The following is a 114,646-nucleotide window of genomic DNA, read 5'->3' on the forward strand; positions in this document are numbered from 1 at the left end:
GTTAGAATTCAGGACTCAAGCCGCTTAATACATTTTTTATTATTTCCACTGTCTACTTGACGGGGTGCAGTTCACATTTCGATATTTCCGCGTCTCCGAGCACCTTCTGGCAATTCTCCTTTAGCAATAATGTGGATACCATTACCACTAACAGAAACTTCACTATAACTGCACATCATATCGATGAATTCTGAAACAATGTTATTGTCATGATCGTCATTGTGAAATCTTTCAATTTCTTCTTTTACTCCATCAATATCAATCCCAAAGTAAGGTGATTTGAAGAAAAAACCTAATCCATCTAAATTGAATTTTTCAATAGCCTCTATTGCTGTTTCGAAATCTGACCAAGTATTTTCATCGTTACTCTTTGCTGGTGAGCCATCATAAGCACTCACTGGAATTTTCGTCATTTTATTTTCACGTGGTTGCAGCTTAAAGCAACACCATTGCTTAAGTTCTTTTAATTCTTCGGGTATTTTTTCTTCAGTGATTATTATTTTTTCCTTTATTGCCACTTTCTCACCACCTTGCTGCTACGACATTTGTTGTTTTTTCTTACACGCTCACCAAAAGCTTTTTATATTTTTCACCATTCTGTACGTAAAATTTCCGTTATTACCTCTATTGTTGGTTTATAAAAATACCAACGTTTTCTGTTCTTTTTAACTTCATGTAATTTAATTCGTGGATCACGCAAGAATTCTTCCTCTATAAAACGCTCACTCATTGATAATTTTTTCGCTAAACCTTTTACATCAATCAAAAGTAAAGTACTTTCAACAATTTCGTTTACACGCTTTTCTAATTGTTCTCTAATTATTTTTTCATCAACTTCAATTATTATTTCTGCTGGAATCATGGTTACACTCCTTTTTGAATTGTATTTCCGTCATTCTTTTGCAAAAATAAAAAGTTGTAACTCTTTATTGATTTTAAACAACAACTTTGCACTCGGTAAATATCTACCATTTTCTAAATCAGAAAGATATGTCCTTGAAATATCAAGTTTTTCAGCTAATTCATATTGCTTTAAACTAACTTCTGAACGCTTCTTTTTTATAAGATATCCGATTTCTTTTGAGTTCATTCATTTCACCACCACATAACTTGTAATACATTCACAATGTAATTGTATTGTATTTCCGTCATAATTTCAAGCGCTTTAATTATTTTTCCGTCAAAAAAAGATTATATTACTTGTATTTCCGACAATAAAAAAATATGATATACAAAAGGAGGATTTTAAAACATGACTGTGGGAAAGAAATTAAAGGAATTCAGAAAAGGTGTAAAATTAAATCAAACCGTATTTGCCGAAAAAGCTGGAATCTCAAGAACCTATTTAAGTGACGTTGAAAACGATCGATACAAGCCTAGCATTCCATTTTTAAAAAAAGTATCTAACGCATTAGCTGGTGCAGGTGGGAGAATATTAATAAACGACACTTATTATGAAAATAATTCTGAAACTATGTACAATATTATTTATAATTCACTAATGGAACATGCCGGGTATATTGATGAACAAATAAACAATGCTTTCGAAAATGCTGAAAAAAATTCATTTCACAAATTACTTGGAAAAGAAAATGATGAATTAAATTTCAAAAAATTTCTTGAAATTATGTACCAAAAGGATAAAAACTATGATTTCATTTTCGATTTATCTACAAAAACAAAAATCGATATTAATACATTCAATAAAATAATGAGTGGTCAAGAAAATGAAGTTGAATTTACAAACGATGAAGTTACTTTGATTGCTGATTATTTCGATTATCCGTTTACATTTATTTATCTACTAACAAATAATCGACAAAATTTATTTGGGGTCCCAATCACAAAAAAAATATTAGAGGGACTAGTTCATACAAACAAATATTCTTTAGAACAACTAAGAAATATTATTAATGATATCGATGAATCTAAAGCAAATGATGAAAAATACGAAAATCTTCTAAGAAACTACAATGTTGTTAAAAGTACTTTGGATTTCGATTGTTACTTTAAATCAAAAGTATATAACGGAAAAAAAAGAATGGATTTAAATGATGTTCTACATTCTGAAGATATAACTTACAAAGGTAAAATAATAAATAAAAAACAAAGAGAATTAATTTCGAACCTTGTTGCTGAAATATTAAAATAAATTGATTCCATCCCTACACACATGCTCACCAAAAGCGACGAAGGGAATGTAATTAAATTGGAATTAGTTAAATCAACGAAAGAAAAAGAAGTCTATTCTTACCTCAATAATAAAGGTGAAAAACTGTGGATGTTCCGCCACAAATACTATGATGAATTAACTGGTAAACGTAAAGAAAAGAAAAAAAGTGGTTTTAAAACAGAAAAAGCAGCGATAAAAGCCCTTGTGGATGTAAAGGCTCAAACGCTGCGTGGTGAAACAAAATATATAGAAAATGATAACCTAACTGTAACACAATGGCTAGATATTTGGTTCGAATCCAATAAAAGCAAGTGGAAACTTGGAACGATAACACAACGTGAAATCATTATAAGGCTTAATATTAAACCGTATATTGGTCATATCAAATTACAAAAACTAGACAGATTAACATATCAAAAAAGTTTAATAAATGCCTTAGAAAAGAAATATGAACCTAGCTCAATTCGACTTATACACTCAATCTTTTTAATCGCTATTAATGCTGCGGTTGAAGATGAAATAATCCCTCGAAACAAATTTAAAGGAGTAAGCTTACCTTCTACTCGGAAAAAAGAAGTTGAGTTATCAGTACTAACATCTGATCAACTAAGTACAATGCTTACTTACACAAAAGATAATGAGGATGAAACGTACTATTCAATTTTACTGTTACTGTCTTATACAGGAATGCGTAAAGGTGAAGCATTAGGTCTTCAATGGAAGGATATTGACTTTGAGACACAAACAATTAGTATTATGCGGAATAGAACTAGGTATGGTACGGGCTCAACTAAAACAAAAAATAGTGAACGCAAAATCAAAGTTGGTAAGAATGTAATTGATCAGTTAAACCGTTATCAAAAAGTTATTAAAGTAAAATTACTATCATTCGGGAAAAAACTAGAAGATGAAGACTATGTATTCCACTCTTTGGAAAGTATGATTCCAATGCCATTAACAACGTTACACAAAGGATTTAAAAGAATTATTCAACGCGCTGGACTAAAGGAGTGTACACTCCATTCTCTTAGACATTCACATGCAACAATATTAATGAACGACGGTGTACCAGTAAGAGCCATTGCCGAACGTTTAGGGAACACGCCTGAAATGATATACACAACTTACGGTCATGTATTGAGAGAAATGGAAGATAGAATTATCGATACTTTTGATCGTGCTATCGAAATTGGGGCTAAAAATGGGGCTAATCTCTAAGAGACAGCCCCAAAACCCTTATATATCATGACAACCACTTAGGTGGTGTGTTTTTTTCCCAATAGATATCGCCAAGGTTGTTGTGTGCCATGAAGTTGTCCTCGACACTGTGGTAATGGAAGTTGTAGTAGTAGCCTTCCTGCGGTCTTTTTTCTGTGCGCACATGGAAGCGAATTAAATCTGTGCCAGTTTCATTGTTGATGACATTGAAAATTTTCTCACCGTAATTACCGCTTGGCCTTTCAGAGATGGTTAAAGATGCAGCAGTTTGATCATCAAGATTAGCCACTGTCATTGCAATGGCTTCCTCCATTTTCGGGAAGATGATGCTGTCGAATTCATTGCTAATTTTTGGACCAATTTTTGTGCCAAATTTTATGTACGATTGTTCTCTAGCTGCATCTACGAGTAAGGCATTATAATCAATTGCTTCCTCTTGTATTTGTAGCTGCTCGTCATTGCTATCATCATGCTCAGCAGCTAAAGCAGTGCTTGTCCCTGATGAGGGGCCGATGGATGCACGGTTCGAAGGATTTTGATCAAATGCTTCCCAAATCTCATGTGTAGGCGTTATTAAACCAAATGTTAAAAACGCAACCATGATGACTATACTTTTCTTAACCCACGTTTTCATTTATTGTCACCTACTCTTTATGTACAAATTGGTAATTCTCCTATTATTATATACGTTCTCGCCATTAAAAGGTTTCATATTTCTATAATTCATTGTACAATATTTATGAATAATGTGTCGTTTTTTTAAAGGAGGTACAAAGCATGAGCATCGCAATGGGTATTGGTCTTTTATTAATGTTAGGTTACTTATCATCTTTATGTTTCACGGACTAATTTTTATATTTTGTAATATGTACCCTACAAAGCCCCCAAAAGCCTGTTACATATAGCTTTTAGGGGCTTTTTATTTTTCTTTATCCTTGCATAGTAACGCAAAATAATGCACAGTTATTAACTCAATTTTTCGAAAAATTTGCTAATCTAAAATTTTATAATTTCGGTGAAGTTAAGCAAATAAAGTTTTTTGTATTTATTAATAAATCAAATAACCTATTGCATGGTGCTACCATTCATAAAATGTATTGAGATACGATTTTAAAAGCTAGTATATTAAACTATGATGGTGAACCAAAAATTACTTTTCATGATTTACGTCATACCCATGCAACAATTTTATTAACAGCGACCAGAACTTAAAAGCTATTGCTCAGCGCTTAGAGAATACACCAGCAATGATTTATGAAATTTACGGCCATGTAATGAAAGAATTAGAAGAACAATCAGTGGAGGTTTTCAGTAGAAGTTTGGAATGCGGAACTGGTGTTGCTTTGAAATAAAGTTTGAGCAAAAATACTCTGAAACCCCTTATTTTACGTTAAAGTAAGAAGAATCCCTTTTGAAAAAAGATTAATCAAAAGGGATTTTTCTTTAGCAGTTTTAAGTTAGGTTGTTATAAAAAAGTTTGATATTTTCTACCTGTTTTGCTCAACAATATTGCCCGATTGGTAAATATCAAGCCTTTTACTTAGCTGATCATTAAAAACCAGCCCTCTTATGTGCCACTTTTTATATCAAAAATTATCAGTTGAATAATTAACTATTACGCATACAGTCCCATTGGTTTTCGCACATCAGAGTGTTCAGAAAGAGCTACTTTTTTGTTAATCTTTTAACACTAATTAATAGCTACACATTTCACAAAAGCCGATGCGTGTTGGCACACTCGGCTTTATTTGTTTTCTGTATCTTATCAATCCTTCTTTTTCTAGTTCTGATAGTACTCTAAAGCTTTTACAGTTTGCTCGCGATATCCTCCACCATCATAAAAAAAGAACAATGTTCCCTCCCTGTACTCCTTTTAATACAGTATCAACAATTTTATTTACACATGGGTTTTTCCAATCTAATGTGGTGCCAAGACCACATCACTACTTTATAACCCTCTTTTACAACTGCTTTTATCATCGCATCTGTATACTGTCCCTCAACATCAGTTATATTTTAAATAAAATTACTTTCTGCCTATGCTGTTTTACAATTGGGTACTTAAATAATAACTGAGTTTCATTAATAGAAATACTCACTTATTCCATTTGTGAATATTGGAAGGGATTTAGTCACTAGCTCTTCTGCTGAAATAGGTCTTCCATTATTATTCCACGTGTATGTTGCTCCGTAGATCCCCCAACTTAGTATAGTAGATAGGGTTGCTACAAATTGTTTATCTCCAATTAAAATGGTATTTTTAGTTTCTTTTAACACAAGATCAGCTATTAGCTTCTGTAACTCTTCTTTAATTTTACTTTCTATAATTGTTCCTAAAGAATTATAACCTTTATGGCATAAGTCGCTTAACTCTTTATGGTGATCACACATAGCTAGGAAAATGTTTGCAAGGACTTCCTCATTGAATCCACTGTGATTATTAATTCTTTTTTTTAATTTGTCTGTAAAAGTATTGGTGATTGTAGAATGTAACAACTCAAATTTATCTTCAAAGTGCGCATAAAATGTAGCGCGGTTAATAGTAGCTTTTTCAGCGATATCGCGTACCGTTATTTGGTTGAAGTCTTTTTCGCTAGTTAATGAAATAAATGCGTCTACTATCAATTGTCTTGTGCGAAGTATTCTCGGATCATTTTTTTCCATATCGTTTTTCTTCTCCTTATTGGGCTACATAATGATGTTTAAAAACGACAATATTACAGAAGTGTTGTGTAAACAACTTATTAGCCATTTTGGTGGTTGTTAATACTTCTATTTCATAATATCATAACTTAAACAACCAGTGTTGCCTAAATTACAAGTGTTGTTTTTCAAACCCAAAATGGTTGTGTTTTGTTTAAATCGCAGACGGAATAAATAATACATTAATCAATTTAGGCGAGAAAACTTTAAAAATAAGGAGGTTCAAAAGATGAAAGTAGAGATTTGGTCAGATTTTGTATGCCCGTTTTGTTATATGGGCAAACATAACTTTGAAATAGGGTTAGAACAGTTTGAACATAAAGAAAAAGTAGAAGTAGTATTTCGTAGTTTTCAATTAGATCCATATGCGAAAAAAAACACAGGTATGGATATCCATCAAGTTTCATCTTCCAAGCATGGTATCCCATATGAAAAAGCAAAAGAAAGGAATAATAAGTTGAAACAGCATGCGAAAAAGGTGGGGTTAGATTATCAATTAGATACAATGATTCCTACGAATTCATATGATGCACTTCGACTTTCGTATTATGCAAAAGAGAATGGGAAGATGGAGGAATATATGGATCGAATTATGAAGGCTCACTTCACGGATTCACTAGATATCGGTGACCCATCAACACTTGCCCAACTTGCAAATGAGTTAGGTCTTAATGCCAACGAAACTTTGAATGTTTTAGCAAATGATAAATATAGCGAGAAAATTGCAGCTGATAAAGCCGAAGGAATAAAAATTGGGGTTCAAGGCGTTCCCCTTTTCGTGGTGGATAACAAATATGCCATCTCAGGTGCGCAATCTAACCAAGTATTTTTAGAAACATTACAACAGGTTTGGAAAGAAGATTACGCGAATAATAAAGCTGAAGAGCAATTAGAGCCATCACTTGATAATTATTGTTCAGATGGAACATGTTCAAAATAAAGTTAAGAATAAAATCATTTTTATTTTGCTAAAGATCAAAAGGCGATCACATAAGGTAGTATTCAATAATGATAAAAATTTTTTGAAAAATTTGGAACTATGGAGGAATAAAACTATGAAAAATATTGTAATTGTTGGTGCAGGACCTGGATTAGGAATGTCTATTGCTAAAAAATTCGGACAAAATGGATTTCGTGTGGCGCTTATTGCCCGAAATGAAGAAAAGTTAAACCAACTGGTTAATGAATTAGAAGTTATAGGAGTTGAAGCAGTAGCATATCAAGCAGATATATTAAATAAAGCAGAAATTGGTTTAGCATTTGCAAAGATCAAAGAAAATTACGGATTTATTGATGTGCTTGAATATAGCCCTACTCCGAGTATCGATACAGTAGCAAATGCTTTGGAAGTAACGGAAGAAAATGCATTTTACCAATTTCAATTCAATGTTATGGGTGCAATATCAAGTATTCGAGAAGTCCTTCCAGATATGTTGGATAAACAAGAAGGTGCTTTGTTATTTACGACGGGTGCTGCCGCAATGAATCCAGTACCAATGATGGGTAATGTCGGAATTGCTGTTTCTGGCCTTCGAAATTATATATTAAATTTGAGCAATGAATTAAGGGACAAGGGTATTTATGCTGGGCATGTTTCGATTGGTATCTGGATGCAGCCAAATTCAGGAGTACAAGACAAAATCGCTGACATTTGGTATGACATGTATACCAAAAGAGATCGAGTTGAAGAATTAGTTACTGATGATCATGTGTCATAAAAGAGCCTTTAAGAATAAATTGACACGAATTTTGGTATAGAAATTAGATGCATTTTATTTAGGAACATAATACGCTCGAGGTGGTAGGAAAGGAATGAACATAACTATTTTTGGGGCAAGTGGGGCAATCGGTCATCTCCTAATGGAAATTGCATTAGACAACGGAGATCTTGTTACTGCTTATGTTAGAAATACTAAGAAGATCAAGATAAATCATTCGAATTTACGGCTTGTAAGAGGGGAACTCTCGGACACACCAGCCATTGAAACTGCAGTTGCAGAAGCTGATGTTGTAATTAGCACAATGGGGCCCCCGAATGATATATCTCGAAAGCTTAAAGGTACGCCAATTGCCGACGGACATGACCGGATTATCATAGCAATGAAGAAGTTCAACAAAAGGAGATTTATTACTCTAGCAACACCGGCCTTACAATCGAAAGATGATAAGAAAAACTTATCGACAGTTTTGCCAAGAATATTGGCAAAACTCTTCTTACCAAACGGTTATGCTGAAATGAAGAAGATGGAAAGGATTATTAAGCAATCCAACTTAGATTGGACTGTTGTAAGAATTATTAATCCTAATATAAAACACAATGGGCAACTTTATGGTTATTCGATTGGATATCAATCGGCTAAACTGTCTGTCTCTAGAGAGAATGTAGCAAAATTTATATATTCCACTATTGGACAAGGCACGTTAATAAGAAAAATGCCCATTGTTTATAATAATTAATCTATCTTTTAACGGTAACCTCTTGCGGATATCATACCCGAAGAGGTTACTTTTTATCAAATTTTATTAATGATCCATCTTTATTTTAAATAATCGAACTTTGTTTTAAATAATCAATCTTTTTTATAACTCTACAATATGCAGCTCTTTTTTCTTTATTGAACTAACGAAGCAGTTTAGTTCAAATAATCACAAATGAAACTTTAAATGGAAATTAACGACTTATTATGGAAAGAAGGATACTTATGAGGTTAAAATACTATTTCTTTTCAGTAGTAATAGTTTTTTTGTCAGGTTGCTCCAATGCTATTAACAAATCATCAGCAGATTGTTTTTTTTTGGATACCAATACCACATTTAGTTAACACTTCCATTTGTGAATAATTCCGTTGAATGTAGTCCTCCACAGCCGCTAACTTTAACTCTTTTGAATAGAATTTACATGAAGTCGCTTCTTGTAATCTTTCACGTCCACCTGCCTCAAATTTCATTTTCCATCTATGAAAAGTTTGATGATCAAATGAAAATCTTTCACACAATTCATTTATAGAATAGTGACCTTCCTCGAACAATTGAAGGATATGTAGTTTCAACTCGAGTGAATGTTTGCTTTGCCCCATAAAAAATACTCCCCTTAAATAAACAGATTTTATTTTTTAATCTGTCTACCTATTATATGCTATTCCGCATTTTCTTTAGACAAAGAGAAAAATGCCTAAAACAAATTTTCATAAGGTTTCAAGTTCATAAGTAATGTAATAAATGGGTTGAGTGAAAATAATGGAAGAAATTCAATTTTAAATCAGATTTTAGCTATCAATATAGTTTTTTAATCCAATGAGAATTTGTATAAATAACTTGCTAAAGGGAAGACTTTTTAAAGAAAATTATGGAGGTGCGAATTACGTGTTTGAGAAAAAATTAGCACTTCATGAAACCATGGAATTTCATGAAGTCATTAACTTTATGACAACTAGTTTACTTAAATCGAAGCTGAGTCAAGGTGTGGTCTTTGATGATGATTTAAGAGCGTTATTGGACAAAAATGTAAAATTATCTACCCCGGCACTCACTGCTATGGTTAAGCTCTACTCAAAATCGGAATTGGAATATTAGGAGGACAATTGTATGCAAGACTATTTAGATCCTATAAATTCAGTTGGGATGCCTGAACTAACTGATTCGGGGCTTGCTCTTGAGTTTTTACTTACAACCAAAACGGGTATTCGGAATCTTTCAATTGCCTTAACAGAAACAGCTTCTCCTGCTCTTCATAAAATCTTGAGAACTCAGCTGGATGTCATGGTCGATTTATATTTCGAAATTTCTGAACTGATGGTAAAAAAAGAATGGCTGAAGCCTTATGATCTTGCAGGTCAAAAGGAACTGGATATTAAATCTGCAGAAAATGCGATTAGTATTGCCCAGTTGGATTTATTCCCTAAAGATATGAATCGAAAAGGAATGTTCCCTACCCCACCGAAAAAATAAACGATAATGAGGGATTTTTTTAATGAAAGCTGTCACTTTTCAAGGTGTAAAAAATGTTGAGGTTAAAGAAGTACAAGACCCTAAAATAAAAAAAGCCGATGATATTGTTGTTCGTTTAACCACAACTGCCATTTGCGGATCAGACTTGCATTTGATTCATGGTATGATTCCGAATCTTGGACAAGATTATGTCATTGGTCATGAACCAATGGGTATTGTAGAAGAAGTTGGAAAAGATGTGACGAAGGTTAAAAAGGGTGACCGGATTGTCATTCCTTTTAATATTGCATGCGGGGAATGCTGGTACTGCAATCATGATCTGGAAAGTCAATGTGATAATGCAAACGATAATGGCGAAATGGGTGCCTACTTTGGTTATTCAGACACAACAGGCGGTTTTCCAGGAGGACAGGCAGAGTTTATGCGGGTGCCCTATGCCAATTTTATCCCTTTCAAAATTCCAGAGAAATCAGAAGTACCTGATGAAAGTCTTGTTCTCCTTGCCGATGCCGCCTCTACTGCTTTTTGGAGTGTAGATAATGCTGGTGTGAAGAAAGGAGATACTGTTATTATTCTTGGCTGCGGACCTGTTGGACTGCTAGCACAAAAATTTGCTTGGTTGAAAGGAGCAGAAAGAGTAATTGCAGTTGACTACATCGGGTATCGTCTGAAACATGCAAAGAAGACAAATAACGTCGAAATCGTTAATTTTGAAGACCATGAAAATTGTGGTGAATACTTGAAAGAGATTACCAAGGGCGGTGCAGACGTTGTCATTGATTGCGTAGGGATGAGCGGAAAAATGACGCCTCTAGAATTTCTTGCAAGTGGGATAAAACTTCAAGGTGGTGCTATGGGAGCCCTTGTCACGGCCAGTCAAGCTGTACGTAAAGGAGGAACAATCCAAATTACCGGTGTATACGGCGGTCGATACAACGCCTTCCCACTCGGAGATATATTCCAACGCAATGTAGCGATTCGTACTGGACAAGCCCCAGTTGTTCATATCATGCCTCATGTCTATAACTTAATGGCTGAAGGAAAAGTGAATGTCGGTGATATCATTACACATGTTCTCCCTCTTGAAAAAGCAAAACATGCATATGAAATATTCGATACAAAGCAAGAAGGTTGCATTAAAGTGGTTTTAAAACCCTAAATAGAAGAGTTTAGGTACTTTTGTCTCTGTATTGCAAAAGTACCTTAAAGTCTTTTACCTGTATCCATTATCTTTAAAGTTTTTCTACATATTTTTGCTTTGTTGTAGAAGTTTAGATTCCCCTGTCCGTTCCCATTCTTCCACTGTCTCATATGCCTCTACTGGAGAATATCCTTTACCTACTAGAACTCCCATAAGAATAAATTCCTGAAGAATGTGTGTTGGATTTACTCCTCTTTGAACATCCTCTAATCCTTCATTTACCAAGAATTCCGTGTACCGCACCCATTCATCTGGAGTCTTGCCAGAAATAACTGTATTTCCATTACTATTATTTTTATCCTTTTCACTAGCCATTGCTACAGCTTTAGTAGGGTGAACGGTTCCAAACGGATGGTTAGGCGGAGCATAGATAGAATAAAGTTTTAGTGGGACACTACCTATATTTGTTAAATTATGCCATGTTCCAGCAGGGATAAAAATAGCAAAATCATCATGGACATTTCTTTTAAAGGTTAAATTATCTTTACTCTTGCCCATTTGAGTTACCCCTTGACCCTGCTCTATACACAAGAATTGATCCACATTAGGATGCATTTCTAATCCAATATCTTCTCCGGGATTTAGACTCATTAATGTTAGCTGTAAATGCTTTCCTGTCCATAAAGCTGTACGATACGTATTGTTTTGCTTTGACGCCTCGTTAATATTAATAACAAATGGGTTAGCTCCATAATCTTTTAACATTATTTCATTAGAAGCATGACCATAAGGGTATGTCCAGTAATTCGGGTATTCCATATAATGATGGATTGATATATTTCCATAATAAGGGATTTGGTGTGGATACCCGTTAGATTGATAATACATTTAATTCATTCCCTTCACAGATTCATCATATTATCATATGCAATTGTTTTAGAAACGTCTTTCATTAAAAATTAGTTTTATGTATATCCAAAAAAACAAGAAATTTTGTCAAAGTAGCAATGATTACTGTTAAAGAAAATTTCCCCATATATCTATTAAATTTTTTAGGTTTTTTGCATTGTTGAAGATTTTAGAATACCCTGTACTTTCTCATTCCTCGACTGTCTCATATGCTTTTTCAAGAGAATAGCTTTCTCAGCCCTCATTATATATGAATGCTTTTTAAAAGTGTTAGGCTAAAAAACAAACATATTGACTAGCTAACCGTATACTAGCTTAGAAAGAGGAATGGAGGCAATCTAATATGCAAAATGGTAGCGGTCCGATGGGAATGAATTTAACTAGTGACACTCATCTAATAGAAGACGTTTCAAGAGCAATTAATTTAGAAGTTCATGCTTATAATTTTTATCAAAGATTAATTCAATTAACTCCCAATGAACAGTTCAGACAGATTATTTTAAGAATACAGCACGATGAAATAAAGCATTATCATTGGTTCACAATGATTTTAAGGATGATGGGTGGACAAGAACCACAAATTACGTTTGGGGAAATACCAAGAGATTTTAAAGAAGGTGTCCAAAAAGCGATTCAAAATGAATTAGAGGCTTCTGCTTATTATCAGGATATTGCATCAAAAGCAACAACTCATTATGTTCAAATGCACTTTATACATGCCTCACATGATGAACAACGACATGCAACTTGGTTACAAAATATATTGATGATGGACAATATGAAAATGAATAATTCAAGTTCAGGAGAAATTCTAGAAGGTTTAAAGGTAGCTGAAAATCCCGCTTTCCCAATAGGAAGTAAAGCTATTATAAATGCTGAACATATGCCTAACATGAAAGGAGCTGAAGCTACAATCATAGGTGCTTATGATACAACTGTGTATATGGTAGATTATATTTCTACTACAGGAGAAATGGTTAAAAATCATAAGTGGTTAGTAGAAAGTGAACTATCACCAAAATAATTCGGTATTATTTTACTGATTGTACAGAAAACTTAATAATTGATAAAAAACCCTCCTCAAAAAGAAGGACTTTAATCAATTATTGAGCCAACTTTCTATACATTTCCGCACATTTGCAACAAATTTTTGCATATTCTTGGCAATATGCATATTGAAATTTTCAACAATGCTATGCACATGATTCACAAATTTCTGTACATATGTTGCAAAATTTGCTTAGTAATAGCACTATTACAAGACATTAACGCCACCGCTTGTAAACAAATCTCTGTACAATCATTTAACCTTTCCAAGCAATTAATAATCAACAACAAAATTCAAAATATCTTCAATAGATAATTAGCCAAGAGTCGTAGTCCTCTTGGCTTTTATTATTTATTTTTAAAAAAAATATAACTTTATCAATTGTTTGTCGTATACTCTTGGAGCTTTTTACACAAGTTAATTCACATCTTTTAGAGTCTGCCTTTATAAAAAATAGAATGCATATGGAAGAGTTAACAATGATGTTACGCGAACAAGCTATTTTCTCTGTACAAGATGTACAATATGCATTACTTGAGATAGATGGTAAACTCAGTGTTTTACCAAAAACTTCTGAACAGGTTGCGACAAAACAGGGTGTCAAAGCAGATATCTCACAAGCCTACCTACAAACATTTTGGATTTGATAGAACTTATCTCTTTTATTTATCCGTCCATAGAACTTTGTAAAAATATGCAAGTTCAGCTCCTTCAATACCCGGGGGTAGTTCCCCATTTCTGCCTCTACCAGAATATAGTTCGTTTTTAGTAGTGCCTAGCCACGCTGTTAAATAAATAGGTTTATTTTTTTCTAAAGTCATTTTTTCGTCAATTAGTAAGCTGAAAGATGAAGTTGTCATGTTATTCGAATAAAATGTTGTGGCAAGCCCAGAAGGTATACCATTTAACAGTTTTAAAGAATGGTCTTCGTCCCTACTGTCACTTATTCCAAAAGAAATAAGGCTATCATTATATTTTGTTTCGAGTTCACCCCAAGTCTTTAGTAACTCCTCTTTAAACTTCCCATTTTCAAACACTTCCACTGAAAATTGCAAATCATCATCTTCTTTCAAAGTGCCATTCAACTTGAAAAAATTAATTTGCTCTACACCTGTTTTACTGATGAGTAAGGTTTCTTTTTCACTCATGTTGTAGGGCTCAATGGTTATTTTAGTATCTGATGGGGATTTTTCCTTTTCAACTCCTGCACATCCAATTAAAAACAACAAGGTGAACATTATTAACAAGCTGTAACCTGTAAAGTACCACATTTTCGCCCTCCCATTTACGAGTGTTTCATTAAATTATTTCAAATTATACCCATTTTTGCAATAAGCATTACTACCTTCAATGGCCCTATAGCAAATAAACAACCACTCTCTACATGAGTGTTTTAATTGAAATTAAATTTGTCCTGTCCTAGCTTTCGCTTAGCTGAGCGTATATCGATGGTAGGTAATAGCTCGAAGAATATTTCCATCAAAAATTATATCATTTAATCTTTTTAACTCATTGAACAATAATACTTTTTCTAACAGTTATAGATGCATCAAGCATTTATTTAAAAAGAACAGTATCCAAATACCTTTGCTGTGGCTTTGGCTTCTGCTTATATCTTTGATAAAGCTCCTGATATGTAGGATAGGGTGACAAGTTTACATTAAGTTTTTATGATTAAATAACATCTTACGCATACTGTAGAAATTCCTTTAAAAAAATAAACTAATAAGTGCTAAAATAGCAGGTCCACCTTGTTTTAATAGAATCGATTTAGAGCTTGTTAAGCTACCATACAAAGCGACAATAATTACAAAGATTAAAAAAATGGCGACCATTTCCGTTTGCTGATGTGACAAAAATAATCCATACAATAAGGCGATCGCAATCAGACCATTATAAACGCCTTGATTTTTGAAAAGAACTTGAACATTTCCATTTTCTAACGCTACTTCAGACAGATTAAATGTTCTTGCTGTTCTTTTAGAAGTAGTAGCAAACGTTTCTAAATACATAATATACAAATGCTCAGCTGCTACGACTAAGCTTAAAATAAAAGTTAATGAAGACATCCTATTCACTCCTAAAAAATCTTTAAAAAAAGCAATGTCCTCACGTGTATCAAGGACATTGCTTGAAATTATTTATTAAAGCGAACAATGCGGTCTATTGGTAGGCGTGAAGAACCATATGCTGGGGCTGCCGCTTCACCAATGGCTAATAATAAAATAGGAATTTCATTTGCTGGTAATTCCATGTATTCAGCAAATTTTGCTTTATCAAACCCACCCATCGGAACGGTATCATAGCCCATTTCCTTCGCTAATAGCATGATTTGCATCGATACTAAGCCAGCATCAAAATGTACGATATTTTCTAATGTTTTTGTTGGTGCTGAACCATACATTGTCAGCGCATCTTGTGCAAGCTTATTGGCAATTGGTTCTGGCATATAGCCCAGCTCCACATTTTTTGCATAGATTTCCTCAGCATTTACATACATCTCTATATCACCAATGACAGCAATAATAGCAGAGGCTGTTTCGATTTGCTCTTGATTAAATGAAAAGAAGTTAATATTCTTCTGAATTTCCTTATCATCAATCACAAGAAAGCGCCATGGCTGCATATTACTTGAAGAAGGTGCTGAAGTAGCATCCTGCAACAGCTGCATGATTGTTTCACGCGGAATTTTAGTCTCTGCATTGTATTTACGAACAGATTTACGCATTTGCATAATTTGTTTTAATGATGTAGTTGATAACATGTAGTTTCCCTCTTTTCACAATTTAAACTGCTTTTATTGTTACATTAATATTGCCCATTGTGGCTTTTGAATATGGGCACACCGTATGTGTGACCTCTAATAATTCCTGTGCTTCCTCCACTGCTAGTCCTTCAATATGCCCTTCGATTTCCACTGCAAGCACATAGTCAAAAGAAGCTTGCTCCATTAATTTCACTGTTACTTTAATTGTTGATGCATTTTTTAGTTTCTTTTGGCGTTTAATTAAATCTAATGCACTATTAAAACAAGCACTATAGCCAGCTGCAAATAATTGTTCTGGGTTTGTCACATCGGCTAATTTGGAGCCTGGTGGTGCAATTTTTAACGATAAAGATTGATCTTCTGCATAGGATGTGCCACTACGGCCACCTTCATTAATCATTGTAGTTGCGTATAATTCTTTCATAACTGAAAACCCCTTATCTTTTGTTATTAATTAAATTGTATACAATCTAATTTCCACAAATTGAATTGTACACAATTTAATTGCGTTTGACAAGTAGGAACTTTATTTTTAATATAAATGGTAGAAGAAGAACTTTAAGAGGGGATTTTTATGCCTAATCATTTAGATAATCAGCTGTGCTTTCTTTTGTATGCAACATCAAAGGAAATCACTCGGCAATATACATTATTATTGAAGCCTTACGATCTTACTTATACAGGCTATATCACTTTATTAGCTTTAGAGGAAAACGAACAGATAACGGTGAAAGAATTGGGCCAACGTTTATTTTTAGATTCAGGAACATTAACACCGTTGTTAAAAAAATTAGAGGCAAAGAATTACATTTGTCGTGAGCGTTCTAAGGAGGACGAACGATTAATGAAAATATATTTAACTAAGGAAGGCGTAGATGTAAGAAGGAAACTACCTGAAGTGTCCCGCCAAGTGATGAAGCAATCTAATATCTCGGAGCAGCAATTTGTACAACTGAAAAATGTACTTCAAGATATCGTTTACAACGACTGGAAAATAAAAGATGAAAACTAACGCATAGCTATTCCATTAATAGGATTAGTCTCCCCATCAGCAAACCTAATAAAGTAGACCTGTCAGTGCAAATAAGAAGGTTGGAGCTACATTAGCTTCAATCTTTTTTGTTTTTCTCTCCCTCATCTCTTCAAATTGTTAATAATCATGTGACTATAGTTGAGGTGTTTGGATGAAAACATGGACAAATAAACATAAATGCCCCCATCGAAAACGTTTGGAAATTATTTGATGGCTCTTTAGCTGATATGCAGAAGATTATGCCACAGGTAATTGAAAACAAGCCTGTAAAAGTAACGGAAGAAGTGGTTGGCAGTTATTTATCGCCAAAAATATAAAGAAGGAAAACGTATCGAAGCGTATGAATTCGAATACACCTGATAAAAAAATATTGAAAGTACTCGCTAATATGTTTGAAATTACGGCTTACTATGACTTAAACAAAATAAATGAAACAGTGACTTCCTTTACTTATACCGTAACAAATAATGCGTTAAAATGGTTCGTCAAATTATTTTTATTGTTTGCATCGGACAAAGAAGTCGTACAATTTTTAGAACGGGTCAAAAGAGTTGCTGAAGCGCAAGATTAGCACCTAAAAAATAACCGTAGAACTCCCCATGAGGTGAGCTTCTACGGTTTATTTATTACTAAAAGTCTGAACCTGTAATTTCTTTTAACTTACCGTTTTCTTTAATCTTTTTAAGGCCTTCATTTAACTTATCTAAAAGCTCTTTGTTTCCCTTTTGGACCATGAAACCATAGTATTCTTTTTCGAAGGAATCATCTTTAATTACTTTGATTTTGTCATTTGGATGTGCCTTGATATATTCATAAACAACTGAATTATCTCCAATCGCCGCTTCTACGTTGCCATTCAGCATCTCTTGAATAGCAATTGGTTGATTTTCGAAAGCAAAAATGTTGGGACTAGATTCACCCTGTAGCTTTTTGGCAGCCATATGACCAGTTGCATTAATTTGTACTGAAATCTTTTTGTCTTTTAATTCATCCAATGATTGGATCTTTGAATCTTCTTTCACCACGATTAATAATTGAGATTCGTAATACGGCTCAGTAAAATCAAATGTTTCCTTACGCTCGTCCGTAATGGTAATCCCTGCACCACCAATATCTGTTTCACCATTTTTAATTGTTTGGAATACAGGCTCCCAACCAATACTTTCCCACTTCACTTCAAAATCCATTTCATCCGCGATTGCTTGTAGCACATCCACATCAATCCCTACAATATTCCCTTTATCATCAAGAGAAACGATAGGTGCAAATGTAGCCTCAGTACCTACCTTATAAACTTTTTTACTATCTCCATCACCTGATGATGTATTGTCTTTCGAGCCGCAACCCGCTAAAACTAGCGTGAAAGCTGCCATAATTGTAAGCAACACCATTAAATTTCTTTTCATAGCCCATCCCCCTAGTATGATATTTTTCCATAATGCGTATTATTTTTCGCAATTCGGAAATGTAAGACTATTACGTAAATTATAGTGACAATATTCTCTTTAGACAATACTTTTTTGTATAAAAATAATCATTTCTTTATAAATAGTATTATTCAATCTCGTTTTTAGGATAAAAAGGAATAAATAGTTAATCGGAAGATATAAAAAAAGAATCTCCCTTAGGAAATTCTTTTTTGAGTATCTAAATCTTTATCGTATTGGATGTTCAAAATTCCAATTTGTATAAATGGCAGCAGCCTGAACTGGGTTTGAGGAGGTATCTTCTGTATAGCCGCCAATTAAATTACCTACTCTAAAAGTAGGCTCAAAAAGCTGTTCCTCCTTAGGTGGTGCTGTCGGTCCGTCTATTCCTATTTTGGTTTTGTCTGTCACGACTACTTCCATACCGTTATCCAATGTAAAGCTCAGCCCATCTTCTCCGACTTCTGTAATGGTCCCTTCGATATTTACTAGCGCACTTGCCGCAGGAGCTGAATGGTCCGCAACAATTCTCTCCGTCAAATCAATTGGTGTATCATGATTTATATTTACCATAGCAAGGACAGCAATCACTGCACAGGCTACTAAGCTTCCAACACTAATTCTTACTTTTTTCATAAAGGACCTCTTTTCATATTTCATCATCTCTTCCTGCATCTTACGCTTAAATTCCTCAGAAGCATGAATCTGCTTCATCACATTCTTATAAGCATTCATCATACTTTGCTCCCCTCTTCTAGAATCGTTTTCAGCTTCATTCGTGCCCTTCTGAGCTTTGAGCCTACTGTATTTACGTTGATCTCTAATAAATCAGCCATCTCTGCTGTTGTATAGCCCTCGTAATAATGTAAATAAACAATGACTCTCTCTTCTGGAGGAAGCTCAAAAATTTCAGTAAGAACCATCTGCTCCTCCTTGGCAATAAAGGCCATTTCGTCTGTAATGGGTATCGTCTTCTTCACCCGTGGAGACTTAAAATAATCCTTGCACTTATTGAATGTCACCTTTATGAGCCAAGCCTTTAAATGTGCTTCATGAGCGAAGGGCTTGTTCTGCCTCATCAGTGTCATATAAACCTCCTGCACAATGTCCTCTGCCTCAGCCATATTTTTGGTCTGTTGCACAGCAATTCGTATAAGGGTGTCACTATATGTTTGAACAATTTCTTGCACACTTAAGCCAGCAAACTTTATCATATTTTTCACCTAACCTCCTTCATGACATAATACGATTCAACTTTATCTATTCGTGCAACAGATACACTTTAGCTACATTTTAATAAAAAGAAGAAACCATTCATGAGACATACAAATGTATCCCCCTAATAAATTACTGAATAATAGCCATGCAAAAACCCGCAAACCGTAGATGATTTGCGGGTCTCTCTCTTCATTGCCAAGCTCGATTGTTCCATTGCTTGAAAAATTCGTCCTCAGCCAAAATAGCTTCATAAATAGGGATAAAGAATTGTTTCAGAATCCCTGTCATCTCGAGTGTAGAAGTTAGCTCAATTGTAAAATGATGACGATCAAATAAGTCCACAATATACGCCTGCAATCTTCGTCCTTCAATAGTTTGCGTTTGTAGCAATTGTTGTACTTCATTTATTGTTTTTTCAGTCTTTTCTAATGCTGGGCACTGGTAAATTTCGATAAATTTTTGTGCCAGTACGAATTCTGTTGGATATGTATAAACCACCGCAGCCTTATTGTCTAGCAAGCTTGGAAAATTAATGGCCTTTGGTGTTATTCGCATGTTTTCTTTAAAGGTAATCCTAACTTCTATGTATACAGTCATTTTGCCCAATGTAGCTGGTATGCTTAGTTGAATATTGTCATTCGATACGGACGATTTGATCTGCTGTGCATTCCATTCAATACCATCCGCTGGTATTGCTAGTGAGCAAATTTCATTAAAGGCCTGTTTCACTATATCGTGTTGATGAACGCTTGCTTGCGCTGTCAGCGTGACTTCTTTGGAAGGGTTCATCGCTCCATTTGTTAAAGCAAATAAAAGTAGATCCCCATCTAGATAAAATTGATCTTCATAGGAGGATACGGATAGACGATAAAGCAGTCTTTCTTGGCAATAGTGTGATACTAGCTGATCCATATTGTCTTGCCGTGTAACCATTTCTTCTAATTGTGTCACGACATTCGTTGATAGTGTGTCGATATTTCCCATTGACATCCCTCACCTTTTTGATTTTTCTGATTTTTTATGCAGAATTTAGATTTTTACCAAAATTCATGCTTTTATTATCACTTATTTATGGAAGAGAGTAAACGGTAATGTATACCAAAAAGGCCTGTCATGGTTGAACATGACAGGCTTTAAAATTAGACAAGGGGCAGCCTCGCTGTTGCGAAACTACCCCTTTAGTATTTATAGGTAACATTCTCGTAAATTGTAAAAGTCTCAACCCAATCGTCTGGGGAATATTATCTTGAAACCAAATTCGTTTCATCACCGCGGTAAAATTCCACTGTGTGCCTTCTAACTTAAGCAACGCAAACCCTACCATCTTTTGCGTCCTTGCAGCCCCAAAGCATGCGCCAGTGTGAATAAGTATCTACAAAAACAAAAAGCAGAATGCCAGATTACGGAAATATGCTACCTAAAATAGCACGTTTTCTATTATAGCACCTTATACTATAAAAGTAAAGTACTATAAAAAATTACCAAGGAATCTCCTTAGAGCATTTAATCTGATAGCCCTTTTCAGCTGTCCATTGGAGAAGTGTTTGCCAAAAGTTTTCACAGGTAGCTAGGATTTGCTGAGGATTCGTTAGATTGCCCGTCATGACCATTTCAGCTAATGCTTTTAACCCGTGTGGCTGATCATCCATCGCTAAAGCCTCAGGTAATACTTGTGCGGATGTTGTATAGCACTGCCTATGGTGTAATCCTACTATCATGGCACCTGTCATCACTATTTTCATCGCCAGTATCGGCAAAAATGTGGTGGGACCCTGAACAGCTATGTTCCTTAATTTCCCCATGTATTCATACATTTCTTCTACAATGGTTTTGCAAATTGCTTCCTTAAATCGGGCATTCTCCACAGTGGCCGCTTTCTCTTTGAGTTCTAGAAAAAAGCCAGAAGGATCATAAAGTGGCTGTAAATCGAAAAACTTCCCATTTGTTAATGGCCAATCTTCCTCAACCGTTATGGCTTCTTCAATAATCACTTCTGCCTGATCGAAATTGACCTCTGCCTTCCAATCTCCTGAAGTCCATTCATAGCTATAGCTGTGATCTAATTGATGACAGATACACTTAAGCTCAATGTCGGAAAACGGGCCATCTGTTTTTCTAGCCAGCGAGCCATAAATACCAATTGCTCGAACATTTGCCCCATATTTTGCGATAACTTGTTGCGCAATCGAGTGGGCAATCTGCATGCGTTCATCACTTGTCTTTTTTCTTGGTCCAATCATTTACATCGCTCCTTTTATAATAAGATCGTTGTTATTGAACCAAGGTGGACCACGGGCTTAACGAGGAATTTTTGCTGGTGACATCATCAAAATCTCCTTTCATCACATTTCCTGCAATTTAATAGAACATACAAAATCGATATGAAACGCTTCATGGCTTACAGATTGAATGTGACCCTCATATTTCATGTCATATAGTAAAATTATTGCATTATAAGCTTTCTGTAGTTCATTCCCCATTTTGGCTAGCACTTGATGTTTAAATTGCTGCGAATAGGAAAATTCATCACAAAGTAGTTGCTTAAGTTGGTTTGAAGCTGCTTCGTAAAATAGCGCTTCACAAAAATCCTCGTCGAAGGTTAAGCCGAAATCGTATTCAAATTGATTGTAGAACTCATCATAAAGTGCTTTAAACTCTTCCTCACAAGTACGGTGCTGATTTTCTGGTAAAAAAAGCTTTGCTAACTTTTGTGAAAAGGCTTCATCCGTTTCATCTTCTCCCTGATAGACAGTGGCAAGATATGTATGTAACTGTTCTTCGCTTGTAAAATTACCAACCCATATGGAAACATAGCCATTCTGTTCATCATCCATGACCTCACCCCTTTCTTGAATAAATCAATGCACCGCCTGAGCCCATTATTATTAAATGCTTGCCAGATGGAGAAAATCCACATTTAACTATACCATCCAATCGCTGTAAATCAATAGCTGTCGCATTTTTTAAATAAGTATAATTAGTTGTATATAGATAATCGAGTACTACTGTTGCACGTGGCCACCAAGGATAAATAACTTCAACCTGCCAGCCATCTGCTGTCATATGAATCCCATCCCCAGCTTCAAAGCCGAAAATAGATATTGACCCCTGAGGTAATTGAAACGATAAACGGTCTTCACTCATTCTGTCGTAGGTTTCATCCACATCTCGTTGTCGATGAAGTTGACGACCTGTTATAGGCTCAGTGACACTATAGCCAGAGCCACTAATTAGCACGATGTTTTCCTCATGATCCCAACCGCAAGCCAAAACACCATTGGCAGCAATGATCGTTTCATACGCCCATGGAATAGGAGGTTTCGTGCAGATCAACGATTGTGCATTCGCCAGCAATTCTAGCTCAAAGGGAGTTCGCCTATCATTGTTCACCATATTATTCCACCCTCCTCTTTTATTACCATATACTAAAAAAAGGCTTGTCTCAAGAACAAGCCTCTATACCTCTAACACACCATAATGAAATTTTGCAGTTATCCGTTCATGCTGCTGAAAGCCATAGGTCGCAAACCACTCTGAGCGAAAATGTGCCTTTAACACCACACGCTTTTTCGCTACACGTTTGGCTTCATGAACCCATTCATCGGTTAATGTGACATGCTCCCCTGCTAGCCGTAGTGACTGAAAATTATTGGCCTCTTCAATAATCTTCTCAAACATCGGGTCCAAATAAACCACATCAAATGCATTGTCTGGTAAGGTGTTTAAATAGCGAACAGCCTCTGACTGTATTACCTCGATGTGTCGCATACAGGCAGTTAACGGTAGCTCGGATGTATCATAGGCTTGCATCCCCTGTCTAACAATAAACGCTACATTTGGATTCGCTTCTAGTCCGACAACACGACCTGCTTTACCCACTGTATAAGCCGCTAACATGGCATCTGCCGCTAAACCTAACGTACAATCTAACACAGAATCCCCCACTTGAAGCTGTGCCGCTTCCAAAAAAGGCTCTGCCTCACCACGGGCAACACGCTTTAATCGAAACGCCGCAGAATTGGGGTGAAAGAAAAACGGCTCCTGCGTCCCATAGGCATAATACTCGAAGCGATTCTTCCCAGCGACCATCACATGTGCCTGCAACTCCTGCGAAATTTTGCGAACAGAGCGCTTGTTCCGTGGCTCAAACGTAGCACCTAATTCTTGACACGCAAAAGCAGCGAGCGCCATCGATACATCATCTGGTCTGCCCGCTGTCGTCACTATCGTTTTTAGTTCTCGCATGTTTGCTCTAACACGCCAGTTAAATGAGAGACAATCTGCTCCACAGGGAATCCCTCAATTTGTTCACGTGGGATAAAGTAAGCCAACTCCCCATCCTTTAAAATCGCCATAGATGGTGAGCTAGGTGGCACATCCTCAAAATAACCACGCATCGCCGCAGTCGCCTCTGGATCCTGCCCCGCAAACACCGTCACAAGATGATCTGGCTTCACCGCTGCAATCGCCTCACGCGCCGCTGGACGAGCAAGCCCTGCCGCACACCCACAAACCGAGTTAATCACCACTAACGAAGTTCCCTTCGTCTCTGCCATAAATTCATTCACCGCATCCGCAGTTGTTAGCTCCGTAAAACCAGCCTCCACAAGCTCCTCACGCATCGGCTTCACAACCTGCTTCATATATTCATCATAAGCGTTCATGCTTTTACCCTCTTTCCTATGTATTCGCAAGGCTTATTATAGCAAGGTTTTGTGTGAATGTACAAAGACATGCTTCTCGCCTGATTTCGTGGGTTTTCGGGGGGAATGTGACTTTTTCGTGATTTTGGTGACTTTTTTGTGTAACGGATAGTGGCTTTACATTTTATCACGTATTAGTTTGTGGAAATAATTACATATATGAAATAGAGCAATACATTGTTAAGATTTTATAGGTCTAACATCCTAAGGAGAAATTTTTGAATTGAAATTGAGGTGAGTTAAATGACGTTCGCATTGTTTGGATTATTATGTATACCCCTTTTTTATCTTTATCATTACCTGCGTGACCAATTTATTGATTTTTTGTGCGACTAGTCCATTAGGGCTTTTTATCGGTGTTATGGCAACTGATACCGGAGAAATCCCTATAGCTTCATTCATTTTAGGATTTTTATTCATTACTGGTTTACCATTACTTTTCTTCATTTGGTCACTAAGAGATTTTCTGATTTTATATAAAAATTAAGATAAGCAGTAAATAAAAACATAAAAAAACCCATTACCAATTAAGGTAACGGGCATCTACTGTTAAGCGCTACGATGTGCAATTATAATCTTCAAACCTTCAAAATCACTATCCGTCAATGTACCAGCATCAAATTTATCTGGATGTGATTTATCGATAAGCTTTTTGTCCACTGCTTGCTTAAGGTAATCACAAGCTGCAGCTTTGAGTATTTCATTCGTAAATCGCATTGTATCATCATCCTTCACTATCGATTTAGCTGTATTGTCCTCCACAATTAATTACACTTGGTATTTGCTATTAGTGGGAATAATCACTTGTCCTTCAATTTCATATTCTTTTGGCATAATCCAAGTTGGTTTAACTTCAAAATGTGGACGATCAATGTTCGCTGTCCAATCTCCACCCCATGTAATACTAAGCTTTATTGCAATAGCACCGACTCGACTTAGTGTTGTCACATCATATAAAGAGTGTGGGGGCAAACTGCGATATCCCATGCTAATCATGACTTATGGTTTCTGTCCATGGTCAAGTAACGATCTGCCCTGCATCCTCTCAACGTTTTCTTAATTAAAATCAGTTTCAAATGCCTTAACCAGTTGTTCCCATTGTTTTACAACTGAACTCCAATTTTGCTCAGGGAAGCTGTTAGCAGTATAGTTAGACAAACTCAATGCTTCTCCAACCCTTAAAATATATTCTGTATCCGCTTTTCCCCATTTTTCTACCTCAAATAAATCACTTTTTGGCAAAGGTTCTAAAAAATTGTATATGCTCAGTAGCATCTTTTTTTCTTTATCATTCAACACACTACTTGCGAAATTATTAGTTATTACCGAATCAACTAAAAGACCTTTTACCTTATCTAGCTGAATCATTACAATTTGAGGGTCCTGAAAATCATTTTCTTTTTGATTGTTTATTGCTAAATTTAATTCATATAATTTGAGGTTTAGGTTATAAATGAAGTATTCTTGTTTCCTCGAATTATTTTCTATAAACGTCACTACAAAAAATAAATTCAATAGTAAGCTAATGGGTAACAAAATTAATAACGCTTTATAAATCTTTGTTTTATTAATCATTTCAACTCCTATATCTTATTTATTTTTAAACGACTAATTGACATATATTTTTAATTAAATAAGTTAATACTAAATTTAATTTCCTTAAATGTAAATAATTACAAATTATGATAATTTCTAAGGGGTAGGCACAGCATGTGTTGTTTTTCACCGATGCAGAGAATTAACTTTTGTTCTCTGAGACGACCACTAGAAATGGAATAGAACAAATATAAAATTTCTATTCTATCTCTTTTTAGTGTGAACATAAAATTATAGCTAAAGAAACCAACCATAATAACAATAGATATGCCAAGAGTAAAATATTCGTATTGACAAAATCTATTTCAAATTTATTTATTACCCTTGTAGTTATTGATGTAAGAATTGATGAAAAGACTATCTTTATATAATTTCCCATCATTGTTTCTATTTCAAGCTTTTCAATATAATAGATTACCATAAACCACTTTCAAACGAATGAAAGTCACTAGAAAAGGACACGTCCATAGACGCATCCTTTAGCTTGTAAAATTAGTTCTATTGGAAATTAAAAGTCCATGTCATCGACCCAGTTTTATTGTTAATATCTGTGTAATCAAATGTTATCTGCGCTTCCCCAATACCATTCTTCTGCACATTTAAAGAAACATGTCCTGAGGGATTTGGACCTGTAATCGTTGCAGTAGCAATATTGTCATCATTGCTTCTCGGATTACTGAAAATGACAGTTGAATTGTTTTCCCCTGTTATGGCAACCGTCAAATTCACAATAGTTGACATGGCATAAGATCCACCAATTGTCCCCCCATCAACATATGGTGGTGAAATATTAACTCTTGGTGTATCTGGAATTGTTACCGTTACGGGTGCTGACTTGTAAGCCACTACTCTAGTATTATTATCCACTATTTTATAGTTTACCGTTACATCACCAGCTGTAACACCTCTTATAGCCCCTGTACTTTGCTGAATTATCGCAGCTCCTGTACCATTTGTTACAGTCCAGATGATGGATTGTCCGACTCCTGAAGGCGTGAAATTAGTTGCTGCTGAGCCCCAGCCAATAACTGAATAAGGTGCTGGCACCATGGGTATTGCAGCTACTGCTGCTTGTGGATGAACTGTCACAGTTGTCGTACCTTTTTCAATTACTACGCCATTAGCATCCATTCCTACATACGTAATAACTGAGCTACCTGCACTTATAGCTGTTACTTGGCCAGTTGTAGGATTCACTGTCGCTACACTTGTTGGTTCAGCTACAAAACTTTTGTTTGTTGCTGTTGCAGATAAGCCTGCTCCTACAGAAGCTGTTATCACTTCGTCCATTTGCAGTACTTGCGAATATGTTGGGCTTTTTGCTGTTGCCTCATCATATACAGTGAGACTCACAGAATTCATTTTACCATTACTACTAGTATACGAAATGGTTGTTGTGCCCGGTGTGTGAGCAGTAATTTCACCTGTACTAGAATGAACTGTTGCAACACTAGTATTGCTTGATGACCACATTATGGTGCCTGATTCGGTTGTTTCTGCTGTTCTACTAGTCGTCTCTCCCAGTTGTAAAACAGATGATGACGTTCCTACGCCAGTAATCGCTGCACCATTGCTATGGGTCACTGTGAAAGTAACTGAAGCTGTTTTTAATCCATCTACCGTTGTTGCTGTTATGGTCACAGTCCCTATACCAGTCGCTATTACTTTCCCCTGTCCGTTAACAGTTGCAACGTTCAGATCTGATGAAGACCATCTCACAAGTTTATTTGTCGCATTTGCAGGTACAACCGTTACTGTTAGTGTCTTTGTTTCACCAATTTGAAGATTTTCTATTACCTCATTCAATGTAATCCCGACTACAGGAATTACACTTGGTGTTGGTGTAGGATCTGGGGTTGGGGTTGGCTCTGGTTTTGGCACCGGTTTTGGCTCTGGCTTTGGTTCTGGCTTTGGTTCTGGCTTTGGTTCTGGCTTTGGTTCTGGTTCTGGTGTTACTTTATCAATCTGCTTTAAAAACCGAGACGCAACAAGGGCAACTTGTTGTCTTTCAGCTATTGCTTGTGGATTGAAACGATTTAATGTATCGCCTGTCATTAGGTTTGATGCTACTGCAAAACCTACCGCATCCCTTGCCCAAGCAGAAATTTTATGTTGGTCATCAAAAGTAAGCTGCTCGCCAAGGCCAATAGATTCGCCACCTAATGCTCTAGCAAATAGAGTAGCCATTTCTTGACGTGTTAAACCTGAGCCAACCCCGAACTTCCCATCACCTGTCCCATTTATTAATCCAGCTTTAACTGCTGCTTCGATAGCTGGATAAGCATAATGAGTTGTTGGAATATCGGTAAATGTTGGAGTACTTGGAGAGTTAGTTAGATTCAAATTCAGTGCTTTCGCTAAAATTATAGCAAAATCTTGTCTTGTAATTGCTGATGTTGGTCTAAATTCACCATCTGGATAACCATTTATAATGCCTTTTTCCACTAACTCGTTGATAGCATTTTTTGCATAGGAATTCTCAATATCAGAGAAATCCACTGCAGCAAAGGTGACTGTATTTATTGAAAGAAATGAAACGACAAAGCTTAATAAGAATACTATGCTAATAATAATATTTTTCAAAATAACACTCCTTAGTTTAGTTTGGAATAAGTATCTTTCATCTTCACTTATTAATTTTTATAGCCATTTAATGTCGTTTCTATTAACAAACGTTAATAGTACTGTTAATTGTTTAATTATTAACAGCTTAGAATTATTCTTTGCTTGTACAGCGACTTCTCACTTTACTTAGAGCTCTATTTCACATCACAAATTACTTGTTAAATTGTATCCCTCCTATCAACAAACTCATCTAGTTTTAATAGGGTCTTCCACAATAAATATTCTTTACCTATTACTTTTTTTCCTTCTGTAATTCAAACCATCCGTTCAATATATATTGATATTGCAAATTTTTCATATTCAATATATGCTTCTTCGGCAGTGGTAGTTATGATAGTTTATATCCAACTGACTTAATACTGTGTTCTTAATAGTATTTCACCACGTTTTTTCAATGCTTACTGGTGCCATCATCTGTTCTGATTAAACCTGAAATTCAATTACTAAAAAAAGTAAATATACTAAATCTTTTCAAGTTCAGTACGATAACAACTATGGAACTAAAAATGTGATTAGGAAGGTGATAATTTATCATGATGACGACCAATTTCTCTACTATGCAATATTTAATGTCACGAAAGTCCTCGTCAAAGTATTATGGGTTGACACGACAAATGAGCAAGGAAGTTAAAGCTACATCGAAAGAGGAACAAGAAAAAATAAATAATGTAAATAAAATTCTTGAAGAAAGTAAAACTTCTAAACTATCTAGCAAACAAATTGAAACGTTAAAAAGCGCAGTAAAGCAAGGGTTATTAGGATCTAGTTCTAATCATTTAAGCCCGTTAGGTATGTATAACTATAAAAAATCAATCTCAAGTTCGAATTCAAACTTACATTCAACTTTGAGAGCTTATCGAAATTCTATCTAGTTTTTAAACACCCTTTAACCTATTAGAGGGTGTTTTGTCTTGTAAGACAGCTTTCATATCATGGTATTCAATTAACCAGATTCGAACATATGTATGCTTTTAAATCCTTTTCCCCTTTTAAACGTCCACTATATAAAAAGGATCACTTTCCTATCAGTGACCCTTTCAACGATTATTTAAAATTCTGTGGTTTTACCACTTTAAATGAAGCAACTTCCCCGCAGTTTTTACAAAAAGTCATTTGGAGTGGTGACCCTACCGCCATAATTGCTCCAATAGGTCGTATATTTCCTTGGCTTGTAGTACCACCCACCTGTCCAGTCGTAAAGGTATCCTGCCCACAAGCCTTGCAAACTAATTTTTCATTCTCCATTATATCACCTCATTTTATGTAATTTATGTAAATTATAACATATAAATATCTGGTATGAGCGATGAGCGGGTCTGACCCATCAAATCTATAAAATATCTAGGAAAATAATGAAGAAAATATTCTTATTATTTATTTTGTTATTGCTTGTAGGGTGTAATGAAATCAGTTAAAACGGAGGAAAAAACATTTGATTTCCTGATGAAATCCTAAAAATAATAATGATGGGACAAGGGACAAATCGTGAGGTAAAGACGAACATTTGAACATGACATCGACAGAAAAAAATGCCATGCAAATTTTAACTGAATCCCATCCAGATGAAGGGCCATTATATACTTTGGAAGTGATTTATGAAAGTGTCTGGAAGGACTTGATTGATGTATGCTATTACGAAAATTAACAGTGGTTGCTTCCTTTAAATCAAGACAAAGCTCTGAACGGACACATAGATTGAAAATATAGATACCCCCATTAGGAACCAACCATAAACTGTTCGCTGTTTTTGAAATTCTTGAATACCTAAAGTGAACATGAAAAAGCCTAAGAACAATATCATGAGGTAATTCAATTGGAAATCTCGTGTGATTAATCCGTAAGCTGCTAAAGATATGCCTGTGATAGAAAAAATAATTTTTAAACAATTTAACATAAATTCCCACACCCTTTTTAGTAACTACAATATAAATTATTTCGTGCAGTGTCAATATACTTAGCTACTTCTTTTCATTTTCTGTATACATCTACCTATACTTTCCTATATAGTAATATAAAAGGAGGTTGCATGGAAATATGTCGTTATTATTGGCATTTTTGGGCTTTTTAGGTTTTATTGTAGGTCTCGTATTAATAGTGATTGGACTTATTAAAAAGAAAAAAATGAAGGGCGGACTTGTATTAGGTATCTCAGTTGTTATATTTATTGTTGGATTCATATTAACGCCTGTTGATGGAACAGAATCAGGTAAACAAGCTGACACCCATGAAAAAGTGGAAACTGTGACAAAACCTAAAGAAGAAACCCCAGAAGAGAAAGCTGCTCGTGAAGCAAAGGAAGCTGAAGAAAAAGCATTGGCTGAACAAAAGGCAAAAGAAGAAGCTGAAGTTCGAGCAAAAGCTGAGGCCGAAGCAAAAGCAAAAGCTGAAGCTGAAAGAATCGCTAAACTAGAAGCTCTAAAAATAAATGGCTCTGGTGATACAGCTACAAAGAAATTCAAATTAGAGAAGGGTTTCGTTATTGTAGATGCAACTCATCAGGGGTCTAGCAATTTTGCTGTTAAACTATTAGACGCTAATGCTAACATGATCAAATTAGTTGTTAATGAGATTGGTAACTACACTGGTAAGAAAATTTATGCTGTACCCACTGGTGAATATCAGTATGAAGTAACAGCAAGTGGTCCATGGACGATTAATATGTCCCAAGAAATTCCTGCTGAGGTTGCACCTGAAGGCAAAGTTGCAGGTACAGGTGATAGCGTAGTATTTATGAATATTTCAAAAGGTGCTAAAACCGTTGCTTTCACGCATGACGGCTCTAGGAATTTTGTAGTGAAAGCTAATGACAGCGTTTTATTAGCTAATGAAATTGGTACTTACAGTGGCTCAAAAGTTCAAAAAGTAGAGGATACTTCAATTTACTACTTTGATATAACGGCTGATGGGAATTGGTCTATGACATTTGAATAAATATCTGTTTAAGTAAATTTATCGCCAATACAGAAAGGAAGCGTCGTAAATGAAACAGTGGCGACATAGTAAGAGTTTTGTTATCTCTTGGTATGCTTTACTTTTAATTTGGATTATCATGCCAATTTATTTGTCGATTCCAAGTATCATCACTATTTTATTCATCATGTTTTCAGCATTTGGAGCTTGTGTGAATCACATTAAATATATCAAAAGAAGTAAAAGGCCATATGTCAAAATTATTGATTTAAACAAATAAAATTTTCTATAAAAAAAGGCATATGCTCATCCGCAGATCGGACATATGCCTTTATTTCTTAAACTCTTAACGATCCACGGAAGCCTCTTGCTGCGTAGTAGGATTCTGCCCCATTGTGGTACATAAAGACCATGTCATAGCGACGATCGCAGAAGATAGCTCCGCCTAGTTTGCGAATGTTGTCAGGTGTTTGTACCCAGCTTGATGTTTTTAAATCGAACTTGCCGAGCTCCTGTAGTTGGCGATATTGCTCCTCTGTTAACAGCTCAATGCCCATTTCCTTGGCAACATCCATAGCCGTATTTTCAGGCTTGTGATTTTTTCTAGATTCCCATGCTTCACGGTCATAACATAAACTTCTGCGACCTTTAGGACTTTCCGCAGAACAATCATAGAAAATGAACTCATCCGTGTTTGCATCATAGCCAACTACATCTGGTTCACCGCCTGTTGCTTCCATTTCGTAGAGCGACCATAGTTTCTCCCTATTAGCCTCTAGCCTAGCTTGGACATTTGCCCAGTCAAGCCCTTCATGACGAGATGTATTTTTCTCGAAGCGAACTTGCAAAGTATTGATTAGTTCCTCGGTTTGCTCTTGTGATAATTCTTTCGTTGACATTGTTGTCTTCCCCCTCACTTATTTAAATGACAAGCCTTCTTCTTTCAATGATGATCTCATAATTGGTAAGGAGGCTGGTCCAACACCATGCAATTTTAAGATATCCTTTTCCGTATACATAGATAGTTTTTCCAACGTATCAATACCTGCGTGTACGAATGCATTTCTTGCAGGTGAACTCAATTTGGAAAGGAAGCCACTGCTAGGTTTATTTTCCTAATCACAGGTAGGGCAGCTTGGACAATCTGTGCTTTTGTAAAATGGATGTCCTTTTTCACAAACTTTTAACCTTTTTTCTGCCAATATCATCCCTCCAAACCCAATGCTTTTGTCCATTTTACCATATTTCATCAAAGGGATTGAAAATGGAAACTTTAATTTTTCTGCAATTCACGCTCTAATGAAGTTGCTGCTACATTTACGATATAGCAACTTTCAATAGTTAACTTTAGCCAAATTCAATTACTCATCAAAAAACCTGTTAAAACAGCCTAACCTCAACATTGGACCAGATAAACCTCTTGAACAAAATGAACGATAAGTTTTTTATTGGAAATCTATACTGCAAGGGAGTAGCATACTTGGATTTTAAATCATTGGTAAAAGAATATCTTGATATGATACAAGCAAGAGCTGAACGAGAAGTATTCTCCTAATACGATAAGAACATACTGCTACAACTTATGGTATTTCATTGTGTATTTGAAGAAAAAAGGGTTGGATATTTTGGATTTAGACGGTAAACCTGATGCTCTTACTAACTTCAAATTGTGGCTCATGAACCCATATAGATTTCATGGAAATGAGGAGAGGTTAGATTACGAATATGTTAAAGAAGACCTTAAAGTTTCTACTGTCAATGCCATCATAGATAGGGTAAGTTCTTTATTTCTTTGGCTTAAAGCTAGTGGAAGGATTAAAGAGAATCTGGTTGTGTATCGTAATGTCATGTTTACAAATGCGATGAGAGATAAAGATATATTATTTCCTACTCAGAGAAGCAAGTTGAAATAAGTTCGAGCAACACCTCTCGTAAATACTTGTTTTAAGATAAATAAGAAGAATCCATTTTGAAAGAGATTGTTCAAAATGGACTCTTCTTTAGCAGTTTTAAGTTTGTTTTTTATAAAAAGCTTGTTCATTTTCATCCTCTGTTACTCGACAATCGGGCCCGAATGTCAAATAACTTAACTCTAATTAAATCATTTTAAGTAAGTTCTAAAAGCACATTCTCTATTTCTTTATTGAAGGTAGATTCTTTCCAAAGTGTAACAGCCTCTTTCTCTTGATACTTTTCAATTAAGATTTGAATCACATTGTATCCAATAAAATACCCTAAACGTGTGAAACCAAAGTTGGAACCTCCATTAATTGAAAACCATTCATGGATAATTTCAGGTTGTGTACGTTTGTTCATATCTCCCAAAAAACTAGTGATAATATCTTTTTTGTTATCTTCTGCAAATCTTAACCATTCTTCTCCAGTATCATCGTATAAAAAATAGACCGATTTATCAGCATCAGCAACTTGTTCTGAAAAATACGTTGCACAACCTTCCTGAAACAGCGCTGTAAAGGGATGAAACCACTGAACTTTAGACCAATCCATACCCTCCTGATCTGATAAAATATTATGAAGCGTATGACCAAATTCATGAGCAATAATTACTTTTAAATGCTTATCATTAGAAGAGAGCTTTTCTAAACAAAAAGTCACTTCAGGAATAATTTGACGATGTGTAAATGCATTTGACCCATATGCTCCAACAATAATATGTACATCTTTAGTGAACTCGACATTATATTTTTGTCTGTAAGTTAACACAACTTGTTGAATTAGACTTTCGATTTTTCCACTCGATTCCTTTATCTCACTCATTTTGGAAGGATATTTTTGAATTGCGTTTTTAATCTTCTCATCTGCATTTTTACAATGATACAGAAAATATTCCTTGAAGTGTTGGGAGAACTTTTCATGGTAGTGTTTTAAGAACTGCTCCGAAGGCTTGTAGTTTAATAAAAAATATGGAACTGTATTATAAATGTTCATAATTACCGTCCTCCATTATATAACAATCCTCTTCATTAATTTGAACTATACTTTTAAATTTCTCCAAATAATTTTTAGTTCCTGCTTATTTCATACAGTTTTTTCATCAAAAATTTATTATAACTAATCGAACTTAATTATTATCAATCTTTATTAAAAGGCCACAAAAAAAGCCTGTATCCATAATTACTTGGTAATTGAAGATACAGGCTTTATCTTTAAAAAATAATAGTGATGTATTGATTTGATAATACATTGTTCAATACTATATACCAATACACTATCTTCCTTATTCTAACTATCATTTTTAGGTATAATGTTTACAAATAGCAGTCTCTCTCATTTTACAGACACACAGAATAGATAGTGTCATCCACTTCCCCCTCAAAACTGTTGTGTAGTTTAAAAAGAAAGGTCTCGTGAATTCCGTTATTTATATTTATTTAAAATTTCTACGGGAATATGACAATAATCATTTGGACATCTGGTTAATCTATCCTGATGCTCCTCTGCACTTCTGACATAGTTTGTTAGGGGCAACACTTCAACCATTATAAGCTTGTAATCATTTCTCTCTCTTAGAAATGCTCTCGCCTCTTTTAAATGCTCAGGATTTTCACTATATACGCCTGTTCTATATTTTTCGCCAACATCCTGTCCTTGTCTATTCAAACTGTAAGGATCAATGATTTCGAATAAATAGCCCATTAAATCTCGAATGGATACAACTGTTGGATCAAACCCCGTTTTTACACATTCAGCGTATCCATCATAATCGCCCTCAAGCGTACGACTTGTTCCATTCGCTCTTCCTGCTTCTGTAAACGTAACTCCTGGTAACGTTTTTATAAAAGCTTGTACGCCCCATAAACATCCACCAGCCAAATATACTACTCCCATCATGCCCCTCCTTTTTTGTCTAATACAGATCAATTTTATTATGAACCCATTCATAAAGGAAGGCACTCATCACATTCTTTACTAATGGATAAAAACTATTAAACCTTAGATAAATGTAACGAATCGAATATACCAAAAGGATTTTTTCACAATATGTTTGCGCTGTAGAGTATCAGTTTAAAAAGGTAACTACTTTTTAACATGTATTACTTTGTAGCCAATAAATAAGATGAAAAACCAAACTGGTGCGACATATAGGGCAACACGCATATCTGGAATAAACGCCATTAACACAATCACCATTAATAAAAATACAATTGCAATATACGTAGAAAGTGGGTAAAGCGGAATTTTGAATTTCAGTTTGGCTACTTCCTCTTTCGTTTTTGACTTCCTAAATTTCAATTGTGCTAATAAAATAATCATCCAGCTTGTAATAACTGCAACCGTCGCAACAGCAGAAATATAGATGAACACTTTTTCAGGTACTACATAATTTAAGACAACCGCGATTAATAACACAGCAGAAGAAAATAAAATCCCTCGACTTGGACTACCATTTTTGCTTACTGTTCTAAAATATTCTGGACCATTTTTTTGTACAGATAGGTTGTGTAGCATACGTCCTGAACCGTATAAGCCACTATTAAATGCAGACATTGCTGCTGTAATGACAACAAAGTTAATAATGTGAGCTGCAGCAGGGATACCAACGTAATCGAAAATTTGAACGAACGGGCTACCTTCTGAACCAACTTCGTTCCAAGGATAAATAACCATCATAACGCCTAGCGCCCCAATGTAGAAAATTAAAATACGCCAAACGATGTTGTTAATGGCTGATGGAATAGACTTGCTAGGATTTTTTGCTTCTCCTGCAGAAATACCCACTAATTCAACCCCACCGAATGAGAACATAACTAATACGAGTGACATTAAAATACCATGGAAACCGTTTGGCATGAAGCCACCATGTGCCCATAAATTATCAAAGCCAATTGCTTCACCGTGGTTGCCGACACCGAAGAAAATAATGGCTAGTCCTAGAACGATCATACCGATAATTGCCACAACTTTAATCATCGCAAACCAGAATTCGAATTCTCCATATGCTTTTACATTTGCTAAGTTTACAAGCGTCATCATCACAAGTACCACAAGGGCAGTTACCCATTGTGGAATATCTGGAAACCAGTAGTTAATATATACACCGACCACTGTTAATTCTGCCATGCCCACGACAATCCACATGAACCAATATGTCCAACCAGATAAGAACCCAGCAAAGCGTCCTAAATATTTATTCGCGTACATACTGAATGAGCCTGATACAGGTTCCGCTACTGCCATTTCACCTAATGCACGCATAATGGTGAAAATAACTAACCCGCCAATTAAATAAGCTAGTAAAATAGATGGTCCCGCCATTTGAATGGTTGAACTAGAGCCATAAAATAAACCGACCCCAATGGACCCGCCAAGTGCAATTAATTGCATATGACGCGTGCTTAATTCCCGCTTTAGTTGTGAATCTTGATGATTATCTTTCATAATGCTTACTCCCCATACGTTTAGATTTTCAAATACTTGCTCAAAAAAGGAATAAAAAAAACGCCCCTTTGGATTAACCAAAAGGACGATTCAACTCGTGTTACCACCTTTAATTTATAAGCAATTCACATTACTTACCTTAAGAAGTACGGTCATTTGACGATACTCTCGCACATGATTACGGGTGCTTACCGGCGTAGCCTACTTAGAATAATCCTTTCGGTACACAGCTCCAAGATGAATTCTCAATTGTTTTACATGCACCTCTCATCGACCGGTAACTTTCTGTTCGTAAAAATAATTGATACTACTTCTTTTCATAGCCTTTGTTCTATACAAATATTTTTGAATTGTTTTTCATTTTACAGAAAAAAAATAGTTTGTCAATATAATTTTAAAAAATTCTTCATAAACCGCATAAATTACAAATGACAATAATAGCTAATTTCTAAACAGCACTATGTTCTTCAAGTAATACCCCTGTTAGTTTAAGAAAAATATGACGTTCATTTAATAAGCGAGCCTGATAACTCTGTGTTATTCTTTCCCACTAAACTCCCATATATTTAAACCCTCGGAAGCTTCTGGTGCTTCAAAAAATTTAGTAACTTCAATAAACGTCGCTTCCGTGTCAAAAGCTGCTCTTTCGGGTTGTTCATTACGCCTTTGCGCAATTTGAACCAAGCATTGCTGGTTATTTAAATTAAGGAAAATTAGTTGATGGTTTGCATTGACCTCTGACGCTATATCCAAAAACCATTTTCGCTGTTTTTGAGTATTACCTGGAAAATCCATTACTACATCCGTACCAACACTCAATATGTTTTGGACATGCTTTTTCACCATCGGCTTGAGCTGTGCTGATAATTTTAGATAGTCCTCAAATGATGTGATCTGATTGGGATAAAGAGAGGAAAGCCACTCATCCTCAGATAAAAGGACCGCATTTTTTTCTTTAGCCAATTGTTTTGATTTTGTTGATTTTCCTGCCCCCATTTTTCCACAGAAAAAGTATAGAGTCCCCACTTGTTTCATATTTTTATTCCTCCGCACTTTTTTATTACCCTTGTAAAACTATAATTTTTGCAACAAGAAAAACGGATTCTACAATCAAAATCCGTTCTTTGTCATTTCTTATAGTAACTCTAACACAATATTTGAGAATACATTAGCTGATATGTTTTTACTAAGATCCTATTCCAAGTGTTATGACATCATCAAAAGCGTTCCATCGTTAAATCAGTATTTACTGAAACAGCAGCTTTATTACCTTTAGCAGCTGAAATCATTAAAGTGGATGGTTTAGATCTTTCGGTTTCCCCTGCAATATATACATTTTTTTGAGTTGTTCTACCAACACCATCTGTTATCACTTTTCCATCTTCATCAATATCACAGCCAAGCTTCTCAGCAAACTTATTGGGGCGATAATAAGATGGGGCAACAAATCCACCCGACCTTATAATGGTTGCTCCTGTTTGAAACTCTATTTTTTGTAAGTACCCATCCTTACCGATGAGGTCTTTTATCTTCTCTGATATAACTTTGATATTGTGTTTTTGTAACTCCATTTTACCTTCTCTAGATAAGTGAGCTCCATTCGTTAAGACAACCAAATCCTGTGACCAATTATAAATTAACTTGGTCAAATGCAGTACATGCTCTTCTTTTTCTGCCAGCACCACTAATGGCTTATCCTTTTGCTCCCAGCCATCACAATACGGACAACTAAATAGACTTTTCCCATAAAACTTTCTTATACTTGGTATAGTAAATATTTCTTGAACACCGGTGGCGAGTATGATTTTTTCTGAAACAAATTCCTGACTAGTAGATGTTTTGACAGTAAATCGCTCATTACCTATACCCTTTATTATTTCAGTAACTGTAGCATTAATATAGGACACAGACGGGTAATTCTCCAACTCTTTTAACGCTATATCTTTAAACGCTTGTGGTTTTATCCCATCACGCGTAATAAATCCATGTGACGCCTGTGTCACTCTATTCCTATTTGTCCCATCATCCATTAATGCAATATTTCTCCTAGCTCTTCCTAAAGTTAAGCCAGCACTTAACCCAGAAGGACCTCCGCCTATAATGATACAATCAAGAACAGTCATTTTTACCTCCGCATTGATTTGGTTTTCTTTTGAAATTGTAATTTGCATTAGAGAACTACATTATTTCCTACATCTTGGATTTCCATTCTTTACACACTAATAACGCGGAGTTTTTGTTTATTTTACATTAAAAAGACGCATTCCTTTTAAAGAAATGCGCACAATTAGATAAATTTGATAATAGTTGTTCAATAACTTCTGAGTCTTTCGGGTATGTATGAATAAATTTTGAAATTTCATTGCAATTCTTCCAAGGTAATTTCTTCATCTGGGTCTTGATATTAAATATCCCCACCTGTTATTTCACATAAAAAATATTGTGTTGTTAGTTTATATTATTTGATAATTTTTAGCGCTGTTCCTTATTGCAAAATCTCGCCCGATTCTTGAACAATTTAAAACCGTTAATTTCTGTTTCAGACGTACTCATTCTGGAGGGTGTGCGGTGAACCAACCCGTTTGCGTTGCTCCTCCCGTAGTCGCCGTTTTCCAACCCAATCAACTTTGAATCTGCTTCTTCATTTTGTTGGATATTCATATTCTTTTGGTTGCCTGCAAGACTTCTTTAACATAGGCAATACTGCCCCAAAACTTTGATAATTTTTTCTTGCTTCAGTCAATGTTAAGCCATGGTTTTGGTCACTTGCCTCTACATTACTTTGAATAAACAAATCTATCTCCCAAAAACATACGGGACAAATATAAGCAAGGGCCTCGCCATTATTCGGAATTGTAATAAACTCGCAGCAAGGGCATGGTGAATTTCCAACTACTATATCAGATTCAATGTCATGTTCGCAGTTAGTTGTATCATCGTAGTTTATGCTTGGTAAGTATTGATTTGTCTTATTTTCTTCGTTTTTCATTTTTGATAGACCTCCAACAAAAATTGGTTAAAGCCTTCAAATACTCTTTACCTAAGTTCTGGAAGAACAATCTTTCACTTTTCATTTTGATAAAATACTATGATTGTAATCTCTTATTACTGAGCATTCAGTTAGCCATCAACGAAGGGCAAAATTAGCATGTCTCCATAGACAATGGAAGATGATTGAGTCCCTTCATGGAAGTTTAATTTCGTTATTTGTGAGTTAAAGGTGTTTCTGGTCTATTAGAGCAATATTTACAAGTAGGGTCACTACATTTTGATTCAGTCCAACTATTACAATTAGGACAAAAATAAGAATCAAAATCATCGTAATATACTAAATTATAGTTGCATTTAGAACATTTATCTTGTTTAATTTCACCATAAAATTCAAAATCATCTATCATCACTTTGCCATAGCCTTCTGTTATTTTCATAAATAACCTCCTTGAAACAATTTAATCGATAATTGTATAATTAATAACCATTCTAACATATATTATCCAAATATTTTTCAAATATATTACATTAATTTCCAACAATCTGTTTCGTTATTTGAATAAAAAAAACGTGCAAAAATTTTTGAATTATTGATAAAATTAAACCATTAATCTATTGGAGGACATAATGAACACGAAACAATTAAATGAGCAATTTTATGCGAATGGAGAACTTGTTGGTACTGTCAATCATTGCATATGTGAGGATTGTATTTTTTATGCGGAGCAAATTATGAAAAATAATATGCTTATCGAGTTTTTACATAGTAATGGCCTTGATCCACGAAAAGCTAATGAAGTTTGGTGTTACATGGAGAAAGATGGGTATAAACATTACACGATTGATTTTTTTGAAGTGTACGCAGATAAGGAAGAAACGCATACTGTTGGCAACGCAAAAATCACATTTTACGTGAACATCTACGCTGAAAAAGAGCAGCTTCCATACGGATGCACAATAGATGCTATTTTTAAAATGTAGTGTAACTGTAAAAATCTCCAAAGCATCGTTTTCGAACCTTTCGTTAAAGAATGTTCCTCAACAATCTGGCCCGTTTGTTGAACGCAAGTCAAACAAAGCTCTTCAAACTAAATTACCATTGGTCTTCAAGTCAAGACTCTGTTAGTTGAAGCGTATTCAGGACATGGCATTACTTTATTAATTTTTCTCCTGTTAAAATTTTATAGAGATTTTCTGAATCTCGCTTTGCTAATTCCACATATTTATCGCTGTCCGTAACAATTTCTAAATTTTCACCATTTTGGCTAACCCAAAGCGAATAATAGGCTATTTAGTTTTCGCTACTGTTCTTAAATAAAAATTGAAATTGGTAGTCCGCATATAGCGTGCCATTTCTACTTTTTTATTTATCCAATTAGCATTTTTCACTATATCAATCGCTTTTTCCACTTGTTTTTTTGATTGAATTCTTTAAAGTCTTCAAAATATTTTCTTCACCACTTCGTTTTTGTACAGTTATTTTTTGCCCAACCATTTCATTCAAACAACCCGAAGTAACTAACAAAACAGCTAGTAGAGAAAAAAATAATATTATATTTTTCAACATATGGCCTCCTCATATGCTAGTAACGATGTAAACTTTCTATAAAGGCCTCTGATTCCTCAGCTATTCGCTCATAGTCAATACTATGAACATAATGTGAAGAATCTAACTCAATTAATTTACCTTTATCAATCCTATTAATAAAGTCATTTTGAATTCCATTCCACTTTTGATTGTCAAAACCAGTCCCCTCACCATTCGATGAAAACAAAAGTATAGGAATGTTCGGGATTCCCACTTTTTTGACTTTTTGTGCATTTGCTTTTATATGATCTATTTCATTAACCATATCTTTAGTCAATGTTCTTCGATAAAAAATTACTTTATACAACTCTTTCTCTTCGTCTGTTAAATTCCCATATTTTATTGCGTCACTTTCTGATAGTTTTGGAATCCATCTGATCAAACCAGTCTTAGCAGTAAAAGCACCTAATCGAACGAGGAACATATTGATAGATATTTCTTCATATACAGCAGGAACAGCCATATCTAATCCAATAATAGCTTTAATTTCATCAGGGTAGTCTTGCGCCCATTTCAAGGCTTCAATGCCAGACATCGAATGAGGGAATAAAATATATGGACCTTCAATTTCTGATTTAAAAAGTGCCTCTTTTGTTTCAGCTAGAATTGTATCAATATCTCGGTCAATATCTGTGACTTCGCTAAATCCATAACCTGCCTTTTCAACAACAACAATTTTATATTTATCGCTTAACAAAGTATAAAGAGATTTAAAATCTAATGCAGGTGAGCTCGTACCACCACCAGACATAAAAACAAGGGTATCTTCTCCTTTTCCTTCTGCATAAACGTGCATTTGATGACCATTAACTTCTACAAGTTGCCCAGTTGGAACAAATCGTCCCTCTTCTTTTGATAATTGTATTTTATGATTAATAAAGCTCAAAGTAAGAATCAACACCAATAATGAAATAATAATTGTAAATATAATTAACATAATGCGTTTAAATCCTCTTTTCATATTTCTCACCTATATTCTTCATTTTATAGCAAATTTGCTCTCTCCTTTTTTAATATTTAACAGATAAATTCGCACCTATATTTTGACTATTTCACTGCCATCAATCGTTCCTGCATTTTATACACAATCAAGTTTCGGTCCTTTTACACACGTAATATTTCATAACTGCCTGAATGGTTAAAATGAAACTAATCAAAGTCGATAATAAAAGCTCCATTGCTTCATGCTGATTCCATATAAGCCCATATCGCATGAACAAATAAAAACCGCTTGCCAATACTTGGCAGGCAAATAGACTTCCCCAGATCACTGCCTTTGACCTTTTATAAGCATTACTACCCCTTAAATACTTCATATACAAAAAACAAACAACACCTATACCTATAATAAACAGTGATGTCTGCGCAAAGGATGTTGTCACAGTCATCGGTTCTTCGTGTGGCATATCCACATAGAGAAGGTTTCCAAGGTGAATTATGTTAAAGCTCAATAGACAAATTAACACATATAAAAACAATAGCCATTCGGCAATTATTATGAACCATTTCATTATTGCCTCAACCATCCTAGTCTAATAACCTTGTATTCTTTATTTGCTAAATATCTACAAAAGGGACAATAATGATCTCTCGCTATAAAAATCGCACGGTACATTTCTGACCAGGGAATGGTATCTTCACAGCCATCACATTCTACATAAAGATCAGGTAGTAAACCCTTATCTAACAAGACATCCCACTGCGTGTTGGTTAATTGATCATGCCCATTTTTTATAACATCTATAATGATTGCCAATACTTCCCCATCATAAATTCGATTTGACTTCACTAATTCTGTTAAATAAGCCATACATTCAGTTGGTTCACTTATGATTTTTTGCTTTAGCTTTTCCCTTAGCATGTAACGCCCGCTTTCTTTTCTAACTTTACTTGCAAACCTAAAACACCACTCTCTAATTATGTAAAAAAATAAAAATTAAGTAAATGAAAAGCCTTCTTCTATAAAAGTAATTTACAAGTATGTTTTCAGCATTTTTTAGAACCATAGGGTAAATACCATTTCTCCTTTCTGCCAGCACACATATTATAGGTTGTAGAAAGGAGGGATTTTCAGTGGGATACAACGGAAACGTAGGTAACATGAACAACAGCTGCTATTATGGCGGCGACTCTGGCGGTGGCGGCTATTACGGTTCAACATTCGTATTAATCGTCGTTCTATTCATTCTTTTAATTATTGTTGGCGCTTCTTTCATGTACTAATCATCCCAATTAGCACCTAACCTTTTACAGACTCCTAAAGTTTGTAAGGTCATACTAGCTATTTTATAAGGGTCACTTTACCAGCCTAGTGACCCTTTTCCTTTTCAGACAATCGTGCGATAATCAAATCAGAAAAGGTAAATTTGAGGTGAATTCTACATGTTGAGAGTAATTAAAGCATTGCTAGGCATCGCATTGATTATGGTTGGCCCTTTGTTGATTGTCATTACGGTTGACGATACTGTATTTCTCAAAAATATATTATTAAGAATCATTGGTGGTCTGTGCGTTTTACTGGGCGTTCATTTATTACATAGACAGTTTCATCCGAATTCATACACAAGTAAACCCACGAGCTCCAAATAAAGAGCACTTGGGTTTACTTAAATATTTAGAAAAATATTATTCCTTGGCAAAATATTTTGGGTCTATTTGAAGAAGAATTGTATTCATATCATAAAAATTTCCTGATTTAAATTTTTCCTCATGAGTAAACCCTTGTTGATTTTGAATAAATGCTAACCATTCCTTTTCTAACTCACTACTACTCTTTCCGTAAACTTCCTCTAATTTTTGCGCTAGTTCTTTCTCGTTGTATATATGTTCAAACTTTTCGAGTCCGTAGGTATCAATTAAGTATTTAACAAATGATGCCGCATGCGTGTAGCTCATCTCCATCATGACTCGATTCTGTTCTTCACTTGAAAGTGCTGGGCGAAAATAGACATCATCTTGATTTGGATCAATTAACTTACTAATGGGAATTAACTTATCTGAATCCAAATAATGCTTCATGTATTTTTCAAAGTATAATTTATTTTTTCCATATTGATCCTCCATATAACTCGCAAAACCCTCTTGTGTAAAATAGCCATGGTCTGATCCAAAATTGTTGCCATAGCCAAGTAAAGAATGGGTCATTTCATGGACTAGTGGATAGATATCTTCATTAACACCAGTTAGTTCGATTTTCGATGCAAACCCCCAGGATAGACCGTCTTCCTTAAACCATACGTTAATGTGCTCAGATGGCGTGTAGGAAGTATGTATAGAATCCTTTATGTGGTCGTATGCTGTCACAATTTCATCCTTTATAGCCTCTACTTTATCTTGTGGAACACCAATCTCATTCTTAATCTCAAAGGTTATCTTGCCATCCTTTGTGACCACCATATTTTCATCGTTTCGCTCTTCCTGTATTTGTTCTTTAGGTTGAACGGTTTCCGCTGTACAGGCTGTTAGTAGCAATGTACAAAGAAGGATTGTGCCTCTCCATTTAGCCATAATTACCTCCTAAAAAAGTATTTTCCAGTTTATACGAAACTAAAAATCCAAAAGTTTCATTTTTAAAAGAAAAATAAGGAAAAATTAGACAAAATTATTTATAATGGTAGTAGACATGGCAAAAAGGAGGTCGCAATGAACAAAAGTACATGTATTCATTACAACCCACGCTATGGCTGGGATTTAAATAATGATGCAAATTTGGAAATGCGGTTATTCGCCAAAGCACAACGTAGACAAGTAACTATTCTGAGCTATGGATGTGACTTAGATCATCACACCATTAAAAAAATTGCACGGCACTACCTCACTAGGAAAAAATTTGACGAAGCCGAAGAAACATTAGAAATAAGATATGATACATATGATGCTAATTCAAGTAAACACGAAGAGAGTCAATACTATTGGAAAACCTATTTCATTAGTGAAAGAACATTAGCTGCTTTCCTACAAGCGCTACGTCGATTATCTGGTATACATATTCACTGTGAATTTAATGTGCGGGGACATTTTGAAGTAAACCTAAATGGTGTGGAATTTTCTACACGTGTATTAAAAGCCCTTGATTATCCATCTATGTATAAGGAAGATTTAATTGGACGCTATCTTTTATTTATTGATACAGAATCACCTGACAATGAAATAATACGTCATAAAATACACTTGCTCCCTAAAGAGCTGCAAAGTCTCTCTCTTCCCTTAGACAGTTCACAGCTCCAATGGAAACTATTAGTAAAGGACTGGATAACAGCCATTCTTCGCTACGACGTGTAAATTTTAGCATATGCAAGATGATGGTCTATAAAACCAAGTATTATTATCATATAAATAGAATTAGTGTTAAGCGAATTCGTTTAACATGGCACCTCCCGATTTGTTACTAAGGGGCACTTCCAATCGTGTCCCTTCTATTTTTTTGCCTATCGCACACTTCATCGCCATCCAATACATAATGATGGGACGTAGATTTATGTTAGAAGTTATTTTAAATTTTTTATCGAATACCTATGTTGATCAAAATATAGCAAGGCAAAATGATTGGTTCCACACCATTTATTATGATGAACCGTATTGCAACTTATTTTTGCCAATCGACATGTCAGAAAATATCTTCAATTGTTTGTATAACCTATATTCGAACACCTTTACTTCGATCATACATACTTCATTCCAAAAAGGTAACAATACAATGCATTAGGGAAAGATCACAAAGAGGTGTTTGGAAGAAAATGAAAAAGATTTTACTGTTTTTTATATTCTCCCTTGTACTAATTACTTCATTTCAAACAATACCCGCTTCAACAGCTGAACCAACACAGGATTCTAACGAGCTGAGATTGCAGGATATGCTCATGCTTTTGCTTACTCCTTATATTGAAGAAGATTTGACCAATTATTATTCAACGATTAGGAAGGATGTTTCCCCTCATATTACGCCATGGAAAATTGAAGTAATTGATACAAAAAGAAATCATTTCCGAGGCTTTAACATGCAAATTACATTTGAAATTGAACCTACGGATGGCGGACAATGGATTCCTATTGGAAGGGATCAAATGACCTATGAAATTTCTTCAGGACCAGATGTTAAATTGATTCATCACACGCATCTCAAAACGTATAAATATCCGCCTGAATAATACCTTCCCATTAAAATCATAGACTTGTCCCTTTATTGAATGTCGTGCGATTTTTTCATCTTTGGCAGATAAAAGCACCCCGTCAAAGCTAGATTTTTTTGATGGGGTATTTCATCGTTATACTAAACTTTACTGTTGGTAAACTATCTATTTATTTTCTATCTCTTATTTCTTCTATTATTTCTATTATGCGATTGTTTTGCCTTTCAATCGATTTTAACTTTTTCTCTATTATGCTTGAAGAGAAAAACACAATTAGTACAATTGCTATTCCAATTAGTAAATCCATTTTAATTCCCCCACTGTTTATTTATGTAATTTCACTTCATCCTACGTAGATTTCAAAAGAAAAAGATGGCTCTATACGGAGGCCATCTTTAAGTAAGGTATCCATGGTTGTGTACTAATAATGATAAACAACAATGAATTACCGAATTCGTGCCTTGCGGAAGCCGTCGAATATACTGATTGCCGCAGATACAACAAATATAATAATTATGCCGCCAATTAGCCATATTTCAAATTGCTTAGTAGATGTGGTAAATAATTTACTCATGTACGTGATACTTTCTTGGTTCATTAAATTCGGATTACTTACTATCACAATGAATACAACGGTTGCGAAAAGCTCCACAATTGTATTAAAGATTGCCACTTTCCTCGTCCATTGCCCTTTCAGTAGTTTATAGAGAGCTAACCCAATTTCGAGAGCAATGACAACGATTACAATGGGCCAATAACGAAGTAAAACATCCTGATTTAAAGCTGGCGTTACGAATTTGAGACCCTCTCCACCACCTTCATATATACCTAAAAGATGATTTGCATAAAAATATAGTGTTGCCCAAATGGCCGTCCACATTAAATAGCCAAATACTTCAAGCTTGGTAATTGCTTTTTTCTTCGGAATATAAATGACGGTTTTCAAATCCTCAGGAGTCCATTTTTTAAGACTTGCTGATAATGGATGCTGCTCTTTTCCTTTATCTGTTCGTTCCAAAATGACGAATACAAGTGTTAGCCAGAAAAAGACATGTATGCCTACTTCAATGATCCTCCATATTCCTTCACCCATCATATTGAGGACAGCATTCATAACTGCTTCTTCCCCACCAAATCCAATAAAATATTCAGCAATCATGGAGATGACCGCAATGACAGCGGCAATGGGAATAATCATTTTTAGTAGCGAGAGGTATACATCAAAATAGCGAGGGCCAATTAAATGCATTGGTTGATCACGATAACCGCTCGCTAACGCCGCTGGGTTCCCTAACTTTTCCAGCACTTCCTTTACATCATGCTCATTGTAATCATCAGGCAGCATATCCCCAATGATTGATTGTAACTCAAGTGCAATATCCTCACGATTTTTTTCAGGCAGCCTCCGCGTGACTTCTTGAATATAAATTTCAGTCAGATTCATCTTTATCCTCATCTCCTTTTAGTAACTCATAAAGTTCTTTTGAATTATTAATCCATTCTCGTTTCAATTGCAAAAAGACGTCTAATCCATATTCACTTAATACATAATACTTGCGGGGTCTACTCTCAGAGGTTTCCCAGCTACTTGTCACTAACTCTTGTTTTTCTAAACGGCGAAGCAATGGATATAAGGTACTTTGATCGATGTTAATGCCCGAATCTTCTAATAATTGAACAAGTGAATATCCATACTGCGGTGTTCGTAATTGACTTAAAACTGCTAATGTCAGTGTTCCTCTCCTAAGTTCTGTCATTAATGAATTCAGTAACGTACTCATTTACTCACCTCAATTTCACTTACTATATGACATACACTGTATAACTTATACTATGTATCGTACACTATTGTTGTTACAACAACAAGCAATTTTATTTTCCTTAAAGAAAAAAAGCTGTTTTTCAACACAGGAGTCTTTGTCTCTTTTACAGATACTTGCTTTCTACCAATTAAAAAGAAAGGGCAAAATTGATAGCAACCACGTTCCGTTAATTAAAGGTCCAATCACTGAATTATCGTCAAATTTCCAATACATAACATTTCAGACATTAGTCTGAAGACAATCATTGATGTTAGACGGTATATTGTATTTATACTTTTTAACTATAAAAGTATTAGGAGAAATCCTAGACAACCGTTACGTATAGAAAAAAATTACTACTAAAACGTTCAAGTATCTTAATTTATAAAAACTATACGTAATGTGTTTGTTAGTTTTGTACTTGAAAAATTACCAGCAGGTATACATCTTGTACAACGCAGCGTACAGTGATGTTTTTTTTATGCGATTTTTGCTATGAGCAAAACTGTATGTTCAGACCGATTAACTATTTATTAATAAGGAAATACAAATGTGTCGAGGTGACTTCTATGAAAGAGAAAATGCATTTTACAATTTTAAGTAACGATTCAACTGACGGAGATGGAGGTTACGGAGTAGGTACCCTTGATCTAAATAATGTAACGTCAATTATTATAGATTGTGAAAAAGAGCACGTGTTTATAGATTTAGACGCCTTACACGGACGAAGTAAAATTGAAAAAAAAGTTCGTTTTTCCCCTGACCTAGCCCATGCTAGCAGCGATTATTATCGTTACTGGATAGTTTGGGTAGCGATTCAGGTTAATCAAAATGGCCCCTATTATGCGGGATGTACCGCAAGTGAAGTACGGGTATCAAAGGAAGAACGTCGTATTAAGCTTGGCTATAAATCTTTGCCAGAGCAGGTAAATTTTTTAGATAAGGCACTGAAAGGGAAATTTCTTTTGCAGCATATGGATAGTCATTCAAAAAAGCTACTTTATCAGTTTTTATCTGAATTTAATGAAGCGTATTGGAAACACTCACCCGAAGAATTAAAACACCAGTTGTCTGTATAGGAGGATTTATAATGGCATTTGTAATTACAGAATTATGCAGGGATGAAAAAGCGGCTGTCTGTTTGGATGTCTGTCCAGTAAATTGCATTGTTATGACAGGTACCCAATATGTAATTGATCCAGATCTTTGCATTGATTGTGGCGCTTGTGAATTAGTTTGTCCAGTAGAAGCGATTTATTTTGAGGACGAGTTGCCTTCTGAATATCAGTCAGCTACACTGCTAGCACGAAATCATTTTCGAAATTAGCATTGTCTTTATCCCTTTAAATTGAATAGAAGCGAGAAAAAGTCGATTTTCTATATAATAAGAAATCGACTTTTTCGTATGGCTTACTTGATAATGACGAATTTAGCCTAACTGGCGTTTAAATTGTTTAATGGCGAAAAAATAAGCAATGACCATGATGCCGATGCACCACATAAGAGCGAGCCAGATATCATTACTAACAGAGCCTTCATATAAGAGGGCACGAATTGCATTGACGATTGAGGTAACGGGCTGGTTCTCAGCAAACGAACGGATAATTGTAGGCATGGTTTCCGTGGGAACAAAGGCAGAACTGATAAAAGGTAGGAAAATCAGCGGGTATGAGTAAGCTGTTGCCCCCTCCATCGTGCCTGCTGCCAATCCAGGAATGACTGCCAACCATGTCAGTGCTAGCGTAAACAGCCCTAGTATGCCAGCTACCGCAAACCAATTCAAGAGATCCGTACTAGAACGGAAACCCATCAACAACGCAACAAGGATAACAACTACAACAGTAAGCGCGTTGGAAATAAGCGAGGCCAACACATGAGCCCACAATACAGACGAGCGCTTGATGGGCATGGCGATAAAACGTGCCATCAGCCCACTCTTTCTATCTGTAAACAACCGCGCGGAAGTGTAAGCGCAGCCCGATGCAATTGCCATCAGCAAGATTCCTGGCAATAAATAATTAACGTAGTTGGCTGTACCTGTGTCTATTGCGCCACCAAATACGTAGACAAATAGTAGCATCATGATAATTGGCGTAATCGCCACCGTGATTATTGTATCAGGACTGCGCATAATGTTACGCATTAAACGCCCTAGCAATACCCATGTTTTACTCTTCATTTAAATCTCCTCCTTTTTACCAATGATGGCGAGGAAAATGTCCTCCAGTGTTGGCTGCTTCTCAATGTACTCTACTTTCGCAGGTGGGAACATCTCTTTAAGTTCTAGAAGGGTGCCTGTCGTTATCATTTTTCCTTCATGTAGGATGGCAATACGATCCGCCAGTTGTTCGGCTTCCTCCAGGTACTGGGTCGTTAGCAAGATGGTCGTGCCACCATCGGCAAGCTCCTTGACTGTTTCCCAGACTTCCATTCGTGCTTCAGGATCAAGCCCTGTAGTTGGTTCGTCTAGAAATATAACTGCTGGCGTCCCAATCATGCTCATGGCAATGTCAAGTCGGCGCCGCATCCCGCCAGAGAAATTGTCTGCCCGACGATTGCCTGCATCTGTCAGGCTGAATCTTGCGAGTAGATTGTCTGCGGTTTGAGCGGGATTGGAAACCCCTCGCAACTTGGCAATCATGATCAGGTTTTCTCGCCCTGTGAGCGTACCGTCTAAAGTGGCGAACTGCCCTGTCAGGCTGATGCTTTGACGAACATGATCTGGTTGATGCTGGACATCAAAACCACAAATCGCTACTTTGCCACCATCAGCCTTCATCAATGTGGAGAGAATATTGATTATCGTCGTCTTCCCTGCTCCATTTGAGCCTAACAATGCGAAAATTTCGCCACGCCGCACCTCAAAATCCACGCCCTTTAAAACTTCCTTTTCTTTAAAAGATTTATTTAACCCTTTTACAGAAATCGCACCTTCAATCATCCTTTTTCCTCCCTTTTTTTGCAGAGTAGATTGCCCTTCCTTAACTACTCAGTCTGACTGATAATCTGTATAACTTAGTACCACTTGAAATTAAAACTGAATAGCGAAGGCAACAATGAACAAGTAGCTATTCAGTCGGTATTACTGACCCATTTATTTTTTTCCTAATCGATTTAAAATGCTTTGGTTTAAATCTTCACGATACTTGGCGATATAGGTTTTTGCGTTTGCCACTAGCTCATCAGCAAAAGACGCTACATCTTCGCCAGTGATTTCCAGCACTTTCCTGCCTTCTGCTGCCCCAGCCTCGAACAACTCGATCAATTCATATTGCATATGCAGCATATCCATCCCATTACCCACTGTGAAATTCCACATGTAGTTTTGAATTTTTTTAAACACAAATTGGTAATCCTCTGGTAGTTGTTCGACCCGTGCCATCATCATCTTGTACTCTTTTTTATCACCCATCATTTTTTTGAACAATTCAATCACGATAGTTTCCTCCTTTGTATTATCAAGCTAAAGATCAGACGCATTATCATATGAAACTAAAAAGACTTTAGAGCATTGATTTTTGACGAGATAAAATCCCACTTTTCCCAAAATAATTTTAGTTCGTCACGTCCAGCCTCATTAAGTGAGTAAAACTTGCGGGGTGGTCCCATATCTGATGGTTTCTTTTGAATATTCACCAGTTTTTTTTTCTCTAAACGCACGAGGATGGTGTAGACCGTCCCTTCCACGACTTCAGTGAACCCTAACTCGTTCAGGCGTCGGGTAATTTCGTATCCATAGGTTTCATGACGGCTAATGATTTCCAGTACGCAGCCTTCCAGGGACCCCTTCAGCATCTCTGTTAAATTTTCCATATGCAGAACCACCTCTATTTGCTTTACTATTCTGTACAACTTAGTACTTAGGTAAAATTTTTTCGCTTTCGAGAAGCTATTAAGTATTACTTATTACAACTACATAGTAACACCGAGTAGTTTGGGTGTCAATTACTTTTCTTATAAATTTTCTGATACCACTATTCAAGAAAGAAAAAAGAGCTGCCTACGCAACTCCATATTCTTTCATTAAAATTTCAAATCTTATCAGGCGACTGACAACAATTTAGATATAGGGAATTTAACTGTCTTAACCTTTTTAAACATTTACCTTCCACCTACCATGTAATAGGCAAAGATGATGTGAAATATAGGATACCATCTTCTATTTTTCATGCTACTTAACGATTGCTAAAATATCCTTTGGCTCATAAAAAACGTAATCTGCCTCCTCAAAGCCAGTGGTGGATTTGGCTCCCCAATGGGCAAGGGCAAATTTAGCACCTGCCTGCTTTGCGCATTGAAAATCATAGATAGAATCACCGATATAGATGGCCTCTTCTGGTGCTACCTGTAATGCGTCCAGACATTTTAACAGCGGCTCTGGGTTTGGTTTATGCTTTTCCGTATCACTGGCACTTACAATATGTTGGAAATACTCACTTAACCCAAACGGCTCAAACTCATCCACTACCTCTTGCGCTGTTTTAGAAGTGACAATACCCAATTGTAGCGGCTTTGTTGCAAGGTGCTGAATAACTTCCTCTAGACTTTCGAAAACAGCCACTTCATGTGAAAAATCCAGCACAGCCGCAGACCATTTCTGATGCACAGCCTCTATGTCATCCACGTTGAGCCTCTGCAATGCATCTTTTCCTGGGATGCCTAAAGCAAATCGTAGCGCCTCAAACGGATAGTCCTGTTGTGTTTCTTCTCGTAAGGTTCTTTGCAATGACTGTAAAATCGCTTGCTCTGTATCCAAAATCGTTCCATCTACATCAAATATAATCGCTCTTAGCATGTATTCCCCTCCTAGTTAAAGCACGTTATTTACATATGTGCATAATTGCTGATACATTTCTTCTTCATAATCCTTCTGGCCTCTTATAAATTTCTCCTTTAAATTATAAAAACATATTTCAAGATATTCCTGATTATGATGCTGTTGAAAGGGTCTCCTATCCTTTACTGGGCCTAAACCCTTAAAGTAGTTATTCTTTTTTTCGAAGGTTCGAATTTGGTAACCCCGCTTCTTCATTTCATCCATGACTTTTTCGGTATACAAATACAAGTCTTCTTTCGGGTATTCGTATATATAGTTAATCAGTATATGCTGATCCTCTTTCGCAAATATGCTATTTAGCTCTCTCCACTGCGACAGTAGTTGTCCTTTTGGTAGATATGCAATTAAATCTATATGCCATAACCTCATGTGCCTTCTCCTTTCTATTAATCAACCATTAATGTAAAATATTACTTACTATGATGCTAAAACTGACGGAGGGATAGTATGGAAATAAAAACTGCAACGCTCGATGAAATTCCACAAATTGAGCGTTTATACCAAGAGCTTTTTTTTGAGATGTCCATTCTTCAACCTAAATATATCAAACCTGCCAAACAAGATGCCAACTTTATCAGGTTTACGATCATTGAAGATGATTCAGATATTTTAATCGCAACATTCGAGAACGAAGTAGTAGGCTTTTTGCTAATTCAAGAAACAACGACCCCACCCTATACTTGCTTGGTTGAACACAAATATGCTTTTATTGTGGATGTGATTGTTGGCAAGCATTACCAAAACAAAGGAATTGGCTCTGCTTTATTAGATGAAGCGAAAAAATGGGCAGCCTATCGTCACTTGGACTATTTGGAGTTAAATGTATTGACTGAAAATAAAGGCGCTAAATCCTTATATGAAAAACACGGGTTCAAGGATACGAACCAGACCATGCGCTTAGAATTTTAAGTATGTGATGAGAAAGAAGGGATTTCAATGGAAGAAATGAAAACCGTACAAAAGAAAGCCAACCTCGTCGTGCCTGTCTTTATTGGCATGGGGTTAGGTGCGTTTATCGGTTTACTTGCCTATGTAAAGGATTGGCTATAAAAAAATAGACAAAGCCCCTCAAACTGCTTTGTCTATTTTTCAACACTATATTAGTTTACTTTCTTTCAGTAAATCATAAATGATTGTATCCTTTGTTTTATGAATACCCAATTTACCGATTTGCTTTAAGATAAATGGTGCATCAATATCTGTTAGTTTTTTACCATCCAGCAAACGAGCCGTTGATGCTAATAATGTGCGAACATCAAAGGCAGACGCAAACACCTCTGGCACACCTCGGTCAATCCTTAATAGTTGATAGACTGCCTCCATCGCCGTTCTTACGGAATATTCCGTAGTAAAGACAGTGTCTCTTGCTGTTTCACTGAAGTTGCCAATAAAGGCTAAATTAGCAGACCCTTCTGGCACAACAAGTGGACGATCACCCATTGCTCTTGGCATGAAATAAGAAGTGATGTAAGGCATATAGCATGGAATCGTATTGCAAGAATTTTGTGCAATGTCTGGAATTTCATCCACTGGTACACCCATATGGTATAACCACTCTTGTGCAATCTCAATGCCTGTACATTCCGTAATACTTTTTTTAATAAAATCACCTGGCTTGTTTGATAGTAAGCCATAAATCCAAACAACTAATTGGTCCTTTGGTTGATTTTTAAAGTGAGGTTGTCGGTTCAATGTATAGCTTAGCATCCAATTAGAATCGGTAGCAGTGACAATTCCTCCTGTTACGACCTTACCAGCGTATGGGTCCCTTTTACTGATTTTTTCAATATATGGAGCCACTCGATCATCTAATGTTGTCAGGGTAGCGGAAACAAACCAGCTTTCCTCTGGCAGATTATCGCAGAACTTTTCTGGTCGACCAAATTCTTCACCTTGGGCAGCGATATTTTTCCACAGGGACCAGCTGCCACCTAAATCTTTATTGATAGGGGCTGGCGTATTATTATCCCCGTATGTTGTACTTTCTGTAATACTACCATTTGTCACAAACACTAACTCATTTTCTGTTAGTTCAATATTCTTTTTCACACCGTCTTTTCTTAACACCAATGTATGAGCTACTTTTTTGTCTCCTACCCTATCAACTAAAACATTTTCTACTACCGTATTATATTGGAAATCAACATTATGACCTTCTAAATAGTTAATCATTGGAAGCACGAGCGATTCATACTGATTATACTTTGTAAATTTCAAGGCCGATAAATCTGGTAATCCGCCAATATGATGAATGAAGCGCATAATATAACGACGCATTTCCATCGCAGAATGCCATTTTTCAAACGCAAACATTGTGGACCAATAGAGCCAAAAATTCGATTCAAAAAATTCTTCAGAGAAAACATCTGTGATTTTTTTATCCTCTAATTGTTCCTCAGGCGTAAAGAATAATTTAATCATTTCTTCTGAGGATTTGTCTGATAAGGTGAACTTGCCATCATCCTCTAGTCTTTGGCCTCTATCCTTCATTAATCGACATTTTGAATAATTAGGATCCTCTTTATTGAGCCAGTAAAATTCATCTAAAACCGAAGCATTTTCTACTTCTAACGAAGGAATGGAACGGAATAAATCCCATAAGCATTCAAAATGATCTTCCATTTCTCGTCCACCGCGAATAATAAACCCTCTCGTTGGATTAAGTATGCCATCAAGACTTCCTCCTGAAATATCTAACTCTTCAAGAATATGAATGTTCTCACCTTTCATTTGGCCATCACGAATTAAAAAACATGCTGCTGACAGTGAGGCTAGACCTGAGCCAATCAGATAAGCAGATTTTTCATCGACTCCCTCAGGTTTTTTAGGACGTGCGAAAGCTTCATAGTTACCATTGCTGTAATACATATTACCGCCTCCTAATTTATTATTCTAATATAGAATATCATAGGTTATCGGCTAAATGGTAAAATGAGCTAATAATTAACAAAAAATTCAAATCCGATAATTGTTCGTTAATTTATCTCCCCTTCTCATTGGACAAAGCAAGTGCTTGTATTTTTATAAAAGAGAACCATACAGTAAATAATTGTTTTAATCCCCTTAACTCTGGCCTTAAAAAGAAAAAACCACTCCAGTACGTTGATATTAGCTTTGCATAATTATTATCTCAATAAATCTTTTTTTAAACTTTATTCCCTTTTTTATGTTTAGCCAATTTTTCGAAACCCCGTTTAAAATTACCCGTAATTTTAGCTAACAATAGCTGGACTTCCTTTATCTGCCCCTCCACCTGCTGAATGTTTGCTAGTAGACGCTCAGCCTCTTTCTACTTGACGATTTTAATTTGCTTTCCTTCATAACGTGAATGGCTCCTCGTTTAGTCTATTACGTTTATCGATTTCACTCACAGCTTCATACCCAATTTCTTAATAAATCAATTAAAAATGAATCTTAGCTTACAACTTTTTCTATTTTCAATATATCATTATTAACATATATTATATAAATACGGTATTTTTAGTAACACTTCCAGCATAGTGATAAGGAGAGATGTATTTATATGGAATGGTTGAATGTACAAACACTTATTTGGTTGTTTCCTATTTTATTTATTATCCATGATTTTGAAGAAATTATTATGGTAGAGAAATGGTTACAAAATAATCGTCATAAGCTGTATGAAAGATTACCCCCAAAAATAGCCGATAAAGTGGTAAAACAATTTTCAATGAGCACCGCACAATTTGCTGTTGCTGTATTATTTATCTTCTTGTTTGTCAGTCTCTCTACCATTCTGGCTAACTACTATTTTCTAAACGGAGTCGCATTTACTATTTATTTTTTCACAGCTGTCACACTTGTTTTCTTTATCCATGCTTTTACCCATATTGGACAATCGCTATTTTTTCGCTCTATCACACCAGGAGCGATAACATCAGCCATCATTATTATTCCCTATAGTATTATTTTATTTAAATCTTTGTTTACTAGTGGCATCCTTACTTGGCATATCGTTTTACTAAGCCTGCCTTTTGGTATACTATTTTTCCCCATTGTCTTTACTGCGCATTGGATAGGAAAAAGAGTGATATAGATTCATGTTCATGAAAAGACAGAAAGGAGGCAGTAGAATGGCAAAAACTCCGATTTATTTAAAATTGATGATTGGGATTGGGATGCTTATTATTCTAGCCTCGTTGTACTTTTTAAAAGACCATCCTTATTACTTATGGGTTAGGTGGACAGGTAATATTTTATTGATCTTAGGCATTGTATGGATGCCGTTTACTAAAGAAACAGATAAAAAACATGTAAATTATTAGCAGGAGTAAACCTTCTGCTTTTTTTACGGTAAATTTACCTACTATTATAAAAAAGTGATAAAATCAGATAAAAAAGAAGGTCTTTGTATGTTAGAAAAACTGAATGTATTTCTCCAAAAATACATTGCGATCCTGACACCATTAAGCTTAATTGTAGGTGTATTCTTAGAAAGCATTGGACATCATTTATTATTCCTTGTCTCCTGGCTATTAGCCTTCATGACATTCTCAGGAAGCTTACATATGAAATTTAAAGATGTAAAAATTTTCATGAAGCACCCAGTACTCATTTTATCCTCCATCCTTTTTCTTCATCTCTTGATGCCTTTATGGGCATATTTCTTATCCACCGTTTTGTTTGATGACCATTTGTTGACTGTTGGTTTTGTCTTAGCGGTTGCACTCCCAACAGGCGTAACGAGTGTTATTTGGATCAATATTTGCAAAGGGAACTTACCGTTAGGCTTATCGATTATTTTAATTGATACCCTCCTTTCTCCCATCATCCTCCCCTTCATCCTCTATATCGTTTCGGGTGAAAAAATTGAGTTGGAGTTAAATATTGATCGTGAGGAACACGGAAAAAAGCCCTTTTCCCCGGAGAAATTTGAAAAAGAAGAATGGAAAGAAATAAAGGAAAGCACGACAGATCCTGAAAGTGGATATTACATGAAGGATGAACGTACAAAACAGTTTGCGTATTCTTTTCATGCAGCGACAGATGAAAAGGGCTTTGTCTTGGGTGCCATTGTGACTCCGGGAAATGTGCACGATAGTCATGTATTACAGCCACTTGTGGAAAGAGTCATTGAAAACGTTCAAAAACCATTAGCTGTTGCGGCAGATGCAGCCTATAAAACACCCGCCATTACAAACTTTTTATTAGAGAATCAAATGTTGCCTGTTCTTCCTTATACACGTCCTAAAACGAGAGATGGATTCTTCCGAAAGCATGAGTATATATATGATGAGCACTATAATTGTTATCTTTGTCCACAAGGACAGATATTGAAGTATACGACAACGACTAAAGAAGGGTATCGTCAATATAAATCGAATCCTTTGATTTGTGCGAAGTGTCCAAGCCTATCCCAATGTACAGAAAGTAAGCATCATCAAAAACTCATTCAACGTCATATTTGGGAATCGTATGTGGAGGAAGCAGAACATTTACGCCATTCCTATGACATCAAACAAATCTATGCAAAGCGCAAAGAAACGATTGAGCGTGTCTTTGCCGATGCAAAGGAAAAGCATGGTATGCGATGGACAACCTTAAGAGGTCTAAAAAAATTGTCCATGCAGGCGATGCTTACTTTTGCTGCCATGAATTTAAAGAAACTGGCTACTTGGACGTGGCAAGTAGCTTAAGAGAGCAACTATGCTCGAAGAGTATGTTGGATTTGGTAATATATTACCAAATATCAAGACGACATAGGAAGAAAAATGATAAAAGCCCTCGAGAGTGAACTTCTCGAGGGCTTTTGTCTACAGTCTGAACTCTGCATACAATATGCAGAGTTTTTTATGATTACACCATTTCGTTGTATAGAAAACTCTATTACAAATGGCCTTAATTATAACCAGGCCTAAAAATTTTTTGTATTTTTTTGTGGTATATTGGCGAACCTTTTTTCTTACATAACGTTAATGTATTCATAGAAAAGCAATTATCTTCACAAAAATTGGTAGCCTGATACACATTGTCTTATGGGAATAAAAATTATATGCTAATCTATACGTACTATTTTTAGTTTAAGAGGGAATTAAAATAGTATCTTTTCTGTGAGATGAAGTATGTGATACTACAAATTCTTGCGTTTTTCCGTTATAATGAACGGTATGAATTTTATCTTTATTCAGGGAGGACTCCCATCAAAATTGGTGGTGAGGTGAATGAGTGTGTAGTTTTTTCATAGGTGTAAACTACCAACTGATGGAGATAAAAAACTTTGACAGGTGTTATGGACTTTGAAAGGAGTCAATTGTGTATTTACACAATTCAATTTCCTATACATTGTCGTCAAATATATTGGATGTCAACGAAAGTATGGCTTATATAGAAAGGGAGTACACAATTTGTTTGGACTAGGAAGCAAAGATGTCGGGATTGACCTCGGCACAGCGAATACATTAGTGTTTATTAAAGGAAAGGGGATCGTATTACGTGAACCTTCAGTTGTAGCAAAAAATACAAAAACAGGGGATATTGTTGCCGTTGGTAATGATGCGAAAAATATGATTGGTCGAACACCTGGCTCAATCGTAGCGATTCGTCCAATGAAAGATGGCGTTATTGCTGACTTCGATATTACAACAGCAATGATCGAGTATTATTTAAAAGAAGCATGTAAAAACTCTGGAGGCAACTGGAAAAAACCAAATGTTATGATTTGTGTACCTTATGGTATTACTTCAGTGGAGCAGCGTGCTGTTATTGATGCTGCACGCCAAGCAGGTGCAAAAGAGGCGTTCACAATCGAAGAGCCATTTGCAGCAGCAATCGGTTCAAATCTTCCTGTATGGGATCCTACAGGGTCAATGGTTGTTGATATCGGTGGAGGTACAACAGAAGTTGCCGTTATTTCTTTAGGTGGTATTGTAACGAGTGAATCTGTCCGTGTTGGTGGTGATGCAATGGATCAATCCATCATTTCGTATATCCGTAAAACGTATAATTTAACAATAGGTGAACGTACAGCGGAAGCCGTAAAAATGGAAATTGGTACTGCATTGGCAGAAGGACCAGAAGCACGAATGGATATTAGAGGACGTGACCTGTTAACAGGATTACCGAAAACAATCGAAATTTCTTCACAGGAAATTTCTGAATCCTTACGTGAAGCGGTTGCCTCTATTATTGACGGTGTTCGTAAAACATTAGAACAAACACCTCCAGAATTATCTGCTGATGTAATGGAGCGCGGTATTGTATTAACTGGTGGTGGGGCACTGCTAACAAACTTAGACAAAGTAATCAGCCAAGAGACAAATATGCCAGTATTCATTGCAGAAGATCCTTTAGACTGTGTAGCAATTGGTACAGGTAAGGCATTAGATCATATCGACTTAATTCGTCAACAACAAGTTAAAGGGTAAGGAGGTTTAGGCAATGCCACACTTTTTTTTCAATAAGAAAGTAATTTTGCTGCTCATAGGCATGGTTTTTCTTGTGGCATTGATTAGCTTCTCATTACGTGATCGGACGAATGCAACTTTACCAGAGCAAATTATTAAAGATACTGTCGGTTTCGCACAATCGCTCGTTGCGAAGCCGGCGAATTATATTAATGGTGTTTTTAATAGTATTGACTCCCTCTTAAACACGTACGAAGAAAATAAACGTTTGAAAGCACGCTTAGAAGATTTTGCAGTTGTACAAGCTGAGGCTACGGATTTAAAATCAGAGAATAACAAGCTTCGAGAGCTTTTGGATAAAACTGAGAGCTTAAAGGCATTTAATCCAATTCAAGCAACAGTGATTGCTAGAAATCCTGACCAGTGGGAAGAGAAAATTATTTTAGATAAAGGGTCTTCTCATGGAGTCAAAAAAAACATGGCAGTTATGACGGCGAAAGGGTTAGTGGGGAAAATTACCCTAGTTACACCTTTCACATCTGAGGTAGAGCTTTTAAATACAAATAATCCAAACTATCGTGTTTCCGCGATGGTGCTAGGAGAAAAAGAAGCATACGGTTTAATCGAGGGCTTTGATGAAGAACGTAATGAACTCATTATGAAGCGAATCGATTCTAGCATGAAGGTGAAAGAAGGCGAGCAAGTAGTTTCTTCAGGTCTTGGTGGTATTTTCCCTAAGGGAGTGCCGATAGGAGAAATTATGGAAGTTAGTACAGATGATCATGGTTTAACAAAAATGGCGTATGTCAAACCATCTGCTGATTTTTCAATTTTAGAGCATGTTGTGATTGCAAAGCGAACATCCACAAGTATTGATGGTTCAGATGGCAATGCAACGAATGAGGATTTATCGAATCCGCAAGAGGCGAGTGAAGAGGAGGCGGAGTGATGGTTCGATTTCTCATTCCCTCTGTAGCGGTTTTACTATTCCTTTTAGAACCAGAATTTGCTATGCTTTCCCCTATTGAAATTAAAGGGGAAGTCTATTTTCTGGTACCGCGTTTTTTAATCTTATACCTTATTTTTATATCCATCTATTACAGCCGTCAACGAGCGGTAATGTATGGACTTTTTTTTGGTGTCTTGTATGATGTGTTTTACATTGATATTATTGGATTATATTCAGTACTTTATCCACTTATATGTTTTTTGGCAGGGTCTATCGTGAAAGTTATACATCAGCACTTAGTTGTAACAACTACAATTTCAGTTGTACTAGTAGCGATTTTAGAATTTATTCTCTATCAATTCTTTTTCCTAATCGATTTTACAGCAATTCCTTTAGCGGATTTCTTACGTTCACGACTACTACCAACAATCATTGCGAATGCTTTATTTTTAATGATTCTTGGGTGGGCCTTCAAGTATCTAATTAATGCGCGTGTCTTACAGAGAGCACGTGAGGTTTCTTAACAAAGAACAACGTGAGGTGAGGCATTCATGAAAAAACAGTTAGTTAATATGAAGGGAACGAAGGACGGTTTTGTACTACGCCTAGACGACCAATGTGCGTATGGTGAACTAGTGGAAGAATTAAAGAATAAGGTTTTAGAGGGCGGTATCGATGGTAAAGTTGATGTACAATTATACTTAGGCTATCGATACTGTACTGAAGAACAATTAAATGAACTTATAAAAATTATAGAAGAAACGGAGCAGCTTATTGTATCAAAGGTGCAAAGTGAAGTACTGACTGTCCACGAAAGCAACCAGAAGATGTTTGAAAGCCAACAAGATACATATATAGGAGTGGTCAGATCAGGACAAATTCTGCGTTCATCTGGGGATATTACCATCATAGGAAATGTCAATCCAAACGGTCGTGTTGAGGCTGGAGGTAATGTATATGTCCTAGGTAGACTTAAAGGGATTGCACATGCTGGTATGCAAGGTAATAAAGAAGCAATCATTGCAGCATCTCGATTTGAAGCCACGCATATCATGATTGCCGATCAAGTTCAGGTAATGTCAGATGAACATGTAAAAGCGATAAATCAAGTAGAAATGACTTGTGCATTTATTGGCTACGATGGACGCATTACGTACGATCAAATTCATGCCTTAAAAAATATTCGACCATTGTTAAATGTGTCTAAGGGAGGAAGCTAGTGTGGGAGAAGCGATCGTCATAACTTCAGGTAAAGGCGGTGTCGGTAAAACAACGACAACGGCTAACCTTGGGACTGCATTGGCTCTACAAGGTAAAAAAGTATGTTTAGTGGATACAGATATTGGCCTACGTAATTTAGATGTGATTTTAGGCCTTGAAAATCGTATTATTTATGACCTAGTTGATGTGGTGGAGGGACGCTGTAAAATTCATCAAGCATTGATTAAGGATAAACGCGTAGATGAGAAACTATTTTTATTACCTGCTGCTCAAACAACAGATAAAAACGCTGTTACCCCTGAGCAAATGAAGAGCTTAGTAGAGGAATTGAAAAGAGACTATGATTATGTATTAATCGATTGCCCAGCGGGAATTGAGCAAGGCTACCGTAACGCTGTTGCTGGTGCAGATCATGCGATTGTTGTCACAACACCTGAAATTTCTGCTGTTCGTGATGCAGATCGTATTATTGGTTTACTGGAGCAGGAAGAGATCACAGCACCTAAACTCATCATTAATCGTATTCGACAACATATGATGAAGAGCGGTGATACACTGGATGTCAATGAAATTACAACTCATTTATCTATTGATTTATTAGGCATTATTATAGACAGTGAAGGCGTCATCTCATCTTCTAATAAAGGTGAACCAATTGTAATGGATCCCTCAAATAAAGCGTCATTAGGCTATCGAAATATTGCCCGTCGTATTCTTGGTGAATCAGTGCCTTTAATGGCTATTCAAGATGAGCAAAGAGGGATGTTTTCAAAACTTAAAGCCCTTTTCTCAAAATAAATTAAAACCTTTTCGTGCAATAGTACGGGAAGGTTTTTTGTTGTGCATGTTTGGACATGCAATCACATATAGTGAGGAAAAAAGGATGAGGGCTTGTTTAAAAAATGGAAATGGTTCGTCACGATACTTCTTGTGGCGGCGATCATGCTTGTTATTCGTTTAGAGGATCAGGGTGTAGTGGATACACCTGTTCGGAAGCTTGTTACTACCTCTGCTGATTTAACGTATTTAAGTGAGCTCGGACAAAGCTGGTTCGAAAAAGAAAAAGAGACCATCATGGTTTCTAGTGATGTAGGGCAAGCAGATCTTTTAACATTTGCGAATGCCCAAGTATTTAAAGAAGGCTATCTATTGCAGTATGATGTTGGCTTACCTATCTATGCTGGTCAGAATGGATTAGTCGTTTTTACTGGCCATACAAAATACACAGGTAAGACCATGACCATCAGCTATGAAGATGGTACAACCGTTTCCTATGGTATGTTAGATAGTTTAGCTCAACTACCATACACATCTATTCAAGCAAATGATTTAATTGGCATGAAAGAAGCGGGTCAACTTTATGTGTCCATCGAAAAGGGAGATGCCCATTATGATTTAGAGCAAATTGTACAATGGCTTGAAACGACGGAGACAAATGAAGATTAAATTACATCTTTTGTGTATCCCTCTCGTATTTGTCATGATTTTTAGTGGCCAGTTAGCCTATTACGCGATCATTCTATTTTCATTACTGTGGCATGAGGCTGGTCACTTAGTTGCGGCAGTAATGTGTGGAGTGAAGGTGAAATCCTGCGTAATTACACCATACGGGGGAGAAATTCAATTTGAAAATCCAGCGGTTGTGCAAGCTTCGTCACTCCTATGGATTGCATTAGGAGGGCCAATCGCTACGATTATTGGGATTGGCCTCGCTTTTTTTATGCCTGATTTACTCGCTACTAAGCTTATAAATGTACAACTCGTGTTATTGGCTGTAAATATTGTACCCATCATACCGTTAGATGGTGGAAGGATATTGTTAGCCTGCCTATTTTTAAAATATCCAAGAGCTCACGTGATAGAGCTATATTATTGGTTATCATTCATCGTAGCTACTATACTATTACTTGTCACTTTCAAGTTCTTGCCACAATCTATTTTTTTAGCCATCATAAATTTATTCATTTGGTTGCAAGTGTTGAAAGAATGGCGTTATCGAAAATATCGAGTTGCTTTTGAAAAATATGTTATGAATAGATTGACTTAAAAAAAATCGTGTGGTAATATTTTAATGTTATTGTTTGTAGCACCCGTGCTACTACAACCGCTCTGTAAAGGTTTAAGTGTCTAGTAAGATCACCTTATGAAACAGGCGAGTCTGAGTCTAAGAGGAGGTGCAGTAAAATGTACGCAATTATTGAAACTGGTGGTAAACAAGTCAAGGTAGAAGCTGGTCAAGAAATCTATGTTGAAAAATTAGGCGTAGAAGCTGATGAGGTTGTAACTTTTGATAAAGTTTTATTCGTAGGTGGCGAAAACGTTAAAGTTGGCGCTCCATTCGTAGAAGGCGCTACTGTAACAGCTAAAGTTGTTAAAGAAGGCCGTGCGAAAAAAATCGTTGTTTTCAAATTGAAAGCTAAAAAGAACTACCGTCGTAAACAAGGTCACCGTCAACCTTACACAAAATTAGTTGTTGAAGCAATCAACGCTTAATTGTGAGGTATAGAGAATGATACAAGTTACGATTCATCACGATGAAAATAGACATGTGTCAGCATTCGAATTTTCAGGACATGCTGGTTATGATGAATCTGGTAAGGATTTAGTATGTGCAGGAGCATCAACTATAGCGATTGGTACAGTTAATGCTATTTATGCATTATTACAAATTCAGCCAGAAATCGAACAAGCTGCTGAAGGTGGAGGCTATCTCAAGGTAGATTTACCATCAGACTTAGAGCCTGAAGTAGATGCAAAACTACAGTTAATTGTTCAAGTAATGACTGCCCAAGTGTATTCTATGGTGCAAAATTACGGACAATACATCCAAATCAACTACAACCAAGTAGGAGGTGGAACTCGATGAAATTATTATTAGCATTAGACCTTCAACTTTTTGCATCGAAAAAAGGGGTAGGTTCTACTAAAAACGGACGTGACTCTGAGTCTAAACGACTTGGTGCAAAACGTGCTGATGGCCAATTCGTAACTGGTGGTTCAATTCTTTACCGTCAACGCGGTACAAAAATTTACCCAGGTACAAACGTAGGTCGTGGTGGTGACGATACACTATTTGCTAAAGTTGATGGCGTTGTTAAATTCGAACGTTTAGGTCGCGATCGCAAACAAGTATCTGTTTATCCAACAACACAAGAAGCTTAATCTTTTATAAGATAACATAAAGCGGAGGACTGCATTTATTGCAGTCCTTTTTTTGGCTAAATTTCAAAAAAGCCAATTTTGGACGCAATGACACCAAGGTATAATTGATTAAAGAATTAAGGGAAAAATACAGCAAAACTTGTTATACTAGTAAGGATAACTTTATTGGAGTGAATGGGATGAACAATCAATCACTAACCATTAGTGAAGTATTACGTTTTGCAAATCATGATTATGTGAATCAACTGCAACTGATTCGCATGAATTTAGATTTAGGTAGAATCGAGGAATCGAAAAAACTTATTCAACATTATTCAGAACAATTACGAGTGTTTTCTATCCTCAATCGACTACAATTACCACAAACAATTGAATGGCTTCAAACAGCAGGATGGCGTTACCCATCATTAGCATGGAAGCTAAGCGGTGAGATAAAAAAGCCTGTGACCAATGATATTGATCAGGGAGTTGTAGATTATTTAAACAAAACAGTTATGCATGTTTATGATACATTAGATCCATTTACAGAGCAGATCCTAACGCTTGATGTACGTGTTGACGATCATACATTTGCCGTGACATTCACGCTAAATGGGTTATGGAGTGCTGATGCATTCACCGAAAAAGGTTTGAAACAATTCGACATTCAAACAATTGAGCAGACAAATACGCGCTGGCAATATGTCTTGAGTGCAAATAGGGAGTGAACTAAATGTTTGTCGATCACGTAAAGATTTATGTTAAAGGTGGCGACGGCGGAGATGGTATGGTTGCCTTTCGTCGAGAAAAATATGTACCGAACGGTGGTCCAGCTGGTGGAGATGGTGGACATGGCGGTAATGTCGTATTTGAAGTAGAGGAAGGCTTACGTACATTAATGGATTTCCGCTATAAACGTCATTTTAAAGCACCGCGTGGCGAGCATGGTATGAGTAAAGGCATGCACGGTAAAAATGCGGAAGATTTAATTGTTAAAGTTCCACCAGGTACAGTGGTTATGAATGAAGAAACAAATGCCGTTATTGCTGACTTAGTCGAGCATGGGCAACGAGCAGTTATTGCAAAAGCAGGACGCGGTGGACGTGGTAATTCTCGATTTGCTACTCCTGCCAACCCAGCGCCAGAACTTTCTGAAAAAGGTGAGCCAGGACAAGAATTAAATGTTATATTAGAGTTAAAAGTTTTAGCAGATGTAGGATTAGTTGGTTTCCCAAGTGTTGGTAAATCAACACTTTTATCTGTTGTTTCCGCGGCTAAGCCAAAAATCGGTGCTTATCATTTCACGACAATTGTACCGAATTTAGGCATGATTGAAACGGATGATCATCGAAGCTTTGCAATGGCAGATTTACCAGGGCTAATTGAAGGGGCTCATGAAGGGGTAGGATTAGGCCACCAATTTTTACGACATATTGAACGTACACGCGTTATTGTCCATGTGATTGATATGTCAGGGATGGAAGGTCGCGATCCATATGAAGATTATTTAACAATTAATGATGAGTTAAAACAATATAATCTTCGTTTAACAGAGCGTCCACAGATTATCGTAGCCAATAAAATGGATATGCCTGATGCAGAGGAAAACTTAACAGCATTCCGCCAAAAGGTAGGGGAAGACGTTCAAATTTTCCCGATTTCTGCTGTCTCACGTCAAGGGTTAAAAGAACTGTTGTTTGCTATTGCGGATCTCTTAGAAGTTACGCCTGAATTCCCACTGTATGATGAAGTTGAGGAACAATCAGACGCAACTGTCATGTACAAGCATGAGGCGAAAGGTGAAGATTTCGAAATCACTCGTGACGATGACGGTACATTTATTATTAGTGGCTATGCAATTGAGCGTTTATTTAAAATGACGGACTTTAGCCGTGAAGATGGTATACGTCGTTTTGCTCGTCAATTGCGTGCAATGGGTGTGGACGAGGCTCTGCGTGAACGTGGAGCACAGGATGGCGATACAGTACGCCTACAAGAGTTTGAATTTGAATTTGTCGATTAAGACATGAGTTTTAGGGGGAAGCGTATGAAGAATGTTGCGAATCAGCGATATTATTTAGTTCGTGAGGATGTTTTAACGGATGCAATGCAAAAAACTTTGGAGGCGAAACACTTACTGTCAAGTGGTTCAGTATCTTCCATTTGGGATGCGGTAAAGCAGGTGGATTTATCGCGAAGTGCGTTTTACAAATATCGTGATGCGGTTTTTCCTTTTCATTCAATTGTGCAGGAACGCATTTTAACAGTCTTTTTACAGCTTCAAGATAGAAAAGGAACACTTGCCAAGCTTTTAGAAACGGTGACAATTACACATTGTAATGTCTTAACGATTCATCAAACAATCCCTATTCAGGGACGTGCGAATGTTACATTGTCATTAGATGTAACAAGCATGACCTGTGATCTTGATGATCTTATCCAGCAATTAAAACGCTTAGATTTTGTGGAATCAGCGGAAGTGATTAGTTCTGGAGCATTATAAACACAGAGAGTGTTCAATCCTTTAATTTTTGACAAAATGACAAACATCGTGTTGAATAACCCCAATGGGTAAAGATACGATAACAAAGCTCAAATAAGGAGCTGTCCCAAGCGTTATTCATCACGAGGGACTGCTCCTTATTGTGCCATAAAGGAGGTAAATGCAATGACAAAGCAACAATGGGAAAATCGAATCGCCTATCTAGGACCAGAAGCATCATTTACATACTTAGCAACAAAAGCTACTTTTCCAAATGAGTGGCTTGTACCGTGTGCCACGATTCCAGAATGTATAGAGGCTGTTGCAGAGGGAAAGGTAGATTTAGCTGTCGTGCCGCTAGAAAATGCGCTAGAGGGCTCTGTATCATTAACATTAGATTACTTATTCCATGAGGCAACACTTTATGTAACTGGAGAGTTATTACTGAAAATTCAGCAGCATTTAATGGTCAATAAAGCGCAGAAGGATGATTGGCAGTCAATCGAAGGTGTTTTTTCTCATCCGCATGCACTAGCTCAATGTCATAAATATTTATTTTATCGTTTTAGTCATGTACCATTACATCAAACAACTTCAACTGCAGCAGCAGCGAAATATGTATCAGAGAATCCACAAGAGTGTATAGCGGCAGTTGGTAATGCAGCCGCAGCGGAAAAGTATGGTCTTGAAATAGTGGAGCAGAATATCCATGATTTTCATTTTAATCATACACGATTCTATGTACTATCTAAGCAAAATAAACGATTGCCACAAGAGCTATCAGATGGGCAAGCAAAAACAACATTTATGATTACCTTACCAACAGATCGTTCAGGTGCATTACATCAGGTGCTTTCTGTTTTTGCATGGCGTCAGCTAAATTTAAGTAAAATTGAATCACGTCCATTAAAAACAGGATTAGGTGATTATTTCTTTATGATTGATGTATTAGCAGATGAAAAGGAACCGATGATGCGTGGGGCAATGGAAGAATTAGCTGCGCTAGGTTGCAAAGTAAAATCTCTAGGTACCTATTTTACTTATGTAACATCAGACGAAGCATAGTAATGTGAAGGAGGAGGAAAGAAGATGGGGGGGATTATTTTATTCGATGGTGTCTGTAATTTTTGTGATAGCACTGTTCAATTTATCATCAAACATGATCAAGCGGGCTATTTTCAATTTGCATCGCTGCAAAGCGAGGTTGGTCAATCGCTCCTCACTCAATATCATATTCCAAAGAATATAGATAGTGTAATTCTTATTGAACAAGGGAAAGTGTCTGTTGAATCTACCGCTGCGTTAAACATTTGCCGTAAATTTGATGGATTGTGGCCTTGTTTCTATGCCTTCATCCTTGTACCACCATTTATTCGCAATGCATTATATCGATTATTTGCAAAGCAACGCTATCGTTTGTTTGGGAAAAAAAGTGAATGCTTATTGCCTACGCCCGAGCAACGACAAAGATTTCTATCCTGATAGGGAAATTGCCGCCTTTAAGGGAGCAATAGTTGCGGAGAGAAGAGAAATACCCGTGCTTACGACACAATACCTGCCTTAAAAACAGAAAGCACCGTTTGAAATTAATTTTCAGACGGTGCTTTTGCTATTCATTGATCTGTCACTAAGTAACCCTTTTTTTGTAAAGCTCGCTCAATTAATGTTAAAACTTCAACAGAGGGTGCTGTGATGACATGTAAATGAATGCCACCAGTGAGAGCAGATAAATAATTGGCCTGTGTTGCATTCACACGTTCGATAAATTGTTTCACTTCATGGCGGTTGGATACCATGATTGAGGCTGTCAGTTCACCATATATCGGATGTTCAACAATGACATTTTTGACGGTTCCGCCACAGTCTACAATCGTCATTAATTCATCTTCTGTCTGCTCTGATGTATGCAAGCAAGGGAATGTTCGTTCAACGGTTTGCTGTATTTGTTCTTGATGCATATAAAGATAGCCCTGGCTTGTAGCAATAATAGGCTCATTTCTTGCCTTTAATAAAGTCATATCATTGACGATTACTTGTCTAGAAACATTGGCGAACTTAGCTAAGTCTGTCCCAGTTATAGGTGCTTTATTTTTTTTTAATTGCGCTAATAGTTGCAGTCGGCGTTCTTCGCCTAACATTTTTTTCATAAGAGATCACCCCTGCTCGTAATAAAGGAATCCGTATTCCTTATGAATTAGTGTACCATGAAGCTTTTCTAACTTGCTGAAATTTTTGTATCCAAATGAAACATTGAACATATGATACGTAGAGAGGAAGGGAGGAAAAAATTGCGTATTCATATTGTTCAAAAGGGAGATACATTGTGGAAGATTGCGAAAGAGTACGGCATTTCGTTTGAAGATTTGAAGCGGCTCAATGTCCATCTTGCCAACCCAGATTATATTGTTCCAGGCATGGAAATTATATTGCCTGAAAAAATAAACAAAGAGCCGCATAGAGATTCACATAAAGAAATGCCGAAAAAGGAAACACAAGTGCATAAGGAGACACCAAAGGAAAGTCCTAAAAAAGAGGTACAGCGACCAATGCCACCACCACCGCCAATTGTACCGCCACCACCTATGCCAATGCCAGAACCACAAATGATACCGATACCAATACCGATGCCAATGCCAATGCAGATGCCACAACAGCCGATGTGGGTACCGCAGCCTGTGGAAATGAATTGGCACCAGCAATTGGTGATGCCACAAATGGAGCAAAATGTTACAATACCACCTGTACAAATACAGCCACCACCGCCGCCAGCACCTACACCGCCACCACCACCACCACCTGTAGCTAAACCGAAGCCAATGCCACAACCAGCACCACATCCACCAATGCATATCATGCCACAAATGCCTGCCGTACCACATTGTTCAAGTTGCCATCAGCCGATCTATCATCAGATGTGGTGGCCGATGCCAATGCAGCCGCAGGTCGAGCATTATACGATGCCACAGCAGCCAATGTCCTATGACATGCCAGATCATAAAGTTGGTGGAATGGAAGACTTTTTAGAGTCCACATCACCATTCTTCCATACGCAAGATCACCAAATGAAGCCACAAATGGATATGATGCCTGATATGAATATGGGGCAATCCTGTGGTTGTGGCACACAACCAATGATGATGCCTGATATGAACATGGGTCAATCCTGTGGTTGTGGCACACAACCAATGATGATGCCTGATATGAACATGGGTCAATCTTGTGGCTGTGGCACACAACCAATGATGATGCCAAATTGGCAAATGGACCCTTGTCATTGCCCGCCACCACCATGCCCATCAGCAACAGGTCCTTGGATGTCACCGCATTATTTCCCAGGCGGGATGACGCCTTATCGATGGTGAAAAAGCATATATTGTAGAAGAAGTAAAGCCAAATATTTGGAAATATAAGTATCGATCGAAAAATTATTTTGTCAAACGTGCAAAGCAAGTGGAAATTGCAGAGAAGGTAAGAACCATTCATCGCCAATTGGGACGTATGGAACCTTCTTTGATCCTACCATTAGTTCAGAGCGATGATGAGCAGTTAATTGTGCAAATGTGGCAAGAAGGAAGCCACGGTGCTAACTTTGCGCATAAAAAAGATCGTAAGGAATCTCTTAGACTATTAATCGCTTTACATGATACACATAAAAAGATTGCTTGGCAGCGCATGCCAGGCTTGCATACCTACTCACAGCTTTTAAAATGGCAAATGCGTCATATGCGTTTTAAAAGTAGAAGAAATGAGTTTCGAACATTTTTAACGAAAGAAGAAATTGATCAAATACTGCATTATAGTGATAAGTCATTACAATTGATTGCATTGGAAGATGCACCTGAAAAAGAGATTACGCTATTGCATGGGGATGTAGTTCATCATAATTTTTTATGGTGCTCCGATGGACAATTACGTTTAATTGATTTTGATTTAGCACACCTTGGTGAAGCGGATGACGAGTATATTTTATGGTTACATCGTGTGTTACCTGCTGTAGATTATGATCTTGGAAAGATTTTTGCAGAGTTACCTGAGCTGAAACGACTGGATAAAAGAAAGCTTCATCGCTTAAAATATCCGAATGAGTTATTACGAGAATGGCTGTTTGCTATAGATTTACCACTAGAGCAACAGCTAGTATTTTTAGATTATTTAGTACCGTTTACAAAACGAGCCCTCACCTATTGGCCAAAACTGTGGTACGATATTGATAGATTTGTCAAGAAATGACCGTCAACTGGCGGTCATTTTTGTCTGCGAACGGCGTTTCGACGCTACTTTTTGTCGAGCATTCGTTCGCTATATGCTATAATCGAAGACGATGATTGTGAGGGATTATAGATGTATGATTATTTAAAAGGACAAATTACTCGTATTACACCTGAATTTATTGTGCTGGAACAACAGGGGATTGGGTGGCAACTTAATACGCCCAATCCATTTGCTTTTCGAACATCTGCCCTTGAACAACAGATATATGTTCATTTGCATGTACGAGAGGATGCACAAGTTTTATATGGCTTCCCTAATCTAGATCAGCGTGAGTTATTCCGTAAGCTTATTTTAGTTTCAGGAATAGGACCAAAGGGCGCTTTAGCGATTTTAGCTACAGGTAATCCACAACAGGTTATTAGCGCAATTGAACGAGAGGATGAAGCGTTTTTAGTGAAATTCCCTGGAGTTGGTAAGAAAACAGCACGTCAAATGATCCTCGACTTGAAGGGCAAACTTGGTTCATTATTAGATACACTGGAGTTACCTAGTGCAGAAGATGAGTTACCTTTGTTTGGTGTGAATGCATATAAACACGAATTAGAAGAGGCCTTACTTGCCTTAATGGCACTTGGCTATTCTGAAAAAGAGCTAGAAAAAATTAAACCACAGCTAGAGGATAACGATAAACTTGAAACGACAGATGCCTTTATGAAACAAGCATTGCAACTACTGCTAAAATTAAAATAAGGAAAGGAGGAAAGGTGCATGTCTGAACGTATGATGGCAAGTGAAGCAGGCAGCTATGATGAGCAGTTTGAGTTATCTTTACGTCCTCAAAAATTAGCCCAGTATATTGGGCAACATAAAGTAAAGGAAAACTTACAAATATTCATTGAAGCGGCAAAGCTTCGCCAAGAAAGTTTAGATCATGTGTTGTTATATGGACCTCCAGGACTTGGTAAAACGACCCTAGCTGCTGTCATCGCAAATGAGATGAATGTTAACGTACGCATGACAAGTGGCCCTGCGATTGAGCGTCCAGGAGATTTGGCAGCTATTCTAAGTTCACTAGAGCCTGGAGACGTTTTATTTATTGATGAAATTCATCGCCTGCCCCGTGCTATTGAAGAAGTACTATATCCAGCAATGGAAGACTTCTGCTTAGATATTGTGGTAGGAAAAGGTCCTGAAGCACGTTCTGTACGACTTGATTTACCTCCCTTTACCCTTGTAGGTGCAACAACAAGAGCGGGTGCCCTATCTGCTCCTCTAAGAGATCGCTTTGGTGTGTTGCTGCGCCTAGAATATTATGATGACCAATCACTTGCTGAAATTGTTGTGAGAAGTGCACATTTATTTGAGGTAGAAATAGAGCAAGTAGCAGCAATGGAAATGGCGAGACGCTCACGTGGAACACCTCGAATTGCCAATCGTTTATTGAAACGAGTGCGAGATTATGCACAAGTGCTTGGAGATGGTATGATTACGGAGGGTCTTGCACAGCAAGCACTAGAGCTGTTACAAGTAGATCCTAGAGGGCTTGATCATATTGACCATAAACTTGTAACCAATATGATTGAGCGATTCCGAGGAGGCCCAGTAGGCTTAGATACTCTTGCTGCATCAATTGGTGAGGAACGGGTTACGATAGAAGATGTTTACGAGCCTTATTTGATGCAAATTGGCCTTATTCAACGTACCCCGAGAGGAAGAGTAGCGACTCATTTAGCCTACGAACATTTTGGATATGAGTATCCCCAACAAACATAAAGAAGGAAGTTATTTTCATGCGTGTAGAAGATTTTGATTTTGAATTACCAGAGGAGCTTATTGCCCAAACACCATTAGTCGATCGTACAGCGAGTCGATTAATGGTCGTGACACCGGGCTCAAATAAAGTGGAGCACCACCATTTTGCTCATGTATTAGACGAGCTACATGCTGGAGACTGTCTTGTACTAAATGATACAAGAGTTTTACCTGCTCGTTTAATGGGTGTAAAAGAAGAAACAGGTGCACATATAGAAGTATTGCTACTGAAGCAAATGGCTGGTACAGATGAGTGGGAAACACTTGTAAAACCAGCAAAGCGTGTAAAGGTAGGAACAGTCATCACATTTGGTGACGGTTTATTAACAGCTACATGTACAGGTGAGCTTGAACATGGCGGACGTACATTTGAATTTCAGTATGATGGTATTTTTTATGAAATTTTAGAGCAACTTGGTGAAATGCCGTTACCTCCCTATATTCGTGAAAAACTAGAGGATAAGGATCGTTATCAAACCGTTTATGCCAAAGAGCGTGGTTCTGCTGCAGCGCCTACAGCTGGGCTGCATTTTACAGAGGAGCTATTAGCTCAAGTGAAGGCTAAAGGCGTAGAGGTTGTCTTTATTACGCTACATGTAGGCCTTGGCACTTTCCGTCCCGTTAGTGTAGACTCGATTGAGAACCATGAAATGCATGCGGAATTCTATAGTGTTACAGAACAAGCAGCAGATACAATTAATCGCGTAAAGCGTAACGGTGGCAAGGTAATAGCTGTTGGGACAACCTCTACTCGTACATTAGAGACAATTGGTTCTAAATATGAGGGAGAAGTGCGAGCAGAACAAGGTTGGACGTCTATTTTCATCTATCCAGGCTACAATTTTACGGTGGTGGATGGGTTAATCACAAACTTCCATTTACCAAAATCAACACTAGTTATGCTTGTTAGTACGCTAGCCACTCGTGAGACCATTTTAAGTGCTTATCAGCAAGCTGTAGAAGAAAGATATCGCTTCTTTAGTTTTGGTGATGCAATGTTTATACGTCCCAAAAAATAATAGTGGATAAAATCGGAGTACTGTTTTTACTTCAGATAAGAAAGGATTATTTATTTTATGACACAACCAGCAATTCGATATGAACTACTTCATACATGTAAACAAACAGGAGCACGTCTTGGCATCGTTCATACACCACACGGCTCCTTTGAAACACCAGCATTTATGCCGGTGGGCACACAAGCAACGGTGAAGACCATGTCACCAGAAGAATTAAAAGAGATGAATGCCGGTATTATTCTGTCTAATACGTACCATTTATGGCTTCGTCCAGGTAATGATATTGTCAAAGAAGCAGGCGGACTTCATAAATTTATGAACTGGGATCGACCAATTTTAACGGATTCAGGTGGTTTCCAAGTATTTTCACTTAGTCAATTCCGAAAAATCGAAGAGGAAGGCGTTCATTTCCGTAATCACCTCAATGGAGATAAATTATTTTTGAGCCCAGAAAAGGCAATGGAAATTCAAAATGATTTAGGCTCTGATATTATGATGGCCTTTGACGAATGTCCACCATATCCTGCGACACATGACTATATGCTGAAATCAGTTGATCGTACAACGCGTTGGGCAAAACGCTGTAAGGAAGCACATCAGCGTCCAGAGGAGCAAGGCTTATTTGGCATTATTCAAGGTGGAGAGTACGAAGATTTACGCCGCCGCTCAGCAGAAGCGTTAGTAGAACTAGATTTCCCAGGCTATGCAATTGGTGGATTATCCGTTGGAGAACCGAAAGATGTGATGAACCGCGTTTTAGAATTTACTACGCCAATGATGCCTGAAAATAAACCTCGTTATTTAATGGGTGTTGGCTCACCAGATTCTTTAATTGATGGGGCAATTCGCGGTATTGATATGTTTGACTGTGTACTGCCAACACGTATTGCACGTAATGGAACACTGATGACATCAGAAGGACGTCTAGTAGTGAAAAATGCAAAATATGCACGTGACTTTGGGCCGATTGATCCGAACTGTGACTGCTATACATGTAAAAATTATTCTCGTGCCTATGTTCGTCACCTTATTCGCACGGAAGAAACGTTTGGTATTCGTTTAACATCCTATCATAATCTACACTTCCTATTAAAATTGATGGAGCAAGTGCGTGAGGCAATTCGTCAAGATCGTCTTGGTGATTTCCGTGAAGAGTTCTTTGAAAAATACGGCTTTAATGGGCCAGATGCAAAAAACTTTTAAACTAGACAAATAGGATCATTACATGCGCTAAATTAAAAAAGGACATTAGGCATTCCCTAATGTCCATCATCAATAGCAATAGTTTTGCAAATCATTCAAAACTTTGTAAAAAGTGAATATTTCTAGCAAAATATTGTCAATCATAGAAAAAATATTAGTAATTGAGAAAATTTTTGGGCTTGTCCATCGCTTTTTAATGGTGGAATAGTCTATACTAAAAAAGTGAGATTTGGAAAGGGGGCAAGATGCTATTATGGATCAATTATTAGGATTAGCACCAATATTATTAATGTTCGTTGCAATGTGGTTTATCTTAATCCGTCCAGCTAAAAAAAGACAGCAGGAAACACAAAATATGCAAAGTAGTTTGCAACGTGGAGATAAAGTCATTACAATTGGTGGTTTACACGGTGTTATTGATGCAATTGAAGACACAGCAGTGACATTAAAAATTGCTGACAATGTACGAGTGAAATTCGACCGTCAAGCAATTGGACGAATTGTCAATGACAATCAGTAACAAAGAAGAAAAGGCTTACAATAGGCGATAGCTATATTGTAAGTCTTTTTTATACAATATTGGATGGCTGTGTTTAGATGTTTTTTGCAGTTGCAGTTTTTAATTTATGAATGAATGCCTCACCAGTATCATTGCCATTAATCGTTATTCTGCTTAATGTAAATAGGGAATCGCCTTTTTTCACATGTTTATTTTGTATGACAAAGGCCATTTTAAAGCCAGCTTCCTTGGCTAATTTGATGGTGGAGGGTGAATAAATCCCATAAGGATAGCTTATTGCTATTGGTTCATATTCTAACTTTTCTTTGATTATTTTTCTTGAATGAATAAAGTCATTTCTTACCCTTTCTTCATATTCAACCTGACTCTCTAGTTGCCCATTCACAATACCAGGACCAAATACTGCGCCATTTAGTTTACCATTTTTTGAAGGTAATTTATAATGTAAGTCCCAAGTATGACTCTGGATTGTAATATAATCCTTCATTTCCTTTAATTGATCCCAATTCATCTTTGCAGTTTCATTTGGATAGTGATTGTTTCCATTCATCTCTAGGATTCGGCTTGCAATCACAAAGATTTCTGCATGCATATCATATTTTTTCAATATCGGGTAAGCTTTTTCATAATTACTAAAATACCCATCGTCAAAAGTAATTAACACTGGCTTTTGAGGTAACGGTGCTTGGTCGTTTAAGTAATCATATAATTGCTGAGCAGAAATGGCCTGATAGCCTTCCATTTTAAGTAATTTCATTTGATTTTCGAAGTTTTTGGGTGAAATAACTGTAGTGTTGTTTATATTGTCCTCTAAATGATGGTACATAAGAATAGGTATTTCCTGTTCTTGATACCCGTAAATAGGATAAGGTCTAATAAGAAAAAGGATATAAACAAAAACGAAAACAATTATTTTTTTTATCATGTCCTCACCTTGTTTGCATGTTTATTGTGATAAGCATCTAAGTTCTATGTTAGTGTGTACGAACAAGTAGGGACTATTCCTTGAAAACTGTATAAAAAACAATAAGTAAGGTCACCTTGATAGTATGGGGGTGTTTATATGGAAGAATATTACCATATTATTTTTAGAACTTGCTTTTTGTATGTGTTTATCATCATCGTTTTCCGTTTAATGGGTAAACGAGAAGTAGGTGAATTATCAGTCATCGATTTGGTCGTATTTGTATTAATTGCAGAAGTAGCAGCCTTTGCGCTAGACGATTATAAAAATCCTCTCTTTAATGCGATACTACCTATCATTATTTTGCTCTTTATTCAAATATTAAGTGCCTTTTTGTCATTAAAGTTCAAAAAAATACGTGACCTAGTGGATGGTGACCCTGCTTTATTAGTAAAAGACGGTGTTATTTTAGAGAGCGAGATGAGAAAACACCGCTATAATTTAGATGATTTATGTCAGCAATTACGAGAAAACGGAATTGCATCTGTGACAGATGTAGCGTTTGCGTATTTAGAGCCTTCAGGCAATCTTTCTGTCTATAAAAAAGATGAAAAAGCCTTTGTGTATCCCTTGATTATCGACGGTGATATTCAAGAAAGACATTTATTTACTATGCATAAAGATGTGGAATGGCTAATGGATGAGCTAGCAAAAAATAATATTACTGACAGTGAAACAGTATTTTTTTGTATTTGGGAAGACAATAAGCTGCATATTCAATTAAAGGAATCCTAGACTTTCTTCGCCAATTTTTTAATGTAACGGAAATCTGTAATACGCAACTGATTGGTAAATAATAAAAAGGTAAATAGCAAAAATAATGTCACACCACTACTTAAAATAAATGGTAGGGATAGTATTGGAATAAGGAAATACTGGGCGACGCAAACAGCAATAAAACAACTATAAGGCACAACAAACATTCTGAAGCCAGCGCGCAGGTTTTTACGTTGTCTAACTGTTGCAATATGCAAGAATGACGTTAGTAATACCCCAAAGCCAATAGCTACAACGGCTCCTTTTTCCTGGATACCTGGTTGAGAGGCAAGTACAAACATCACGAAAAGTTTACCTAGCCCACCATAGATGGAGTTCATCATGGCAGCTCTTGCCTCACCAATTGCCTGTAAGATGGAGTGTAGAGGACTTTGAATATAATAAAAATAAAAAATAGGTGCTAAAATTTTAACGTACCCACGATTTTCTTCTAAATGGAAAAGCTTCATAGCTAATTCATCTCCATGAACAAAGAAATACGTAGCAGCAAAGCACCCCACTAGCGAAGACAATCTTAGGGACACCGAAATTCGTTCCTGTAATAGCGGGGTGTGCTGACGAGCGACGGCATCACTAACAGCTGGAATGAGCACAATCGATAAGGCTGTTGATACAAACGCTGGAAATAACAGTAATGGCACCAAAACACCGGAGATGACACCATATAAAATAGTGGCAGCAGAAGCGGTTAAACCGGCCACAGTCAAAGCTTTTAAAAAGATAATCGGCTCTAAAAACCAAGTGAAAGAACCAAAAAGCTTACTGCCTGCAGAGGGAAGGGCAATACGCAACATTGGTGATGCAGGATACCCTTCAATTTTAGTTTTTCGTGTCAGTAATTTCTTTTTGGAAACGATATAGTGTAGCCATAAATACAAGAATGCTACAACTTCGGCTAGCAGTGTAATGCCCATTGCCGCCGCAGCCGTGACAGCAGCATTATTGTAATTAGCCACATAGGGTAGCATCAAAGTAATGAAGCTAATACGTACAATTTGTTCGATCATTTGTGCCCATGCTGTCGGTGTTATCTTAGCAACACCTTGTAAATAGGCACGTAATAAGCCAGATCCAACTGATACTGGTACAGCAAAGAGTGCAATCCATAATGTAAATGTTGTCTGTTCATTATGTAATAGAGTTGTTGAAATATATGGTATTGTTAGTGCAACGAGTGGCATAAAAATGATCATGCCAATGAATGACCAAAGAATGGCTGTACGCATGACACCAAAGATGTTCTCACGTTTATTTTTTGCTAGTAGTTCAGCCACTATTTTAGCCACAGCGATAGGTAGTCCTAGTTGAATGAGTGAGATGAAGAAAATAAACGCTGGATAGACGGTCATATAAATACCGACAGCCTCTTCACCAGCAATCCGCATAAATTGCATTCTATAAAAGAAGCCAAAAAGTTTAGATAAAAAAATCACAAACATTAAAAATAATGTACCTCGTACAAAAGAACTCATGCCATCCGTCCCTTCTCAAGCCGCAAAAATTCATTTACACTATTTGTATGCAAGCATGTCTTACGTTACGACTTTGATTGGAGATGATTCAAAATGAGTATGCAATATGAGCAACTATTTGAACAGATTCGTCCGGCAATTGATAGTAAGATAGCAGAGTTCCAGCATTATCAATATAATGCTATTACAGCCGAAGAACTCTGGCGCTACTGTATTGAAAAAAAATGGCGTAAAAAGAAAATTGAGCAACTACGTTTACATGAAGTCATTTCTACCATTTTTTCAGTATCACCATCTGATATCGTCTCATTTAATCAAGTAGAGTTTTTACAAAGTAATAATTGGTTTGAAGAAGTCAATACAGACGAGTTACAATTACTGCTTGGTCCAGTCAGAACGTAATCAATGATGTGTCAAATCTTACAAGATTTCAAAGAATCCTATACGTGTTGAATTGACACAAAGCGCAACCTGTTTCATAATAAGTGTGTTGCGCTTTTTTTATTTTGAATAAGTTCTTACTTACATAAGTCACTTATGATTTTATTGACATTTGGAAGACTAGTATCTAATAATACTAAGATAAACTTGCGCGTTATGAACGATTGAATTAAGTAAAGCAACCTTTTTGAAGCACAGGTAACACGATTCTAGATGAAAAGGAGGATTAAACGTTTCAAAAGGTATTGCTAGTTACTTGTTTGGCGTGTAAGGACAGCCCTTACACCAATTCGAGGAGGATTTATTAATGAAACTAAAAAGTCGTATAGTTGCATTCCTACTGATTATCGTGCTATTGGCAGCAGGTATTAGTACGACTGTAAACGGCGTCTTAAAGGACATCAAGCTTGGTCTTGACTTACAGGGCGGGTTTGAAGTGCTTTACGAGGTAAATGAATTAAAAGAAGGACAAAAAATCACACCAGAAATTGTCACTGCAACATCCACTGCACTTGGTGAACGTGTAAATACGATGGGGGTTAGTGAACCGAGTATTCAGGTTGAGGACAAAAATCGTATTCGCGTGCAATTAGCTGGTGTTGAGGATCAGGAATCGGCACGAAAGTTACTGTCTACTTCTGCGAATTTAACATTCCGTGATGTTGATGATAATTTATTATTAGATGGAGACGATTTGAAAGCAAACGGTGCTAAAGGCTCTTTTGACCAACAAAATCGTCCGATTGTATCCTTAACTTTAAAAGATGCCAAAAAATTTGCTGATATAACAAGTAAAATAGCAGCAAAACCCGCAGGTCAAAATTTATTGGTTGTATGGTTAGACTTTGAAGAGGGAGTCGATTCCTATAAAGCGGAATCACAAAAGGCAAAGCCTCGCTATGCATCGGCAGCAACTGTTAGTCAAACATTAAATACAACAGATGTTATGATTAGCGGTAATTTCTCTGTTGAAGAAACAAAAAATTTAGCAGATATTTTAAATGCAGGGGCATTACCAGTGAAGCTTGATGAAATTTACTCAACTTCTGTTGGTGCTCAATTTGGTGATGCAGCACTGAAAAGTACGATTTTTGCTGGTATTGTCGGCGTAGTAGTTATTTTCTTATTTATGCTATTCTACTATCGTTTACCAGGCTTTATTTCCATTATTACATTGGCTGTGTTCACCTTCCTAGTATTAGTGGTCTTTGACTGGATTAATGCGGTATTAACGCTCCCAGGTATTGCAGCCATTGTTCTGGGTATAGGAATGGCAGTAGATGCCAATATTTTAGCGGCTGAACGTATTCGTGAAGAGCTGCGAGTAGGCTATTCCGTTAAACAAGCCTTCCAAATTGGGTCTAAACAATCTTTATCCGCCATTATTGATGCGCAGTTGACAACTTTATTAGCTGCAGCAGTATTGTTCCAATGGGGAACAAGCTCTGTTAAAGGATTTGCTACAACATTAATTATTAGTATTTTATTGAGCTTTTTAACAGCAGTTTGGGGCTCACGTGTCCTATTAGGACTACTTGTTAACAGTGGCTATTTCAACAGTCCAGCATGGTTTGGTATTGCAAAATCCAAACAGCATAGTCTAGATGAAAATATTGGTACATTAGATTTATCAACGAAATTCGATCGATTTGACTTTGTTCATAACCGTAAGAAATTCTATACATTCTCATTAGCCATTTTAGTGGCTGGTTTAGTGGTTCTTGGCATTTTCCGCCTCAACCTAGGTATTGATTTCTCAAGCGGTACTCGTGTCCAAATTGAATCTGATCAAACATTAACAAAAGAAGAAGTATCCAAATATCTAGATAGTATTGATTTTTCATCAGAGGATATCATACTCTCTGGTGATAAAAGTAATACAGCAGTCATTCGCTATAAAGATGACCTTACACAAGCAGAAATTATAGAATTTAAAAAAGAAGCTGGCGAAAAATATGGTCATGAACCAGCGGTAAGTACCGTATCGCCTACAGTTGGTAAGGAGCTTGTAAAAAATGCGATTAAGGCTTTATCTCTTGCAGCAATAGGGATCATCATTTATGTGGCAATTCGTTTTGAATGGCGCATGGGAATTGGTGCAATTGTTTCATTATTACATGATGTATTCTTAATCGTTGCGGTCTTTAGCTTCATGCGTTTAGAAGTAGATATTACGTTCATTGCAGCTGTATTAACAATTGTTGGGTATTCCATCAATGATACGATCGTTACCTTTGACCGTATGCGGGAAAACTTAAATCGCTATGATACCATTAATGACCGTGAAGTATTGGCGAATATCGTGAATAAATCGCTACGTCAAACAATGGGTCGTTCGGTTAATACAGTATTAACTGTAATTATCGTTGTTGTAGCCCTATTAATTTTTGGTGCACCATCTATTCAAAACTTCTCTATCGCGTTATTGATTGGTTTGATTACAGGTATGTATTCTTCAATCTGTATCGCAGCTCAAATCTGGTATTCATTAAAAATTCGTGAAATGAAAAAAACAGATGGAAAGCTACACAAAAAAGAGAAAAAACAATGGGGTACAGACGAACCTACTGTATAAGATAGTGAGCAGGGAATGGGAAACGAATGGTTTTCTATTCTCTGCTTTTTTCATGCAAAAAAATGCTGCCTTTTAAAAAAGCAGCAGATTTTTCATATAGTATTTACAGTTTAAATTGCTGGATTAAGCCTTGTAGCTGTTGCGCATTTTCACTTAATTCTTCTGCGACAGTATTTACCTGCTGCATGGTCGCAACTTGCTCGTCAACAGATTCTGCAATCATATGAGAATTCGTTGCTGATTCGTTAGAAACATTGGCAATTTCCGTAACAGAAGCTGCAACCTGCTCTGCACTAGCAGAGATTTCTTCAGATGTGGCAGAAATTTCTTCAATTTGCTCTGTGAATGCAGCAACAGCAGAGGTGATGGAATAGAAAGCATCTCCAGCCTCATGAATTTTGGCTACGCCGTCCTTTACAGAAGCTAAACCATTGTCTACTGATGCTGCTACATTTTGCGTATCTGTTAGAATTTCTTTTGTAATAGCAACGATTTGATTGGCAGATTGATTCGATTCCTCAGCAAGTTTTCGTACCTCATCTGCTACGACTGCAAAGCCTTTCCCGTGTTCTCCTGCTCTTGCTGCTTCAATGGCAGCATTTAGTGCCAGTAAATTTGTTTGTGCTGAGATAGCTGTAATCACTGTTGTAATTTGTCCAATTTCTTCTGATTGCTTACTTAGTTTTTGCGTTAATGTTGCAATATCAGAAGTTGCTAGTGCGATCATATTCATCTGTTCTTTTGCTGTTGCAATCGTTGTACCACCTGTATGGGCAAGCTGAGTCAGATTTTCTGCATTATGATGAAGACTTTGAGTCGCCTCCGCAATGCGTTGGACCCCTGATGCAGTTTCATCCATTGCCACAGCACTTTGCTGAGAGGCACTAGCAGAAGAAGTGATATGTGTTACATTATTTTGAATTCGTTGAGCAATATTATCAGAAGTTGCGGTTACTTCTTCAGTACTAGCAGAAAGCTCTTCTGAAACGGCCGATAAATGGGATGCACTATCTTGTATGTTAGTCATTAAACCAGCTAGATTTTGTTTTAATGTATTGACTGCATTTGCAAGTGTACCGATCTCATCTTTTGATTGATGGTCAAGCTCAGCAATTGTTAAATCACCTTGTGCTAATGTATCTGCTGCTCCAATAACCTTGCGTAGGGGCAGGACAATGGAGGCTTTGACCATATGCATAAAATATAAACCAATAATAATACTTGCAAGGAGAAGGCTAATAGCAATGATAATAGCGCGTGAAACGGTTTGATTAACAGATTGGTCAACATTTTGAAGCTGTTCATAGTGATAAGCTAATAATTCAGTTGTTAACTTAAAAATGTCCTTATTGTATTTTGTAACATCATTATTGATGATAGAGAGTGCTAGATCGGTGTTGCCACTATTAAACGCTTGTAAAGCTTTCTGTGAATTTGATAGTAACTCTTTTTGCAATTCCGTGATTTGCTGCATAATATTTTTTGTATAATCTGATCGAACAATAGTAGAAAGTTCATGAACTGTTTCAGGTAACAACTTTTCATAGCGCTCTAAATTGGCCTTAGCTGTTTCGTCCTTCTTATTTAAAATATAGGAGCGTAAAAATAAACCTTGAGACGCAAGTTGTTGTTGGATTTTATCTGTTAATTGGATTTGCACCATCCGATGCTTCAATACTTCTTCTAAATCATTCTGTGTTGTTTTAAATTGAATAAATGATACGATGCTTGAGATAAAAAGTAAACATGTTAAGGAAATGAATCCTATATTTAATTTTTTGCGAACGGACATAAACTTCCTACTTTCTTTTATTATATGGAAAAAATTGATGTTCTGAAATTACTATAACTTGATATATTTACATGGTCAATAGTCAAGGAATTTTCAATCGTAGGAAATCTTATTCTCCAATAAGTTTTTATAGAAGGATAATATACCTACTTTTTGATTCTGCTGATAAAATAGGAATTTTAACTTTTTTCGTCAGAATTGATTGACAATAGTATTGGATTGGCATAGAATTAAGGCTAACTTTTTGTTCGGTCAAGGTAGAAGGTCTCGGGAGCGAGGTCAGCCGCAGAACAGATGAGCTGAGTTTAGATGAGAATAGCTGAGAAATTGTTGAATAAGAGTAGTAGCCTAAGTGTGTAATAAAGAGAGTCAGTGGCTGGTGTAAACTGATTTACAGCTTATGTGAATGGACTTATGAGAGTCGCTTATAAAAAAGCGAACGTGATTCCCCACGTTATAGGGGTGCTTTCAAGGTATGGTTTACCATACCCATAAAGCACAAAAGTGAGAGCATATGCTCTAATATGAGGTGGCAACGCGGTCATAATCGTCCTCTGCAATTAGGAATAATCCTTTTTGCAGAGGGCTTTTTTATTTTCATGCAGCATTCGTCTAGACATTAGCTAAAGGAATCTTTGAAAAAGGAGCAAAGTAGCTATGCAAATAACGAGTTCAAGAACAAAAATGAAAACGATCAATGGCGATTCTTTAACACCTATTTTGATTTTTAGGCGTTTACAGGGAAAACATAAATTTTTATTGGAAAGTTCTGCTCAACATGAAGGAGCTGGAAGGTTTTCCTTTATTGGGGCTAATCCACGAAAAACATATACAGGTGTGGGTCAAGAAATCCAAGAGGTTTCCTATAAAACAGGAAAAACATACGTGCATCAAGGGGAGCTTTTTGTTCTTCTTAAACGCCTCATGCCACGTATTTCCAATACGACACAATTTCCATTTTCAGGTGGTGCCGTTGGATATATAGGCTTTGGCGGTACAACGATGTTCGTAGATAAAAAAATAGAACTGCCTGATGCTCATTTTCATGTCTATGAAACGATTATTGTATTCGATCATCAAACAGATGAAGTGACATTGATTCATACAACTATAGATGCAGAAAAGCAAGAACCTGATTTGGAAGATTTGGCTCAACAAATAGTAAACGGGCATATCAGTGACGAAGCATCTTATCGTTATCAACCGCTTGATGCTACAACAAATGAATCATTTGCAACGGTTTTACAGACAATGCAAGCCAACTTACATGATGACATAACAAGGGTGGTTTTGCCGAATCTAAATGTAGCAAATTTTCAAGGCGATACGTTGGCTCTGTATCGACAGCTACGCAAAAAAAAGCCTGCAGCCTATATGTATTATATAGAATTTGAGGATCATGTTGTATTAGGTACTTCTCCTGAAAGTCTAATACGAGTAAAAGGTGAAAGCGTTATTGCGACTCCTACAGAGGGAGCATATCCGCGAGGGGAAACAAAAAATGAAGACCTAGAAAATGAACGCAAATTATATAACCATGAAGGCATTAGACAATCACATGCAGTTCTTGTTAGGGCTATTCAGCAAGAATTACAGTCGGTTTGTTTTCGAGATTCTGTTCAGGTCATGGAGGCTATGCGTATCCAGCGGTCCAAAAAGGCACTGCACATGACGACTAGGGTGGAAGGAAAGCTTTTACCAATGCTTCATGCCCTTGATGTTTTAGCAGCAACTATATCACCACTTTCAGCTCCAAAGCTTCCGCATACAGCTGGTAATTTTGGTGCTCTCGGCTTTATTGGATTTAATGGTCATTTGGATTTTGCCTTAACAGGTCAATCTATTGTAGTTAAGCAGGATACAATGCATTTGCAAGCAACAATAACTGTTACCAAATATACAAATGTGCAAAACGTATTACATCAAGTGCAAGAGGAAGAACAGGCATTTTTACAGTTACTAGTGAACAATGGGGGGTAAAACTAATGGAACGATTACAAAGGAAAGTACTGCAGGGAACACATCTCATGTACGAAGAAATGCTACAGGCAGCGCAATGGTTATTTCAAGATGATACTCCTAAGGAAGAAATAGCAAGCTTTTTAACAGCTTTAGCTGCGAAGGGAGAAACTGCACATGAAGTAGCCGCATTAGCAACTATTATGCGATCTTTTGCTCTTGATATAGCTGTAAAAGAAGGTAGCTATATGGATAATTGCGGTACAGGTGGAGATGGTCTTCATACTTTTAATATCAGTACAGCTTCTGCTTTCGTGTTAGCTGGGGCAGGTGTCAAAATTGCCAAGCATGGGAACCGTAAAATCTCTTCCTCCTCTGGTAGCTCAGATGTGTTAGAGGCACTAGGTATTCATACAGCTATTTCTATCCCACAAACAGCCCATTTGCTAGAGAGAGAGGGAATCGCTTTTATTTATGCACCGAATGTTCATCCGAAATTAAAGAGAATTGGTGAAGTTCGCCGTTCATTAGGAAAACCGACGATCTTTAATCTTGTTGGCCCTTTAACAAATCCGGTCCCATTATCCACACAATTTACAGGCATTAATCGACCGAATTTTGTCATGGAATATGCCTCAGTCTTACAAATGCTTGGACGTGAGCGAGCCATTGTCGTCTCAGGACCACAAGGCTTAGACGAGGCTTCATTAGCAGGTCAAAATACATTGGTTTTAGTAGATAAAGGAGATCTAATTCCCTTTTCCCTAACCGCAGAAGATGTCGGTCTTCAAATGGCCCCTTTAGAGGCCATCCGTGGTGGCAATGCAGATGAAAATGCGGTGATAATGCAAAAAATATTGGCTGGGGAACAGAGTCCTTATTTAGATACAGTTCTATTAAATGCTGGCATCGGCTTATTTGGCTATGGTCTAGTGGAAACCATCAAAGAGGGTGTAGCCATGGCAAAGGAAAGTATCTTTAGCGGGAGAGCACAACAAAAATTAGAGGCGGTTGTAACGTTTAGCATGCAAATTAAAGAAGTGGAGGTTGGATAATGAATATACTCAATAAAATTTTACAGCAAAAAAAGATTGAGGTAGGTGCTTTATTAGAGCAGCCAGATCCTTTAGCAAACTTTACAGAAACGCCACGTCGCTCGCTCATTGAATCATTGCGTCAAGCCCATACATTGCAAGTCATTGCTGAAATGAAGCGTGCTTCGCCTTCGAAAGGATTAATAGCTGGCGGAGCAGACCCAGTTGCTCAAGCACAAGTCTATGAACTAGCAGGAGCAGCAGCTATTTCGGTCTTAACAGACAAGGAATTTTTTAAAGGCTCCTTTGAAGATTTAGCAGCAGTTGCTGGTGCAGTAGATACGCCACTTCTTTGTAAGGATTTTATGATTGATCGAGTGCAAATCCGATTTGCCAAAGCAGCAGGTGCATCCATTATCTTATTAATTGTGGCAGCCTTGACAGATGATGCCTTACGTGATTTATATAGCTATGCAACAGGCTTAGGCCTAGAAGTTTTAGTGGAAGTACACGATTGTAAGGAGCTAGAACGCGCTCTTGCAGTAGATGCAAAGTTAATTGGCGTTAATAATCGAGATTTACGTACCTTTGAAGTAAGCCTAGAGCGTACCAGAGAAATTGCTAATGTGTTTCCATTTAATGAGAATCGAGTATTAATTAGTGAGAGCGGCATATGGTCGAGAGACAATGCGAAGCTAGTAGCCTCGATGGGGGCTAGTGGTGTCCTGGTAGGTGAAACTTTAATGCGGAGTGGAGATGCTGGGCAAGCACTACGGGATTTGCAAGTAAGTAAAGAGGGGGCATCGGTATGACAAAGGTCAAAATTTGTGGTCTACAGGAGCAAGAACATGTCAAAACAGCTATTCATGCTGGTGCAGATGCTATAGGGTTTGTTTTTGCACCGAGTAAACGCCGTGTATCCATTGAACAAGCCCAACTGTTAGCGAAGCATGTACCACAAGGTGTTTTAAAAATAGGTGTCTTTGTGAATCCAACGCCAGCCGAATTAAAGGAAGCAGTAGAGCGGGTGCCCTTAGATTATGTGCAATATCATGGGGAGGAAACGCCAGCATTTATTCAGGAGCAAGGTTATCCCGCCATAAAGGCATTATCGATACGAGAAAAAGAGGATGTTCAAGCGGCTGCCAATTATCAGGTAGATTATTATTTATTTGACGCGCCTGGTACAGAGTTTAAAGGCGGAAGTGGTCACACATTTGATTGGACACTCCTTGAGCAAGTAGGGATTCCCAAAGAAAAATTACTATTAGCGGGTGGTCTCAATGTAGACAATATTGAAGCGGCCATTACAGATGTTGGGCCTTTTATGGTGGATGTTTCGAGTGGTGTGGAAACAGATGGAAGCAAGGATTCTACCAAAATACAAGGTTTTTTACAGGCAGTAAAGAGGGGGAGCAGATGATGGGAATATCAATCGCAAATAGTGTACCGACAAATGAAGGGCGTTTTGGGCAATTTGGCGGTCGGTTTGTGCCAGAAACATTAATGACAGCCTTGCTTGAATTAGAAGCTGCTTATGAGCAAGCATTACTAGACCCTGCATTTACAGAGGAGCTGTCCTATTATTTAGAAGACTATGTTGGCCGCGAAACACCGCTCTATTACGCAGAAAATTTAACGAAGGCGCTAGATGGAGCAAAGATTTATTTAAAGCGTGAAGATTTAAACCATACAGGTGCACATAAAATTAATAATGCGATTGGGCAAGCTCTTCTAGCCAAACGCATGGGTAAAAAGAAAATCGTTGCTGAAACAGGTGCTGGTCAGCATGGTGTGGCAACGGCTACTGCATGTGCATTATTAAATTTAGAATGTGTTGTTTTTATGGGAGCAGAAGATATCAAACGTCAGCAGTTAAATGTCTTTCGTATGGAGTTGCTTGGCACAAAGGTTCAATCGGTGGAAAGTGGTTCTAAAACATTAAAGGATGCTGTGAACGCTGCACTACGTTACTGGGTGACAAATGTTGAAGATACCCACTATATTTTAGGCTCTGCCTTAGGTCCTCATCCATTTCCAAAAATTGTTCGGGACTTTCAGCGTGTTATTGGGTTAGAAACAAGAAAGCAAATCGTGCAAAAAGAGGGGCGTTTACCAGATGCAGTTGTTGCCTGTATTGGAGGTGGCAGTAATGCAATCGGTATGTTTCACCCATTCGTTGATGATGAATCAGTTGCCTTATACGGTATTGAGGCAGCAGGAAGTGGTCTTGAAACTGGGAAACATGCTGCGGCCATCGCAGGTGGACAATTAGGTGTATTACATGGCGCCTACATGTATTTATTACAGGACGAAAACGGCTTTGTCCAAGAAGCACATTCTATTTCAGCTGGGTTAGATTATCCAGGGAAAGGACCAGAGCATTGTTATTTACATGATATTGGTCGAGCGCAATTTGACTCCATCACAGATGCTGAAGCACTGGAGGCACTACAATTATTAAGCCGAACGGAAGGGATACTGCCTGCACTTGAAAGTTCTCATGCCATTGCTTATACGGCTAAACTTGCAAAGACCATGGCAAAAGATCAAATCATTGTTGTGTGCTTATCTGGTCGAGGAGATAAAGATGTTCACACAGTTCGAGCAGCACTAGGAGGGGATGTTAAATGACAACTATACAGCAAGCGATCGAACAGGCAAAAGCTGCAGGTCATAAGGCTTTTATACCTTATATCATGGCAGGTGACGGAGGGCTAGAGACCATTAAGCCGACTATCTTAAAACTGCAGCAATTAGAGGTAACAGCTATTGAAGTAGGGATTCCTTTTACAGATCCTGTCGCTGATGGTCCAACGATCGAACGAGCAGGAGAACGTGCACTCGCAGCTGGTGTGACATTAAGAAGCGTGTTGCAAACACTCGCGTCATTTAGAGATGAAATAACAGTGCCTATCGTAGTCATGACTTATTTCAATCCAGTATTAGCATATGGCTTAAAGCCTTTTGCGCAAGCCTGTATAGCTGGGGGAGTTAAGGGATTAATTGTACCAGATGTTCCATTGGAAGAGAGCGAGTTGTTACGTGAGGCACTAAATCCATATGGCATTGATATGGTACAACTCGTCTCATTAACAAGCCCTCCAGAGCGTATAGCACGTATCGCAGCAGTTAGTCAGGGCTTTGTTTATGCAGTGACCGTGAATGGGATCACAGGAGCAAGATCGCGTTTTGCCAATAATTTAGAACAGCATTTTGCAAGCTTACGTCAAGCAAGTCCAATCCCTGTGCTTGCAGGCTTTGGTATTTCGACACCTGAGCAAGTGAAAAAGATGGGAGCTTTGGGAGATGGTGTAATTGTCGGTAGTGCCATTGTTACAGCATTACACGAAGGAGATTTGGCAACGGTGGAAGCCTTAGTAGCCGCCTCGAAAGGTATGTTAGAAAAGTCTACTCTTTAGAAGAGTAGGCTTTTTAAATGATGAAAGAAATGAGAAAGTGACAGATAGAAATTAAAAAGTGATGGATAAAACTATCAATCTAACGGATAGTGCGCAACCTATAGAAATTCGGTATAATAGCTTTCGTAAGGAAGTGAGAAGATGATTCTATCGAAAAAAAGATGGCAGGTGGAGCGTCCTGACGCAACACTTGTACAAGCATTACAAAATGACTTACAACTTTCTGCGATTGCAGCAAAAATTTTAGCAGCACGAGGCTGCGAAACAACGGCTGAGGCAGAAAGCTTATTGAATATGACTGAGGCAAATATCCATGACCCATTTCTTATGCATGGTATGGCTGAAGCGGTAGCACGAATTGAACAAGCACTAGAAAATGGTGAGAAAATTTTAGTGTATGGTGATTATGATGCCGATGGTGTGACAAGCACAACCGTTATGTTACATGTTTTACTAGATCTTGGAGCAGACGTCTCCTTTAAAATTCCGAATCGTTTTATCCATGGCTATGGTCCGCATGAAGCCCTATTTCGGGAGGCCTATGAAGAGGGTGTACAGTTAATCATTACAGTGGATAATGGTATATCTGGTATTGAGCCTATTCGAGTAGCGAAGGAGCTTGGTATGGATGTCATTGTGACAGATCACCATGAGCCAGGTGAGGAGCTACCACCAGCAGATATTATCCTTCATCCCCGAATACCAGAAGGGCAATATCCATTTGGCGAGCTAGCAGGAGTAGGGGTTGCCTTTAAGCTGGCACATGCTCTTTATGGTGAACTACCAAGCCATCTAATAGAATTTGTGGCGATTGGCACTGTTGCAGATTTGGTTCCGTTGGTGGACGAAAATCGCTATCTCGTGAAGCGGGGCATACAAGAAATGCGTCGTTCTCTTAGCCCATGGGTACAAGCGTTGTGTGACATAGCCAGTACAGAGCAGACGAAAATTACAGAAGAAACGATTGGCTTTTATTTTGGTCCACGATTGAATGCTGTTGGTCGACTAGGTGAAGCAGCTCCTGGTGTCGAATTATTAATGGCGGAGGATAATGCTAAAGCAACTGCATTGGCAAAAAAACTAAATGCCTGCAATACCGAGCGCAAAGATATTGTGAAAAGTATTACAGATGAAGCCATCGCACTGATTGAAGCAGATGAAAAAATCGGCAATTCCTTAGTTCTTGTTGTTGCTGGCGAGGGCTGGAACGCAGGTGTTGTAGGAATTGTAGCATCACGTCTCGTTGAACTGTATTACCGTCCAACGATTGTGCTGTCACTTGATCCCGAAAAGGGCATAGCAAAAGGATCTGCTCGAAGTATTGAAGGTTTTCATCTATATAATGAACTAGCTAAAAATCGAGATATTTTACCGCATTTTGGTGGACATCCTATGGCTGCAGGTATGACCTTATCATTAGAGCATGTGGATGAACTACGTACTCGCCTAGATGCTCAAGCAAGAGCCTGTTTAACAGAGGACCAATTAACACCTGTAGTGCATATTGATATACCGCTCAGCATAGACGAAATTTCAGCGGATGCTATTGAGGAAATTTCAACACTAGGACCATTTGGCACAGATTTTCCTAAGCCTGTGTATGTGCTGGAGGATGTAGAAATCGCCTCCATGCGTAAAATTGGAGCGGGCGAGAATCATATTAAAATGGAAATAACAAACGGCTATGACAAATTGGATAGTGTTGGTTTTAACAAAGGGCATTTACATGATGAATTAACGTATGGCATCAAAGTTTCCTTTATAGGCGATTTGCAAATTAACGAATGGCAGGGACGTAAAAAAGCCCAATTTATGATCGAGGATGTCCAAACTACAGAATGGCAGTTATTTGATATTCGTGGTATCCGTCAAACAGCTCGATGGCTGAATACGGTACCGAAGGACGTGGCTCGGTTTATCGCCTTTCGTCCAGAAACGATGACCTATTATCAATCATTAATCGGTGCACCTATTACACTGGTTGACCCAGTCCTTTCAAATATTGAACAAAGTGATTACATCGTGCTCTTAGACTTGCCACACAATGTTCAAAAGCTAGAGGCCGTTTTACAGAAGACAGCACCGTCACGTATTTATGCTCATTTTTATATGCCTGACTCGCAATACTTCAGCGGTCTACCTACTCGTGAGCAATTTGCTTGGTATTATAAGTTCTTGAAAAATCGACCAGCCTTTCCGCTTGATATGCATATCGCAGATTTAGCGAAGCATACGGGGTGGCCATTAGATACATTAAAATTTATGACACAGGTGTTTTTTGAGCTTGATTTTGTTAAAATGGAGGGTGGACTGACGACTGTCAACGTGAATGCTCCAAAACAAGCACTAACAGAGGCACCGTCTTACAAACAACGTTCAGAACAGATTGAAATGGAGCAAAAGCTTGTTTATGCTCCTTATATAGAATTAAAACAATGGTTTGATGAACGATTAACATAAACGGACGTATAACGTTTCGTAGGAGGAGCAAGAACATGGATTTAAAGCAATACGTTACAACGGTTGAAAACTGGCCAAAAGAAGGCATTACTTTCAGAGATATTACGACAATTATGGATAATGGGCCTGCCTACAAATATGCAACAGATCAAATTGTAGAATATGCTAAAGAAGTAGGTGCAGAAATTGTAGTTGGACCTGAAGCTCGTGGGTTTATTATCGGTTGCCCAGTAGCTTATGCGCTTGAAATTGGATTTGCACCTGTTCGTAAACCAGGTAAATTACCGCGAGAGGTTATTAGTGCCGACTATGGTTTAGAGTATGGAAAAGATACATTAACAATGCATCACGATGCGATTAAGCCTGGTCAAAAGGTGTTAATCTGTGATGATTTACTAGCAACTGGGGGAACAGTTGAAGCAACAGTGCGTTTAGTAGAACAATTAGGTGGTCAGGTAGTAGGCTGCGCATTCCTAATCGAACTTCAAGAATTAAATGGTCGCGAAAAGCTTGGCGATTTAAATATTAAAACACTTATTCAATATTAAGAGCATTGCAAAAAGCGCCCTACACTGTAGGCGCTTTTTTTATACTTCGTCATAGGCTTGAATAATTTTTTGCATTGTTCGCAATGTATCGTAGAAATCTGCGTATTTTTCGGTTCCAATATCCTCGATAATTCTATCTTGAATGCCTTGCCAAATAGGCGCGGCTTCATGCAACTTTTCTAATCCTTTTTCAGTGAGCGTAATTTTTTTTGTGCGAGCATCATTTGTATCTCGTTTTAATTCAACATAGCCATGTTGCTTTAATAGATTAATATTACGTGTTACAGTGGTTTGATCGAGTTGCAAAATTTCACCTAAACGGCTGATTGAGACAGCTTGTTGAAGGTCGATATGAGCAAGCATCGAATATTGTGTAACCTTTAAACCAGTAGGCTGTAGCAGCTTATCATATAATTGCGTGACAACCCTTGTTTTTTTTCTAAGGTTTGCACAAACACAAATTTGTGTATAATCAATATCTTTAAGTTGTTTCTTCATCGACAGTACTCCTTTAAGGGGATTCTACTAACTATAAGTATACACCCAATAACTAGAAATTCCTTCTTGACAGCTTTATGAACGATTACTATGATTATACATGTATATACATATAAATAAAATAAGCAGACTTAAACATGTATATACATGTTTTGTAGTCTATCAAAGAAAAGAAGGTGTTGAGGTGAAGCGTGTTCATTATAGTTGGTTTATTTTAATCGTCACATTTTTCTCGATAATTGTCGCAGGGATTACGATGTCATCATCTGGCGTGTTTATCGAACCTCTTGAAAAAGAATTTCACTGGGATCGTTCAACCATTGCATTAGCTTTTGCTGTAAGTTTGTTTTTATATGGCATATCTGGACCATTTATGGCTGCGTTGCTTGAAGTTATAGGCTTAAAGAAAATGATGCTAGGTGCCATGGCAACTTTAGTATTAGGAATGACTTTAACATTTTTGATGAGTGAATCCTGGCAGCTAATCATTATTTGGGGGGGCATTATTGGTCTTGGGGCAAGTCTTTTTTTAACTGTCCTTAGCCCATATGTGGCGAATCATTGGTTTGTAAAACGTAGAGGGTTAGCGGTTGGTATTTTAACGGCAAGTACAGCCACGGGCCAGTTAATTTTATTACCAGTTCTAGCTATCATTATTGAACACTATTCTTGGCGATGGGCCATCACATTAATGCTACTCCTTAGTATCATAATGCTTTTCATGATTGCACTTTTTATAAAAAATAGACCTCAGGATATAGGATTAACTCCTTATGGACAAGAGGAGGCTATAGAGGAACAACCAATACAGCAAAAGAAGAATCCAATAGCTATGGCTTTTAAAGGTTTATTTGAGGCGATTAAGGTTAAAGCATTTTGGCTCTTAGCAGGTAGCTTTTTTATTTGTGGGCTATCGACAAGCGGATTAATTGGGTACTCATTTTGTTTCTTATTGTATTAGCTTTGGCGTTCCTTTAGTCACTGCCGCATCATTCCTTTCTTTTATGGGCATTTTTAATTTATTAGGTACAACTGCGTCTGGCTGGTTATCTGATCGCTTCGATAATCGGTGGTTATTGTTTTGGTATTACCTGTTAAGAGGCGCATCTCTATTATTGCTTCCTTACGCACTCGCACAAGGATCATATGTTTTATTAACGATTTTCACGATCTTTTACGGACTAGATTGGATTGCTACAGTGCCACCAACCATCAGTATGACACGACAAATTTTTGGTATGCAAAAAAGCAGTATTATCTACGGCTGGATATTTGCTTCACATCAAGCAGGAGCGGCGGTTGCTGCGTATGGTGGAGGGTTAATTTATAAATTTTTTAACGCTTATACATGGGCTTTTTTCCTTGCAGGAATGTTTTGTGCAATGGCCAGCTTATTCGTTATCATTGTTAAAAAACAAACACCTCAGCCAGCATAAACAAATATAAGTTGAACCTCGGTAAGATGAGGTTCAACTTTTTTAATAAAGAATCTTTTGACATAGCACAAACAAAAGTTTATAATATAAACAAATATAATAAAAGGTGATGCTATGAATGAAAGAGAACAGGCGGTGCTTGCTTTAATTCGCCAGAATCCGTTTATGTCTCAGCAAGAAATGGCAGATGCAATGAATCTGTCGCGTCCTGTGCTTGCTAATTTAGTGTCTAGTTTAACGAAGCAAGGAAAAATTGTAGGTCGTGCTTATATATTACCCGAAGAAAATGAAATTATTTGCATCGGTGGAGCTAATTTAGACCGCAAATTCCATGTCAAGGGCAATGTTCAATTTGGAACATCTAACCCAGCCAGTTCTTCCTTTAGTGTAGGTGGTGTTGGTCGAAATATTGCTGAAAACTTAGGCAGATTAAACCACCAAGTGACGTTACTGACAACGGCAGGTAAGGATGCTGATTGGCAAGTGATCCAAGAGGCTTCGGAATCCTTTATGAATCTACGTTATGTAGAGCAGCTTGCAGAGGCTACTACAGGCTCTTATACTGCCATCATGGATGAACAAGGTGAGCTAGCACTAGCTGTAGCAAATATGGAGGTTTACGACCTTCTGTTACCTACCTTGTTGAAAAAACATGAAACAATGCTTGTAAACGCGGGCTGTTTTATTTTGGATTTAAACTGCCCAAAAGAAACAGTAGCGTATATCCAGCAAGTAGCCATTGCTCGTGATATTCCACTTGTCATTGTGCCAGTATCTTCGCCCAAAATGAATCGACTACCTGAAACATTACAAGGCGTAACTTGGTTTATTTGTAACACAGATGAAGCGGAAACGATTGTTGGACATAAAATTGAAAACGCTACCCATTATGAAAAAGCTTTACAACAGCTCCTACAATTAGGTGCGGAGCATGTCATTATCACGGCTGGCAGCAAGGGCGTTTATGCAGCGTCTACAACGATTGCCCCTCGTCATTTTGCCGCTAAAGTAATTGACAAAATTGAAGATGTCACAGGAGCAGGAGATGCCTTTGTCAGCGCTGTCATACACAGTTGGCTGACTGGACAATCTTTTGAGACATGTATTGATGCTGGATTAACCAATGCAAAAAATACATTGGCATCTCCTTATACAGTAAGACCTGAATTATCAGTAGATTTGTTGAAAAATGAAATGGAGGAATAACAACATGAAAGATTTCATCGTATTATCAGAAGAAGTAAAAGCAGGACAAGCAAAAGGTCTACCAATCGTTGCATTAGAATCAACAATTATTTCACACGGTATGCCATACCCACAAAACGTGCAAACTGCGCGTGAAGTTGAGCAAATTATTCGCGATAATGGTGCAGTCCCAGCAACAATTGCATTAATTGATGGAAAAATTAAAATTGGTCTATCAGATGAAGAGCTTGAAATGTTCGGTAATGCTCAAGGTGTTGCAAAAGCTTCACGTCGTGACTTAGGCTACTTACTAGCAACGAAAAAATTAGGTGCTACAACAGTTGCAGCGACAATGATCTGTGCAGAGCTTGCCGGTATTGAAATCTTTGTTACAGGTGGTATTGGTGGTGTACACCGTGGTGCGGAAACAACAATGGATGTCTCTGCTGATTTAGAAGAATTAGCACAAACAAATGTTGCCGTTATCTGTGCGGGTGCAAAATCTATTTTAGACATCGGTCTTACATTAGAATATCTTGAAACAAAAGGTGTGCCAGTGGTTGGTTATGGTACGAATGAATTGCCAGCATTCTACACACGTCAAAGTGGATTTGATGTAAACTTCCAATTAGATACGCCAGAAGAAATTGCAGCAATGCTATCTGCGAAATGGAAATTAGGCTTAAAAGGTGGCGCTGTCATCGCAAATCCAATTCCTGAGGCGGAAGCATTAGAGCATGCATTTATTACAAACATTATTGAAAAAGCTTTAGTTGAAGCAGAAGAGAATGGCATTCAAGGTAAAAACGTTACACCATTCTTACTTGGCAAAGTTAAAGAATTAACAGAAGGTAAAAGTCTTGATGCCAACATTGCATTAGTGAAAAACAATGCAGTAGTCGGCGCGAAAATTGCTGTAGCTTACAATCAATTACATTAATCAATTTGTCGAAACAAGGACTCTTTGTGACGTGAAGTCGCAGAGGGTCTTTTTTATTAAAAAGAAGAATATTTTTTCCATTTTTCGAACTGTTCACGAGATTAACTAAACTAAATGATACAGTCTCTTTACAATAGACCACTATATTTTATACAATAAAGTTTATATCTAATCTGAAAAATTTGACGAGCAAGGTGGACATGTTATGGCGAAAGAGCAAATTTTGACTCCTGAGGACGTTTTTGAGTTAGTCAAATCCTACATGAATGATGAAAATGTCGCATTCGTGAAAAAAGCATATGAATTAGCAAGGGATGCCCATATTGAGCAATTCCGTAGCTCAGGTGAACCGTATATTATTCACCCAGTACAAGTAGCAGGTATTCTAGCTGAATTACAAATGGACCCAGAAACTGTAGCGGCAGGTTTTTTACATGATGTTGTCGAAGATACGGATTTTACACGGGATGATTTGGTACGTGAATTTGGCGAAGAGGTAGCCGTGCTTGTTGATGGTGTTACCAAGCTAGGGAAAATTAAATATTTATCAAAAGAGGCGCAGCAGGCAGAAAATCATCGGAAAATGTTTGTGGCTATGGCGCAAGATATTCGTGTCATCCTCATTAAGCTAGCAGACCGTCTTCATAATATGCGTACGTTAAAGCATTTACCTGCTGAAAAGCAACGACGCATTTCAAAAGAGACGCTCGAGATTTTTGCACCACTTGCTCATCGTCTTGGAATTTCGACTGTAAAATGGGAGCTTGAAGATACAGCACTGCGCTATTTAAACCCACAACAATATTATCGTATTGTCAGTCTAATGAAGAAAAAACGTGATGAACGTGAAGCTTATTTAGAAAATGTGATGGCTGAGATGAAATCACAACTGAATGAGGTTGAAATTGACGCAGATGTCTATGGTCGACCAAAACATATTTACAGTATCTATCGAAAAATGGTGTTACAAAAGAAACAGTTTAATGAAATTTATGATTTATTAGCCATTCGTGTTCTTGTCGATAGTATTAAAGATTGCTATGCCGTATTAGGGATTGTGCATACACTTTGGAAACCAATGCCAGGACGCTTTAAAGACTATATTGCTATGCCAAAACAAAACCTGTACCAGTCTCTACACACGACTGTTATTGGACCTTATGGTGATCCGTTGGAGGTACAGATTCGTACAAAGGAAATGCACAAAATTGCAGAGTACGGGATTGCGGCGCACTGGGCATATAAAGAAGGCAAAAACGTTGATCATCAAAAGCAAAATGTCGACCAAAAATTAACGTGGTTCCGTGAAATTTTAGAGTTCCAAAATGAATCTTCCAACGCAGAAGAATTTATGGAATCCTTAAAATTTGATTTATTTTCTGATATGGTTTATGTCTTTACACCTGAAGGCGATGTCATTGAATTGCCAGCAGGTTCTGTTCCTATTGATTTTGCCTACCGTGTTCATTCCGAAGTGGGAAATCGTACGATTGGAGCGAAAATCAATGGGAAGATGGTACCGCTTGATACACCATTAAAAACGGGCGATATCATTGAAATTTTAACTTCTAAACAATCCTTTGGTCCGAGTCGCGATTGGCTAAAAATAGCTCAATCCTCGCAGGCGAAGAATAAGATAAAGCAATTCTTTAAACGACACCTGCGTGAAGAAAATATTGTCAAGGGTAAAGAAATGATTGAAAAAGAAATCCGTGCTCAGGATTTCGATTTAAAGGAAACGATGTCCTCTGAAAACCTAAAACGGGTATGCGACAAATTTAACTATACGAATGAAGAAGATCTGTATGCCGCGGTTGGTGTGAATGGTATTACTGCGCAACAGGTCGTAAATCGTTTAGCTGAAAAACGTCGCAAAGAACGTGAGCAGGAAGAAGCACTAGAGAAAATTGAACAAAAAATGAAAAATCCAATTCCACAAAAACGTACGGAATCGGGTGTTATTGTAAAGGGTATTGATAATATGCTCATTCGACTTTCTCGCTGCTGTACGCCTGTTCCTGGGGATGATATTGTAGGTTTTATTACGAAGGGTAGAGGTGTTTCTGTCCATCGTGAGGACTGTCCAAATATTCAAATTGAGGATGAGCAGGAGCGCTTAATTGAAGTGGAATGGGAGCATGGTGTCATTCCTGAGAAAAAGGAATACCCTGTTGATATTGAAGTGTCAGCCTTTGATAGACCTGGCATTTTAAATGAAATCATGCAAATTGTTAGTGAAACGAAAACGAATATTTTAGCAGTAAGTGGTCGTGCTGACCGTGATAAAATGGCAACAATTCATTTAACAATTTCTATTTCAAATATTTCACATTTGCATAAAGTAGTTGAGCGAATTAAACAAACACCTGATATTTATTCGGTGCAACGTGTCATTAACTAATGGATAGGCAATATAGAATTGGGGTTTAGTACATGAAAGTAGTATTACAGCGCAGTAAAGCTGCCTCTGTAACAGTGGACGGAACTGTTACAGGAGCAATTGATCATGGCTATGTTCTTTTAGTGGGAATCACACATGAAGACACACAAGAGGATGTTGCCTATTTAGCAAAAAAAGTAGCCAATTTACGTCTCTGGGAAGATGAAGATGGAAAAATGAATCATTCGATCTTAGAGCATGGGGGCGCTATTTTATCCGTCTCACAATTTACATTGTATGGGGATGCAAAAAAAGGGAATCGTCCAAGTTTTATCAATGCAGCTAGACCAGAAGCAGCTGAGCCACTGTGGGAGGCTTTTAATCAAGCTTTACGCGAGTATGGCTTACATGTGGAAACAGGTATTTTTGGTGCCATGATGGATGTAGCACTAATTAATGATGGTCCAGTCACAATTCTTCTAGAGTCAAAATAATGGAACATTTCCTATAATTCCTTCATATACTAAAGAGTATGGTTAGTTTTATAGGAAGGAGTGTCTTAAACATGACGCAGACGAGAAGTATAACAAATCCATATTTATACGAAACTCTTAACATGATGATTGGTCAGGCAGTAGTTGTGCAAACAGAAAAAAATATTCAACAAGGTATTTTATTATCCATACTACCTGACCATATGGTTCTTGAGATAAATCGTACGCCTTTCTTCATTCGGATGGAGGAAATTGTATGGGTTACATTGGAAACTACAAAAAAATGAGAAAGTATGAACCTTCAAATCATAATAAATGATAGAAGGTTCTTTTTTATTAAGTGCAATAAAAAATACCTGAATAGCAAATTTATTTCGAGGAGATAAAAACTATTAAAACAGTTGCTACTTTTTGAATATTATTTTTTTAAAAAAATATAAACGATATGTAAGAAAGTCCATTTGATTCCTTATGGATAGTTAACCTCGATTTTCAATTCTACTTACTAACTTTGATGTCTTTCATCTTAGATTATCCCACTAATAATGGGGGAGCTATATGAAGTTCATGAATAAAAAGCATCTAAGGACAATCCATACAACTTTATCATTTAACACCGCCGCATATTGCTCATGCCTTAATAAGAAACTATAAGATGAAATTATTATTTTGGAAAACAAAAAATAACGTTGGAAATGCCCATTATTATTTGAGTATGTGTCCGTGTTTATAGGAGAAGAATAAGAGGTTTAATAAAGAAAGGCAGCGTGTACTTTCTGAAATAATAGAAAATTAATACTTTACAATAAATTTAAACTCATGTATATTTATTTTCAATTAGCGACAAATAGCGACAATGTACTGCTAATGTCTAAATCAGAAAAAGGAGCGTGATTTAATGGAAAATGAACAGGGGGTAAAGAAGAAAAGCTGGTTGAAAGTACCTCATACATATACGATTATTTTTGCTATTATTTTTTTAGCAGGTATTGCAAGCTATATCATACCAGCGGGTGAGTTTGAACGTGTAGAGGATGAAGAAGGGCGAATGCTCGTTGTAGATGGAAGCTATCATCATATTGAGAGTGAACCAGTTTCCTTTTTTGAAATGTTCACAGCGGTTCCAATGGGCCTCGAAAAAGGGGCTCAAATTATTTTCTACATTTTTTTAGTCAGTGGTGTATTTGGTATTATTCGTTCTACAGGTGCTATTGAGGCTGGTGTTTATAAAGGAGTAAAAGCTTTAGAGGGCAGAGAGAAATTACTGATTCCTTTATCGATGATTTTATTCTCTGTTGGTGGTTTTACAATGGGGATGGCGGAAGAAACTATTATTTTCGTACCAATTGGTGTGGCCATTGCACGTGCGATGGGCTTTGATGCTGTAACAGGAACAGCCATGATTACACTTGGTGCCGCCAGTGGATTTTTTGGAGGAATGCTTAATCCCTTTACGGTAGGTGTTGCGCAATCATTAGCTGATGTGCCATTATTCTCAGGTATTGGCTTCCGTGCTGTTGTCTATGTTTTTGTATTAGGTTTTGCTATTTTCTATGTCTCTCGCTATGCTTTTAAGGTGAAAAAGAACCCACAGGCAAGTGTTATTTACGATATTGAGCAAAAAGCTAAATCCAATGTTTCTGCGATTGACATTCCTGCATTAACGGGAAAGCATAAATTTGTATTTATTGTCATGGCTTGTGGAATAGGCTTTAATATTTATGGTGTCTTTAATTGGGGCTGGTTCTTAACGCAGCTAACTGCATCCTTTTTAATTATGGGGTTAGTTGCAGGATTAATTGGTGGTTTAAAACCTGCTACTATTTTTGATTCCTTTATTGAGGGAGCCAAGGCTGTAACATTTGGTGCTTTAATTGTAGGTTTTGCCCGTGCTATTACGGTTGTTTTAGAGCAGGGGAAAATTATTGATACAATCGTTTATGCAGCATCAGAAACAATTGGACATTTGCCACATGCTATCAGTGCAATCGGCATGTTAGTTATCCAAGCTCTTTTGAATTTATTTATTTCATCTGGTAGTGGACAGGCAGCTGCCACAATGCCGATTATGATTCCAATCACTGATTTATTAGGATTAGAGCGACAAGTGGCTGTTTTAGCCTTCCAATATGGGGATTCCTTAACGAACTCTATTATTCCTACTTCCTCTGCATTAATGGCGTATTTAGCTGTTGCAGGTATCCCATATGAAAAGTGGATTAAGTTTATCTGGAAGATGATTCTTGGGTGGGCATTGATCGCCTGTCTGGCGCTAATTGCTGCGGTAGCATTAGGAATATCTTAAATATGAAAAAAGCTGTGGATGTTATCATCCGCAGCTTTTTTGCTTAGTCATCTTGTTCATTAAAGTAGTTGAGAATTCCCTGATAAATACCAAGAGTCGCTTGTTCACGGAATTTAGCTGTTGTAATGACGCGCTCCTCACTGGAATTACTTAAAAAGCCTAACTCAATAAGGACAGCCTTTTGACGATTCTCTCGTAATACTAAATAATTCCCTTGTTGTGTACCACGGTCTCTTAAATCTAGTTTACTGGAAAGACCATCATGAATTGCTTCAGCAAGCCCTTTTTGATTGCTATTCATATAGTAAGATGTGAAGCCGTTAATGGAGCTATCATCTGTCGCATCGTAATGAAGGCTAATAAAGGCATCTGCCTCATATTGATGGGCAATCGATACACGCTTACGCAATGCCACATATTCATCCGATTCTCTCGTCATGACAACGTTTGCGCCAGCAGCACTTAACTTGGAAGCAAGCAGAGTGGCCGTTTTTAAAGTAATGCCCTTTTCCTCTGTACCTCGTTGACCAGTTGTGCCATGGTCATTTCCACCGTGACCAGCATCAACAACAATCTTTAATCCAGTTAAAGTACCTTTTTTACGAGGCTCTTCCTTTTCTTTCTGTGGACTTGTCGCTTTATTGGAACTTGTTGTGACTACCCAGTTCGCGACAAAAGCTGTTTTTTCGTCGTCTAGTTGTATTTCATAAAAATCATTTTTAACGCCTACAATTGGGTAATTTACACCAGCATCTACACGTTCAACTACTTCTGCAGCTGTTGAGGCATCCGTTCTTAGGTTTGTCCCATTATAGATAATCGTAACAGACTCTAACTCTTTGGAAGTTGATGTTTTTGAGGTACTTTTTACTTTATTAGAGAATGTACCGTAAAAACTATAGACCCAACCTACTTTTTTATCATTGTACTGAATTTGTACCCAATTATGCTCATGTGCGAGTACTTTAAAGGCTTGTCCTTTTGTTACTGTGCCGATTTTTTTAGCGTTCAAATCTGGCTTCTTACGAACATTAAGGGTGTCCACTAAAATGGTGAAGGTTGTATCTTTGTTAGCGAGTGCCGTGGTTGTAGTAGTTACTTCTACAGCATTTTCTTTGGGTTCCGTTTCTTTTTTAGGGTTATCGTTGATCGTGACATAATCCTTCGACACCCATCCTGTTAGTCCATTCCAATCGATTTTTGCCCATTCTCCATTTTCTTCAACGAGGTTTGCTTGGTTACCAGTAGAAAGTTGACCAAGAACTGCTGAAGAGATATCTGGTTCTGTTCGAATATTTAAACGGTCCACTTGTGAAATGACGGTTTTGTCGATCGCTTGTTTAGCATTCGTAGGTGCTGTCAGCCAAGAGGCAACCCATCCCTCGTAATTACCTGCTTTGACTTGATACCAATCACCTTCTCGACCGATTGAGGTTAAAGGGTCACCTTCTTCTAAAGTCGTAATAATGGGATAAGACAATCCAGGACCTTCTCGCAAATGAAGAATCGTTCCAGCGACTTTTAGATCACTGGTGTCAGCGGACGCTCTTTGAACAAAGTTCTTATTTGGTATCGCCATCGTTACCATTAGTACAAAGATGATTATACTATGTAAAATTTTTGTCCTCATCAGATTCCTCCTATTCCTTGTGCTATTTTACCATGCTTTTATCATAAAATTCGTGGTAAAATGGTAACAGAATTAGTTATTTTCAACATAGACTGATGAAAAATACAAAAATAGTTGACATTGCTTTGGCTAGTGACTAACATAAAGGGTAATCGAAAAATGATTAATCGCTTATGACCAAGCAAGTAGCGTATACCACTATTGGAAAAGAGAGGGAAAGACTTAGGCTGCAATCTTTCCTACAAAAATGTATCACGTGAATAACACTTGAGAGGCTTTTTTCTGAAAAGCAGTGCCTAGTAGGAAAAAACGGAATCGGCCGTTATCCGATTAAGAGGAGGACACATGTAATTATTTGTGTCAACTAGGGTGGAACCGCGGAAGCTTATACAGCTCTCGTCCCTTGCTATTGCAAGGGATGAGGGCTTTTTTGTTGTTCAAAACAGTAATGAGTTTTTTAGAGGGATTGTTGTTTTTGCTCATAAAAGAGGGGAAGGCGCTCCAATTAGTATGAAAAGCGCTCGTCAAAGGCTATAACCCACTCCAACAGGACAAAAATTTGCTCAACCAAAGCATGCATTCGCTCAAAGTGGGACTACAGCTGCTCTATCATAAGCAATCAATATAGGAGGGAATTACATGAGTTTTAAAGTGCCAAGAGGGACACAAGATATTTTGCCAGGTCAATCTGAAAAATGGCAAAAAGTTGAAGCGATTATTCGTGATATTTGTCGTGTTTATCGCTATAACGAAATTCGTACACCAATTTTCGAGCAAACGGATCTATTTGCACGTGGTGTTGGGGAAACAACTGATGTAGTACAAAAGGAAATGTATACATTTGAAGATCGTGGAGGGCGTTCATTAACACTACGTCCAGAGAATACGGCTGGTGTCGTACGTGCCTATGTGGAGCATAAAATGTTTGGTGCTCCTGATCAGCCAGTTAAGCTTTCTTACTTAGGACCAATGTTCCGCTATGAGCGTCAACAGGCTGGTCGTTATCGTCAATTTGTACAATTTGGAGTAGAAGCAATTGGTTCAGCAGATCCTGCGATTGATGCAGAAGTTATTGCTCTTGCTATGGACGTCTACGAATCAGCGGGCTTAAAGGATTTAAAATTAGTGATTAATTCACTTGGCGACAAAGAAACACGTGATACACATCGCACTGCTTTATTACAGCATTTTGAGCCACATATTCATGAATTTTGCTCAGACTGTCAAAATCGTTTACAAAAGAATCCATTGCGAATTTTAGATTGTAAGGTAGATCGTGAACATCCATTAATGCAAACGGCTCCAGCGTTAACTGATTTCTTAACAGAAGAATCGGCTGCTTATTTCGCTCAGGTGAAATCGTACTTAGATACATTGGGTATTTCATATGAGGTCGATCCAAATCTTGTTCGAGGACTTGATTATTATAATCACACAACTTTTGAAATCATGTCCACAGCATCAGGCTTTGGGGCTATTACAACATTATGTGGTGGTGGCCGCTACAATGGACTAGTACAAGAAATTGGCGGTCCAGATGTACCAGGTATAGGTTTTGCATTAAGTATTGAGCGTTTGTTGCTGGCACTTGAAGCGGAGGGTGTTGAATTAGACACAGCTTCAGGGCTAGATGTTTACATTATTGCAATGGGCGATGAAGCGAAGCAAAAGGCTGTTGAGCTGACAAGCACTTTCCGAGCGAAGGGACTTGCGACAGAGATGGATTATTTAGACCGTAAAATGAAAGCTCAAATGAAATCTGCGGATCGATTAGGTGCAAAATATACGCTTGTTCTTGGTGAAACGGAACTTGAAGAGCAAGCAGCGGCTGTAAAACATATGGAATCTGGGGAGCAGCACAAAGTGGCGTTCTCAGAGCTGGTGAACTATTTAACACAAAAAGCTTAAAAACAGATAGAGGGCATTCCTAGTGAAATGCTACATAAATTGAAGATATTTTGGAGGAATTTAACAATGGCTACAAGAACACATGCTAGTAACGAGCTTTCAGAAGCGTTACAAGGCGAAAAAGTTGTATTAAAAGGTTGGGTACAGCGTCGTCGAGACCTTGGTGGTTTAATTTTTATTGATTTGCGTGACCGTACAGGTATTACGCAAGTTGTGTTTAGTCCAGATGTTGCAGAAGCACACGCATTAGCGGATAAAGTGCGTAGTGAGTATGTGATCGAAGTGGAAGGCACAGTCATCCTTCGTACAGAGGATCAAATCAACCCGAATGTACCAAACGGTAAAATTGAAGTGGAAGCAACAAAATTAGTCGTGATTAATACGGCAAAAACAACGCCATTCCAAATCGAAGATCGTACAGATGTATCAGAAGATTTACGTTTAAAATATCGTTATCTAGACTTACGTCGTCCTGTAATGTTCGATACTTTCAAAATGCGTTCTGATGTGACACGTACAATTCGTAACTTCCTACAAAATGAAGGATTCTTAGAAGTTGAAACGCCAATTTTAACAAAATCTACGCCAGAGGGCGCTCGAGACTATTTAGTCCCTTCACGTGTACATGAAGGTGAATTTTATGCATTACCACAATCACCTCAATTATTTAAGCAATTATTAATGGTTGCTGGTTTTGAAAAGTACTTCCAAATTGCGCGTTGCTTCCGTGACGAAGATTTACGTGCTGACCGTCAACCAGAGTTTACACAGGTGGACATTGAAACGAGCTTCTTAACACAAGAAGAAGTATTAGAAATGAACGAGCGCTTAATTCAAGAGGTTATGAAAGAAGTAAAAGGCATCGACATTCCTGCACCTTTCCAGCGCATGAAATACCAAGAAGCAATGGATCGTTATGGTTCAGATAAGCCAGATGTACGTTTTGGATTAGAGCTAGTGGCGTTAAATGATATTTTTGAAGGCTGTAATTTCAAAGTATTTGCTGATACGGTTGCACAAGGAAAACAAGTGAAAAGTATCAATATTAAAGGTGCAGCTGACAAATATTCTCGTAAAGACATGGACGAGTTAACAAAATTCGTTGGGATATACGGAGCAAAAGGTCTTGCCTGGTTAAAGGTAACAGAAGAAGGCTTAAATGGACCAATTGCGAAATTCTTTGATGAGGCATTAGCAGCAGCCTTAATCGAGCGTATGGGAGCAGAAGTTGGCGATATTCTAGTATTTGTAGCAGATAAAGCCGCTGTTGTAGCAGCTTCTTTAGGCGCTCTTCGTACAAAATTAGGACAAGATTTAAATCTGATCGATGAATCACAATTTGCTTTCCTTTGGATTACTGATTGGCCATTATTCGAATACTCTGAGGAAGATGGACGCTACTATGCAGCACACCATCCATTCACACGCCCGTTTGATGAAGATATAGCGTTAATGGACACAGACCCTGCAGCAGTACGTGCACAAGCATATGATATCGTTTTAAACGGCTATGAACTTGGTGGTGGTTCATTACGTATTTACGAACGTGACCTACAAGAGAAAATGTTTGAATTACTTGGCTTCTCAGAGGAAGAAGCACAAGCACAATTTGGCTTCCTATTAGAAGCATTTGAATACGGCGTACCACCACATGCAGGTCTTGCCTTTGGTCTTGATCGCTTCGTTATGCTATTAGCAGGTCGTACTAATTTACGTGATACAATCGCATTCCCTAAAACAGCTAGTGCAAGCTGCTTGATGACAGAAGCACCAAGCGAAGTATCTCCTGAGCAACTAAGTGAACTAAGCCTGGCTATCAAAGCATTTAGAAAATAATGTATAATTCAAAATACCTGGATTACCTAGCAAATACTGTTGGGAATCTAGGTATTTTTTGCGTTTTCTTAAGAAATTATAGATTATTAGAGAAAATCGTTTGAATTATCAGAAAAGTGGTGTTATGATAACTGTAATACGAATCCTGATGTGTTTGTCTAACTGCTAACTCTACTTCACAGTTTTGACCGAACATTATAGAATCGGGAGCCTTCATTTTGTAGTCGCAAACATGCCCCTAACAAAGCGGGACGTTTAAAGTTGCAAAGCGGGCACCCACCTGCAAATTGCGGGTTCAAAACGAATGTTTCTTGGCATTACGGCACAATTGGGATTCGTCCTATACATAGGATTGAGAGGAGCTTATCAATAGCTCCTTTTTTTTACATCAACAGGTACATGGTAGCCAAGAACTCGTAGAGTGTTTGGAGCGAATGTTTAGAAAATAGGAAAGATTACTTTTTATTTCTGATGAAGCAGCATATAATTGGTATAGACAACTATACCTTTTTGAGAAGCTATATCCGCATTCTTCCTTTAGGCAGATAATACGAGTCACTTATGGAAATGATTTTTAAAGCGTTTTAATTGTAGCTGATACTAAACACAGTAAAGGAGAAGCCTACTTAAAAGAAGGCAATTTATATCAAAATTACGAGAAGGTGATTAGTCATTTGACAATATAATGGTACAACGATTGAGCTCAGATGCTACAATGATAGTGAGAAAGGCACCACTTCAAGCGACTGTGTCAATATGTCCTTTTCACACTGTCGTTAGTGGATATCATTTAGCTTTGTTTAATTATGCGAAATACAAAAACCGATCTGACGAGGTAAAGTTGTATTGAGAAATCATAAAGGCGATAAGGAAGGTGCAAGAATTGTTAGAGAAAAATTCTCATATACCTATTTATATACAAATAGAAGAGATTATTAAACAACGGATTTATTTAGAAGAATACAGAATTGGTGAGACCATCCCATCAGAACGAGAGCTTTCTGCACAATTCGATGTAAGTAGAATGACTGTTCGTCAATCCATTACCAATCTAGTAAATAGTGGTCTATTATATCGAGAAAAAGGGAGAGGAACGTATGTTGCAAATCCAAAATTAGAGCAACCGTTAAAAGGTTTAACGAGTTTCACGGAAGATATGCGAGCAAGAGGAATGGAACCAAGCAGTAAGGTATTACGATTTGAGAAAATCATACCACCAGTGGATATTGCAAGAGATTTAATGATAGAGTCTGGCGAAGAAGTGTTTTTTGTAGTGCGCATAAGAAATGCAGATGCGCAACCAATGGCAATCGAAAGAACATATATCCCAGTTAAAATTTATCCGGAGTTGGATGAGAAGCAAATAATGGGCTCGCTTTATGCCTTAATCGAAGCAAAGTTCCATCAAAAAATTGGGAATGCGGTACAACAGATGGAGGCAGCCATCGTATCGAAAGAGGATAGTAAGTTTCTACAAATTAATCATACAGCACCAGTTTTAATTATCAAACGTACAAGTTATTTATCAGATGGTAAGCCCTTTGAGCTTGTACGCAGTACGTATCGAGCTGATCGTTATAAATTCATAAGTGAAATTAAAAGGTGATTTTATGCATGCATATTTTTCTGAAATCGAAAAGCTTATCCAAGTTGTGAAGGAACAGGAGGCATCACATATAAGTGATATGGCTCAAATCATTGTCCAACGTCTCCAAAAAGGTGGGATAATTCAATTATTTGGTTGTGGTCATTCACAGCTATTGGCACAAGAGGCATTTTATCGAGCAGGTGGTTTAGTACCCGTCCGTCCTATATTTATTGAACCATTAGCTTTACATGCTGGGGCATTCGCTTCTTCAATCAATGAGAAAGATTCAACTATTATTGAACAGCATAAGGAACAGTTTGACTTTCGTGAAAATGATGTTTGCATCGTCATTTCAACCTCGGGGAGAAATGCAGCACCTATTGACGCCGCTTTATTAGCAAAGGATTCAGGGATATTTGTGCTATCCCTCCAATCGCTCCACTATAAGGAACAGACTACACGTCATCACAGTGGGCTGCGGCTAGAAGAGGTGGTAGATTTTGTGATTAATACCCATATACCGATTGGCGATGGTGTACTAACTATACATGACCTACAGTATGCGCCAGCATCTACTGTTATTGGTTCATTACTATTAAATGCTTTGTTCAGTGAAATCATAGAAACACTAGCAAAGTCCTCAATAGAGTTACCTATTTTTGTCAGCAATAATGTTGATTCGGATGGATCACATAATGAGAAAATGATTGCCAAATATCAACATCGGATTAATTTTACGTGAAAGAGTGGGGTATGTAAATGAAGAAAATGTATAAAATTACATCTACTGAAGGTATTCATGCCAGACCGGCTGCATTACTCGTAACTGCAGTGACACCATTCCAAAGTGATATTAAATTAATATACGAAGAAAGATCCGTTAATTTAAAGTCTATTATGGGCGTAATGTCACTAGGTGTAAAATCAGGAAGTATAGTGGAAATTTCAGCAGATGGGCCAGATGTAGCAACATTATTTCAAACTATTACTGAAGTCATGTTGTCTAAAGCAATAGGAGAAGTATGGCAAGAGGAATAAAAGATTCGTGCAGTGGTTGTGATCACGCCACTGTAAAAGAATCTCGTAATTAATTATCTGAATATTTAGAATTTAAGAGGTGGTTAAATGGACATTCACATCGTCTTGCCTAATGATTATGGGCAGATTCATCGATTGAGAGACTATTGCTTTCCAAATAAGTACTCTGGGGCTCGTCGAGAGGACTTTCATTATTGGATTGAGCAAAGCACGACCTTAGGTGCTTATGATGACAAAAAAATTGTAGGGCAGCTATTAATATTACCGCTAAATATTACAGTGCATGGAATTTCATTTAAAATGGGAGGCATCGGCTTTGTTGCAACGTATCCTGAGTATCGACAACAGGGTATTATCAAAAGGCTTATGACAGAAGCGCTGCAAAAAATGCGAGACAATGGACAAACGATTTCAGTATTAGCACCATTCTCTGTGTCCTTCTATCGTTATTTTGGTTGGGAATTATTTTTTGAGAAGCTTCATTATACAATTCCTCAAACTATGTTTCCCTCTCTAGGGAAACAAGTGGACGTCATGAAAAGGATGAGCTTTGAGTGGTTAGATTCGGCGCTCTTTCAGATGATTAAGGATTTTCATAATGCACAGGCAATCGTTCAACATGGTGGCATGGCAAGGGATGATGCATGGTGGAAAAGACTTGAAAGAAGGAGCCCAGATAGTCACTTTGCTGTCTATTTTCAAGGCAATAATATAGAAGGCTATATTCGTTATACGATTCGAGATGGGACATTTACTATCCAGGATTTTATTGTAGCAAATCTCTTAGCTGAACAAGCTATGTGGCGTTATATGACATCTCATGCAGCAAGTGTCAGTAGCATAACTGGTGTTACTAGTAATCATTATCCTTTTGGCTTTTATTTCAAGGAACCGCAATTCAAAAGGGAAGTCATACAGGATGTGATGATTAGAGTAGTAGATGTTTATGCATTTATGCAGCAGTATCCGTGGAAGGATATTCAAGAAACATTAACTATTCGTATTAAAGATCCATTTTGTCTCTGGAATGAGCACGTGTATCAAATAAATAAAAATGGTCAGGTCTCAATAATTGAGACAAGTTCAGTCTCTGATAAGCATATGCTAACACTACCAATTAATCTTTTTTCTGCGATGATGGTAGGTTATCTTTCTGTCAAAGAAACGGTTGTCTATGCTAATCAACCTACGGTAGAAAAGGTTATTGAACAGTGGCAATGGGCAATCCCTACTGAAAAGCCAGCATTTTATGAGTATTTCTAGGTATTGAATAATAAGAAAATTTAAAAAATTTTTGGCTTTTTTTCTGGACTATACCAGTTGATTATAATCATTAATTTCACGACAAAATTGAGATAGCCCAATTTTGTAAATAACTTGATGTAAATAAAATTAATGTAAAATTTGTATTGTGGTATATACCAATAGGTGCTATTCTCAAAATAAGTAAGCGATTACACAATCGAAGAAAATAAAAGGAGTGTATCGAATGAAAAACATCATGTTAGTGTGTGTAGCAGGTATGAGTACTAGTTTATTAGTGTCGAAGATGCAAAAAGCAGCGCAAGAGCAAAATATTGAAGCAGATATTTACGCCATTGCGGAAGGAGAGGTGGAAAAGATATTAGCGTCAAAGAAGGCTGATGTTCTTTTATTAGGCCCACAGGTTCGTTATTTGAAAGGATCATTTGAAACAAAATATAAGGATAAAGGTTTTCCAATCGATGTGATCAATATGGCGGATTACGGCATGATGAACGGTGAAAATGTCCTGAAACAGGCTCTACAACTAATTGGATGAAAGAAGGGGCAAAGGGGAATGGAAGATACAGAATTAATGGAGTCCATTATGGGACTGATTGTGCATAGTGGAAATACGAAAAGTGAGTGTATGGAAGCTATTCAGCTAGCAAAAAAGGGGCAAATTGAGGCAGCAAAAGAAAAAATCAAATTAGCGAATGAGTCATTAATTGAAGCACATCATTCTCAAACGGGCTTACTGTCTCAAGAAGCAAGGGGAGAAAAGGTAGAGGTTTCAATGTTATTAATTCATGCCCAGGATCATCTAATGAATGCCATTACTTTTCGCGATTTAGCACAGGAAATGATTGAGCTATATGAACGAATCAAAGGGGAGTAACATCAAATTTTGATGTTATAAATAAAAAGCAAAGGGAGTGTATGTGAGTGTTCCGTTTTTTAGAAGAAAAGTTTGTACCGGTTGCTGCTAGGGTAGGGAATCAGCGTCATTTAGTTGCCATTCGTGACGGATTTATTACGATTATGCCTTTAACGATTGTGGGAACTTTGGCTGTACTTTTTAACAATTTGCCTATCAAATTTTATCAAAATACACTCGATGCCATTTGGAAACATGAGACATGGACTCAATTTGGCGGTAATATTTGGAGTGCTACATTTAATATCATTTCACTGCTACTTGCCTTTACTGTTGCTTATCATCTTGCTAAAAGTTATCAAAAAGATAGTCTATCTGCTGGAGTAATTAGTCTATCAAGCTACTTAACGTTTGGGACTTTTGGGGAAGGCGGAATAACCGGCTTAACAACAGGCACGGGTGGTATATTTATTGCTCTGATTGTTGCACTACTTTCTACAGAATTGTTTTGTAGATTGTCTGGCAATCCTAAGCTACTAATTAAAATGCCAACGGGTGTACCACCAGCTGTTGCCAAATCATTTGCTGCGTTACTTCCTGCCATTATTACGATTGGAATATTTGCTTTAGTACGTACCATTATTTCAGCAGGTTTTGATATACCAGATATTGTCGGGTCCTTCTACTCTGCGATTCAAGAGCCATTTATGGGTCTAACAAATACATGGCTTGCTGCTTTAATTTTGGCATTTATAC

At 37.2% G+C, this 114,646-nt stretch carries 129 protein-coding genes, 1 other RNA gene, 4 pseudogenes and 4 other annotated features (1 of these 138 cut by a window edge); of the genes and pseudogenes, 78 read left to right on the forward strand and 56 right to left on the reverse strand.

What is annotated here, in order from left to right; all coding sequences use genetic code 11:
- Positions 1–71: 71 nt before the first annotated feature.
- The 3 genes from HCH28_RS03660 to HCH28_RS03670 all read right to left on the reverse strand — a co-directional run bounded on the left by HCH28_RS03660 (position 72) and on the right by HCH28_RS03670 (position 1,090).
- Positions 72–518 carry a hypothetical protein gene (locus HCH28_RS03660; protein ID WP_221679827.1) on the reverse strand — a complete coding sequence of 149 codons (447 nt, stop codon included), beginning with the start codon at positions 516–518 and terminating at the stop codon, positions 72–74.
- Positions 519–589: 71 nt separating this feature from the next.
- Entirely contained in the window at positions 590–862 is a 273-nt protein-coding gene (locus HCH28_RS03665; protein WP_221679828.1) for a hypothetical protein, read from the reverse strand.
- Positions 863–892: 30 nt separating this feature from the next.
- Positions 893–1,090, reverse strand: a complete 198-nt coding sequence (locus HCH28_RS03670; protein ID WP_221679829.1) for a helix-turn-helix transcriptional regulator — start codon at positions 1,088–1,090, stop codon at positions 893–895.
- Positions 1,091–1,252: 162 nt separating this feature from the next.
- Between HCH28_RS03670 and HCH28_RS03675 the strand changes: the two genes are divergently transcribed.
- Together HCH28_RS03675 and HCH28_RS03680 are read left to right on the forward strand one after the other, a co-directional pair.
- Positions 1,253–2,152, forward strand: a complete 900-nt coding sequence (locus HCH28_RS03675; protein ID WP_221679830.1) for a helix-turn-helix domain-containing protein — start codon at positions 1,253–1,255, stop codon at positions 2,150–2,152.
- A gap of 57 nt (positions 2,153–2,209) precedes the next feature.
- Positions 2,210–3,391 (forward strand): site-specific integrase, encoded by a 1,182-nt coding sequence (locus HCH28_RS03680; protein ID WP_255600571.1) that lies wholly within the window; start codon positions 2,210–2,212, stop codon positions 3,389–3,391.
- Positions 3,392–3,416: 25 nt separating this feature from the next.
- On the opposite strand, the gene HCH28_RS03685 is transcribed toward HCH28_RS03680, so the two are convergent.
- Positions 3,417–4,025 carry a YpjP family protein gene (locus HCH28_RS03685; protein WP_221679832.1) on the reverse strand — a complete coding sequence of 203 codons (609 nt, stop codon included), beginning with the start codon at positions 4,023–4,025 and terminating at the stop codon, positions 3,417–3,419.
- A gap of 1,448 nt (positions 4,026–5,473) precedes the next feature.
- Positions 5,474–6,055, reverse strand: a complete 582-nt coding sequence (locus HCH28_RS03690; RefSeq protein WP_221679834.1) for a TetR/AcrR family transcriptional regulator — start codon at positions 6,053–6,055, stop codon at positions 5,474–5,476.
- A 268-nt stretch (positions 6,056–6,323) separates the two neighbouring features.
- On the opposite strand from HCH28_RS03690, the gene HCH28_RS03695 reads away from it, so the two are divergent.
- The 3 genes from HCH28_RS03695 to HCH28_RS03705 all read left to right on the forward strand — a co-directional run bounded on the left by HCH28_RS03695 (position 6,324) and on the right by HCH28_RS03705 (position 8,551).
- Positions 6,324–7,034, forward strand: coding sequence for a DsbA family oxidoreductase (locus tag HCH28_RS03695; protein WP_221679836.1), 711 nt, complete (start codon positions 6,324–6,326; stop codon positions 7,032–7,034).
- A 115-nt stretch (positions 7,035–7,149) separates the two neighbouring features.
- Positions 7,150–7,812, forward strand: a complete 663-nt coding sequence (locus tag HCH28_RS03700) for an SDR family NAD(P)-dependent oxidoreductase (protein WP_221679838.1) — start codon at positions 7,150–7,152, stop codon at positions 7,810–7,812.
- Positions 7,813–7,906: 94 nt separating this feature from the next.
- Positions 7,907–8,551: an NAD(P)-dependent oxidoreductase gene (locus HCH28_RS03705; protein ID WP_221679840.1), complete on the forward strand. Its 645-nt coding sequence runs from the start codon at positions 7,907–7,909 to the stop codon at positions 8,549–8,551.
- Positions 8,552–8,871: 320 nt separating this feature from the next.
- Here HCH28_RS03705 and HCH28_RS03710 read toward each other — a convergent pair whose 3' ends face one another.
- Entirely contained in the window at positions 8,872–9,171 is a 300-nt protein-coding gene (locus tag HCH28_RS03710) for a helix-turn-helix domain-containing protein (protein WP_221679842.1), read from the reverse strand.
- Between the two features lie 286 nt (positions 9,172–9,457).
- Here HCH28_RS03710 and HCH28_RS03715 point away from each other — a divergent pair, with 286 nt between their 5' ends.
- The 3 genes from HCH28_RS03715 to HCH28_RS03725 are packed head-to-tail and all read left to right on the forward strand — an operon-like array spanning position 9,458 to position 11,201.
- Entirely contained in the window at positions 9,458–9,667 is a 210-nt protein-coding gene (locus HCH28_RS03715) for a hypothetical protein (protein ID WP_016993944.1), read from the forward strand.
- Between the two features lie 12 nt (positions 9,668–9,679).
- On the forward strand, positions 9,680–10,042 hold the full coding sequence (locus tag HCH28_RS03720; protein ID WP_221679844.1) for a spore coat protein: 363 nt from the start codon (positions 9,680–9,682) through the stop codon (positions 10,040–10,042).
- A gap of 22 nt (positions 10,043–10,064) precedes the next feature.
- Positions 10,065–11,201 carry a zinc-dependent alcohol dehydrogenase gene (locus HCH28_RS03725; RefSeq protein ID WP_221679845.1) on the forward strand — a complete coding sequence of 379 codons (1,137 nt, stop codon included), beginning with the start codon at positions 10,065–10,067 and terminating at the stop codon, positions 11,199–11,201.
- 84 nt (positions 11,202–11,285) lie between these two features.
- Here HCH28_RS03725 and HCH28_RS03730 read toward each other — a convergent pair whose 3' ends face one another.
- Positions 11,286–12,071, reverse strand: a complete 786-nt coding sequence (locus HCH28_RS03730; protein ID WP_221679846.1) for a cupin domain-containing protein — start codon at positions 12,069–12,071, stop codon at positions 11,286–11,288.
- Between the two features lie 364 nt (positions 12,072–12,435).
- Here HCH28_RS03730 and HCH28_RS03735 point away from each other — a divergent pair, with 364 nt between their 5' ends.
- Both HCH28_RS03735 and HCH28_RS24870 read left to right on the forward strand, forming a co-directional pair.
- Positions 12,436–13,116 carry a DUF1541 domain-containing protein gene (locus tag HCH28_RS03735; RefSeq protein ID WP_221679847.1) on the forward strand — a complete coding sequence of 227 codons (681 nt, stop codon included), beginning with the start codon at positions 12,436–12,438 and terminating at the stop codon, positions 13,114–13,116.
- A gap of 422 nt (positions 13,117–13,538) precedes the next feature.
- Positions 13,539–13,787 (forward strand): YetF domain-containing protein, encoded by a 249-nt coding sequence (locus tag HCH28_RS24870; protein WP_370635294.1) that lies wholly within the window; start codon positions 13,539–13,541, stop codon positions 13,785–13,787.
- Between the two features lie 15 nt (positions 13,788–13,802).
- Here HCH28_RS24870 and HCH28_RS03745 read toward each other — a convergent pair whose 3' ends face one another.
- The 4 genes from HCH28_RS03745 to HCH28_RS03760 form a co-directional block, all read right to left on the reverse strand.
- Positions 13,803–14,411, reverse strand: a complete 609-nt coding sequence (locus HCH28_RS03745; RefSeq protein WP_221679848.1) for a hypothetical protein — start codon at positions 14,409–14,411, stop codon at positions 13,803–13,805.
- A 438-nt stretch (positions 14,412–14,849) separates the two neighbouring features.
- Positions 14,850–15,209 (reverse strand): DUF1304 domain-containing protein, encoded by a 360-nt coding sequence (locus tag HCH28_RS03750; RefSeq protein WP_221679849.1) that lies wholly within the window; start codon positions 15,207–15,209, stop codon positions 14,850–14,852.
- A 68-nt stretch (positions 15,210–15,277) separates the two neighbouring features.
- On the reverse strand, positions 15,278–15,904 hold the full coding sequence (locus tag HCH28_RS03755) for a nitroreductase family protein (protein WP_221679850.1): 627 nt from the start codon (positions 15,902–15,904) through the stop codon (positions 15,278–15,280).
- A gap of 22 nt (positions 15,905–15,926) precedes the next feature.
- Positions 15,927–16,331, reverse strand: coding sequence for an Ohr family peroxiredoxin (locus tag HCH28_RS03760; protein ID WP_004228436.1), 405 nt, complete (start codon positions 16,329–16,331; stop codon positions 15,927–15,929).
- Between the two features lie 150 nt (positions 16,332–16,481).
- Between HCH28_RS03760 and HCH28_RS03765 the strand changes: the two genes are divergently transcribed.
- Positions 16,482–16,919: a MarR family winged helix-turn-helix transcriptional regulator gene (locus tag HCH28_RS03765; RefSeq protein ID WP_054549302.1), complete on the forward strand. Its 438-nt coding sequence runs from the start codon at positions 16,482–16,484 to the stop codon at positions 16,917–16,919.
- 361 nt (positions 16,920–17,280) lie between these two features.
- Positions 17,281–17,511, forward strand: coding sequence for a hypothetical protein (locus HCH28_RS25370; RefSeq protein WP_341275676.1), 231 nt, complete (start codon positions 17,281–17,283; stop codon positions 17,509–17,511).
- 58 nt (positions 17,512–17,569) lie between these two features.
- On the opposite strand, the gene HCH28_RS03775 is transcribed toward HCH28_RS25370, so the two are convergent.
- From HCH28_RS03775 to HCH28_RS03835, 13 genes are all read right to left on the reverse strand, one after another.
- Entirely contained in the window at positions 17,570–18,346 is a 777-nt protein-coding gene (locus HCH28_RS03775; protein WP_004228443.1) for a basic amino acid ABC transporter substrate-binding protein, read from the reverse strand.
- A 249-nt stretch (positions 18,347–18,595) separates the two neighbouring features.
- On the reverse strand, positions 18,596–19,105 hold the full coding sequence (locus HCH28_RS03780; RefSeq protein ID WP_066037867.1) for a hypothetical protein: 510 nt from the start codon (positions 19,103–19,105) through the stop codon (positions 18,596–18,598).
- Positions 19,102–19,581 carry an RNA polymerase sigma factor gene (locus tag HCH28_RS03785; protein ID WP_221680406.1) on the reverse strand — a complete coding sequence of 160 codons (480 nt, stop codon included), beginning with the start codon at positions 19,579–19,581 and terminating at the stop codon, positions 19,102–19,104. The genes HCH28_RS03780 and HCH28_RS03785 overlap by 4 nt, the downstream gene beginning before the upstream one ends.
- 193 nt (positions 19,582–19,774) lie before the next feature.
- Entirely contained in the window at positions 19,775–20,569 is a 795-nt protein-coding gene (locus HCH28_RS03790; protein ID WP_221679851.1) for a nucleotidyl transferase AbiEii/AbiGii toxin family protein, read from the reverse strand.
- A gap of 494 nt (positions 20,570–21,063) precedes the next feature.
- Positions 21,064–21,825, reverse strand: a complete 762-nt coding sequence (locus HCH28_RS03795; protein WP_221679852.1) for an ANT(4')-I family aminoglycoside nucleotidyltransferase — start codon at positions 21,823–21,825, stop codon at positions 21,064–21,066.
- Between the two features lie 102 nt (positions 21,826–21,927).
- Positions 21,928–22,419, reverse strand: a complete 492-nt coding sequence (locus tag HCH28_RS03800) for an immunity 22 family protein (protein ID WP_221679854.1) — start codon at positions 22,417–22,419, stop codon at positions 21,928–21,930.
- 4 nt (positions 22,420–22,423) lie between these two features.
- A complete protein-coding gene (locus tag HCH28_RS03805) occupies positions 22,424–22,978 on the reverse strand; it encodes a hypothetical protein (protein ID WP_221679856.1) in 555 nt (184 codons plus the stop codon).
- A 63-nt stretch (positions 22,979–23,041) separates the two neighbouring features.
- Positions 23,042–23,830, reverse strand: coding sequence for a class I SAM-dependent methyltransferase (locus tag HCH28_RS03810; RefSeq protein WP_221679857.1), 789 nt, complete (start codon positions 23,828–23,830; stop codon positions 23,042–23,044).
- Positions 23,818–24,249, reverse strand: coding sequence for a BrxA/BrxB family bacilliredoxin (locus HCH28_RS03815; RefSeq protein ID WP_004228455.1), 432 nt, complete (start codon positions 24,247–24,249; stop codon positions 23,818–23,820). The genes HCH28_RS03810 and HCH28_RS03815 overlap by 13 nt, the downstream gene beginning before the upstream one ends.
- Before the next feature lie 588 nt (positions 24,250–24,837).
- Positions 24,838–25,050, reverse strand: coding sequence for a hypothetical protein (locus HCH28_RS03820; RefSeq protein WP_221680427.1), 213 nt, complete (start codon positions 25,048–25,050; stop codon positions 24,838–24,840).
- Positions 25,051–25,056: 6 nt separating this feature from the next.
- Positions 25,057–25,284, reverse strand: a complete 228-nt coding sequence (locus HCH28_RS03825; RefSeq protein WP_221679858.1) for a M15 family metallopeptidase — start codon at positions 25,282–25,284, stop codon at positions 25,057–25,059.
- Between the two features lie 60 nt (positions 25,285–25,344).
- On the reverse strand, positions 25,345–25,863 hold the full coding sequence (locus HCH28_RS24875; RefSeq protein WP_255600609.1) for a hypothetical protein: 519 nt from the start codon (positions 25,861–25,863) through the stop codon (positions 25,345–25,347).
- A gap of 519 nt (positions 25,864–26,382) precedes the next feature.
- Entirely contained in the window at positions 26,383–28,467 is a 2,085-nt protein-coding gene (locus HCH28_RS03835) for an Ig-like domain-containing protein (RefSeq protein ID WP_221679859.1), read from the reverse strand.
- A 656-nt stretch (positions 28,468–29,123) separates the two neighbouring features.
- On the opposite strand from HCH28_RS03835, the gene HCH28_RS03840 reads away from it, so the two are divergent.
- Positions 29,124–29,381 carry a hypothetical protein gene (locus HCH28_RS03840; RefSeq protein WP_231595671.1) on the forward strand — a complete coding sequence of 86 codons (258 nt, stop codon included), beginning with the start codon at positions 29,124–29,126 and terminating at the stop codon, positions 29,379–29,381.
- A 172-nt stretch (positions 29,382–29,553) separates the two neighbouring features.
- On the opposite strand, the gene HCH28_RS03845 is transcribed toward HCH28_RS03840, so the two are convergent.
- Positions 29,554–29,754: a hypothetical protein gene (locus HCH28_RS03845; protein ID WP_221679860.1), complete on the reverse strand. Its 201-nt coding sequence runs from the start codon at positions 29,752–29,754 to the stop codon at positions 29,554–29,556.
- Between the two features lie 265 nt (positions 29,755–30,019).
- Between HCH28_RS03845 and HCH28_RS03850 the strand changes: the two genes are divergently transcribed.
- Entirely contained in the window at positions 30,020–30,154 is a 135-nt protein-coding gene (locus tag HCH28_RS03850) for a hypothetical protein (protein WP_255600612.1), read from the forward strand.
- Between the two features lie 15 nt (positions 30,155–30,169).
- On the opposite strand, the gene HCH28_RS25375 is transcribed toward HCH28_RS03850, so the two are convergent.
- On the reverse strand, positions 30,170–30,403 hold the full coding sequence (locus HCH28_RS25375) for a DUF3953 domain-containing protein (RefSeq protein ID WP_048393774.1): 234 nt from the start codon (positions 30,401–30,403) through the stop codon (positions 30,170–30,172).
- 140 nt (positions 30,404–30,543) lie between these two features.
- On the opposite strand from HCH28_RS25375, the gene HCH28_RS03860 reads away from it, so the two are divergent.
- Together HCH28_RS03860 and HCH28_RS03865 are read left to right on the forward strand one after the other, a co-directional pair.
- On the forward strand, positions 30,544–31,440 hold the full coding sequence (locus HCH28_RS03860; RefSeq protein ID WP_221679861.1) for a hypothetical protein: 897 nt from the start codon (positions 30,544–30,546) through the stop codon (positions 31,438–31,440).
- Between the two features lie 49 nt (positions 31,441–31,489).
- Entirely contained in the window at positions 31,490–31,699 is a 210-nt protein-coding gene (locus tag HCH28_RS03865; RefSeq protein ID WP_048393776.1) for a hypothetical protein, read from the forward strand.
- A gap of 58 nt (positions 31,700–31,757) precedes the next feature.
- Here HCH28_RS03865 and HCH28_RS03870 read toward each other — a convergent pair whose 3' ends face one another.
- Positions 31,758–32,318 carry a DUF4256 domain-containing protein gene (locus HCH28_RS03870; RefSeq protein WP_112117990.1) on the reverse strand — a complete coding sequence of 187 codons (561 nt, stop codon included), beginning with the start codon at positions 32,316–32,318 and terminating at the stop codon, positions 31,758–31,760.
- Positions 32,319–32,336: 18 nt separating this feature from the next.
- A pseudogene (locus HCH28_RS03875) lies at positions 32,337–32,624 on the reverse strand (RNA polymerase alpha subunit C-terminal domain-containing protein).
- A gap of 420 nt (positions 32,625–33,044) precedes the next feature.
- Here HCH28_RS03875 and HCH28_RS24885 point away from each other — a divergent pair.
- Positions 33,045–33,332: a hypothetical protein gene (locus HCH28_RS24885; protein WP_255600615.1), complete on the forward strand. Its 288-nt coding sequence runs from the start codon at positions 33,045–33,047 to the stop codon at positions 33,330–33,332.
- Between the two features lie 193 nt (positions 33,333–33,525).
- On the opposite strand, the gene HCH28_RS03885 is transcribed toward HCH28_RS24885, so the two are convergent.
- The 7 genes from HCH28_RS03885 to HCH28_RS03915 all read right to left on the reverse strand — a co-directional run bounded on the left by HCH28_RS03885 (position 33,526) and on the right by HCH28_RS03915 (position 40,247).
- On the reverse strand, positions 33,526–34,368 hold the full coding sequence (locus tag HCH28_RS03885) for a DUF5700 domain-containing putative Zn-dependent protease (protein WP_221679862.1): 843 nt from the start codon (positions 34,366–34,368) through the stop codon (positions 33,526–33,528).
- Between the two features lie 429 nt (positions 34,369–34,797).
- Positions 34,798–35,268 carry a peptide-methionine (S)-S-oxide reductase gene (locus HCH28_RS03890; RefSeq protein ID WP_221679863.1) on the reverse strand — a complete coding sequence of 157 codons (471 nt, stop codon included), beginning with the start codon at positions 35,266–35,268 and terminating at the stop codon, positions 34,798–34,800.
- 189 nt (positions 35,269–35,457) lie between these two features.
- Positions 35,458–36,819: an amino acid permease gene (locus HCH28_RS03895; RefSeq protein ID WP_221679865.1), complete on the reverse strand. Its 1,362-nt coding sequence runs from the start codon at positions 36,817–36,819 to the stop codon at positions 35,458–35,460.
- 78 nt (positions 36,820–36,897) lie between these two features.
- Positions 36,898–37,149 (reverse strand) — a binding site (T-box leader).
- Between the two features lie 207 nt (positions 37,150–37,356).
- The gene (locus tag HCH28_RS03900; protein ID WP_221679867.1) at positions 37,357–37,854 is read right to left on the reverse strand and encodes a P-loop nucleotide/nucleoside kinase family protein; all 498 of its coding nucleotides are present in this window, start codon (positions 37,852–37,854) and stop codon (positions 37,357–37,359) included.
- A gap of 182 nt (positions 37,855–38,036) precedes the next feature.
- A complete protein-coding gene (locus tag HCH28_RS03905) occupies positions 38,037–38,942 on the reverse strand; it encodes an NAD(P)/FAD-dependent oxidoreductase (protein WP_221680408.1) in 906 nt (301 codons plus the stop codon).
- A 518-nt stretch (positions 38,943–39,460) separates the two neighbouring features.
- Positions 39,461–39,808: a CPCC family cysteine-rich protein gene (locus HCH28_RS03910; RefSeq protein ID WP_221679869.1), complete on the reverse strand. Its 348-nt coding sequence runs from the start codon at positions 39,806–39,808 to the stop codon at positions 39,461–39,463.
- Between the two features lie 214 nt (positions 39,809–40,022).
- Complete coding sequence (locus tag HCH28_RS03915; RefSeq protein WP_004228499.1) at positions 40,023–40,247, reverse strand: toprim domain-containing protein; 225 nt, start codon at positions 40,245–40,247, stop codon at positions 40,023–40,025.
- 190 nt (positions 40,248–40,437) lie between these two features.
- On the opposite strand from HCH28_RS03915, the gene HCH28_RS03920 reads away from it, so the two are divergent.
- A complete protein-coding gene (locus HCH28_RS03920; protein ID WP_221679871.1) occupies positions 40,438–40,791 on the forward strand; it encodes a hypothetical protein in 354 nt (117 codons plus the stop codon).
- A 412-nt stretch (positions 40,792–41,203) separates the two neighbouring features.
- Here the strand turns inward: HCH28_RS03920 and HCH28_RS03925 are convergent, their stop codons facing one another.
- The 4 genes from HCH28_RS03925 to HCH28_RS03940 form a co-directional block, all read right to left on the reverse strand.
- Entirely contained in the window at positions 41,204–41,374 is a 171-nt protein-coding gene (locus tag HCH28_RS03925; protein ID WP_221679873.1) for a hypothetical protein, read from the reverse strand.
- A gap of 19 nt (positions 41,375–41,393) precedes the next feature.
- Entirely contained in the window at positions 41,394–42,359 is a 966-nt protein-coding gene (locus tag HCH28_RS03930; protein ID WP_255600872.1) for an alpha/beta hydrolase, read from the reverse strand.
- Positions 42,360–42,486: 127 nt separating this feature from the next.
- Positions 42,487–42,909 carry a hypothetical protein gene (locus tag HCH28_RS03935; RefSeq protein WP_221679875.1) on the reverse strand — a complete coding sequence of 141 codons (423 nt, stop codon included), beginning with the start codon at positions 42,907–42,909 and terminating at the stop codon, positions 42,487–42,489.
- Positions 42,909–43,259 (reverse strand): hypothetical protein, encoded by a 351-nt coding sequence (locus HCH28_RS03940; RefSeq protein WP_221679877.1) that lies wholly within the window; start codon positions 43,257–43,259, stop codon positions 42,909–42,911. Before HCH28_RS03940 ends, HCH28_RS03935 begins: the two co-directional genes overlap by 1 nt.
- 239 nt (positions 43,260–43,498) lie before the next feature.
- Between HCH28_RS03940 and HCH28_RS03945 the strand changes: the two genes are divergently transcribed.
- Positions 43,499–43,621 (forward strand): YjcZ family sporulation protein, encoded by a 123-nt coding sequence (locus HCH28_RS03945; protein WP_081456919.1) that lies wholly within the window; start codon positions 43,499–43,501, stop codon positions 43,619–43,621.
- A 402-nt stretch (positions 43,622–44,023) separates the two neighbouring features.
- On the opposite strand, the gene HCH28_RS03950 is transcribed toward HCH28_RS03945, so the two are convergent.
- Positions 44,024–44,905 (reverse strand): gluzincin family metallopeptidase, encoded by an 882-nt coding sequence (locus HCH28_RS03950; protein ID WP_221679879.1) that lies wholly within the window; start codon positions 44,903–44,905, stop codon positions 44,024–44,026.
- Positions 44,906–45,040: 135 nt separating this feature from the next.
- On the opposite strand from HCH28_RS03950, the gene HCH28_RS03955 reads away from it, so the two are divergent.
- Complete coding sequence (locus HCH28_RS03955) at positions 45,041–45,679, forward strand: hypothetical protein (protein WP_221679881.1); 639 nt, start codon at positions 45,041–45,043, stop codon at positions 45,677–45,679.
- A gap of 455 nt (positions 45,680–46,134) precedes the next feature.
- The gene (locus tag HCH28_RS03960) at positions 46,135–46,545 is read left to right on the forward strand and encodes a DUF3888 domain-containing protein (protein WP_221679883.1); all 411 of its coding nucleotides are present in this window, start codon (positions 46,135–46,137) and stop codon (positions 46,543–46,545) included.
- A gap of 151 nt (positions 46,546–46,696) precedes the next feature.
- Here the strand turns inward: HCH28_RS03960 and HCH28_RS03965 are convergent, their stop codons facing one another.
- The 3 genes from HCH28_RS03965 to HCH28_RS03975 form a co-directional block, all read right to left on the reverse strand.
- The gene (locus HCH28_RS03965; RefSeq protein WP_221679885.1) at positions 46,697–46,834 is read right to left on the reverse strand and encodes a hypothetical protein; all 138 of its coding nucleotides are present in this window, start codon (positions 46,832–46,834) and stop codon (positions 46,697–46,699) included.
- Positions 46,835–46,972: 138 nt separating this feature from the next.
- A complete protein-coding gene (locus HCH28_RS03970) occupies positions 46,973–47,971 on the reverse strand; it encodes an HAAS signaling domain-containing protein (protein ID WP_221679887.1) in 999 nt (332 codons plus the stop codon).
- Positions 47,958–48,308, reverse strand: a complete 351-nt coding sequence (locus HCH28_RS03975; RefSeq protein ID WP_016994532.1) for a PadR family transcriptional regulator — start codon at positions 48,306–48,308, stop codon at positions 47,958–47,960. The genes HCH28_RS03970 and HCH28_RS03975 overlap by 14 nt, the downstream gene beginning before the upstream one ends.
- A gap of 590 nt (positions 48,309–48,898) precedes the next feature.
- Here HCH28_RS03975 and HCH28_RS03980 point away from each other — a divergent pair.
- Complete coding sequence (locus HCH28_RS03980; protein ID WP_221679889.1) at positions 48,899–49,408, forward strand: YwhD family protein; 510 nt, start codon at positions 48,899–48,901, stop codon at positions 49,406–49,408.
- Positions 49,409–49,419: 11 nt separating this feature from the next.
- Positions 49,420–49,656, forward strand: a complete 237-nt coding sequence (locus tag HCH28_RS03985) for a DUF362 domain-containing protein (protein WP_221679891.1) — start codon at positions 49,420–49,422, stop codon at positions 49,654–49,656.
- A 102-nt stretch (positions 49,657–49,758) separates the two neighbouring features.
- Here the strand turns inward: HCH28_RS03985 and HCH28_RS03990 are convergent, their stop codons facing one another.
- The 6 genes from HCH28_RS03990 to HCH28_RS04015 all read right to left on the reverse strand — a co-directional run bounded on the left by HCH28_RS03990 (position 49,759) and on the right by HCH28_RS04015 (position 53,535).
- Positions 49,759–50,508 carry an ABC transporter permease gene (locus HCH28_RS03990; RefSeq protein WP_221679892.1) on the reverse strand — a complete coding sequence of 250 codons (750 nt, stop codon included), beginning with the start codon at positions 50,506–50,508 and terminating at the stop codon, positions 49,759–49,761.
- The gene (locus tag HCH28_RS03995) at positions 50,509–51,270 is read right to left on the reverse strand and encodes an ABC transporter ATP-binding protein (RefSeq protein ID WP_221679893.1); all 762 of its coding nucleotides are present in this window, start codon (positions 51,268–51,270) and stop codon (positions 50,509–50,511) included.
- A 153-nt stretch (positions 51,271–51,423) separates the two neighbouring features.
- Positions 51,424–51,765, reverse strand: coding sequence for a DUF1048 domain-containing protein (locus HCH28_RS04000; RefSeq protein WP_036080890.1), 342 nt, complete (start codon positions 51,763–51,765; stop codon positions 51,424–51,426).
- Between the two features lie 56 nt (positions 51,766–51,821).
- On the reverse strand, positions 51,822–52,142 hold the full coding sequence (locus tag HCH28_RS04005; protein ID WP_004228545.1) for a PadR family transcriptional regulator: 321 nt from the start codon (positions 52,140–52,142) through the stop codon (positions 51,822–51,824).
- 358 nt (positions 52,143–52,500) lie between these two features.
- The gene (locus HCH28_RS04010; RefSeq protein ID WP_221679894.1) at positions 52,501–53,124 is read right to left on the reverse strand and encodes an HAD family hydrolase; all 624 of its coding nucleotides are present in this window, start codon (positions 53,122–53,124) and stop codon (positions 52,501–52,503) included.
- Positions 53,125–53,139: 15 nt separating this feature from the next.
- Positions 53,140–53,535, reverse strand: a complete 396-nt coding sequence (locus tag HCH28_RS04015; RefSeq protein ID WP_221679895.1) for a pyrimidine dimer DNA glycosylase/endonuclease V — start codon at positions 53,533–53,535, stop codon at positions 53,140–53,142.
- Between the two features lie 78 nt (positions 53,536–53,613).
- Between HCH28_RS04015 and HCH28_RS04020 the strand changes: the two genes are divergently transcribed.
- Positions 53,614–54,075, forward strand: coding sequence for a GNAT family N-acetyltransferase (locus tag HCH28_RS04020; RefSeq protein WP_004228553.1), 462 nt, complete (start codon positions 53,614–53,616; stop codon positions 54,073–54,075).
- A gap of 186 nt (positions 54,076–54,261) precedes the next feature.
- Here HCH28_RS04020 and HCH28_RS04025 read toward each other — a convergent pair whose 3' ends face one another.
- Positions 54,262–56,034 (reverse strand): oleate hydratase, encoded by a 1,773-nt coding sequence (locus tag HCH28_RS04025; protein WP_221679896.1) that lies wholly within the window; start codon positions 56,032–56,034, stop codon positions 54,262–54,264.
- A gap of 655 nt (positions 56,035–56,689) precedes the next feature.
- Here HCH28_RS04025 and HCH28_RS04030 point away from each other — a divergent pair.
- From HCH28_RS04030 to HCH28_RS04120, 19 genes and pseudogenes are all read left to right on the forward strand, one after another.
- A complete protein-coding gene (locus HCH28_RS04030; RefSeq protein WP_221679897.1) occupies positions 56,690–57,223 on the forward strand; it encodes an HXXEE domain-containing protein in 534 nt (177 codons plus the stop codon).
- A 37-nt stretch (positions 57,224–57,260) separates the two neighbouring features.
- Entirely contained in the window at positions 57,261–57,452 is a 192-nt protein-coding gene (locus tag HCH28_RS04035; RefSeq protein WP_221679898.1) for a hypothetical protein, read from the forward strand.
- Between the two features lie 219 nt (positions 57,453–57,671).
- Positions 57,672–58,007 (forward strand): annotated as a pseudogene (locus HCH28_RS24890) (bile acid:sodium symporter family protein); the annotation flags it as partial.
- Positions 57,990–58,823: pseudogene (locus tag HCH28_RS04045) on the forward strand (IS1182 family transposase); the annotation flags it as partial. The pseudogenes HCH28_RS24890 and HCH28_RS04045, both read left to right, overlap by 18 nt.
- Before the next feature lie 708 nt (positions 58,824–59,531).
- Positions 59,532–60,551: a rod shape-determining protein gene (locus HCH28_RS04050; protein ID WP_004226654.1), complete on the forward strand. Its 1,020-nt coding sequence runs from the start codon at positions 59,532–59,534 to the stop codon at positions 60,549–60,551.
- A gap of 13 nt (positions 60,552–60,564) precedes the next feature.
- Positions 60,565–61,479: a rod shape-determining protein MreC gene (gene mreC / locus HCH28_RS04055; RefSeq protein ID WP_004226655.1), complete on the forward strand. Its 915-nt coding sequence runs from the start codon at positions 60,565–60,567 to the stop codon at positions 61,477–61,479.
- The gene (mreD, locus tag HCH28_RS04060) at positions 61,479–62,003 is read left to right on the forward strand and encodes a rod shape-determining protein MreD (protein WP_004226656.1); all 525 of its coding nucleotides are present in this window, start codon (positions 61,479–61,481) and stop codon (positions 62,001–62,003) included. The genes mreC and mreD overlap by 1 nt, the downstream gene beginning before the upstream one ends.
- A 27-nt stretch (positions 62,004–62,030) precedes the next feature.
- Entirely contained in the window at positions 62,031–62,699 is a 669-nt protein-coding gene (minC, locus tag HCH28_RS04065) for a septum site-determining protein MinC (protein ID WP_004226657.1), read from the forward strand.
- A gap of 1 nt (position 62,700) precedes the next feature.
- On the forward strand, positions 62,701–63,498 hold the full coding sequence (gene minD, locus HCH28_RS04070; protein ID WP_004226660.1) for a septum site-determining protein MinD: 798 nt from the start codon (positions 62,701–62,703) through the stop codon (positions 63,496–63,498).
- Positions 63,499–63,591: 93 nt separating this feature from the next.
- Positions 63,592–64,146 carry a peptidoglycan DD-metalloendopeptidase family protein gene (locus HCH28_RS04075; RefSeq protein ID WP_016991889.1) on the forward strand — a complete coding sequence of 185 codons (555 nt, stop codon included), beginning with the start codon at positions 63,592–63,594 and terminating at the stop codon, positions 64,144–64,146.
- Positions 64,136–64,747, forward strand: coding sequence for a zinc metalloprotease (locus tag HCH28_RS04080; RefSeq protein ID WP_221679899.1), 612 nt, complete (start codon positions 64,136–64,138; stop codon positions 64,745–64,747). The genes HCH28_RS04075 and HCH28_RS04080 overlap by 11 nt, the downstream gene beginning before the upstream one ends.
- Before the next feature lie 45 nt (positions 64,748–64,792).
- Positions 64,793–64,870 (forward strand) — a sequence feature (ribosomal protein L21 leader region).
- A 14-nt stretch (positions 64,871–64,884) separates the two neighbouring features.
- Positions 64,885–65,193: a 50S ribosomal protein L21 gene (gene rplU, locus HCH28_RS04085; RefSeq protein ID WP_004226667.1), complete on the forward strand. Its 309-nt coding sequence runs from the start codon at positions 64,885–64,887 to the stop codon at positions 65,191–65,193.
- A gap of 16 nt (positions 65,194–65,209) precedes the next feature.
- Complete coding sequence (locus HCH28_RS04090; protein ID WP_004226670.1) at positions 65,210–65,566, forward strand: ribosomal-processing cysteine protease Prp; 357 nt, start codon at positions 65,210–65,212, stop codon at positions 65,564–65,566.
- Positions 65,563–65,862, forward strand: coding sequence for a 50S ribosomal protein L27 (gene rpmA, locus HCH28_RS04095; RefSeq protein ID WP_016991892.1), 300 nt, complete (start codon positions 65,563–65,565; stop codon positions 65,860–65,862). Before HCH28_RS04090 ends, rpmA begins: the two co-directional genes overlap by 4 nt.
- A gap of 179 nt (positions 65,863–66,041) precedes the next feature.
- A complete protein-coding gene (locus HCH28_RS04100; protein ID WP_221679901.1) occupies positions 66,042–66,569 on the forward strand; it encodes a Spo0B domain-containing protein in 528 nt (175 codons plus the stop codon).
- Positions 66,570–66,574: 5 nt separating this feature from the next.
- Positions 66,575–67,864: a GTPase ObgE gene (gene obgE, locus HCH28_RS04105; protein ID WP_036119237.1), complete on the forward strand. Its 1,290-nt coding sequence runs from the start codon at positions 66,575–66,577 to the stop codon at positions 67,862–67,864.
- Between the two features lie 24 nt (positions 67,865–67,888).
- On the forward strand, positions 67,889–68,344 hold the full coding sequence (locus HCH28_RS04110) for an ACT domain-containing protein (RefSeq protein WP_004226679.1): 456 nt from the start codon (positions 67,889–67,891) through the stop codon (positions 68,342–68,344).
- Positions 68,345–68,509: 165 nt separating this feature from the next.
- A complete protein-coding gene (pheA, locus tag HCH28_RS04115) occupies positions 68,510–69,388 on the forward strand; it encodes a prephenate dehydratase (RefSeq protein WP_004226680.1) in 879 nt (292 codons plus the stop codon).
- Between the two features lie 24 nt (positions 69,389–69,412).
- The gene (locus tag HCH28_RS04120; RefSeq protein ID WP_221679903.1) at positions 69,413–69,805 is read left to right on the forward strand and encodes a thiol-disulfide oxidoreductase DCC family protein; all 393 of its coding nucleotides are present in this window, start codon (positions 69,413–69,415) and stop codon (positions 69,803–69,805) included.
- A gap of 131 nt (positions 69,806–69,936) precedes the next feature.
- Here the strand turns inward: HCH28_RS04120 and HCH28_RS04125 are convergent, their stop codons facing one another.
- Positions 69,937–70,470, reverse strand: coding sequence for a transcription repressor NadR (locus tag HCH28_RS04125; protein WP_036075810.1), 534 nt, complete (start codon positions 70,468–70,470; stop codon positions 69,937–69,939).
- Between the two features lie 141 nt (positions 70,471–70,611).
- Here HCH28_RS04125 and HCH28_RS25300 point away from each other — a divergent pair, with 141 nt between their 5' ends.
- From HCH28_RS25300 to yajC, 7 genes are all read left to right on the forward strand, one after another.
- Positions 70,612–71,685, forward strand: a complete 1,074-nt coding sequence (locus HCH28_RS25300; protein ID WP_221679905.1) for a LysM peptidoglycan-binding domain-containing protein — start codon at positions 70,612–70,614, stop codon at positions 71,683–71,685.
- A 34-nt stretch (positions 71,686–71,719) separates the two neighbouring features.
- On the forward strand, positions 71,720–72,553 hold the full coding sequence (locus HCH28_RS04135; protein WP_221680410.1) for a phosphotransferase: 834 nt from the start codon (positions 71,720–71,722) through the stop codon (positions 72,551–72,553).
- Positions 72,554–72,664: 111 nt separating this feature from the next.
- Positions 72,665–73,285 (forward strand): Holliday junction branch migration protein RuvA, encoded by a 621-nt coding sequence (gene ruvA / locus HCH28_RS04140; RefSeq protein WP_004226690.1) that lies wholly within the window; start codon positions 72,665–72,667, stop codon positions 73,283–73,285.
- An 18-nt stretch (positions 73,286–73,303) separates the two neighbouring features.
- Complete coding sequence (ruvB, locus tag HCH28_RS04145) at positions 73,304–74,308, forward strand: Holliday junction branch migration DNA helicase RuvB (protein ID WP_221679907.1); 1,005 nt, start codon at positions 73,304–73,306, stop codon at positions 74,306–74,308.
- 17 nt (positions 74,309–74,325) lie between these two features.
- Positions 74,326–75,366 carry a tRNA preQ1(34) S-adenosylmethionine ribosyltransferase-isomerase QueA gene (gene queA / locus HCH28_RS04150; RefSeq protein WP_221679909.1) on the forward strand — a complete coding sequence of 347 codons (1,041 nt, stop codon included), beginning with the start codon at positions 74,326–74,328 and terminating at the stop codon, positions 75,364–75,366.
- A gap of 57 nt (positions 75,367–75,423) precedes the next feature.
- Entirely contained in the window at positions 75,424–76,569 is a 1,146-nt protein-coding gene (gene tgt, locus HCH28_RS04155; protein ID WP_016991901.1) for a tRNA guanosine(34) transglycosylase Tgt, read from the forward strand.
- A gap of 253 nt (positions 76,570–76,822) precedes the next feature.
- The gene (gene yajC / locus HCH28_RS04160) at positions 76,823–77,089 is read left to right on the forward strand and encodes a preprotein translocase subunit YajC (RefSeq protein ID WP_004226696.1); all 267 of its coding nucleotides are present in this window, start codon (positions 76,823–76,825) and stop codon (positions 77,087–77,089) included.
- Between the two features lie 73 nt (positions 77,090–77,162).
- Here yajC and HCH28_RS04165 read toward each other — a convergent pair whose 3' ends face one another.
- Positions 77,163–78,014 (reverse strand): polysaccharide deacetylase family protein, encoded by an 852-nt coding sequence (locus HCH28_RS04165; RefSeq protein WP_221679911.1) that lies wholly within the window; start codon positions 78,012–78,014, stop codon positions 77,163–77,165.
- A gap of 138 nt (positions 78,015–78,152) precedes the next feature.
- Here HCH28_RS04165 and HCH28_RS04170 point away from each other — a divergent pair, with 138 nt between their 5' ends.
- Positions 78,153–78,788 (forward strand): DUF421 domain-containing protein, encoded by a 636-nt coding sequence (locus tag HCH28_RS04170; protein WP_221679913.1) that lies wholly within the window; start codon positions 78,153–78,155, stop codon positions 78,786–78,788.
- Here HCH28_RS04170 and HCH28_RS04175 read toward each other — a convergent pair.
- Positions 78,785–80,302, reverse strand: coding sequence for a putative polysaccharide biosynthesis protein (locus HCH28_RS04175; protein WP_048395180.1), 1,518 nt, complete (start codon positions 80,300–80,302; stop codon positions 78,785–78,787). The genes HCH28_RS04170 and HCH28_RS04175 overlap by 4 nt on opposite strands.
- 93 nt (positions 80,303–80,395) lie before the next feature.
- Here HCH28_RS04175 and HCH28_RS04180 point away from each other — a divergent pair, with 93 nt between their 5' ends.
- Together HCH28_RS04180 and secDF are read left to right on the forward strand one after the other, a co-directional pair.
- Positions 80,396–80,704, forward strand: a complete 309-nt coding sequence (locus HCH28_RS04180) for a post-transcriptional regulator (protein ID WP_221679915.1) — start codon at positions 80,396–80,398, stop codon at positions 80,702–80,704.
- Positions 80,705–81,050: 346 nt separating this feature from the next.
- Positions 81,051–83,318 (forward strand): protein translocase subunit SecDF, encoded by a 2,268-nt coding sequence (gene secDF, locus HCH28_RS04185; protein WP_221679917.1) that lies wholly within the window; start codon positions 81,051–81,053, stop codon positions 83,316–83,318.
- Positions 83,319–83,421: 103 nt separating this feature from the next.
- Here the strand turns inward: secDF and HCH28_RS04190 are convergent, their stop codons facing one another.
- Positions 83,422–85,110, reverse strand: coding sequence for a methyl-accepting chemotaxis protein (locus tag HCH28_RS04190; RefSeq protein ID WP_221679919.1), 1,689 nt, complete (start codon positions 85,108–85,110; stop codon positions 83,422–83,424).
- 321 nt (positions 85,111–85,431) lie between these two features.
- Positions 85,432–85,668 (forward strand) — a binding site (T-box leader).
- 99 nt (positions 85,669–85,767) lie between these two features.
- Between HCH28_RS04190 and HCH28_RS04195 the strand changes: the two genes are divergently transcribed.
- The 8 genes from HCH28_RS04195 to HCH28_RS04230 all read left to right on the forward strand — a co-directional run bounded on the left by HCH28_RS04195 (position 85,768) and on the right by HCH28_RS04230 (position 94,533).
- Positions 85,768–87,090: a chorismate-binding protein gene (locus tag HCH28_RS04195; protein WP_221679921.1), complete on the forward strand. Its 1,323-nt coding sequence runs from the start codon at positions 85,768–85,770 to the stop codon at positions 87,088–87,090.
- Positions 87,091–87,095: 5 nt separating this feature from the next.
- Positions 87,096–88,124 carry an anthranilate phosphoribosyltransferase gene (gene trpD, locus HCH28_RS04200; protein WP_221679923.1) on the forward strand — a complete coding sequence of 343 codons (1,029 nt, stop codon included), beginning with the start codon at positions 87,096–87,098 and terminating at the stop codon, positions 88,122–88,124.
- Entirely contained in the window at positions 88,124–88,915 is a 792-nt protein-coding gene (trpC, locus tag HCH28_RS04205; RefSeq protein WP_221679925.1) for an indole-3-glycerol phosphate synthase TrpC, read from the forward strand. The genes trpD and trpC overlap by 1 nt, the downstream gene beginning before the upstream one ends.
- Positions 88,912–89,526: a phosphoribosylanthranilate isomerase gene (locus HCH28_RS04210; protein WP_221679927.1), complete on the forward strand. Its 615-nt coding sequence runs from the start codon at positions 88,912–88,914 to the stop codon at positions 89,524–89,526. Before trpC ends, HCH28_RS04210 begins: the two co-directional genes overlap by 4 nt.
- Positions 89,526–90,737 carry a tryptophan synthase subunit beta gene (gene trpB, locus HCH28_RS04215; protein WP_221679929.1) on the forward strand — a complete coding sequence of 404 codons (1,212 nt, stop codon included), beginning with the start codon at positions 89,526–89,528 and terminating at the stop codon, positions 90,735–90,737. Before HCH28_RS04210 ends, trpB begins: the two co-directional genes overlap by 1 nt.
- Positions 90,734–91,525, forward strand: a complete 792-nt coding sequence (trpA, locus tag HCH28_RS04220) for a tryptophan synthase subunit alpha (protein ID WP_221679931.1) — start codon at positions 90,734–90,736, stop codon at positions 91,523–91,525. Before trpB ends, trpA begins: the two co-directional genes overlap by 4 nt.
- A 141-nt stretch (positions 91,526–91,666) precedes the next feature.
- Complete coding sequence (gene recJ / locus HCH28_RS04225; RefSeq protein WP_221679933.1) at positions 91,667–93,985, forward strand: single-stranded-DNA-specific exonuclease RecJ; 2,319 nt, start codon at positions 91,667–91,669, stop codon at positions 93,983–93,985.
- Positions 93,986–94,020: 35 nt separating this feature from the next.
- Positions 94,021–94,533 (forward strand): adenine phosphoribosyltransferase, encoded by a 513-nt coding sequence (locus HCH28_RS04230; protein WP_221679935.1) that lies wholly within the window; start codon positions 94,021–94,023, stop codon positions 94,531–94,533.
- A 39-nt stretch (positions 94,534–94,572) separates the two neighbouring features.
- Here HCH28_RS04230 and HCH28_RS04235 read toward each other — a convergent pair whose 3' ends face one another.
- Positions 94,573–95,031: a MarR family winged helix-turn-helix transcriptional regulator gene (locus HCH28_RS04235; RefSeq protein WP_221679937.1), complete on the reverse strand. Its 459-nt coding sequence runs from the start codon at positions 95,029–95,031 to the stop codon at positions 94,573–94,575.
- Between the two features lie 184 nt (positions 95,032–95,215).
- On the opposite strand from HCH28_RS04235, the pseudogene HCH28_RS04240 reads away from it, so the two are divergent.
- From HCH28_RS04240 to HCH28_RS04270, 7 genes and pseudogenes are all read left to right on the forward strand, one after another.
- Positions 95,216–96,467: pseudogene (locus tag HCH28_RS04240) on the forward strand (MFS transporter).
- A 114-nt stretch (positions 96,468–96,581) separates the two neighbouring features.
- Positions 96,582–97,673, forward strand: a complete 1,092-nt coding sequence (locus HCH28_RS04245) for a carbohydrate kinase (protein WP_221679938.1) — start codon at positions 96,582–96,584, stop codon at positions 97,671–97,673.
- A 4-nt stretch (positions 97,674–97,677) separates the two neighbouring features.
- Complete coding sequence (locus HCH28_RS04250) at positions 97,678–98,592, forward strand: pseudouridine-5'-phosphate glycosidase (protein WP_221679940.1); 915 nt, start codon at positions 97,678–97,680, stop codon at positions 98,590–98,592.
- Between the two features lie 205 nt (positions 98,593–98,797).
- Positions 98,798–100,993 carry a RelA/SpoT family protein gene (locus HCH28_RS04255; protein ID WP_048392114.1) on the forward strand — a complete coding sequence of 732 codons (2,196 nt, stop codon included), beginning with the start codon at positions 98,798–98,800 and terminating at the stop codon, positions 100,991–100,993.
- Positions 100,994–101,025: 32 nt separating this feature from the next.
- The gene (gene dtd, locus HCH28_RS04260; RefSeq protein WP_221679941.1) at positions 101,026–101,466 is read left to right on the forward strand and encodes a D-aminoacyl-tRNA deacylase; all 441 of its coding nucleotides are present in this window, start codon (positions 101,026–101,028) and stop codon (positions 101,464–101,466) included.
- A gap of 71 nt (positions 101,467–101,537) precedes the next feature.
- Positions 101,538–101,753, forward strand: coding sequence for a DUF2642 domain-containing protein (locus HCH28_RS04265; RefSeq protein ID WP_004226745.1), 216 nt, complete (start codon positions 101,538–101,540; stop codon positions 101,751–101,753).
- A gap of 611 nt (positions 101,754–102,364) precedes the next feature.
- Positions 102,365–103,771: a YfcC family protein gene (locus tag HCH28_RS04270; protein WP_221679943.1), complete on the forward strand. Its 1,407-nt coding sequence runs from the start codon at positions 102,365–102,367 to the stop codon at positions 103,769–103,771.
- 43 nt (positions 103,772–103,814) lie between these two features.
- On the opposite strand, the gene HCH28_RS04275 is transcribed toward HCH28_RS04270, so the two are convergent.
- Entirely contained in the window at positions 103,815–105,401 is a 1,587-nt protein-coding gene (locus HCH28_RS04275) for an N-acetylmuramoyl-L-alanine amidase family protein (protein ID WP_221679946.1), read from the reverse strand.
- Between the two features lie 164 nt (positions 105,402–105,565).
- Positions 105,566–105,808, forward strand: a binding site (T-box leader).
- A gap of 232 nt (positions 105,809–106,040) precedes the next feature.
- Here HCH28_RS04275 and hisS point away from each other — a divergent pair.
- From hisS to HCH28_RS04325, 10 genes are all read left to right on the forward strand, one after another.
- Positions 106,041–107,309, forward strand: coding sequence for a histidine--tRNA ligase (gene hisS / locus HCH28_RS04280; protein ID WP_054550047.1), 1,269 nt, complete (start codon positions 106,041–106,043; stop codon positions 107,307–107,309).
- Positions 107,310–107,375: 66 nt separating this feature from the next.
- Positions 107,376–109,145 (forward strand): aspartate--tRNA ligase, encoded by a 1,770-nt coding sequence (gene aspS / locus HCH28_RS04285; RefSeq protein ID WP_221679948.1) that lies wholly within the window; start codon positions 107,376–107,378, stop codon positions 109,143–109,145.
- A 139-nt stretch (positions 109,146–109,284) separates the two neighbouring features.
- Positions 109,285–109,484: non-coding RNA, 6S RNA (ssrS, locus tag HCH28_RS04290), on the forward strand.
- Between the two features lie 544 nt (positions 109,485–110,028).
- Positions 110,029–110,751: a GntR family transcriptional regulator gene (locus HCH28_RS04295; protein WP_221679950.1), complete on the forward strand. Its 723-nt coding sequence runs from the start codon at positions 110,029–110,031 to the stop codon at positions 110,749–110,751.
- A gap of 4 nt (positions 110,752–110,755) precedes the next feature.
- Positions 110,756–111,475, forward strand: a complete 720-nt coding sequence (locus HCH28_RS04300) for a sugar isomerase domain-containing protein (protein ID WP_221679952.1) — start codon at positions 110,756–110,758, stop codon at positions 111,473–111,475.
- Between the two features lie 17 nt (positions 111,476–111,492).
- On the forward strand, positions 111,493–111,771 hold the full coding sequence (locus HCH28_RS04305; RefSeq protein ID WP_221679953.1) for an HPr family phosphocarrier protein: 279 nt from the start codon (positions 111,493–111,495) through the stop codon (positions 111,769–111,771).
- A gap of 87 nt (positions 111,772–111,858) precedes the next feature.
- Positions 111,859–113,034, forward strand: a complete 1,176-nt coding sequence (locus HCH28_RS04310) for a GNAT family N-acetyltransferase (protein ID WP_221679955.1) — start codon at positions 111,859–111,861, stop codon at positions 113,032–113,034.
- 226 nt (positions 113,035–113,260) lie between these two features.
- On the forward strand, positions 113,261–113,572 hold the full coding sequence (locus tag HCH28_RS04315; RefSeq protein WP_221679957.1) for a PTS sugar transporter subunit IIB: 312 nt from the start codon (positions 113,261–113,263) through the stop codon (positions 113,570–113,572).
- An 18-nt stretch (positions 113,573–113,590) separates the two neighbouring features.
- On the forward strand, positions 113,591–113,911 hold the full coding sequence (locus tag HCH28_RS04320; protein ID WP_221679959.1) for a PTS lactose/cellobiose transporter subunit IIA: 321 nt from the start codon (positions 113,591–113,593) through the stop codon (positions 113,909–113,911).
- Between the two features lie 47 nt (positions 113,912–113,958).
- Positions 113,959–114,646, forward strand: partial view of a PTS sugar transporter subunit IIC gene (locus tag HCH28_RS04325; protein ID WP_221679961.1) — the 5' portion only. The gene runs 638 nt beyond the window's last position; only the first 688 of its 1,326 coding nucleotides appear in the window; the start codon lies at positions 113,959–113,961; its stop codon lies beyond the right edge, outside the window.

This window comes from Lysinibacillus sp. K60, assembly GCF_019731275.1.
GTDB classification, from domain to species: domain Bacteria; phylum Bacillota; class Bacilli; order Bacillales_A; family Planococcaceae; genus Lysinibacillus; species Lysinibacillus capsici.

Coding starts and splice junctions, on each gene's coding strand:
- HCH28_RS03665 (WP_221679828.1), bottom strand. CDS start 862: ATGATTCCAGCAGAAATAATAATTGAAGTTGATGAAAAAATAATTAGA.
- HCH28_RS03670 (WP_221679829.1), bottom strand. CDS start 1,090: ATGAACTCAAAAGAAATCGGATATCTTATAAAAAAGAAGCGTTCAGAA.
- HCH28_RS03675 (WP_221679830.1), top strand. CDS start 1,253: ATGACTGTGGGAAAGAAATTAAAGGAATTCAGAAAAGGTGTAAAATTA.
- HCH28_RS03685 (WP_221679832.1), bottom strand. CDS start 4,025: ATGAAAACGTGGGTTAAGAAAAGTATAGTCATCATGGTTGCGTTTTTA.
- HCH28_RS03690 (WP_221679834.1), bottom strand. CDS start 6,055: ATGGAAAAAAATGATCCGAGAATACTTCGCACAAGACAATTGATAGTA.
- HCH28_RS03695 (WP_221679836.1), top strand. CDS start 6,324: ATGAAAGTAGAGATTTGGTCAGATTTTGTATGCCCGTTTTGTTATATG.
- HCH28_RS03700 (WP_221679838.1), top strand. CDS start 7,150: ATGAAAAATATTGTAATTGTTGGTGCAGGACCTGGATTAGGAATGTCT.
- HCH28_RS03705 (WP_221679840.1), top strand. CDS start 7,907: ATGAACATAACTATTTTTGGGGCAAGTGGGGCAATCGGTCATCTCCTA.
- HCH28_RS03710 (WP_221679842.1), bottom strand. CDS start 9,171: ATGGGGCAAAGCAAACATTCACTCGAGTTGAAACTACATATCCTTCAA.
- HCH28_RS03720 (WP_221679844.1), top strand. CDS start 9,680: ATGCAAGACTATTTAGATCCTATAAATTCAGTTGGGATGCCTGAACTA.
- HCH28_RS03725 (WP_221679845.1), top strand. CDS start 10,065: ATGAAAGCTGTCACTTTTCAAGGTGTAAAAAATGTTGAGGTTAAAGAA.
- HCH28_RS03730 (WP_221679846.1), bottom strand. CDS start 12,071: ATGTATTATCAATCTAACGGGTATCCACACCAAATCCCTTATTATGGA.
- HCH28_RS03735 (WP_221679847.1), top strand. CDS start 12,436: ATGCAAAATGGTAGCGGTCCGATGGGAATGAATTTAACTAGTGACACT.
- HCH28_RS03745 (WP_221679848.1), bottom strand. CDS start 14,411: ATGTGGTACTTTACAGGTTACAGCTTGTTAATAATGTTCACCTTGTTG.
- HCH28_RS03750 (WP_221679849.1), bottom strand. CDS start 15,209: ATGTCTTCATTAACTTTTATTTTAAGCTTAGTCGTAGCAGCTGAGCAT.
- HCH28_RS03755 (WP_221679850.1), bottom strand. CDS start 15,904: ATGTTATCAACTACATCATTAAAACAAATTATGCAAATGCGTAAATCT.
- HCH28_RS03760 (WP_004228436.1), bottom strand. CDS start 16,331: ATGAAAGAATTATACGCAACTACAATGATTAATGAAGGTGGCCGTAGT.
- HCH28_RS03765 (WP_054549302.1), top strand. CDS start 16,482: ATGCCTAATCATTTAGATAATCAGCTGTGCTTTCTTTTGTATGCAACA.
- HCH28_RS25370 (WP_341275676.1), top strand. CDS start 17,281: ATGAATTCGAATACACCTGATAAAAAAATATTGAAAGTACTCGCTAAT.
- HCH28_RS03775 (WP_004228443.1), bottom strand. CDS start 18,346: ATGAAAAGAAATTTAATGGTGTTGCTTACAATTATGGCAGCTTTCACG.
- HCH28_RS03780 (WP_066037867.1), bottom strand. CDS start 19,105: ATGATGAATGCTTATAAGAATGTGATGAAGCAGATTCATGCTTCTGAG.
- HCH28_RS03785 (WP_221680406.1), bottom strand. CDS start 19,581: ATGATAAAGTTTGCTGGCTTAAGTGTGCAAGAAATTGTTCAAACATAT.
- HCH28_RS03790 (WP_221679851.1), bottom strand. CDS start 20,569: ATGGGAAATATCGACACACTATCAACGAATGTCGTGACACAATTAGAA.
- HCH28_RS03795 (WP_221679852.1), bottom strand. CDS start 21,825: ATGATTGGACCAAGAAAAAAGACAAGTGATGAACGCATGCAGATTGCC.
- HCH28_RS03800 (WP_221679854.1), bottom strand. CDS start 22,419: ATGGATGATGAACAGAATGGCTATGTTTCCATATGGGTTGGTAATTTT.
- HCH28_RS03805 (WP_221679856.1), bottom strand. CDS start 22,978: ATGGTGAACAATGATAGGCGAACTCCCTTTGAGCTAGAATTGCTGGCG.
- HCH28_RS03810 (WP_221679857.1), bottom strand. CDS start 23,830: ATGCGAGAACTAAAAACGATAGTGACGACAGCGGGCAGACCAGATGAT.
- HCH28_RS03815 (WP_004228455.1), bottom strand. CDS start 24,249: ATGAACGCTTATGATGAATATATGAAGCAGGTTGTGAAGCCGATGCGT.
- HCH28_RS03825 (WP_221679858.1), bottom strand. CDS start 25,284: ATGATTAGCATGGGATATCGCAGTTTGCCCCCACACTCTTTATATGAT.
- HCH28_RS24875 (WP_255600609.1), bottom strand. CDS start 25,863: ATGATTAATAAAACAAAGATTTATAAAGCGTTATTAATTTTGTTACCC.
- HCH28_RS03840 (WP_231595671.1), top strand. CDS start 29,124: ATGAGCAAGGAAGTTAAAGCTACATCGAAAGAGGAACAAGAAAAAATA.
- HCH28_RS03845 (WP_221679860.1), bottom strand. CDS start 29,754: ATGGAGAATGAAAAATTAGTTTGCAAGGCTTGTGGGCAGGATACCTTT.
- HCH28_RS03850 (WP_255600612.1), top strand. CDS start 30,020: ATGACATCGACAGAAAAAAATGCCATGCAAATTTTAACTGAATCCCAT.
- HCH28_RS25375 (WP_048393774.1), bottom strand. CDS start 30,403: ATGTTAAATTGTTTAAAAATTATTTTTTCTATCACAGGCATATCTTTA.
- HCH28_RS03860 (WP_221679861.1), top strand. CDS start 30,544: ATGTCGTTATTATTGGCATTTTTGGGCTTTTTAGGTTTTATTGTAGGT.
- HCH28_RS03865 (WP_048393776.1), top strand. CDS start 31,490: ATGAAACAGTGGCGACATAGTAAGAGTTTTGTTATCTCTTGGTATGCT.
- HCH28_RS03870 (WP_112117990.1), bottom strand. CDS start 32,318: ATGTCAACGAAAGAATTATCACAAGAGCAAACCGAGGAACTAATCAAT.
- HCH28_RS03885 (WP_221679862.1), bottom strand. CDS start 34,368: ATGAACATTTATAATACAGTTCCATATTTTTTATTAAACTACAAGCCT.
- HCH28_RS03890 (WP_221679863.1), bottom strand. CDS start 35,268: ATGGGAGTAGTATATTTGGCTGGTGGATGTTTATGGGGCGTACAAGCT.
- HCH28_RS03895 (WP_221679865.1), bottom strand. CDS start 36,819: ATGAAAGATAATCATCAAGATTCACAACTAAAGCGGGAATTAAGCACG.
- HCH28_RS03900 (WP_221679867.1), bottom strand. CDS start 37,854: ATGAAACAAGTGGGGACTCTATACTTTTTCTGTGGAAAAATGGGGGCA.
- HCH28_RS03905 (WP_221680408.1), bottom strand. CDS start 38,942: ATGACTGTTCTTGATTGTATCATTATAGGCGGAGGTCCTTCTGGGTTA.
- HCH28_RS03910 (WP_221679869.1), bottom strand. CDS start 39,808: ATGAAAAACGAAGAAAATAAGACAAATCAATACTTACCAAGCATAAAC.
- HCH28_RS03915 (WP_004228499.1), bottom strand. CDS start 40,247: ATGAAAATAACAGAAGGCTATGGCAAAGTGATGATAGATGATTTTGAA.
- HCH28_RS03920 (WP_221679871.1), top strand. CDS start 40,438: ATGAACACGAAACAATTAAATGAGCAATTTTATGCGAATGGAGAACTT.
- HCH28_RS03930 (WP_255600872.1), bottom strand. CDS start 42,359: ATGAAAAGAGGATTTAAACGCATTATGTTAATTATATTTACAATTATT.
- HCH28_RS03935 (WP_221679875.1), bottom strand. CDS start 42,909: ATGAAATGGTTCATAATAATTGCCGAATGGCTATTGTTTTTATATGTG.
- HCH28_RS03940 (WP_221679877.1), bottom strand. CDS start 43,259: ATGCTAAGGGAAAAGCTAAAGCAAAAAATCATAAGTGAACCAACTGAA.
- HCH28_RS03945 (WP_081456919.1), top strand. CDS start 43,499: ATGAACAACAGCTGCTATTATGGCGGCGACTCTGGCGGTGGCGGCTAT.
- HCH28_RS03950 (WP_221679879.1), bottom strand. CDS start 44,905: ATGGCTAAATGGAGAGGCACAATCCTTCTTTGTACATTGCTACTAACA.
- HCH28_RS03955 (WP_221679881.1), top strand. CDS start 45,041: ATGAACAAAAGTACATGTATTCATTACAACCCACGCTATGGCTGGGAT.
- HCH28_RS03960 (WP_221679883.1), top strand. CDS start 46,135: ATGAAAAAGATTTTACTGTTTTTTATATTCTCCCTTGTACTAATTACT.
- HCH28_RS03965 (WP_221679885.1), bottom strand. CDS start 46,834: ATGGATTTACTAATTGGAATAGCAATTGTACTAATTGTGTTTTTCTCT.
- HCH28_RS03970 (WP_221679887.1), bottom strand. CDS start 47,971: ATGAATCTGACTGAAATTTATATTCAAGAAGTCACGCGGAGGCTGCCT.
- HCH28_RS03975 (WP_016994532.1), bottom strand. CDS start 48,308: ATGAGTACGTTACTGAATTCATTAATGACAGAACTTAGGAGAGGAACA.
- HCH28_RS03980 (WP_221679889.1), top strand. CDS start 48,899: ATGAAAGAGAAAATGCATTTTACAATTTTAAGTAACGATTCAACTGAC.
- HCH28_RS03985 (WP_221679891.1), top strand. CDS start 49,420: ATGGCATTTGTAATTACAGAATTATGCAGGGATGAAAAAGCGGCTGTC.
- HCH28_RS03990 (WP_221679892.1), bottom strand. CDS start 50,508: ATGAAGAGTAAAACATGGGTATTGCTAGGGCGTTTAATGCGTAACATT.
- HCH28_RS03995 (WP_221679893.1), bottom strand. CDS start 51,270: ATGATTGAAGGTGCGATTTCTGTAAAAGGGTTAAATAAATCTTTTAAA.
- HCH28_RS04005 (WP_004228545.1), bottom strand. CDS start 52,142: ATGGAAAATTTAACAGAGATGCTGAAGGGGTCCCTGGAAGGCTGCGTA.
- HCH28_RS04010 (WP_221679894.1), bottom strand. CDS start 53,124: ATGCTAAGAGCGATTATATTTGATGTAGATGGAACGATTTTGGATACA.
- HCH28_RS04015 (WP_221679895.1), bottom strand. CDS start 53,535: ATGAGGTTATGGCATATAGATTTAATTGCATATCTACCAAAAGGACAA.
- HCH28_RS04020 (WP_004228553.1), top strand. CDS start 53,614: ATGGAAATAAAAACTGCAACGCTCGATGAAATTCCACAAATTGAGCGT.
- HCH28_RS04025 (WP_221679896.1), bottom strand. CDS start 56,034: ATGTATTACAGCAATGGTAACTATGAAGCTTTCGCACGTCCTAAAAAA.
- HCH28_RS04030 (WP_221679897.1), top strand. CDS start 56,690: ATGGAATGGTTGAATGTACAAACACTTATTTGGTTGTTTCCTATTTTA.
- HCH28_RS04035 (WP_221679898.1), top strand. CDS start 57,261: ATGGCAAAAACTCCGATTTATTTAAAATTGATGATTGGGATTGGGATG.
- mreC (WP_004226655.1), top strand. CDS start 60,565: ATGCCACACTTTTTTTTCAATAAGAAAGTAATTTTGCTGCTCATAGGC.
- mreD (WP_004226656.1), top strand. CDS start 61,479: ATGGTTCGATTTCTCATTCCCTCTGTAGCGGTTTTACTATTCCTTTTA.
- minC (WP_004226657.1), top strand. CDS start 62,031: ATGAAAAAACAGTTAGTTAATATGAAGGGAACGAAGGACGGTTTTGTA.
- HCH28_RS04080 (WP_221679899.1), top strand. CDS start 64,136: ATGAAGATTAAATTACATCTTTTGTGTATCCCTCTCGTATTTGTCATG.
- rplU (WP_004226667.1), top strand. CDS start 64,885: ATGTACGCAATTATTGAAACTGGTGGTAAACAAGTCAAGGTAGAAGCT.
- HCH28_RS04090 (WP_004226670.1), top strand. CDS start 65,210: ATGATACAAGTTACGATTCATCACGATGAAAATAGACATGTGTCAGCA.
- rpmA (WP_016991892.1), top strand. CDS start 65,563: ATGAAATTATTATTAGCATTAGACCTTCAACTTTTTGCATCGAAAAAA.
- HCH28_RS04100 (WP_221679901.1), top strand. CDS start 66,042: ATGAACAATCAATCACTAACCATTAGTGAAGTATTACGTTTTGCAAAT.
- obgE (WP_036119237.1), top strand. CDS start 66,575: ATGTTTGTCGATCACGTAAAGATTTATGTTAAAGGTGGCGACGGCGGA.
- HCH28_RS04110 (WP_004226679.1), top strand. CDS start 67,889: ATGAAGAATGTTGCGAATCAGCGATATTATTTAGTTCGTGAGGATGTT.
- pheA (WP_004226680.1), top strand. CDS start 68,510: ATGACAAAGCAACAATGGGAAAATCGAATCGCCTATCTAGGACCAGAA.
- HCH28_RS04120 (WP_221679903.1), top strand. CDS start 69,413: ATGGGGGGGATTATTTTATTCGATGGTGTCTGTAATTTTTGTGATAGC.
- HCH28_RS04125 (WP_036075810.1), bottom strand. CDS start 70,470: ATGAAAAAAATGTTAGGCGAAGAACGCCGACTGCAACTATTAGCGCAA.
- ruvA (WP_004226690.1), top strand. CDS start 72,665: ATGTATGATTATTTAAAAGGACAAATTACTCGTATTACACCTGAATTT.
- ruvB (WP_221679907.1), top strand. CDS start 73,304: ATGTCTGAACGTATGATGGCAAGTGAAGCAGGCAGCTATGATGAGCAG.
- queA (WP_221679909.1), top strand. CDS start 74,326: ATGCGTGTAGAAGATTTTGATTTTGAATTACCAGAGGAGCTTATTGCC.
- tgt (WP_016991901.1), top strand. CDS start 75,424: ATGACACAACCAGCAATTCGATATGAACTACTTCATACATGTAAACAA.
- yajC (WP_004226696.1), top strand. CDS start 76,823: ATGGATCAATTATTAGGATTAGCACCAATATTATTAATGTTCGTTGCA.
- HCH28_RS04165 (WP_221679911.1), bottom strand. CDS start 78,014: ATGATAAAAAAAATAATTGTTTTCGTTTTTGTTTATATCCTTTTTCTT.
- HCH28_RS04170 (WP_221679913.1), top strand. CDS start 78,153: ATGGAAGAATATTACCATATTATTTTTAGAACTTGCTTTTTGTATGTG.
- HCH28_RS04175 (WP_048395180.1), bottom strand. CDS start 80,302: ATGAGTTCTTTTGTACGAGGTACATTATTTTTAATGTTTGTGATTTTT.
- HCH28_RS04180 (WP_221679915.1), top strand. CDS start 80,396: ATGAGTATGCAATATGAGCAACTATTTGAACAGATTCGTCCGGCAATT.
- secDF (WP_221679917.1), top strand. CDS start 81,051: ATGAAACTAAAAAGTCGTATAGTTGCATTCCTACTGATTATCGTGCTA.
- HCH28_RS04190 (WP_221679919.1), bottom strand. CDS start 85,110: ATGTCCGTTCGCAAAAAATTAAATATAGGATTCATTTCCTTAACATGT.
- HCH28_RS04195 (WP_221679921.1), top strand. CDS start 85,768: ATGCAAATAACGAGTTCAAGAACAAAAATGAAAACGATCAATGGCGAT.
- trpD (WP_221679923.1), top strand. CDS start 87,096: ATGGAACGATTACAAAGGAAAGTACTGCAGGGAACACATCTCATGTAC.
- trpC (WP_221679925.1), top strand. CDS start 88,124: ATGAATATACTCAATAAAATTTTACAGCAAAAAAAGATTGAGGTAGGT.
- HCH28_RS04210 (WP_221679927.1), top strand. CDS start 88,912: ATGACAAAGGTCAAAATTTGTGGTCTACAGGAGCAAGAACATGTCAAA.
- trpB (WP_221679929.1), top strand. CDS start 89,526: ATGGGAATATCAATCGCAAATAGTGTACCGACAAATGAAGGGCGTTTT.
- trpA (WP_221679931.1), top strand. CDS start 90,734: ATGACAACTATACAGCAAGCGATCGAACAGGCAAAAGCTGCAGGTCAT.
- recJ (WP_221679933.1), top strand. CDS start 91,667: ATGATTCTATCGAAAAAAAGATGGCAGGTGGAGCGTCCTGACGCAACA.
- HCH28_RS04230 (WP_221679935.1), top strand. CDS start 94,021: ATGGATTTAAAGCAATACGTTACAACGGTTGAAAACTGGCCAAAAGAA.
- HCH28_RS04235 (WP_221679937.1), bottom strand. CDS start 95,031: ATGAAGAAACAACTTAAAGATATTGATTATACACAAATTTGTGTTTGT.
- HCH28_RS04245 (WP_221679938.1), top strand. CDS start 96,582: ATGAATGAAAGAGAACAGGCGGTGCTTGCTTTAATTCGCCAGAATCCG.
- HCH28_RS04250 (WP_221679940.1), top strand. CDS start 97,678: ATGAAAGATTTCATCGTATTATCAGAAGAAGTAAAAGCAGGACAAGCA.
- HCH28_RS04255 (WP_048392114.1), top strand. CDS start 98,798: ATGGCGAAAGAGCAAATTTTGACTCCTGAGGACGTTTTTGAGTTAGTC.
- dtd (WP_221679941.1), top strand. CDS start 101,026: ATGAAAGTAGTATTACAGCGCAGTAAAGCTGCCTCTGTAACAGTGGAC.
- HCH28_RS04265 (WP_004226745.1), top strand. CDS start 101,538: ATGACGCAGACGAGAAGTATAACAAATCCATATTTATACGAAACTCTT.
- HCH28_RS04270 (WP_221679943.1), top strand. CDS start 102,365: ATGGAAAATGAACAGGGGGTAAAGAAGAAAAGCTGGTTGAAAGTACCT.
- HCH28_RS04275 (WP_221679946.1), bottom strand. CDS start 105,401: ATGAGGACAAAAATTTTACATAGTATAATCATCTTTGTACTAATGGTA.
- hisS (WP_054550047.1), top strand. CDS start 106,041: ATGAGTTTTAAAGTGCCAAGAGGGACACAAGATATTTTGCCAGGTCAA.
- aspS (WP_221679948.1), top strand. CDS start 107,376: ATGGCTACAAGAACACATGCTAGTAACGAGCTTTCAGAAGCGTTACAA.
- HCH28_RS04300 (WP_221679952.1), top strand. CDS start 110,756: ATGCATGCATATTTTTCTGAAATCGAAAAGCTTATCCAAGTTGTGAAG.
- HCH28_RS04305 (WP_221679953.1), top strand. CDS start 111,493: ATGAAGAAAATGTATAAAATTACATCTACTGAAGGTATTCATGCCAGA.
- HCH28_RS04310 (WP_221679955.1), top strand. CDS start 111,859: ATGGACATTCACATCGTCTTGCCTAATGATTATGGGCAGATTCATCGA.
- HCH28_RS04315 (WP_221679957.1), top strand. CDS start 113,261: ATGAAAAACATCATGTTAGTGTGTGTAGCAGGTATGAGTACTAGTTTA.
- HCH28_RS04320 (WP_221679959.1), top strand. CDS start 113,591: ATGGAAGATACAGAATTAATGGAGTCCATTATGGGACTGATTGTGCAT.